The organism is Marmoricola sp. RAF53 (assembly GCF_052114005.1).
Classification (GTDB): Bacteria; Actinomycetota; Actinomycetes; order Propionibacteriales; family Nocardioidaceae; genus Marmoricola.
Genome location: NZ_JBFRDX010000003.1, coordinates 55,955 through 165,693 on the forward strand (window position 1 = coordinate 55,955; position 109,739 = coordinate 165,693).

The 109,739-nt window shown below is 72.3% G+C and carries 110 protein-coding genes, 1 tRNA gene, 1 pseudogene and 1 riboswitch (1 of these 113 cut by a window edge); of the genes and pseudogenes, 45 read left to right on the forward strand and 67 right to left on the reverse strand.

The annotated features are described in order from the left end of the window. The 3 genes in view from AB4Y76_RS03305 to AB4Y76_RS03315 are tightly spaced (at most 43 nt apart) and all read right to left on the reverse strand, a layout consistent with a single transcriptional unit that may run on beyond the window. A protein-coding gene (locus AB4Y76_RS03305) for a GAF domain-containing sensor histidine kinase (RefSeq protein ID WP_441922099.1) crosses the window boundary here: on the reverse strand, positions 1–454 show its start. Its footprint begins 1,136 nt before the window's first position; only the first 454 of its 1,590 coding nucleotides appear in the window; the start codon lies at positions 452–454; its stop codon lies off the left edge, out of view. Positions 455–497: 43 nt separating this feature from the next. After that, positions 498–944: a MarR family winged helix-turn-helix transcriptional regulator gene (locus AB4Y76_RS03310; protein WP_441922101.1), complete on the reverse strand. Its 447-nt coding sequence runs from the start codon at positions 942–944 to the stop codon at positions 498–500. A gap of 1 nt (position 945) precedes the next feature. Then, positions 946–2,529 carry an MDR family MFS transporter gene (locus AB4Y76_RS03315; protein WP_441922103.1) on the reverse strand — a complete coding sequence of 528 codons (1,584 nt, stop codon included), beginning with the start codon at positions 2,527–2,529 and terminating at the stop codon, positions 946–948. Positions 2,530–2,918: 389 nt separating this feature from the next. Between AB4Y76_RS03315 and AB4Y76_RS03320 the strand changes: the two genes are divergently transcribed. The 5 genes from AB4Y76_RS03320 to AB4Y76_RS03340 all read left to right on the forward strand — a co-directional run bounded on the left by AB4Y76_RS03320 (position 2,919) and on the right by AB4Y76_RS03340 (position 6,589). Continuing rightward, positions 2,919–3,503: an RNA polymerase sigma factor gene (locus AB4Y76_RS03320; RefSeq protein WP_441922105.1), complete on the forward strand. Its 585-nt coding sequence runs from the start codon at positions 2,919–2,921 to the stop codon at positions 3,501–3,503. Next, positions 3,500–4,321: an anti-sigma factor family protein gene (locus AB4Y76_RS03325; protein ID WP_441922107.1), complete on the forward strand. Its 822-nt coding sequence runs from the start codon at positions 3,500–3,502 to the stop codon at positions 4,319–4,321. Before AB4Y76_RS03320 ends, AB4Y76_RS03325 begins: the two co-directional genes overlap by 4 nt. Next, positions 4,318–5,181, forward strand: coding sequence for an ATP-binding cassette domain-containing protein (locus AB4Y76_RS03330; protein WP_441922109.1), 864 nt, complete (start codon positions 4,318–4,320; stop codon positions 5,179–5,181). The genes AB4Y76_RS03325 and AB4Y76_RS03330 overlap by 4 nt, the downstream gene beginning before the upstream one ends. A gap of 77 nt (positions 5,182–5,258) precedes the next feature. After that, a complete protein-coding gene (locus AB4Y76_RS03335) occupies positions 5,259–6,107 on the forward strand; it encodes a hypothetical protein (protein ID WP_441922111.1) in 849 nt (282 codons plus the stop codon). Next, complete coding sequence (locus tag AB4Y76_RS03340) at positions 6,104–6,589, forward strand: hypothetical protein (protein ID WP_441922113.1); 486 nt, start codon at positions 6,104–6,106, stop codon at positions 6,587–6,589. The genes AB4Y76_RS03335 and AB4Y76_RS03340 overlap by 4 nt, the downstream gene beginning before the upstream one ends. 7 nt (positions 6,590–6,596) lie before the next feature. Here AB4Y76_RS03340 and AB4Y76_RS03345 read toward each other — a convergent pair whose 3' ends face one another. The 3 genes from AB4Y76_RS03345 to AB4Y76_RS03355 are packed head-to-tail and all read right to left on the reverse strand — an operon-like array spanning position 6,597 to position 10,926. Further along, positions 6,597–8,594, reverse strand: a complete 1,998-nt coding sequence (locus AB4Y76_RS03345) for an ABC transporter ATP-binding protein (protein ID WP_441922115.1) — start codon at positions 8,592–8,594, stop codon at positions 6,597–6,599. Continuing rightward, positions 8,591–10,324: an ABC transporter ATP-binding protein gene (locus AB4Y76_RS03350; RefSeq protein ID WP_441922116.1), complete on the reverse strand. Its 1,734-nt coding sequence runs from the start codon at positions 10,322–10,324 to the stop codon at positions 8,591–8,593. The genes AB4Y76_RS03345 and AB4Y76_RS03350 overlap by 4 nt, the downstream gene beginning before the upstream one ends. Then, entirely contained in the window at positions 10,324–10,926 is a 603-nt protein-coding gene (locus AB4Y76_RS03355) for a TetR/AcrR family transcriptional regulator (protein ID WP_441922119.1), read from the reverse strand. Before AB4Y76_RS03355 ends, AB4Y76_RS03350 begins: the two co-directional genes overlap by 1 nt. A gap of 117 nt (positions 10,927–11,043) precedes the next feature. Between AB4Y76_RS03355 and AB4Y76_RS03360 the strand changes: the two genes are divergently transcribed. After that, a complete protein-coding gene (locus AB4Y76_RS03360) occupies positions 11,044–11,877 on the forward strand; it encodes a hypothetical protein (RefSeq protein WP_441922121.1) in 834 nt (277 codons plus the stop codon). 69 nt (positions 11,878–11,946) lie between these two features. On the opposite strand, the gene AB4Y76_RS03365 is transcribed toward AB4Y76_RS03360, so the two are convergent. Next, positions 11,947–13,674, reverse strand: a complete 1,728-nt coding sequence (locus tag AB4Y76_RS03365; protein WP_441922123.1) for a S8 family serine peptidase — start codon at positions 13,672–13,674, stop codon at positions 11,947–11,949. 167 nt (positions 13,675–13,841) lie between these two features. Next, on the reverse strand, positions 13,842–14,492 hold the full coding sequence (pdxH, locus tag AB4Y76_RS03370; RefSeq protein ID WP_441922125.1) for a pyridoxamine 5'-phosphate oxidase: 651 nt from the start codon (positions 14,490–14,492) through the stop codon (positions 13,842–13,844). Positions 14,493–14,619: 127 nt separating this feature from the next. Here pdxH and AB4Y76_RS03375 point away from each other — a divergent pair, with 127 nt between their 5' ends. Beyond that, positions 14,620–15,723 carry a citrate synthase 2 gene (locus AB4Y76_RS03375; RefSeq protein WP_441922127.1) on the forward strand — a complete coding sequence of 368 codons (1,104 nt, stop codon included), beginning with the start codon at positions 14,620–14,622 and terminating at the stop codon, positions 15,721–15,723. A gap of 42 nt (positions 15,724–15,765) precedes the next feature. Here AB4Y76_RS03375 and AB4Y76_RS03380 read toward each other — a convergent pair whose 3' ends face one another. Further along, on the reverse strand, positions 15,766–16,401 hold the full coding sequence (locus tag AB4Y76_RS03380) for a DedA family protein (RefSeq protein ID WP_441922129.1): 636 nt from the start codon (positions 16,399–16,401) through the stop codon (positions 15,766–15,768). A 77-nt stretch (positions 16,402–16,478) separates the two neighbouring features. On the opposite strand from AB4Y76_RS03380, the gene AB4Y76_RS03385 reads away from it, so the two are divergent. Beyond that, complete coding sequence (locus AB4Y76_RS03385) at positions 16,479–17,270, forward strand: isocitrate lyase/PEP mutase family protein (RefSeq protein ID WP_441922131.1); 792 nt, start codon at positions 16,479–16,481, stop codon at positions 17,268–17,270. On the opposite strand, the gene AB4Y76_RS03390 is transcribed toward AB4Y76_RS03385, so the two are convergent. Further along, complete coding sequence (locus AB4Y76_RS03390) at positions 17,271–17,762, reverse strand: GNAT family N-acetyltransferase (RefSeq protein ID WP_441922133.1); 492 nt, start codon at positions 17,760–17,762, stop codon at positions 17,271–17,273. Positions 17,763–17,858: 96 nt separating this feature from the next. On the opposite strand from AB4Y76_RS03390, the gene serC reads away from it, so the two are divergent. Further along, positions 17,859–18,980 carry a phosphoserine transaminase gene (gene serC, locus AB4Y76_RS03395; RefSeq protein WP_441922135.1) on the forward strand — a complete coding sequence of 374 codons (1,122 nt, stop codon included), beginning with the start codon at positions 17,859–17,861 and terminating at the stop codon, positions 18,978–18,980. A 43-nt stretch (positions 18,981–19,023) separates the two neighbouring features. On the opposite strand, the gene AB4Y76_RS03400 is transcribed toward serC, so the two are convergent. From AB4Y76_RS03400 to AB4Y76_RS03425, 6 genes are all read right to left on the reverse strand, one after another. Continuing rightward, positions 19,024–19,527: an O-acetyl-ADP-ribose deacetylase gene (locus AB4Y76_RS03400; RefSeq protein ID WP_441922137.1), complete on the reverse strand. Its 504-nt coding sequence runs from the start codon at positions 19,525–19,527 to the stop codon at positions 19,024–19,026. Then, a complete protein-coding gene (locus AB4Y76_RS03405; RefSeq protein WP_441922139.1) occupies positions 19,524–20,465 on the reverse strand; it encodes a hypothetical protein in 942 nt (313 codons plus the stop codon). The genes AB4Y76_RS03400 and AB4Y76_RS03405 overlap by 4 nt, the downstream gene beginning before the upstream one ends. Further along, a complete protein-coding gene (locus tag AB4Y76_RS03410) occupies positions 20,462–21,649 on the reverse strand; it encodes a class I SAM-dependent methyltransferase (RefSeq protein WP_441922141.1) in 1,188 nt (395 codons plus the stop codon). The genes AB4Y76_RS03405 and AB4Y76_RS03410 overlap by 4 nt, the downstream gene beginning before the upstream one ends. A 120-nt stretch (positions 21,650–21,769) precedes the next feature. Continuing rightward, positions 21,770–23,059 carry an MFS transporter gene (locus tag AB4Y76_RS03415; protein WP_441922143.1) on the reverse strand — a complete coding sequence of 430 codons (1,290 nt, stop codon included), beginning with the start codon at positions 23,057–23,059 and terminating at the stop codon, positions 21,770–21,772. Then, positions 23,056–23,505 (reverse strand): MarR family winged helix-turn-helix transcriptional regulator, encoded by a 450-nt coding sequence (locus AB4Y76_RS03420; RefSeq protein WP_441922145.1) that lies wholly within the window; start codon positions 23,503–23,505, stop codon positions 23,056–23,058. The genes AB4Y76_RS03415 and AB4Y76_RS03420 overlap by 4 nt, the downstream gene beginning before the upstream one ends. 90 nt (positions 23,506–23,595) lie before the next feature. Further along, the gene (locus AB4Y76_RS03425) at positions 23,596–25,023 is read right to left on the reverse strand and encodes an NCS2 family permease (protein WP_441922147.1); all 1,428 of its coding nucleotides are present in this window, start codon (positions 25,021–25,023) and stop codon (positions 23,596–23,598) included. A gap of 77 nt (positions 25,024–25,100) precedes the next feature. Between AB4Y76_RS03425 and AB4Y76_RS03430 the strand changes: the two genes are divergently transcribed. Then, positions 25,101–25,379 (forward strand): DUF2530 domain-containing protein, encoded by a 279-nt coding sequence (locus AB4Y76_RS03430; protein ID WP_441922149.1) that lies wholly within the window; start codon positions 25,101–25,103, stop codon positions 25,377–25,379. 43 nt (positions 25,380–25,422) lie between these two features. Here the strand turns inward: AB4Y76_RS03430 and AB4Y76_RS03435 are convergent, their stop codons facing one another. After that, entirely contained in the window at positions 25,423–26,190 is a 768-nt protein-coding gene (locus tag AB4Y76_RS03435; protein ID WP_441922421.1) for a DUF3027 domain-containing protein, read from the reverse strand. Between the two features lie 82 nt (positions 26,191–26,272). Between AB4Y76_RS03435 and AB4Y76_RS03440 the strand changes: the two genes are divergently transcribed. Continuing rightward, positions 26,273–27,658 carry an MFS transporter gene (locus AB4Y76_RS03440; protein ID WP_441922151.1) on the forward strand — a complete coding sequence of 462 codons (1,386 nt, stop codon included), beginning with the start codon at positions 26,273–26,275 and terminating at the stop codon, positions 27,656–27,658. A 170-nt stretch (positions 27,659–27,828) separates the two neighbouring features. Here the strand turns inward: AB4Y76_RS03440 and AB4Y76_RS03445 are convergent, their stop codons facing one another. Both AB4Y76_RS03445 and larE read right to left on the reverse strand, forming a co-directional pair. Then, entirely contained in the window at positions 27,829–28,224 is a 396-nt protein-coding gene (locus AB4Y76_RS03445) for a cold-shock protein (protein WP_441922153.1), read from the reverse strand. Between the two features lie 83 nt (positions 28,225–28,307). Continuing rightward, the gene (gene larE, locus AB4Y76_RS03450) at positions 28,308–29,741 is read right to left on the reverse strand and encodes an ATP-dependent sacrificial sulfur transferase LarE (protein WP_441922155.1); all 1,434 of its coding nucleotides are present in this window, start codon (positions 29,739–29,741) and stop codon (positions 28,308–28,310) included. 67 nt (positions 29,742–29,808) lie between these two features. Between larE and AB4Y76_RS03455 the strand changes: the two genes are divergently transcribed. Further along, entirely contained in the window at positions 29,809–32,022 is a 2,214-nt protein-coding gene (locus tag AB4Y76_RS03455; RefSeq protein WP_441922157.1) for a helicase-associated domain-containing protein, read from the forward strand. Between the two features lie 21 nt (positions 32,023–32,043). Here AB4Y76_RS03455 and AB4Y76_RS03460 read toward each other — a convergent pair whose 3' ends face one another. Then, positions 32,044–33,225, reverse strand: coding sequence for an MFS transporter (locus tag AB4Y76_RS03460; protein WP_441922159.1), 1,182 nt, complete (start codon positions 33,223–33,225; stop codon positions 32,044–32,046). A gap of 86 nt (positions 33,226–33,311) precedes the next feature. Here AB4Y76_RS03460 and AB4Y76_RS03465 point away from each other — a divergent pair, with 86 nt between their 5' ends. Further along, positions 33,312–34,982: a DNA repair helicase XPB gene (locus AB4Y76_RS03465; protein ID WP_441922161.1), complete on the forward strand. Its 1,671-nt coding sequence runs from the start codon at positions 33,312–33,314 to the stop codon at positions 34,980–34,982. Between the two features lies 1 nt (position 34,983). Here the strand turns inward: AB4Y76_RS03465 and AB4Y76_RS03470 are convergent, their stop codons facing one another. Together AB4Y76_RS03470 and AB4Y76_RS03475 are read right to left on the reverse strand one after the other, a co-directional pair. Next, positions 34,984–36,579, reverse strand: a complete 1,596-nt coding sequence (locus AB4Y76_RS03470) for an alpha/beta fold hydrolase (RefSeq protein ID WP_441922163.1) — start codon at positions 36,577–36,579, stop codon at positions 34,984–34,986. Between the two features lie 88 nt (positions 36,580–36,667). Continuing rightward, the gene (locus AB4Y76_RS03475) at positions 36,668–37,417 is read right to left on the reverse strand and encodes a copper homeostasis protein CutC (RefSeq protein ID WP_441922165.1); all 750 of its coding nucleotides are present in this window, start codon (positions 37,415–37,417) and stop codon (positions 36,668–36,670) included. On the opposite strand from AB4Y76_RS03475, the gene AB4Y76_RS03480 reads away from it, so the two are divergent. Then, positions 37,410–37,760, forward strand: a complete 351-nt coding sequence (locus AB4Y76_RS03480; protein ID WP_441922167.1) for a hypothetical protein — start codon at positions 37,410–37,412, stop codon at positions 37,758–37,760. The two genes, AB4Y76_RS03475 and AB4Y76_RS03480, sit on opposite strands and share 8 nt — an antisense overlap. Before the next feature lie 10 nt (positions 37,761–37,770). Here AB4Y76_RS03480 and AB4Y76_RS03485 read toward each other — a convergent pair whose 3' ends face one another. Then, positions 37,771–38,454: a GntR family transcriptional regulator gene (locus AB4Y76_RS03485; protein WP_441922169.1), complete on the reverse strand. Its 684-nt coding sequence runs from the start codon at positions 38,452–38,454 to the stop codon at positions 37,771–37,773. 200 nt (positions 38,455–38,654) lie between these two features. On the opposite strand from AB4Y76_RS03485, the gene AB4Y76_RS03490 reads away from it, so the two are divergent. Both AB4Y76_RS03490 and AB4Y76_RS03495 read left to right on the forward strand, forming a co-directional pair. Then, positions 38,655–39,992, forward strand: a complete 1,338-nt coding sequence (locus AB4Y76_RS03490; protein ID WP_441922171.1) for an MFS transporter — start codon at positions 38,655–38,657, stop codon at positions 39,990–39,992. A gap of 46 nt (positions 39,993–40,038) precedes the next feature. Next, positions 40,039–40,686: an alpha-ketoglutarate-dependent dioxygenase AlkB gene (locus AB4Y76_RS03495; RefSeq protein WP_441922172.1), complete on the forward strand. Its 648-nt coding sequence runs from the start codon at positions 40,039–40,041 to the stop codon at positions 40,684–40,686. A gap of 174 nt (positions 40,687–40,860) precedes the next feature. Here AB4Y76_RS03495 and groL read toward each other — a convergent pair whose 3' ends face one another. Together groL and AB4Y76_RS03505 are read right to left on the reverse strand one after the other, a co-directional pair. Further along, a complete protein-coding gene (groL, locus tag AB4Y76_RS03500; protein ID WP_441922174.1) occupies positions 40,861–42,486 on the reverse strand; it encodes a chaperonin GroEL in 1,626 nt (541 codons plus the stop codon). Between the two features lie 204 nt (positions 42,487–42,690). Further along, entirely contained in the window at positions 42,691–43,560 is an 870-nt protein-coding gene (locus AB4Y76_RS03505) for an ATP-grasp domain-containing protein (RefSeq protein ID WP_441922176.1), read from the reverse strand. Between the two features lie 122 nt (positions 43,561–43,682). Between AB4Y76_RS03505 and AB4Y76_RS03510 the strand changes: the two genes are divergently transcribed. The 4 genes from AB4Y76_RS03510 to AB4Y76_RS03525 all read left to right on the forward strand — a co-directional run bounded on the left by AB4Y76_RS03510 (position 43,683) and on the right by AB4Y76_RS03525 (position 47,379). Continuing rightward, positions 43,683–44,039, forward strand: a complete 357-nt coding sequence (locus tag AB4Y76_RS03510; RefSeq protein ID WP_441922178.1) for a YciI family protein — start codon at positions 43,683–43,685, stop codon at positions 44,037–44,039. Between the two features lie 10 nt (positions 44,040–44,049). Then, the gene (locus tag AB4Y76_RS03515) at positions 44,050–45,279 is read left to right on the forward strand and encodes an RNA polymerase sigma factor (protein ID WP_441922180.1); all 1,230 of its coding nucleotides are present in this window, start codon (positions 44,050–44,052) and stop codon (positions 45,277–45,279) included. A gap of 32 nt (positions 45,280–45,311) precedes the next feature. Continuing rightward, the gene (locus AB4Y76_RS03520) at positions 45,312–46,202 is read left to right on the forward strand and encodes an alpha/beta fold hydrolase (protein ID WP_441922182.1); all 891 of its coding nucleotides are present in this window, start codon (positions 45,312–45,314) and stop codon (positions 46,200–46,202) included. Between the two features lie 103 nt (positions 46,203–46,305). Further along, entirely contained in the window at positions 46,306–47,379 is a 1,074-nt protein-coding gene (locus AB4Y76_RS03525) for an ABC transporter ATP-binding protein (protein WP_441922423.1), read from the forward strand. A 13-nt stretch (positions 47,380–47,392) separates the two neighbouring features. Here the strand turns inward: AB4Y76_RS03525 and AB4Y76_RS03530 are convergent, their stop codons facing one another. The 11 genes from AB4Y76_RS03530 to AB4Y76_RS03580 all read right to left on the reverse strand — a co-directional run bounded on the left by AB4Y76_RS03530 (position 47,393) and on the right by AB4Y76_RS03580 (position 57,388). Beyond that, positions 47,393–48,430 carry a LacI family DNA-binding transcriptional regulator gene (locus AB4Y76_RS03530; protein WP_441922184.1) on the reverse strand — a complete coding sequence of 346 codons (1,038 nt, stop codon included), beginning with the start codon at positions 48,428–48,430 and terminating at the stop codon, positions 47,393–47,395. After that, positions 48,427–49,836: a GH1 family beta-glucosidase gene (locus tag AB4Y76_RS03535; protein WP_441922186.1), complete on the reverse strand. Its 1,410-nt coding sequence runs from the start codon at positions 49,834–49,836 to the stop codon at positions 48,427–48,429. The genes AB4Y76_RS03530 and AB4Y76_RS03535 overlap by 4 nt, the downstream gene beginning before the upstream one ends. Continuing rightward, positions 49,833–50,729, reverse strand: coding sequence for a carbohydrate ABC transporter permease (locus AB4Y76_RS03540; protein WP_441922188.1), 897 nt, complete (start codon positions 50,727–50,729; stop codon positions 49,833–49,835). The genes AB4Y76_RS03535 and AB4Y76_RS03540 overlap by 4 nt, the downstream gene beginning before the upstream one ends. Continuing rightward, the gene (locus AB4Y76_RS03545; protein WP_441922190.1) at positions 50,729–51,652 is read right to left on the reverse strand and encodes a carbohydrate ABC transporter permease; all 924 of its coding nucleotides are present in this window, start codon (positions 51,650–51,652) and stop codon (positions 50,729–50,731) included. Before AB4Y76_RS03545 ends, AB4Y76_RS03540 begins: the two co-directional genes overlap by 1 nt. Before the next feature lie 116 nt (positions 51,653–51,768). Continuing rightward, positions 51,769–53,058 (reverse strand): ABC transporter substrate-binding protein, encoded by a 1,290-nt coding sequence (locus tag AB4Y76_RS03550; protein WP_441922192.1) that lies wholly within the window; start codon positions 53,056–53,058, stop codon positions 51,769–51,771. A 98-nt stretch (positions 53,059–53,156) separates the two neighbouring features. Beyond that, positions 53,157–53,813, reverse strand: a complete 657-nt coding sequence (locus AB4Y76_RS03555; protein WP_441922194.1) for a Pr6Pr family membrane protein — start codon at positions 53,811–53,813, stop codon at positions 53,157–53,159. 26 nt (positions 53,814–53,839) lie between these two features. Beyond that, positions 53,840–54,115, reverse strand: a complete 276-nt coding sequence (locus AB4Y76_RS03560; RefSeq protein ID WP_441922196.1) for a MoaD/ThiS family protein — start codon at positions 54,113–54,115, stop codon at positions 53,840–53,842. A 42-nt stretch (positions 54,116–54,157) separates the two neighbouring features. Continuing rightward, positions 54,158–55,429, reverse strand: a complete 1,272-nt coding sequence (gene thrC / locus AB4Y76_RS03565; RefSeq protein ID WP_441922198.1) for a threonine synthase — start codon at positions 55,427–55,429, stop codon at positions 54,158–54,160. Between the two features lie 12 nt (positions 55,430–55,441). Beyond that, positions 55,442–55,594: riboswitch (SAM riboswitch) on the reverse strand. A 75-nt stretch (positions 55,595–55,669) separates the two neighbouring features. Further along, positions 55,670–56,506: a trehalose-phosphatase gene (gene otsB, locus AB4Y76_RS03570; RefSeq protein ID WP_441922200.1), complete on the reverse strand. Its 837-nt coding sequence runs from the start codon at positions 56,504–56,506 to the stop codon at positions 55,670–55,672. Between the two features lie 34 nt (positions 56,507–56,540). After that, positions 56,541–57,080 (reverse strand): LytR C-terminal domain-containing protein, encoded by a 540-nt coding sequence (locus AB4Y76_RS03575; RefSeq protein ID WP_441922202.1) that lies wholly within the window; start codon positions 57,078–57,080, stop codon positions 56,541–56,543. 11 nt (positions 57,081–57,091) lie between these two features. Beyond that, positions 57,092–57,388: a DUF3263 domain-containing protein gene (locus AB4Y76_RS03580; RefSeq protein ID WP_441922424.1), complete on the reverse strand. Its 297-nt coding sequence runs from the start codon at positions 57,386–57,388 to the stop codon at positions 57,092–57,094. Positions 57,389–57,583: 195 nt separating this feature from the next. On the opposite strand from AB4Y76_RS03580, the gene AB4Y76_RS03585 reads away from it, so the two are divergent. Continuing rightward, positions 57,584–59,044 (forward strand): alpha,alpha-trehalose-phosphate synthase (UDP-forming), encoded by a 1,461-nt coding sequence (locus AB4Y76_RS03585; protein WP_441922204.1) that lies wholly within the window; start codon positions 57,584–57,586, stop codon positions 59,042–59,044. A 7-nt stretch (positions 59,045–59,051) separates the two neighbouring features. Here AB4Y76_RS03585 and AB4Y76_RS03590 read toward each other — a convergent pair whose 3' ends face one another. Next, positions 59,052–59,894: an oxidoreductase gene (locus AB4Y76_RS03590; RefSeq protein WP_441922206.1), complete on the reverse strand. Its 843-nt coding sequence runs from the start codon at positions 59,892–59,894 to the stop codon at positions 59,052–59,054. Positions 59,895–60,028: 134 nt separating this feature from the next. On the opposite strand from AB4Y76_RS03590, the gene AB4Y76_RS03595 reads away from it, so the two are divergent. Genes AB4Y76_RS03595 through AB4Y76_RS03615 form a run of 5 tightly spaced genes read left to right on the forward strand, consistent with a single transcriptional unit; the run spans position 60,029 to position 64,638 of the window. Next, complete coding sequence (locus AB4Y76_RS03595; RefSeq protein ID WP_441922208.1) at positions 60,029–61,318, forward strand: alpha/beta fold hydrolase; 1,290 nt, start codon at positions 60,029–60,031, stop codon at positions 61,316–61,318. Next, positions 61,315–62,196 carry an SGNH/GDSL hydrolase family protein gene (locus AB4Y76_RS03600; protein WP_441922210.1) on the forward strand — a complete coding sequence of 294 codons (882 nt, stop codon included), beginning with the start codon at positions 61,315–61,317 and terminating at the stop codon, positions 62,194–62,196. Before AB4Y76_RS03595 ends, AB4Y76_RS03600 begins: the two co-directional genes overlap by 4 nt. A 32-nt stretch (positions 62,197–62,228) precedes the next feature. Then, positions 62,229–63,104, forward strand: a complete 876-nt coding sequence (locus AB4Y76_RS03605; protein ID WP_441922212.1) for an SGNH/GDSL hydrolase family protein — start codon at positions 62,229–62,231, stop codon at positions 63,102–63,104. Positions 63,105–63,111: 7 nt separating this feature from the next. After that, positions 63,112–63,798, forward strand: coding sequence for a uracil-DNA glycosylase (locus tag AB4Y76_RS03610; protein ID WP_441922426.1), 687 nt, complete (start codon positions 63,112–63,114; stop codon positions 63,796–63,798). 60 nt (positions 63,799–63,858) lie between these two features. Further along, the gene (locus AB4Y76_RS03615; protein WP_441922214.1) at positions 63,859–64,638 is read left to right on the forward strand and encodes a dioxygenase family protein; all 780 of its coding nucleotides are present in this window, start codon (positions 63,859–63,861) and stop codon (positions 64,636–64,638) included. A gap of 86 nt (positions 64,639–64,724) precedes the next feature. Here AB4Y76_RS03615 and AB4Y76_RS03620 read toward each other — a convergent pair whose 3' ends face one another. Beyond that, entirely contained in the window at positions 64,725–66,347 is a 1,623-nt protein-coding gene (locus AB4Y76_RS03620; RefSeq protein ID WP_441922216.1) for a GMC family oxidoreductase, read from the reverse strand. A gap of 141 nt (positions 66,348–66,488) precedes the next feature. Here AB4Y76_RS03620 and pdxY point away from each other — a divergent pair, with 141 nt between their 5' ends. Then, positions 66,489–67,361: a pyridoxal kinase PdxY gene (pdxY, locus tag AB4Y76_RS03625; protein ID WP_441922218.1), complete on the forward strand. Its 873-nt coding sequence runs from the start codon at positions 66,489–66,491 to the stop codon at positions 67,359–67,361. Positions 67,362–67,373: 12 nt separating this feature from the next. Here pdxY and AB4Y76_RS03630 read toward each other — a convergent pair whose 3' ends face one another. Continuing rightward, positions 67,374–69,107 carry a sulfatase family protein gene (locus AB4Y76_RS03630; protein WP_441922220.1) on the reverse strand — a complete coding sequence of 578 codons (1,734 nt, stop codon included), beginning with the start codon at positions 69,105–69,107 and terminating at the stop codon, positions 67,374–67,376. 119 nt (positions 69,108–69,226) lie between these two features. Between AB4Y76_RS03630 and AB4Y76_RS03635 the strand changes: the two genes are divergently transcribed. Beyond that, positions 69,227–70,180 (forward strand): DUF389 domain-containing protein, encoded by a 954-nt coding sequence (locus tag AB4Y76_RS03635; RefSeq protein ID WP_441922222.1) that lies wholly within the window; start codon positions 69,227–69,229, stop codon positions 70,178–70,180. A 28-nt stretch (positions 70,181–70,208) separates the two neighbouring features. Here the strand turns inward: AB4Y76_RS03635 and AB4Y76_RS03640 are convergent, their stop codons facing one another. After that, the gene (locus AB4Y76_RS03640) at positions 70,209–70,610 is read right to left on the reverse strand and encodes a hypothetical protein (protein WP_441922224.1); all 402 of its coding nucleotides are present in this window, start codon (positions 70,608–70,610) and stop codon (positions 70,209–70,211) included. A gap of 250 nt (positions 70,611–70,860) precedes the next feature. Continuing rightward, positions 70,861–70,936, reverse strand: a tRNA-Thr gene (locus tag AB4Y76_RS03645). A gap of 91 nt (positions 70,937–71,027) precedes the next feature. Here AB4Y76_RS03645 and AB4Y76_RS03650 point away from each other — a divergent pair. After that, the gene (locus AB4Y76_RS03650; RefSeq protein WP_441922226.1) at positions 71,028–72,791 is read left to right on the forward strand and encodes a glycoside hydrolase family 13 protein; all 1,764 of its coding nucleotides are present in this window, start codon (positions 71,028–71,030) and stop codon (positions 72,789–72,791) included. A gap of 10 nt (positions 72,792–72,801) precedes the next feature. Here AB4Y76_RS03650 and AB4Y76_RS03655 read toward each other — a convergent pair whose 3' ends face one another. From AB4Y76_RS03655 to cysS, 4 genes are read right to left on the reverse strand one after another with little or no spacing between them, the layout of a single operon-like run. Beyond that, positions 72,802–73,275, reverse strand: coding sequence for an RrF2 family transcriptional regulator (locus AB4Y76_RS03655; protein WP_441922228.1), 474 nt, complete (start codon positions 73,273–73,275; stop codon positions 72,802–72,804). Between the two features lie 37 nt (positions 73,276–73,312). Then, the gene (locus AB4Y76_RS03660) at positions 73,313–74,800 is read right to left on the reverse strand and encodes a metallophosphoesterase (protein WP_441922230.1); all 1,488 of its coding nucleotides are present in this window, start codon (positions 74,798–74,800) and stop codon (positions 73,313–73,315) included. A 7-nt stretch (positions 74,801–74,807) separates the two neighbouring features. Next, the gene (gene rlmB, locus AB4Y76_RS03665) at positions 74,808–75,770 is read right to left on the reverse strand and encodes a 23S rRNA (guanosine(2251)-2'-O)-methyltransferase RlmB (protein WP_441922231.1); all 963 of its coding nucleotides are present in this window, start codon (positions 75,768–75,770) and stop codon (positions 74,808–74,810) included. Next, positions 75,770–77,173, reverse strand: a complete 1,404-nt coding sequence (gene cysS, locus AB4Y76_RS03670; RefSeq protein WP_441922232.1) for a cysteine--tRNA ligase — start codon at positions 77,171–77,173, stop codon at positions 75,770–75,772. Before cysS ends, rlmB begins: the two co-directional genes overlap by 1 nt. Positions 77,174–77,246: 73 nt before the next feature. Between cysS and AB4Y76_RS03675 the strand changes: the two genes are divergently transcribed. After that, complete coding sequence (locus tag AB4Y76_RS03675; RefSeq protein WP_441922234.1) at positions 77,247–78,572, forward strand: peptidase C39 family protein; 1,326 nt, start codon at positions 77,247–77,249, stop codon at positions 78,570–78,572. A gap of 2 nt (positions 78,573–78,574) precedes the next feature. On the opposite strand, the gene AB4Y76_RS03680 is transcribed toward AB4Y76_RS03675, so the two are convergent. The 3 genes from AB4Y76_RS03680 to AB4Y76_RS03690 are packed head-to-tail and all read right to left on the reverse strand — an operon-like array spanning position 78,575 to position 81,910. After that, positions 78,575–79,606, reverse strand: coding sequence for a lysylphosphatidylglycerol synthase domain-containing protein (locus AB4Y76_RS03680; RefSeq protein WP_441922236.1), 1,032 nt, complete (start codon positions 79,604–79,606; stop codon positions 78,575–78,577). Further along, on the reverse strand, positions 79,590–80,363 hold the full coding sequence (locus AB4Y76_RS03685) for an SDR family NAD(P)-dependent oxidoreductase (RefSeq protein WP_441922238.1): 774 nt from the start codon (positions 80,361–80,363) through the stop codon (positions 79,590–79,592). The genes AB4Y76_RS03680 and AB4Y76_RS03685 overlap by 17 nt, the downstream gene beginning before the upstream one ends. 20 nt (positions 80,364–80,383) lie before the next feature. Next, a complete protein-coding gene (locus AB4Y76_RS03690; RefSeq protein ID WP_441922240.1) occupies positions 80,384–81,910 on the reverse strand; it encodes a molybdopterin-dependent oxidoreductase in 1,527 nt (508 codons plus the stop codon). Between the two features lie 69 nt (positions 81,911–81,979). Here AB4Y76_RS03690 and ispF point away from each other — a divergent pair, with 69 nt between their 5' ends. The 3 genes from ispF (at position 81,980) to AB4Y76_RS03705 (ending at position 84,129) form a co-directional block, all read left to right on the forward strand. Next, positions 81,980–82,453, forward strand: a complete 474-nt coding sequence (gene ispF, locus AB4Y76_RS03695; protein ID WP_441922242.1) for a 2-C-methyl-D-erythritol 2,4-cyclodiphosphate synthase — start codon at positions 81,980–81,982, stop codon at positions 82,451–82,453. A gap of 114 nt (positions 82,454–82,567) precedes the next feature. Further along, complete coding sequence (locus tag AB4Y76_RS03700) at positions 82,568–83,437, forward strand: alpha/beta fold hydrolase (protein WP_441922244.1); 870 nt, start codon at positions 82,568–82,570, stop codon at positions 83,435–83,437. Beyond that, on the forward strand, positions 83,434–84,129 hold the full coding sequence (locus AB4Y76_RS03705; protein WP_441922246.1) for an IspD/TarI family cytidylyltransferase: 696 nt from the start codon (positions 83,434–83,436) through the stop codon (positions 84,127–84,129). Before AB4Y76_RS03700 ends, AB4Y76_RS03705 begins: the two co-directional genes overlap by 4 nt. Here AB4Y76_RS03705 and AB4Y76_RS03710 read toward each other — a convergent pair. Together AB4Y76_RS03710 and AB4Y76_RS03715 are read right to left on the reverse strand one after the other, a co-directional pair. After that, positions 84,110–84,664: a 2-C-methyl-D-erythritol 4-phosphate cytidylyltransferase gene (locus tag AB4Y76_RS03710; protein ID WP_441922428.1), complete on the reverse strand. Its 555-nt coding sequence runs from the start codon at positions 84,662–84,664 to the stop codon at positions 84,110–84,112. The genes AB4Y76_RS03705 and AB4Y76_RS03710 overlap by 20 nt on opposite strands. Positions 84,665–84,730: 66 nt before the next feature. Then, a complete protein-coding gene (locus AB4Y76_RS03715; RefSeq protein ID WP_441922248.1) occupies positions 84,731–85,216 on the reverse strand; it encodes a CarD family transcriptional regulator in 486 nt (161 codons plus the stop codon). 202 nt (positions 85,217–85,418) lie between these two features. Between AB4Y76_RS03715 and AB4Y76_RS03720 the strand changes: the two genes are divergently transcribed. From AB4Y76_RS03720 to AB4Y76_RS03730, 3 genes are all read left to right on the forward strand, one after another. Continuing rightward, positions 85,419–86,147, forward strand: coding sequence for a UbiA family prenyltransferase (locus AB4Y76_RS03720; protein WP_441922250.1), 729 nt, complete (start codon positions 85,419–85,421; stop codon positions 86,145–86,147). Between the two features lie 88 nt (positions 86,148–86,235). Next, positions 86,236–86,727: a hypothetical protein gene (locus tag AB4Y76_RS03725; protein WP_441922252.1), complete on the forward strand. Its 492-nt coding sequence runs from the start codon at positions 86,236–86,238 to the stop codon at positions 86,725–86,727. After that, positions 86,724–87,467, forward strand: a complete 744-nt coding sequence (locus tag AB4Y76_RS03730) for a phosphoglyceromutase (protein WP_441922254.1) — start codon at positions 86,724–86,726, stop codon at positions 87,465–87,467. Before AB4Y76_RS03725 ends, AB4Y76_RS03730 begins: the two co-directional genes overlap by 4 nt. A 20-nt stretch (positions 87,468–87,487) precedes the next feature. Here AB4Y76_RS03730 and phoU read toward each other — a convergent pair whose 3' ends face one another. Further along, complete coding sequence (phoU, locus tag AB4Y76_RS03735) at positions 87,488–88,141, reverse strand: phosphate signaling complex protein PhoU (protein WP_441922256.1); 654 nt, start codon at positions 88,139–88,141, stop codon at positions 87,488–87,490. Positions 88,142–88,263: 122 nt separating this feature from the next. Here phoU and AB4Y76_RS03740 point away from each other — a divergent pair, with 122 nt between their 5' ends. Genes AB4Y76_RS03740 through AB4Y76_RS03750 form a run of 3 tightly spaced genes read left to right on the forward strand, consistent with a single transcriptional unit; the run spans position 88,264 to position 90,957 of the window. Continuing rightward, the gene (locus AB4Y76_RS03740) at positions 88,264–89,400 is read left to right on the forward strand and encodes a sensor histidine kinase (RefSeq protein ID WP_441922258.1); all 1,137 of its coding nucleotides are present in this window, start codon (positions 88,264–88,266) and stop codon (positions 89,398–89,400) included. Then, a complete protein-coding gene (locus tag AB4Y76_RS03745; protein WP_441922260.1) occupies positions 89,397–90,074 on the forward strand; it encodes a response regulator in 678 nt (225 codons plus the stop codon). The genes AB4Y76_RS03740 and AB4Y76_RS03745 overlap by 4 nt, the downstream gene beginning before the upstream one ends. Before the next feature lie 46 nt (positions 90,075–90,120). Beyond that, a complete protein-coding gene (locus AB4Y76_RS03750) occupies positions 90,121–90,957 on the forward strand; it encodes an NAD-dependent protein deacetylase (RefSeq protein ID WP_441922262.1) in 837 nt (278 codons plus the stop codon). On the opposite strand, the gene AB4Y76_RS03755 is transcribed toward AB4Y76_RS03750, so the two are convergent. From AB4Y76_RS03755 to AB4Y76_RS03795, 9 genes and pseudogenes are all read right to left on the reverse strand, one after another. Next, on the reverse strand, positions 90,926–91,903 hold the full coding sequence (locus tag AB4Y76_RS03755; protein WP_441922264.1) for a DMT family transporter: 978 nt from the start codon (positions 91,901–91,903) through the stop codon (positions 90,926–90,928). The two genes, AB4Y76_RS03750 and AB4Y76_RS03755, sit on opposite strands and share 32 nt — an antisense overlap. A gap of 74 nt (positions 91,904–91,977) precedes the next feature. Further along, positions 91,978–92,556 (reverse strand): hypothetical protein, encoded by a 579-nt coding sequence (locus AB4Y76_RS03760; protein WP_441922266.1) that lies wholly within the window; start codon positions 92,554–92,556, stop codon positions 91,978–91,980. After that, on the reverse strand, positions 92,553–93,797 hold the full coding sequence (locus AB4Y76_RS03765; RefSeq protein ID WP_441922268.1) for a hypothetical protein: 1,245 nt from the start codon (positions 93,795–93,797) through the stop codon (positions 92,553–92,555). The genes AB4Y76_RS03760 and AB4Y76_RS03765 overlap by 4 nt, the downstream gene beginning before the upstream one ends. Continuing rightward, positions 93,794–94,249 (reverse strand): ATP-binding cassette domain-containing protein, encoded by a 456-nt coding sequence (locus tag AB4Y76_RS03770; protein ID WP_441922270.1) that lies wholly within the window; start codon positions 94,247–94,249, stop codon positions 93,794–93,796. The genes AB4Y76_RS03765 and AB4Y76_RS03770 overlap by 4 nt, the downstream gene beginning before the upstream one ends. Before the next feature lie 70 nt (positions 94,250–94,319). Next, positions 94,320–94,586, reverse strand: a pseudogene (locus AB4Y76_RS03775) (ATP-binding cassette domain-containing protein); the annotation flags it as partial. Continuing rightward, on the reverse strand, positions 94,586–95,041 hold the full coding sequence (locus tag AB4Y76_RS03780; RefSeq protein WP_441922272.1) for a hypothetical protein: 456 nt from the start codon (positions 95,039–95,041) through the stop codon (positions 94,586–94,588). The gene AB4Y76_RS03780 and the pseudogene AB4Y76_RS03775, both read right to left, overlap by 1 nt. Before the next feature lie 124 nt (positions 95,042–95,165). Then, positions 95,166–95,672, reverse strand: coding sequence for a YbjN domain-containing protein (locus tag AB4Y76_RS03785; RefSeq protein WP_441922274.1), 507 nt, complete (start codon positions 95,670–95,672; stop codon positions 95,166–95,168). After that, on the reverse strand, positions 95,669–96,976 hold the full coding sequence (gene mshA, locus AB4Y76_RS03790) for a D-inositol-3-phosphate glycosyltransferase (protein ID WP_441922276.1): 1,308 nt from the start codon (positions 96,974–96,976) through the stop codon (positions 95,669–95,671). The genes AB4Y76_RS03785 and mshA overlap by 4 nt, the downstream gene beginning before the upstream one ends. 51 nt (positions 96,977–97,027) lie before the next feature. Further along, positions 97,028–97,426 (reverse strand): hypothetical protein, encoded by a 399-nt coding sequence (locus AB4Y76_RS03795; RefSeq protein ID WP_441922278.1) that lies wholly within the window; start codon positions 97,424–97,426, stop codon positions 97,028–97,030. A gap of 45 nt (positions 97,427–97,471) precedes the next feature. Here AB4Y76_RS03795 and AB4Y76_RS03800 point away from each other — a divergent pair, with 45 nt between their 5' ends. After that, entirely contained in the window at positions 97,472–98,245 is a 774-nt protein-coding gene (locus tag AB4Y76_RS03800) for an SDR family oxidoreductase (protein ID WP_441922280.1), read from the forward strand. Here the strand turns inward: AB4Y76_RS03800 and AB4Y76_RS03805 are convergent. Together AB4Y76_RS03805 and AB4Y76_RS03810 are read right to left on the reverse strand one after the other, a co-directional pair. Beyond that, positions 98,242–99,099, reverse strand: coding sequence for an N-acetylmuramoyl-L-alanine amidase (locus AB4Y76_RS03805; protein WP_441922282.1), 858 nt, complete (start codon positions 99,097–99,099; stop codon positions 98,242–98,244). The genes AB4Y76_RS03800 and AB4Y76_RS03805 overlap by 4 nt on opposite strands. Next, positions 99,096–99,647 carry an arsenate reductase/protein-tyrosine-phosphatase family protein gene (locus AB4Y76_RS03810; protein WP_441922284.1) on the reverse strand — a complete coding sequence of 184 codons (552 nt, stop codon included), beginning with the start codon at positions 99,645–99,647 and terminating at the stop codon, positions 99,096–99,098. The genes AB4Y76_RS03805 and AB4Y76_RS03810 overlap by 4 nt, the downstream gene beginning before the upstream one ends. A gap of 92 nt (positions 99,648–99,739) precedes the next feature. On the opposite strand from AB4Y76_RS03810, the gene typA reads away from it, so the two are divergent. After that, positions 99,740–101,641 carry a translational GTPase TypA gene (gene typA / locus AB4Y76_RS03815; protein ID WP_441922286.1) on the forward strand — a complete coding sequence of 634 codons (1,902 nt, stop codon included), beginning with the start codon at positions 99,740–99,742 and terminating at the stop codon, positions 101,639–101,641. 3 nt (positions 101,642–101,644) lie between these two features. On the opposite strand, the gene AB4Y76_RS03820 is transcribed toward typA, so the two are convergent. From AB4Y76_RS03820 to AB4Y76_RS03840, 5 genes are all read right to left on the reverse strand, one after another. After that, a complete protein-coding gene (locus AB4Y76_RS03820) occupies positions 101,645–102,664 on the reverse strand; it encodes a hypothetical protein (protein ID WP_441922288.1) in 1,020 nt (339 codons plus the stop codon). Between the two features lie 70 nt (positions 102,665–102,734). Continuing rightward, on the reverse strand, positions 102,735–104,222 hold the full coding sequence (locus tag AB4Y76_RS03825) for a sugar transferase (protein ID WP_441922290.1): 1,488 nt from the start codon (positions 104,220–104,222) through the stop codon (positions 102,735–102,737). Beyond that, positions 104,219–104,512, reverse strand: coding sequence for a DUF2516 family protein (locus tag AB4Y76_RS03830; protein ID WP_441922292.1), 294 nt, complete (start codon positions 104,510–104,512; stop codon positions 104,219–104,221). Before AB4Y76_RS03830 ends, AB4Y76_RS03825 begins: the two co-directional genes overlap by 4 nt. A 119-nt stretch (positions 104,513–104,631) precedes the next feature. After that, positions 104,632–105,213, reverse strand: a complete 582-nt coding sequence (locus AB4Y76_RS03835; protein ID WP_441922294.1) for a hypothetical protein — start codon at positions 105,211–105,213, stop codon at positions 104,632–104,634. A gap of 1 nt (position 105,214) precedes the next feature. Beyond that, on the reverse strand, positions 105,215–105,688 hold the full coding sequence (locus tag AB4Y76_RS03840; RefSeq protein ID WP_441922296.1) for a helix-turn-helix domain-containing protein: 474 nt from the start codon (positions 105,686–105,688) through the stop codon (positions 105,215–105,217). Positions 105,689–105,869: 181 nt separating this feature from the next. Here AB4Y76_RS03840 and AB4Y76_RS03845 point away from each other — a divergent pair, with 181 nt between their 5' ends. Genes AB4Y76_RS03845 through AB4Y76_RS03860 form a run of 4 tightly spaced genes read left to right on the forward strand, consistent with a single transcriptional unit; the run spans position 105,870 to position 109,719 of the window. Continuing rightward, positions 105,870–106,823 (forward strand): asparaginase, encoded by a 954-nt coding sequence (locus tag AB4Y76_RS03845; protein WP_441922298.1) that lies wholly within the window; start codon positions 105,870–105,872, stop codon positions 106,821–106,823. A 26-nt stretch (positions 106,824–106,849) separates the two neighbouring features. Further along, positions 106,850–108,004, forward strand: coding sequence for an adenylyl-sulfate kinase (gene cysC, locus AB4Y76_RS03850; protein WP_441922300.1), 1,155 nt, complete (start codon positions 106,850–106,852; stop codon positions 108,002–108,004). A 56-nt stretch (positions 108,005–108,060) separates the two neighbouring features. Next, on the forward strand, positions 108,061–109,023 hold the full coding sequence (locus AB4Y76_RS03855) for a sulfite exporter TauE/SafE family protein (protein WP_441922302.1): 963 nt from the start codon (positions 108,061–108,063) through the stop codon (positions 109,021–109,023). A 9-nt stretch (positions 109,024–109,032) separates the two neighbouring features. After that, positions 109,033–109,719, forward strand: coding sequence for a histidine phosphatase family protein (locus AB4Y76_RS03860; RefSeq protein WP_441922304.1), 687 nt, complete (start codon positions 109,033–109,035; stop codon positions 109,717–109,719). The last annotated feature ends 20 nt before the right edge of the window (positions 109,720–109,739 follow it).

The following is a 109,739-nucleotide window of genomic DNA, read 5'->3' on the forward strand; positions in this document are numbered from 1 at the left end:
CCTCGTCGCGCTCGGTGAAGTCGGCGCCGTCGGCCTTCTCGGTCAGGTAGAGGTTGCCGAGGACGTCGGCCCCCACCCGGACCGGCACGCCGAGGAACGTCTTCATCGGCGGGTGGTGGGCCGGGAAGCCGAGCGCCTGCGCGTGCTCACCGAGGTCGCCGAGCCGGAGCGGCCGCGGGTCGTCGACCAGCAGCCCGAGGATCCCGTGGCTCGTCGGCAGCGCCCCGACCAGGGCCATCTGCTCGTCGTCGAGGCCGTGGATGACGAAGTCGGCGAGGGTCCCGGACTCGTCGAGCAGCCCGAGGACGCCGTACCGGGCGCCGGTGAGGTCGCAGCACGTCGCCACCAGCCGGTCCAGCGACCCGCGGAGGTCGAGGTCCTGGGTGATCCGCAGCAGCGCGTCGATGACGTCCTGGGAGTCGACGTCGACGCGCGCCTTCGACGTCTCGCTCACCCGGCCCAGCGTAGTGACGCCGGCCACCGGCGGACAGGTCGGCTCAGTCCGCCAGCGTCTCGTTGAAGCGGGCGAGGCCGTCGGCCAGGGCGCGGACCTCGGCGGGGTCCCAGCCGTGCAGCCGGGCGTCCAGCACGTCGCGGCGCCACTCCGCCATCTCGGCGAGCCGGGTCCGGGCCAGCGCGGTGACCGCGAGGATCGAGGCGCGGCCGTCGTGCGGGTCCGGGTTCCGCTCGATCAGCCCGAGCTCGAGGAGCTGGTGGACCAGCCGGCTGACCGAGCCCTTGTCGAGCGCGAACGTCTCCGCCAGCTCGCCGGCCCGCCGCGGACCGTGGTCGGCCAGCGTCAGCAGCAGCGAGTACGACGTCGCGTTCAGCTCGGGGTGGATCATCGCGGCCCGCTCGGCGATCCCGCGCCGGACCCGGCGCAGCAGGATGCCGATCTCGTGCTCGAGAGTCCGCATCGCCTCGTCGCGGGTCTCCGCGTTCATCTCATCCCACCGTCACCGTCTCGTCGAGCTGCTCGGCCGCCCCGGCGGACGGCGCGTCGAGCGTAGTGCGCAGCGGCACCTCGCGGATGAAGAGGACCGCGACCAGGGCCGCGACGGCGAACGGCGTGGCCACCAGGAACAGCTCGCCGGTGGAGGCACCGAAGGCGTGCTCGAAGATCGCCCGCACCGGGCCGGGCATCGCGGAGAGGTTCGGGATCTGGTGGCTCTGGGAGGCGTCCGGGTGGATGCCGATCCGGGTCAGGCCGGAGGTCACCTTGTCCGCGACCTGCGCGCTCAGCAGCGCGCCCAGGGCCGAGACGCCGACGGAACCGCCCATCGACCGGAAGAACGCGACCAGCGAGCTCGCCGCGCCCATCTCCTCCGGCGCGGTGTTGTTCTGCACCGCCAGGATGAGGTTCTGCATCGTCGCCCCGAGACCGACGCCGAGGACGGCCATGAAGCCGCCGACGACGACCAGGGAGGTCGTCTCGTCGATGGTGCTCAGCAGCGCGAGCCCGGCGACGACCAGGACCATGCCGCCGACCAGGAAGCCCTTCCACCGGCCGGTGCGGGTGATGATCCGGCCGCTGACGATGCTGGAGACGAGCAGGCCGCCGACCATCGCGATCGACATCAGGCCGGCGTGCGTCGGGCTCATCCCGCGGGCGATCTGGAAGTACTGCGAGAGGTAGACGGTGGCGCCGAACATGGCGATGCCGACGAAGACGCTGGCGATCACCGACAGGCTCGTGGTCCGGTCGCGGAAGAGGTGGATCGGGATGATCGGCTCCTTGGCGATCTTCGCCTCGACGAAGACCGCGGCACCGAGCAGGGCAACCCCGAGGGTGACCAGCTCCCAGCTGGTGGTCGAGCCCCAGGCGAACTCGTTGCCGGCCAGCGAGACCCAGATCAGCAGGGTGGAGACACCGGCGACGATGAGGCCCGCGCCGAGGAAGTCGATGTTCACCTCGCGGCGTACGACGGGCAGGTGCAGGGTCTTCTGCAGCACGATGAAGGCGATCAGCGCGATCGGGATGCCGACGTAGAAGCAGGACCGCCAGCCCAGTCCGGGCAGGTCGACCAGGACGCCGCCGATCAGCGGGCCGCTGACGGTCGCGATCGCGAAGACCGCGCCGATGTAGCCGGAGTACCGGCCGCGCTCGCGCGGCGGCACCATCGTGGCGATGACGACCTGGACCAGCGCGGTCAGGCCGCCGACGCCGAGCCCCTGGAAGGCGCGGGCACCGATGAGCACGCCCATCGACGGCGCGGTCGCGGCGATCAGCGAGCCGACCACGTAGATGACCAGCGCCGACTGGACGAGCACCTTCTTGTTGAAGAGGTCGGACAGCTTGCCCCAGATCGGGGTCGAGGCGGTCATGGTGAGCAGCGTGGCCACCACGACCCAGGTGTAGCCGGACTGGCTGCCGTGGAGGTCGGTCACGATGCGCGGGAGCGCGTTGGAGACGACGGTGCTGGACAGCATCGCGACGAACATGGCGAGCAGGAGTCCGGAGAGGGCCTCCATGATCTCGCGGTGGGACATCTGGCCGGTGGTCTCCGCCGGCAGGGCGGTCTGAGTCATAGTTGTATTGTGCAACCATCTAGTTGCTAGTTGCAACTATTGGTGAGGTGGATCACCGGCGGGGTGGAGGCCGGGGAACGCAGCGACCCGCAGGCGTGGGCCTCGAGGGGCCCTGGCCGGTGGACTACCGGTTCGCCTGCGGGTCGGGTGGCTGCGATTGGTTTACGCCGGCAGCCGCCGGCGTCGCCCCACGCAAAGGGGGCCGGGTTGCTGCTAGCTCGCAGCCACCTCACGCGTCCTAGAAGAACTCATTCTGTGGACCACCTCCTTTCCCGTGTACGACGAGATTACGTCGCCTCCGGCCGCCCGACAACGGGTTAATCCATCCCGCGGGCTAGACCGATCCGCGGCCGGGAACCATCCCGGTTCCCCGGTGCGACAGTGAGGTCATGGGCAATCTCCAGCCGGGGACCACCACGGACCAGCGTGACGACGCCGCGCTGGTCCGTGCGGCGGCCGACGGCGACAGCGGAGCGCTCCGGACGCTCTACGACCGGCACGCGCCCTGGCTGGTCGCCCGCCTCACCCGCCGCTGCAACGACCGCGAGGTCGTGCTCGACGTCGTCCAGGACACCTTCCTCGCCGCGTGGCGGGAGGCCGGCAGCTGGCGCGGCGACGGCGAGGTCGCGGGCTGGCTCTGGGGGATCGCCTTCCGCCGGATGGTCTCGCGGCTGCGCCGCCGCAAGGACGTGCTGCTGCTCCCGGACTGGGACGGCCAGGTGGACCACTCCGTCCCCGCTGCCGAGGAGCAGGTGCTGCTCGGTGTCGAGTACGGCGACCTCGCCGGTGCGCTGCGCCGGCTCTCCCCCGAGTTCCGCTCCGTCGTCCAGGCCGTCGTCCTGGACGGGCTGACCACCAAGGAGGCCGGCCGCCTCCTCGGCGTCCGGGAGAACACCGTGAAGACCCGGTTGCACCGGGCCAAGGCGCAGCTGCGCCGATCCGTCGCGACGACACCGCTGGAGGGATGGCGATGACGACCTGGCACACCGGCGAGCACCTGCTGACCGCCTACGTCGACGGGGCACTGGACGCGCTCGAGGGCGCCTCGGTCGAGCAGCACCTGCTCGTCTGCGCCGCATGCCGGACCCGGATCGGCGCCGTGGTCGACCCGGCCGCGCTCACCGCCGGCTGGGACCGGGTCCGCAGCGGGATGGAACGGCCACCGCAGCCGTCCGCCATCCGGCTCGCCCGGCGGCTCGGGCTCTCCGACTCCCTGTCGGTGCTGCTGGCAGCGTCCGCCTCGCTCCGCACGGCCTGGCTGTCGGCCAGCTTCGTCGCGCTGGGGTTCGCGTTCCTGGCGACCAGGCTGAGTGACGGCAGCACGCTCTGGCCGTTCCTGCTGGTCGCTCCGCTCATCCCGGTGATCGGGGTGGCGGCGTCGTACAACGCCGCCACCGACTCGCTGGAGACCCTGATCGTGACCTCGCCGTACGGGCGCACCCGCCTGATCCTGGTGCGTGCACTCGGCGTCCTGGTGACCTGCCTCCCGGTCGCGGTCCTGCTCGGGCTGGCACTGCCCGGCCCGAAGTGGGTCGCGGCCGCGTGGCTCGGGCCCGCGCTCACCCTGGTCCCGGTGCTGCTGGCGCTGGCGTCGTTCATCGGCCCGCGCGCGGCCGCGGGCGCCGTCGCGATCAGCTGGAGTGCGACCGTCGCGCTCTCGGTCCGGTTCCACCCGCCGACCTGGCCGGTGGAGACCGGCCGCCAGCTCGGCCTGCTCGCGCTCGCCCTCGTCGCGTGCGGCGTGCTGGTCGCCCGGTCCCGGGCGACCCGGAAGATCGGAGCGGCACTGTGAACGCGATCTCGCTGTCCGGCGTGCGCAAGCGCTACGGCGCCACCACCGCCCTGGCCGGTGTCGACCTGTCCCTCGGACGGGGCGTCACCGGGCTGCTCGGGCCGAACGGCGCCGGCAAGACCACCCTGCTGCGGATCGTGGCCACCTCGATCGCGCCCGACGCGGGCGAGGTGCTGCTGGACGGCCGGGACCCGCACTCCTCGCACGAGGCGCTCACCGAGACCCGCCGCACGCTCGGCTACCTGCCGCAGGAGCTGGGCTTCCCGAGCGACATGACCACCTTCGGCTTCCTCGACTACCTCGCCGTGCTGAAGGAGTGGAACCAGCAGGCCGCGCGGACCCGCGAGGTCCGCCGGGTGATCGACCTGGTCGGACTGACCGAGTGCAGCACCAAGCGCGTCGTCCGGCTCTCCGGCGGACAGCGGCGCCGGGTGGCGCTGGCCCAGGCGCTCATCGGCGACCCCCGCATCCTGGTCCTGGACGAACCGACCACCGGGCTCGACCCGGCGCAGCGGGCGAGCCTGCGCCAGACGTTGTCGGCGATCGCCGCGGAGTCCGCGGTGCTGCTCTCGACCCACCAGACCGAGGACGTGGCCGCGCTGTGCGAGCGCGTCGTCGTCCTCGCCGCCGGCGAGGTGCGTTTCGACGGCTCGGTCCTCGACCTGGTCCGCTCGGCGGAGGGTCAGGTCTGGCTCTGCGACTCGGCCTCCGACACCGGCGTCGCCACCTGGCGCACGGGCACCGGCCACCACCGCGTCGTCGGCGGACCGCGTCCGGCCGGCTCGGAGGCCGCCGAGCCGACCCTCGAGGACGCCTACCTCCTCATGCTCGGGACCCATGCTCCGGCTGCCCTGCCCTGACCGATGATCCCAACACCAGGAGACACGTCATGACTGCAACGCACGCTTCCGTGGGCACGGGTCCGAGTCTGGGCGCGATGGCCCGCATCGAGACTGGCCGGCTGGCCCGCAACCCCTTCTTCGTCCTCGCCGCGCTCGTCACCTTCGGGCTGAGCCTGTACATGGGCCTCACCTCCACGCACGACACCCCCGGCGACCTGCTGTCCTGGACGGTGATCCCGGCCTTCTTCGTCGGGCTCACCTCGCTCGTGCTGATGGCGCGCCAGACCCGGTCGACCGAGGCCGCCGCCGAGGCGCTCACCGCGGCCCCGGGCAGCGAGGCCCGTCGTACCCAGGCGCTGCTGGCCGCCTGCCTGCTCCCGGCCGCAGTCGGCCTCGCGTACGTCGTCTTCATGATCGTGCTCACCACGATCAAGGATCCCGCGCCGCAGGAGTGGTGGTTCGGCACCACCAGCGACCTGCAGGTGTGGGCGATCCTGCTCGCGAACGCTCCGGTGGCGTGCTTCGGCGGCGCGGCGCTCGGCGTGCTCACCGGCCGCTGGCTCCGGTTCCCGGGCGCGGCCGCCGTGGTCGTGGTCGCCCTCGTCGTGGTCGACATGCTCGGCCAGGCGTTCACCGAGGAGGACCTCGGCAGCCCGGTGCTCCGGCTCTGGACACCGTGGGCCACCTGGCAGTCCGGCACGGACACCGACGGCACCGCTTCGCTCTACGGCGGCAACGCCGTGTGGTATCTCGTCTACACGCTGTGCCTGTGCGCGGCCGCGGCGCTCGCCGCGATCTGGCACGACCGGGCCGCGCGCACGACCCAGCTCAAGCGCACCTTCGTCGCCGTCGTGGTGGCCGGGCTCCTCGCGCTCACCCTGGCGATGACGACCGGCCACAGCGACAACCGTGTCTCCGACCCGGTGCCGTGGATGGTCGGGTGAGGACGATGCACCTCTGGTACGCCAGGCGCGCGATCCCGTGGATCCCGTTCCTGGCGTGCCTGCTGGTCGCGTCGGCGGCCTTCGCCGCGGCAGCCGTCTGGCCGGCACTGGCCGCTGTCTTCCTGCCCGGGACCCTGGCGGCGTCCGCGGCGGCCCCCGGGTTCCTCCTCGACGACCCCGCGGCCCCCGCCACCCGGGTCACGCCGCGTGGCGCTCGCTGGGCCCCGCTCACCCGCGTCGCTGTCGCCCTCGTCCCGGCCGCACTCTGGGTCGCGGCGGTCACGACCGTGGCCCCGGACGGCGACCGGCACACCCGCTGGGTCCTCGCCGGCTGGTCCGCGCAGCTGCTCGCCCTCGGGCTCGCGTGGTGGGTCTCCCGTCGCGGCGTCGCCGCTCCCGGGAGCACGGTCGCGCCCGCGGTCGCCGGTCTCACCCTGGTGCCGATCGTGATCGGCCCGTTCGTCGGCTGGACCCCGCTGTGAGCCGGGGTCAGGCGACCGCGGCGCTGAACTGCGCGTTGTACAGCCGGGCGTAGGCGCCGCCCGACGCGAGCAGCTCGTCGTGCGTGCCCTGCTCGACGATCGCACCATGCTCCATCACCAGGATCAGGTCGGCGTCCCGGATGGTGGAGAGCCGGTGCGCGATCACGAACGACGTCCGGTCGGTGCGCAGCGCCGCCATCGCCTTCTGCAGCAGCAGCTCGGTGCGGGTGTCGACCGAGCTCGTCGCCTCGTCGAGGATCAGCAGCGCCGGGTCCGAGAGGAACGCCCGCGCGATCGTCACGAGCTGGCGCTCCCCCGCGGACAGGTTCGAACCCTCCTCGTCGATGACCGTGTCGTAGCCGTCCGGCAGCGAGTGCACGAACCGGTCCACGAACGTCGCCCGCGCGGCGGCCTGGATCTGCTCCTCGGTCGCACCGGGGCTCCCGTAGGCGATGTTGTCCCGGATGGTGCCCTCGAACAGCCAGGTGTCCTGGAGCACCATGCCGGTCTGGCTGCGCAGGGCCGCGCGCGGCATCTGGGCGATGTCCACGCCGTCGAGGGTGATCCGGCCACCCTGGAGCTCGTAGAACCGCATCACCAGGTTGACCAGCGTGGTCTTCCCCGCGCCGGTCGGTCCGACGATGGCGACCGTGTGCCCCGGCTCGGCGACCAGCGACAGGTCACCGATCAGCGGGGTCTCCGGGCTGTAGGAGAACTCCACGTGCTCGAAGCGGACCTCCCCGCGACGGGCCTCGGCGGGCGCGGGCGCGGCCGTCCCGTCGGGCTGCTGCTCGGGGGCGTCGAGGAGCTCGAAGACACGCTCGGCCGAGGCCACCCCGGACTGCAGCACGTTCGCCATCGAGGCGACCTGCGACAGCGGCTGGGTGAACTGCCGGGTGTACTGGATGAAGGCCTGCACCTCGCCCAGCGAGAGCGCCCCGCTGGACACGCGCAAGCCGCCGATGACCGCGACCACGACGTAGTTGAGGTTCCCGATGAACATCATGATCGGCATGATCAGGCCGCTCACGAACTGGGCCGAGAACGACGACCGGTAGAGCTCCTCGTTCTCCTCGGCGAAGACCCGCTCGGCCTCCGCCTGGCGACCGAACACCTTGACCAGCGCGTGCCCGGAGAAGGTCTCCTCGATGTGCGCGTTGAGACGCCCGGTACGCCGCCACTGCTGCACGAACATCCCCTGGGACCGCTTCATCACCTTGGCGGTCACGACCATCGAGATCGGCACGGTGACCAGCGCGATCAGCGCGAGCAGCGGCGAGATCCAGATCATCATCGAGAGCACCGCGAGGACGGTCAGCACCGAGGTGAGCAGCTGGCTCATCGTCTGCTGCAGCGACTGGCTGACGTTGTCGATGTCGTTGGTGACCCGGCTCAGCAGCTCGCCGCGCGGCTGCTTGTCGAAGTAGTCCAGCGGGAGCCGGTTGACCTTGTCCTCGACCTCCGCGCGCATCCGCAGCACGGTGCCCTGGACGACGTCGTTGAGCAGGTAGCCGGCCAGCCAGGCCAGCGCCGAGCCGAGCACGTAGATCGCCAGCACGACCAGCAGCACGCGGCCGACCGCGTCGAAGTCGACGCCCTGGCCCGGGACCAGGTCCTTCATCGAGGCGATCATGTCCGCCTGCCTGTCCTTGCCCGCGGCGCGGAGACCGGCGACCGCCTGCTCCTGGGTGAGCGTGTCCGGCAGCTTGCCGCCGATCAGGCCGGCGAAGATCAGATCGGTGGCCTTGCCGAGGATCCGCGGGCCGATCGCGCTGAGCCCCACGCTGACCACGGTCAGCGCCAGCACCGCACCGACCTTCAGCCGTTGCGGGCGCATCCGGCCGACCAGGCGCTTGGCGGACGGGCCGAAGGTGGAGGCCTTCTGGCCGATCATGCCGCCGCCCATCGGCCCGCGGCCGGGGCCCGGTCCGGCGACGACGCGCTCGGTCTCCTTGAGCTGCCCGGGCGCGGCCGCCGGCGCCGGCTTCGTCTCGTTCGTGCTCATGCCGCCTCCTCCGCGCTCAGCTGGGACGCGACGATCTCCTGGTAGGTCGCGCAGCCGGCGAGCAGCTCGGCGTGCGTGCCGCGGCCGACGATCTCGCCGTCCTCGACCACGAGGATCAGGTCGGCGTCCCGGATCGTGGAGACGCGCTGGGCGACGATCAGCACGGTGGCGTCCCGGGTGACCGGCTTGAGCGCGGCCCGCAGCCGGGCGTCGGTGGCCAGGTCGAGCGCCGAGAACGCGTCGTCGAAGAGGTAGACCTCGGGTCTGCGGATCACCGCCCGGGCGATCGCCAGGCGTTGCCGCTGGCCACCACTGACGTTGGTGCCGCCCTGGGCGATCGGGGCGTCGAGGCCCTCAGGCATGGCCTCGACGAAGTCACGGCCCTGGGCGATCTCCAGGGCCGCCCACATCTCCTCCTCGGTGGCGTCCGGCTTGCCGTAGCGGAGGTTGTCGGCGACGGTGCCGCTGAACAGGAACGCCCGCTGGGGCACGAGGCCGAGACGTGCCCAGAGCGCCTCCGGGTCGAGGTCGCGCACGTCGACGCCGCCGACCAGGACCCGGCCGTCGGTGACGTCGAAGAGCCGCGGGACCAGGTTGACCATGGTCGACTTGCCGGCGCCGGTGGAGCCGATGATCGCGACGGTCTGGCCCGGGACCGCGGTGAAGCTGGCGTCCTTGACGACGGGGTGGTCGGCCCCGGGGTAGCGGAACTCGACGGCGTCGAAGACGAGCGTGCCGCGCTCGGTGGTCCCGGTGACGGGTCGGACCGGAGGCAGCACCGAGGACTCGGTGTCGAGGACCTCGACGATCCGGTCGGCGCAGACCGCCGAGCGCGGGACCATCATCATCATGAAGGTCGCCATCATCACCGACATCACGATCTGCATCAGGTAGGAGAGGTAGGCGGTCAGGTCGCCGACGTGCATCTGGTCGTTCTCGACCCGGTGGCCGCCGAACCAGAGCACCGCCACCGAGGCGACGTTCGCGACCAGCATCACCGTCGGGAACATCCCGGCGAGCCAGCGACCGGCCGTGATCGAGACCTGGGTCAGGTCCTCGTTGGCGGTGGCGAAACGCTCCGTCTCGTGCTTCTCGCGGACGAACGCGCGGACCACGCGGACGCCGGTGATCTGCTCGCGCAGCAGCCGGTTCACCTCGTCGATGCGCTCCTGCATCAGCCGGAAGCTCGGCACCATCCGGGACACGATGAAGCCGATCGAGAGCCCCAGGACGGGCACGACGAGCACCACCAGCCAGGAGAGGCCGAGGTTGACGTGCACGGCCATCACGATGCCGCCGACCATCATGATCGGCGCCGACACCATCAGGGTGCCGCCCATCAGGACGAGCATCTGCACCTGCTGGACGTCGTTGGTCTCGCGGGTGATCAGCGACGGGGCGCCGAACTGCTGCACCTCGCGCGCCGAGAAGCGGCCGACCCGGTGGAAGATCGCGCCCCGCAGGTCGCGGCCGAAGGACATCGCCGTCCGGGCGGAGAACCAGACCGCGATGATCGAGCAGGTGATCTGCACCAGCGACACCGCGAGCATCAGGCCGCCGTGGCGGAGGATGTAGCCGGTGTCGCCGTTGATGACGCCGTTGTCGATGATGTCGGCGTTCAGCTTGGGCAGGTAGAGCATCGCGACGGTGCCGACGAACTGCAGCCCGACCACGATCGCGATCGGCCGCTTGTACGGCGCCAGGTAGTCACGGACCAGGCGGGTGAGCATCAGGAGTCTTCCTCGGTCGTGGAGTGGGTGGCCAGGAGGCCGTTGAGGACGGTGTCGACGATCCGCTCGGGCGACATCAGCTCGCCGTCGGTGATCTCGGCGTGGCTGCCGGCGAAGGTGAGCAGCCGGAGCACCCGGACGAGCTCGGCCGGCGGGACCCGGAGCAGGTCGGCGTCGGGCGCGACGATCTCGGTGAGGGCGTGCGCGACGTGGGCGCGCCAGTCCCGGCGGCGGTCGTGGTCGGCCTTGACCGCGTCGGGCGGTCCCATCATCCCGAGCGCGCGGATCAGGCCGAAGGAGGAGACGAACCGCTCCTGCATCAGCCGGGTGACCTCGACGAGGCGCTCGCGCAGCGGGAGGCTGCGGTCGACACCGTCGAGCACCTCGACGAACGTGCCCGAACGGAAGGCGTGGATCACGGCCTCGTCGACGAGCTCGTCCTTGCTGGTGAAGACCCGGAAGATCGTGCCTTCGGCGACGCCGGCGGCGTCGGCGATCTGCCGGGTGGTGACGTTGCGCCCGTGCTCGTGCAGCAGCGGCAGCGTGGCCTCGATGAGCGCGGCGCGGCGCTCCTTCGCGGGCATCGCGGGGGCTCGGGACATGCGCTCCACTCTAAGTGAGTGAGTACTCACTCACAAATGCTTTACGCCGACCGTCACTAGAGTGTCCGGTGGACCCGCCGCGTCCGCGGCAGGCCGGCACTCTCGGGAGAACTGCACATGAAGAAGCACCTCTGCTGGGCCGCGCTGTGCGCGGCAGCCCTCACCGCCGCCCTCGCGGCATCCCCCTCCGTCGGCGCCTCCGCGGCGCCCGCCCCCGGTGCCGCGGCCCGGGCCGGGACCGACGCGATCGCCTCCGCGATCGCCTCCGGTGCCTCGGACGCGACCCTGCGGCACCGGTTCGGCCTGGTGGCCGAGACCGGCACCAGCGGACGCGGCGCGGCGGCGCCGGTGCCGTCGCCGGCAGCGCGGGTCGCGGTGCCCGAGCGGGCGGCCGGCTGCGGGGAGGTGCTCCGCGTCGGCGGCAGCCCGACGTACATGAAGATGGCCGCGCCGCGGTTCTACCGCAACACCCGGTCCACCGGCGCCCCGTACTACGTCGCCGCCTCGTTCCACTGGGACAAGGGCGACCGGCTGCTGTGGAGCGGGTGGTCGTGCACCGGAGCCATCGGCGGCCGCGACGGCATCGGCCTCACGGTCGACCAGTCGGTGGTCCGGATCAGCCAGAGCCTGTCGCTCTGCGCGTACGGCGTCTGCAAGACCGGCCGCGGCAAGGCGGTCCTCGCCGACAACAACGCCCACGGAGCGTCGTACACCTACGTCGACACGGCGACCTCGCTGGGCGCCGACTGGTACTCGGGCACGATCACCGTGGGGTTCAAGTACAAGTACCCCAAGCGGTGCCACCAGGCGTTCGCCAAGTACGCCCACACGTGGAGCACCACCAAGGTCAACGGGATCGGCGTCGGCCCGTACTCGCTGAGCGTCTCGTGGAGCAGCTCCGCGCACCGCTGGGCCGTCGCGAGTAGCACCGGCCGCAACAGCCGCTGCTGAGGTCGGCGAAGGGCCCGGCCGCCGCTCTCGTCGAGCGACGGCCGGACCTCCGGTCCGTTCAGGCTGCTGCTACTGCACCGCCGCCAGGGCGTTCACGATGCCGTGGCCGTAGAAGCCGTTCAGCGAGGTGGACCCGACGCAGGTCGCGTCGAACTCCGCCGGACGGCCCTCGTTGGCGTAGCTGACCGTCGCCGGCACCGGGCAGGCGTGGTCGGTGGCGCCGTCGAGCAGGCGGGACCGGACGACGTCCGGGGAGAGCCCGAACTCGCCGTGACTGGTCTTGCCGTGCGCCGCGACGATCAGGGCCGCGACGCCGGCGGCGTGCGGGCTGGCCATCGAGGTGCCCTGCAGGAACTGGTAGTAGCCGCAGGCGTCCGCTCCTGAGACCGGCTTGGCCGGGCAGGACTTCTGCACGCCGGCAGCCACACCGGCCGGGGTGACGTTCCCGTCGGCGTCGATGGCCCCGGCCTCCTGCCCGACGTGCTTCGGGTAGGTCGACAGGATCAGGTTGCCGTTGGTCCGGTAGGACGGCGTACCGAAGCCGTCACGGAAGTAGCCGCCCGGCGCGGAGACCTCGACCTCGCCCGAGCTCGGCGCGGTGGTGTAGTTCGAGTAGTCCGCCTTGGCGCCCGTCGGGCCGATCGCGTTCACGCCGATCACGTTCGGACCCTCGACCGGCAGGTCCACGCAGGTCCCGTTGTCGATCGGCCGGGGGTACTCGGTACCGCCCGGGTAGTCCGGGCTGGAGATGTCGGTGCGCGGGTGCGCCAGGTCCTCGTGGTTGTTGCCGGTCGCGCTCACCAAGGTCACGCCCTTGCGGTGGGCGAACTCCAGGGCCCGGTTCATCGCCACGATGATCGTCTGCTGCTCGGCCTGGGCCTCCGGGCTGTCGGCCGGGTTGGCCTGGCAGTTGTAGAGCCACGGGTCGACGTAGAAGCTCATGTTGACCACGTCGATCCCGGCGTTGCCGGAGTACGTGAGCGCGTCGATGGTCGGCTGCAGGAAGAAGTAGCCACTGTCCTGCCCGGCCCGGACCTCGACGAGATCGGCCTTCGGGATGATGCCGCTCACGCCGAAGCCGTTGAGCCCGGCCGCGATGGTGCCCGCGACGTGGGTGCCGTGGCCGTCGTCGTCCTCACCCACCGGGTCGACACAGCTGGCCACCTCGCAGGGACCGTCGATCTCGGGGATGTCGGTGACGAAGTTGCGGGAGAGCCCGAAGTCGAAGTTCGGCCGCAGGTCCGGGTTGTGCGCGTCCACGCCGGTGTCGATGATCCCGACCTTGACCTTCTTCGAGCCCTGGTCGATCGCGTGCGCCCGGTCGGCCCCGATCATCTGCATGCCCCAGAGCTGGCTGTCGAGCGGGTCCCCGGCGACGGGCTTCGGCTTCTTCGGGGCCGCCTTGCTGAGCGTCCCCGCACGCGCGGCGGCGAGCGCCTCGTTCTCGACCGCGTTCGGCTTCTGGTCCGGCTGGTAGCCGATGACCCGGTCGGTCGCCACGCCGACGACGCCGTCGAGCCCGCTCGCCCGGCCGCGGAAGCCCGCGTCCTTCGAGCTGACCGTGATCGTGCCGATGTCGCTGTTGACCGAGGTGACGGTCTCGCCGGCCGCCGTCAGGCGCCGGGCGAGCGTGTCGGCCGACGTCCCGGTGGACGCGACCACGACGTAGCTGGTGTCCCGTCCGTTCCCGGACGTCGTGGAGCTGGCATCGGCCACAGACACTGTGGTGCCGGCGAACGCTGCCGTGAGCAGCAGGACGGCCGAGGATGTGGCCGCCGCGAGGTGACTTCTACGCATCGAGATGTTCCCCTCCGATCGAGGACGGGCGGCCCGGTGCCGCCCGTCCGCGTTCGAACCTAGGGCGGTTCCGGGGCGTCGCGCCAGACCTCCGGACGAGCGAAAAGTACGCCGTTTGAGGGATGCACGAACAGGGTAAAGGGGACAGTTTCCGACGGCCCGTCAGCTCACGGAGCCAGCCGCTGGACCGTCCATCCGTCACCGGCGCGCGCGTAGACCAGTCGGTCGTGCATCCGGCTCCGGCGCCCCTGCCAGAACTCGACCCGCTCGGGCCGGACCCGGTAGCCGCCCCAGTGCGGCGGCGCCGGGATCCCGCCGTCGCCGAACCGCTCCTCGGTCGCGGCGAACGCGGCGTCGAGCTCGGCGCGCGAGCCGACGACCGCGGACTGCGCGGAGGCCCAGGCGCCGAGCTGCGACCCGCGCGGCCGGGTGGCGAAGTACTCCTCGGTCTCCGCGCGCGGCACCGGGGTCGCCGTACCCTCGACGCGCACCTGGCGCTGCAGCGGGTACCAGCCGAAGAGCAGCGCGCAGCGCGGGTCCGCGGCCAGGTCGGCGCCCTTGGCCGAGTCGTAGTTGGTGAAGAAGACGAATCCGTCCGGGCCGTAGCCCTTGAGCAGCACGGTCCGCGACGACGGCGAGCCGTCCGCCGTGGTGGTGGAGAGCACCATCGCGTTCGGCTCGTGCAGCCCGGCCGCGCTCACCTCCTCGAACCAGCGGCCGAACATGGTGACCGGGTCGGCGGCCAGGTCGGCCTCGTCCAGACCACCCAGCTCGTACTCGGCGCGCAGAGCGGCCAGGTCCCCGGGGAGCGCGTCCATGCGGTCAGGGTAGGACAGGTTCTAGGCCGACCCCTGGTCCGGCCGCGGGGTACGGCAGAATGCGCCTGGGGCCACGGACGCGCGCAACCCGCGAGACGGCCCCACGATCCGACGAAGGAGTCGCCAGATGACCGAGGTACACCACGGACTGGAAGGTGTCATCGCCTTCGAGTCCGAGATCGCCGAACCCGACAAGGAAGGCTCCGCGCTCCGCTACCGCGGCGTCGACATCGAGGAGCTCGTCGGACGGGTGCCGTTCGAGAAGGTCTGGGGCCTTCTCGTCGACGGCGCCTACGACCCGGGCCTGCCGCCGGCCGAGCAGTACCCGCTGCCGGTGCACTCCGGCGACATCCGCGTCGACGTGCAGAGCGCGATCGCCATGCTCGCCCCCGCCTGGGGCATCCAGCAGACCTACGACATCGACGACGTCCAGGTCCGCGAGGACCTCGGCCGCGTGGCCGTCATGGTGCTCTCGTACGTCGCCCAGGCCGCGCGCGGCATCGGCCAGCCGATGGTCCCGCAGCGCGAGGTCGACAAGGCCTCGACGATCGCCGAGCGGTTCATGATCCGTTGGCAGGGCGAGCCCGACCCGCAGCACGTCAAGGCGATCGACGCCTACTGGTCCTCGGCCGCCGAGCACGGCATGAACGCCTCCACGTTCACCGCCCGGGTGATCACCTCGACCGGTGCCGACGCCTGCGCCGCCCTGTCGGGTGCCGTCGGCGCGATGAGCGGCCCGCTGCACGGCGGCGCCCCGGCCCGCGTGCTGAGCATGATCGAGGACGTCGAGCGGATCGGCGACGCGGCGACGTACGTCAAGGGTCTCCTCGACGACGGCGAGCGGCTGATGGGCTTCGGCCACCGCGTCTACCGCGCCGAGGACCCGCGGGCGCGGGTGCTGCGCCGGACCGCGCGCGAGCTGAACGCGCCCCGCTACGAGGTCGCCGAGGCGCTGGAGAAGGCCGCGCTGGCCGAGCTCCGCGAGCGCCGTCCGGACCGCGTGCTCGAGACCAACGTCGAGTTCTGGGCGGCCATCGTCCTGGACTTCGCGCAGGTCCCGCCGCACATGTTCACCTCGATGTTCACCTGCGCGCGTACCGGCGGATGGTCGGCGCACATCCTCGAGCAGAAGCGCACCGGCCGGCTGATCCGGCCGTCCGCGATCTACACCGGCCCGTCGGCCCGCAAGGCCTCCGAGGTCGCCGGGTGGGACGAGTCCTGGGCCTACTGAGCCGGCCTGAACCCACCACCTGCACCCGGGAGCCCGGGGACGCTACGGCGTCCTCGGGCTCTCGTGCTCCTGGTGCCCGGCCCGGTCCTTGCGCAGCCGCCAGACGACGACCAGCGCGACCACGACCAGTCCGGCCCCCACGGCGAAGCCGCGCCCGACGACCTTCTCCACGTGCTGGTACGACGCCCCCGCGAGGTAGCCGAGCAGCACGAACGTCGTCCCCCAGACCAGGCCGCCGATCGCGTTCCAGAGCAGGAACCGGCGGTAGGGCATCTCCGAGGCGCCGGCGAGCGCCGGCATCATCGCCCGGAAGAACGCGGTGAACCGGCCGAGGAAGACCGCGACGCCGCCGCGCCGGCGCAGGAAGTCCTGCCCCCGGTCGACCCGGTCCCGGTGCGCCGCGAGCCGCCGGCTCCGCACCAGCGCGGGCGCGAACCAGCGCCGGCCGACCTCGTAGCCGACCGAGTCACCGACGATCGCCGCGACCACGACCACCACCACCGCGACGGCCACCGGCAGGTGCCCGAGCCCGGCAGCGACACCGGTCAGCACCGCCGCCGTCTCCCCGGGGATGACGAAGCCGAGGAAGAAGGCGTCCTCGGCGAAGACGAGCAGGCCACCGATCACGAGGACCCACACCGGGTCGAGCCCGAGGATCCTGTCGAGGAAGCCGCTCACCGCCCCAGTGTGACGGCTGCCCCTGACACCGGCCTGACAGCGGTGGCCGCGCCGACCCCCGGGCGTAGATTGCGGCCATGACCGACAGCCCCGCCGCTGCCTTCCTCGCCCTGCACCGGCCGGGCGCCGGTTTCGTCCTCCCCAACGCCTGGGACCCCGGGTCGGCCCGGATCCTGGAGCAGGTGGGCTTCCCCGCGATCGCCACCACCAGCGCCGGGATCGCGTTCAGCCAGGGCCTGCCGGACGCCGGGATGCCCGGGCCGGCGATGCTCGAGGCCGTCGCCCGGATCGTCGCCGCGGTGGACTGCCCGGTGACCGCCGACCTGGAGTCCGGGTACGGCGACGTCCCCGGCACCTTCGCCGCTGCCGTCGGGCTCGGCGTGGTCGGGGCCAACCTGGAGGACGCCGACCGCGACGGGCTCTTCGAGCTCGACGACGCGGTCGAGCGGGTCGAGGCGGCGCGCGCCGCCGCCCCGCGGGGCTCCTTCGTGCTCAACGCCCGGACCGACCCGTACATGGTCCGGCACCCCGACGCGTTCGCCGAGTCGGTACGCCGCGCCCACCGCTACCTGGAAGCCGGGGCGGACTGCATCTTCGTGCCCGGGGTCAGCGACGCCCAGGAGATCCGCCGGCTGGTCGCCGAGATCGGGGCGCCGGTCAACGTGGTCGCCGGCCTGACCGAGCCGGTGCTCGACGCCGCGACGCTGCGCGCCCTCGGCGTCGCCCGGATCAGCACCGGCGGCACCCTGACCCGCGCGGTGCTCACCCTCGTCGAGACGGCCGGGCGCGAGATGCTCCAGCACGGCACCTTCGGGTTCGCCGCCGGCGCCCTCCCGTACGGCGACCTGCAGCGGCGCTTCGGCAGCTGATCAGAGCCGGCGGGCCAGGCAGCGGTTGAGCGGCGAGTCCCGGTAGAAGCCGAACCCCGGGATCGCCTGGTAGCCCGAGGACGCGTAGAGCGCCAGCGCCTCCGGCTGGCCCGTCCCGGTCTCCAGGATCATCACCGTCGCCCCGGCGACGGCGGCCGTCTCCTCCAGGTGCGCCAGCACCGCGCGGGCCAGCCCCCGGCCCCGGCCGGCCGGAGCGACGTACATGCGTTTGACCTCGGCGGTCGCCCGGGACCCGAGCGCCTCGACGTCGGTGCGCAGCCGCCAGGCGCCGGTGGCGACGGCGATCCCGTCCAGGTAGCCGACGAAGAAGGCGCCGGCCGGCGGTTCGAAGTAGCCGGGCCGCAGCGGGGTGTCGTCGCGGCTGCCGTAGCGGGCGACGTACTCGAGCTGGACCTCCTCCACCAGGCGGGCGGCGTCCGGATCGGTGATCGAGCAGCGTTCGATCCGCCAGCCGGCGATGACGCTGTCCATGGCCGTCCAATCCGTTGTGCCTAGGGTGGTGGGTGCTGTCAGAATAGGTGTGGCTGACAGCGTCGTCAGACCTCACCTCCGACCCAAGGACATGTTGTGAACGACGCGATCCAGATCCCCGACAGCCTCAAGCCCGCCGACGGTCGCTTCGGTGCCGGCCCCTCGAAGATCCAGACCTCGCACCTCGACGCGCTCGCCGCGACCGGGACCTCGCTGATGGGCACCTCGCACCGCCAGGCCCCGGTGAAGAACACCGTCGGCCGCGTCCTCGACGGGCTGGGTTCGCTGTTCGGCCTGCCGGACGGCTACGAGGTCGTACTCGGGAACGGCGGCGCCACGGCGTTCTGGGACATCGCCGCCTTCGGCCTGATCGAGCAGAAGTCGCAGCACCTGACGTTCGGAGAGTTCTCGAGCAAGTTCGCGAGCTCGGTCAAGGCCGCGCCCTGGCTGGACGCACCGTCGGTCATCTCCTCGGACCCGGGCTCGCGTCCGGACGCGGTCGCCGAGGCCGGGGTCGACGTCTACGCCTGGGCGCACAACGAGACCTCGACGGCTGTGATGGCGCCGGTCGTCCGGCCCGCGGGTGCCGACGCCGGCTCGCTGGTCCTGATCGACGCGACCTCGGGCGCCGGCGGCCTGCCGGTCGACCTCACCGAGTCCGACGTCTACTACTTCGCGCCGCAGAAGTGCTTCGCCTCGGACGGCGGCCTCTGGTTCGGCATCTTCTCGCCGGCCGCGCTCGAGCGTGCCGAGCGCATCGCCGCCTCGGACCGCTACATCCCGCCGTTCTTCGACCTGAAGACCGCCATCGACAACAGCCGGCTCAACCAGACCTACAACACCCCGTCGGTCGGCACGCTCTTCCTGATGGCCGAGCAGCTCGACTGGATGAACGGAGAGGGCGGCCTCAAGGGCATGGTCGAGCGGACCACCGCGTCCTCCGACGCCCTCTACGGCTGGGCCGAGCGGACGTCGTACACGACGCCGTACGTGCCGGACGCCGCGAACCGTTCGCTGGTGATCGGCACCATCGACTTCGACGAGTCGATCGATGCCGACCTGGTCGCCAAGACCCTGCGCGGCAACGGCATCGTCGACACCGAGCCATACCGCAAGCTCGGCCGCAACCAGCTCCGGATCGCGATGTACCCGGCGATCGACCCCTCCGACATCGAGGCCCTCACCGCCTGCATCGACTACGTCGTCAACGCACTCTGAGACCCGTTGAATCGGGAGTTTCGGCTCGTCGAGTAGGCCCGACTCAACGAGCCAGAACTCCCCATTCAAAGATCTTGGCGTACGCCGTGTCGCCGAAGGCGACCATCCGGGCCTCCTCGACCTCGGTCGGGGTGGCCCGGAGCGTTTCGACCGCTGCTGCGACCGCGTCGTCGAGCGGCCAGCCGTAGACGCCGGCGGAGATGAGCGGGAAGGCAACCGAGCGGGCGCCGAGCTCGTCGGCGACCGCGAGGGCGCCGGCGTAGCAGGAGGTCAGCAGCCCGCGGTCGGTCTGCCCGGCGTTCCGGTTCGGGCCGACCACGTGGATCACCCAGCGCGCCGGCAGGTCCCCCGCCGTCGTCCAGCCCGCCGCACCCGTCGCGAGGCCGTCCGGGAAGCGGGCGACGCAGTCGGCGAGGATCGCTGGCCCGCCGGCGGCGTGGATCGCCCCGTCGACGCCGCCACCACCGCGCATCCGGTTGTTCGCGGCGTTGACCACCGCGTCGACCTGCTGGGTCGTGATGTCACCCCGGACGACGGTCAGCCTCATCGCCGCCTCCTTCCTCGTGCCCAGGCTCCCACGCCGAGCAGGAGCAGCAGAACGACCCCGATCGTCAGCAGCGGGCCCGGCGAGGAGCTCGTCGTCATCGCGGGCAGCCGCCCCTCGGTCGGGTCGATGCTCGGCGTCGCGGTCGGGCTCGGGGAGGGCGCCGCGGTCGACGGCGGGCCGGCCGCCATCGCGTCGGCCACCCCGTCCGGCAACCCGATCTGCAGCACCGCGCTGTGCGTCCCCTCGGAGCTCAACCGGATCCGGTCGCCCGGCCCGATCGACACGCCCTCGCCCTGCTGCTGGTCCGGCAGGTCGAACCCGGCGACCCGGACGAACCCGGGGAAGGTCCGGATCTCCGCCGTGCCGTAGCCGCGGACCAGCACGTGACGGCCGTCGCCGAAGAGCGCGGCGTCGGTGGCGAAGAGGCCGACCTTCCCGACGGGGGTGAGCGCGTTCACCCCGGCCGGGTCCAGGTGCTCCGGGGCGGCGTACACGGTGCCGCCGAAGATGGCCTTGGTGATCACGTAGAGCCGGCCGCCGGCGTACAGCAGCGACTCGGCGTCCTGGGGGCCGTCCGGGTAGGACAGCCGGTACGACGGCGCCTCGACGCGCCGGTCACCGCGGCCGACGGGAACCCGGTAGACGGTGACGGACTGCCGGGTGGCCCGGTTGTCGCCGATGTCGCCGGCCCAGACCTCGCCGTCCCCGGCCGGCGCGAGCGCTTCGACGTCGAGCACCGCCTGTGCGTACGCCGTCCGCCCGACCGTGCGCCCGGTGGCCGGGTCGATCACGTAGAGCAGGGCGTCGTCGCCGGAGTCGTTGGTGGTCACCATCAGGGCGCCGAGGTCGACCAGCCCGCTGGACTCGTCGATGCCCGGGTCCGCGAAGGAGAAGACCACCTGCGCGGCCAGCGCGAGCACCAGCGCGACGGCGTTCACCGGTCCAGCAGCTCCGCGAGCCGGGGCCGGACGTGCCAGGCCTCGGAGAGCCCGGTCACCTCGGCGCGGGCCCGGTCCCGGTCGGTGCCCGCGGCGACGGCGCGGATCAGCGTGTTGCGCGGGGTGTGCTCGCTGCCGACGAACTCGACCACGTCGACCCGGTAGCCGCGGGTGCGCAGCAGACCGGCGCGGAGCGCGTCGGTGAGGGTGTCGGCGAACCGCTCCCGGAGGATGCCGTCGCGCAGCAGCATCGGGTGCGGCGCCGGCGCCTCCGCGTCCCGCAGCTGGCGGGAGACGTCGTGGTGGCAGCACGGGGCGGCGAGGACGAGCGTGGCGTCCCAGTCGACCGCGCGGGCGAGCGCGTCGTCGGTGGCGGTGTCGCAGGCGTGCAGCGCGAGCACCACGTCGGGACGCACCTCGAGGACGACGTCGTCGATGCCGCCGACCACGAAGCCGACCTCGTCGGCGACGCCGAGCCGCCGGGCCACCTCGGTGTTGTGCCGCCGCGACTGCTCCTTGACGTCGACGCCGACCACCCGCGTCGGGATGCCACGCACCCGGGTCAGCCAGGCGTGCGCGGCGAAGGTCAGGTAGGCGTTGCCGCAGCCGAGGTCGACGACCTGGAGCGGGCGGTCCGCGGTCGGTCGCAGGCGGTCGCCGGCGTCGTCCAGCGCGGCGGCGAGCTCGCGGACGAACTCCTCGATCTGGCGGTACTTGGCACGCCGGGTCGGCTTCACCCGCCCGTGCGCGTCGCTGATCCCGAGCTCGCGGAGCACCGGGTCGTCCTCGGCGAGCAGCCGGGCCTTCGACCGGTCGTGCTCGCGGACGGGCGCCGGGCCCGACCGGGCCTGCACCCCGACCGCGGCGTCACCGCTCTTGGTGACCCGGACCTGGATCGTCTCGGTCGCGGTGTCGACGTGCCAGTTCCCGAAGGGCTCGGCCAGCAGCGCGTCCAGCGCCGCGGCCGGGTCGTCGTGGTTCGTCGTGTGCGCCTGGGTGTCGTCGTACCGGGTGACCTGGAGGCGGCGGCCGGCCTTGAGGTCGACGTACCGGAGCTCGACGCGCTTCCACGCCGGGCGGTCCTGGCCCTTGCGGCGGCCGCTGGCCAGCGCACGCACCAGCGTCTCGTCGTCGAGCACGCCGGCGCGCACCCGGGCGAGGGCGGTCTCGAGCGGTTCCACCATCAGCGCCTACTTGAGCAGCTTCGCGACCACGACGATGAGGATGAGCCCCACCAGGGCGCCGGTGATCACCAGTCGTCGGTAGCGGGGGTTCATGGGGACGAGTCTAGGGACGCGGCGGCCTCAGGCCGCCATCGCCTCGTCCTCGAGCGCGTCCGCCGGCTCGGTACGCCGGGTGCGCAGCAGGCTCCGGGCGTCGCCGTACAGGGCGACGGCGAGGAGGATCCCGGCGATCGACATCGCTCCGCCGCCGATGAGGGTCCAGCGGGCGCCGAAGGTCGCGCCGACCCAGCCCACCAGCGGCGCGCCGAGCGGCGTCCCGCCCATCACCAGCATCATGTAGAGCGCCATCACCCGGCCGCGCAGCCCCGGGTCGGTGCTCAGCTGCACGGTCGTGTTCGCCGCGTTGAGCATGGTGAGCAGGCTGAGCCCGAGCAGCGGGGTGACCAGCGCGAACGCCACGTAGCCCGGCATCAGACCGAGGGCGATCTCGATCGTCCCGAAGGCGATCCCGGCCAGCACCACCAGGCGCGGCCGCGGCCGGCCGACGCGACGGGCGCCGAGCAGCGCACCGGTGAGCGATCCGACGGCGAGGGTGGTGCCGAGCAGGCCGTACTCCCCCGGTCCCTTGCCGAACACCTGGGTGGCCATCAGCGCCGAGGTCATCTGGAAATTCATCCCGAAGGTGCCGGCGAAGAACCCGGCCATGAGCACCAGCTTGAGGTCCGGCCGGCGGCGCACGTACCGGATGCCGTCGCGGATCATCCCCTTGCCGCGCGGAGCCCGGGCGACGGGGGTGAGCTCGGTGGTCCGCATCAGCCGGAGGGCGCCGATCACCGCCAGGTAGCTGAGGCCGTTGACGGCGATCACGATGCCGGTGGCGGCGACCCCGGAGCCCATCGCCGCGATCAGGAACCCGGAGAGCGCCGGCCCGATCACCCGCGCCAGGTTGAAGGAGGCCGAGTTGAGACCGACCGCGTTGGCCAGGTCGTCGGCGCCGACCATCTCGCTGACGAACGACTGCCGGGCGGGCGCGTCGAAGGCGGCCCCCATCCCGAAGGCGAAGGCCAGGGTGAAGACCATCCACGGCTCGACGACGCCGGTGATCGCGAGTGCTCCCAGCAGCAGCGACACCAGGCCCATCCAGGCCTGGGTGAGCTGGAGGAGGCGACGCTTCGGCATCCGGTCGGCGACCAGGCCGGCGTACGGGGAGAAGAGCAGGATCGGCAGGAACTGCAGGCCGGTGGTGAGCCCGAGCGCGACGCTGGCCTCGGCCGCGCTGCCGTGGTGGAGCTGGAGGACGAGCCAGTCCTGCGCCACCCGCTGCATCCACGTCCCTGTGTTGGAGACGACCCCGCCCAGTGCGTACAGGCGGTAGTTGCGGATGCGGAGTGCGCGGAAGGTCGAGCTCAAGCGTTGGCCAGTCTTTCGATGAGGGGGACGGCGCGGCGCAGCAGGTCGCGCTCGTCGGGGGTCAGGGTCTTGAGCTCGCGGGCCAGCCAGGCGTCCCGGCGCCGGCGGTCGGCGAGCAGGGTCTCGCGGCCCTTCGCGGAGATGGCGATCAGCACCGAGCGGCCGTCGGTCTCGGAGGGACGTCGTACGACGTAGCCGCACTCGACCAGCGCGTTGACGGTCCGCGTCATCGACGGCGGCTGCACCCGCTCGTGCTCGGCGAGCCGGCCGACGGTCGTCTCGCCTTCGCGGATCAGGACGCCGAGGACGCTGATCGCCGGGACGCTGAGCTCGTTGCCGGGCTCGCGCTCGCTGCGCAGGCGACGCGCGAACCGCGCGACGCTCACCCGGAGCTGGCTGGCCAGTCCGGTGTCCGTGCGGGTCACCGCTTCGAGGGTCGGGCTCATGTCATGAGCATAACTCATTACCCCCGCTAACTATTCCGCTGAATCCGGACTCCTGCAGCCATCAGGCGGGACTCAACGGGTTCGCGCCACTCAGGTGAGCAGGCCGGTGATCGGGTCGATCGCGAAGTAGCAGACGAACAGCGCCGAGATCACCCACAGCAGCGGGTGGACCACCGAGGTCTTGCCCCGGACGATCTTGATGAACACGTAGGTCAGGAACCCCGCACCGATGCCGACGGTGATCGAGTACGTGAACGGCATCAGCACGATCGTGAGGAACGCCGGGATCGCGACCTCGAGGTCGTCCCAATCGATGCCCTTGACCTGCTGCATCATCAGGAAGCCGACCAGGACGAGGGCCGGGACGGCGGCCTCGCTCGGGATCACGTCGACGAGGCTCGAGAAGGGCAGCGCCAGCAGGAAGAGGACACCGGTGACGACCGAGGCCAGGCCGGTGCGGGCGCCCTCGCCGACACCGGAGGCCGACTCGATGTACGACGTGTTCGACGAGACACCGGCGACACCACCGGCGGCGGCCGCGACCGAGTCGACGACCAGGATCCGCTGCGAGTTCGGCGGGACGCCTTCCTCGTCGAGGAGACCGGCCTCGGCGCCGATCGCCGTCATCGTGCCCATGGTGTCGAAGAAGTCGGCGAGCAGCAGCGTGAAGACCAGCAGGATCGCGGCGACGAAGCCGACCTCCTGGAACGAGCCGAACAGGTTGAACTCGCCCAGGGTGCCGAAGTGCGGCGTGGAGAGGAGCTTCTCCGGCCAGTCCGGGGCGTTCAGGCTCCAGCCGGTCGGGTTCTTCGCGCCGCCCTGGCCGAAGCTGCCGATGGCCTCCACGACGATCGCGAGGAGCGTGGTCGCCACCATCGAGATCAGGATGGCGCCCTTCACCTTCCGGACCCAGAGCGCGATCAGCAGGAGCAGGCCGAAGATGAAGACGAGCACCGGCCAGCCCTGGAGCGTCCCGCCCGGACCCAGCTGGACCGGCACGGTGGTCAGCGCGGCGTCCGGGATCCGGCGCACGAACCCGGCGTCGACCAGGCCGATCAGCGTGATGAACAGACCGATACCGACCGAGATCGCGACCTTCAGCGGCGCCGGTACGGCGTGGAAGACGGCGATCCGGAAGCCGGTGAGGACGAGCACCAGGATGATCAGGCCCTCCAGGACCACCAGGCCCATGGCGTCGGCCCAGGTCATCTGGGAGGCGACGGTCAGCGCGACGAAGGCGTTCAGGCCCAGGCCGGTCGCCAGCGCGAGCGGGTAGTTCGCGAGGACGCCCATCAGGATCGTCAGCACGCCCGCGGCGAGCGCCGTACCGGCTGCGATCGCCGGCAGGTCCGGATGGTTGCCGCCCCCGAGGAACTGCCCGTCGGCGTCCTTCGCGAAGCCGAGGATCAGCGGGTTGAGCACGATGATGTAGGCCATCGTGATGAAGGTGACGATGCCGCCGCGGATCTCTTGACCGACGGTCGAGCCGCGCTCGGTGATCTTGAAGAATCTGTCCACGGGCCGCAATGGTGGCAGTCCCGTTCGCACCGGCACTCGCGGGGTCCTGAATTCGGCGACCGGCTAGATTGTGCGGCATGCAGGACGAGCAGCCCCAGGTCCACGAGATCGGGAACCGCACCTACCTCGTGGCCGACGTCGAGCCCCTCGACGTCGACGGCGTCCGCACTCTCGCGGTCGGGACCGCCCTGTGGGGCCTGGCCTTCCTGATGCTGCTGCCGTTCTCCGGCCGGCTCCAGGACGACGGCCACCTGTGGTGGCTCTGGACGTGCGTCGCCGGCTTCGGCCTCGGCCTGGTCGGCTGGGACTACTGCCGCCGGCGCAAGAACGCGCGGCAGGCCGAGGCCACCCTCTGACGCTGATTCGCGTTCAAGCCTTCGCAAGCTCAGGCTCGGCGGATCAGAACTGCTCCAGGTCGTCCCGGCTGACGGTGTCGAACACCGGGTCCGGCAGCGGCGGCGGGAGCTGCTTCTTGCGCAGCTGGGCCTCGGAGTGGGCGCCGCAGCCGTGCTGGAAGGCGACCACCCGGCCGTCGTCGTTGGCGTACTCGTTGGCGCAGACGCCGAACCGCTCGGCCAGCGGACCGGCGAGCCGGACCAGGAAGCCGCAGCTGTGGCAACGCGCCGGGGCGGACTGGGCGAGCGGGACGTCCGGTCCCTGCTCGCCGTCGTGCCAGCGCTGCGCGGCCGCGTCGCGGCCTTCCAGGGAGAGCACCCGGGAGCGGCCCAGGCCGAGCTCGTCGGCGACCAGCTTCTGCTGCTGGCGCTCGGCCGGGTCGACGACGTCGTCGCCCGGGTCGCCGGCCAGGTACGTCGGCACCAGGCGCGGGTCGTCCTCGTCGACCGGGAGCACGTCGCCGGGCGACAGGTCGCCCGGCTGGATCCGCTCGCGCCACGGGACCCAGGCCGGCGCGATGATCGCGTCGTCGCCCGGGAGCAGCGCCACCTCGTCGACGGTGACGCCGTCCTGACCGGGCACGAGGGCGACCGTCACGGCCCACTGCCAGCCGGGGTAGCCGGTCTGCGTGCAGGTGAAGTAGTGGGTGAGCGCGTCGTCGGCCTCGGCGACCGTGGCGACGTGCTCGCCGACGACGGCTTCACCGACCTGCTCGAGCAGAGCGGCACGCGCGGTCTCGCTCGCCGTTGCGGCGACGTCCTCGGTCTTCATCACCGCTGGATTCTCCCCCATCAGGTCGCCCCGTGTCTCCCCGGCCCGCTCGGGTAGCCGTCGACTTGGCAGGATAGGCGCCATGGAGGGCGAGGCGAGGCCGGGCGCGGGCGACGCGACGACCGGTGCCGGTGCGCCCGAACCGGCCGAGCGCGGCGGCGCGCGCGGCGTGGCCGCGGTCGGACGCGCCACCGGCCGCGGCGTGAACTCGGCCTTCCTGCTCGCCCGTCGCGCCGCCAGCGCCGAGGGCGCCGGCGAGACCGGGCTCTCCCGGCTGATCGAGCTGCACGCGTTCAACGCCGCCGGCGACGCGGCGGTCGCGATCTCGCTGGCCGGCACCCTGTTCTTCGCCAACCCCGGTGAGGCGCGCGGCCAGGTCGCCCTCTTCCTCGGCCTGACGATGCTGCCGTTCGCGATCGTGGCGCCGCTCCTCGGGCCGTTCCTGGACCGGTTCAGCCACGGCCGCCGGTGGGCCATCGGCGGCACCATGGCCTTCCGCGCGTTCATGTGCTGGCTGCTGGCCGACGCGGTCGCCTCCGGCTCGCTCTACCTGTTCCCGACCGCCCTCGGCTGCCTGATCGCGTCCAAGGCCTACGGCGTCGCCCGGGCCGCGACCGTGCCGAGGCTGGTGCCGCCCGAGCTGACCCTGGTCAAGGCGAACAGCCGGATCTCGCTGTCCGGCGTCGTCGGGGCGATGCTCTCCGCGCCGCTGGCAGCGCTCGCCGTCTCCTTCGGGCCGGAGTGGTCGCTGCGCTACGCCTTCCTGGTCTTCGTCGGCGCCACCATCCTCGCCATCCTGCTGCCACCCCGCGTGGACGCCACCGACGGCGAGGAGGAGGTCAGCCTGACCGGCCGGCGCGAGAAGCTCCGGGTCCCACCGGCGGTCGTCTTCGCGCTGCGCTGCAACGCCGGCCTGCGGCTGGTCTCGGGCTTCCTGTTCATGTTCATGGCGTTCCTGCTGCGCCAGCACCCGCTCCCCGGCTGGGAGCACCGTTCGACGATCCTGATGGGCCTGGTCATCGGCGCCGCGGGGCTCGGCAACACCCTCGGCATCGCGGCGGCGGCGCTGCTGCGCCGGGTCAACCCGGCCGTGGTCGTCGTGGTGGCCCTGGTCGCCGACGCGATCGCGGCCGTGCTCGCGGCCCTGCTCTACGGCCTGGTGGCGGCGGTCGCGCTCGGCCTCACCGCCGGTATCGCCCAGTCGATGGGCAAGCTGTCCTTGGACGCGACCATCCAGCGCGACGTCCCGGACGCGTACCGGACCTCGGCGTTCGCCCGCGCCGAGACGCTGCTCCAGCTGTCCTGGGTGATCGGCGGGTTCCTCGGGATCGCGATCCCGCTCGAGGTGGCCGGGCACGTGGTCCCGAAGCTCGGGCTCGGGATCCTCGCCGCCGTCACCGTCGGCTGGACGCTGTTCGTGCTGCTGCGGCGTGGTGGTGGGCGCGTCGAGCCCGTCTCGGCCACCTGAGGACCTGGCTGGGGCCGACGCGCACGTCCGCTGACGCGGCCTCGGTCAGATCTCCAGCTGGTCGGCCAGGCCGCGGAGCAGCTTCGCCGTCGGCTTCGCGGTCTTGCCGTCGGGGTGGCGGCCGTCAACGGCACAGTGCCTCCTCGACGCCGGCGTGCGGCCCTCCGGGCTCAGACTTCCAGCTGGTCCGCGAGGCCGCGGAGCAGCTTCGCCGTCGGCTTCGCGGTCTTGCCGTCGGGGTGCCGGCCGTGGCGGTAGGCCTCCTCGACACCCTCGAGGAGCCGGATCAGGTCCTCGACGATGTTGACCATCTCCTCGGGTTTCTTGCGCGCCGCGTTGCGCTGGGCGGCCGACACCGAGGCGGGGGCGTCGAGGACGCGCACCTGGTGGGCCTGCTCGCCCTTGCGGCCGGAGAGGACGCCGAACTCGACACGCGTCCCGGCCTTCAGGGTGGTGACACCCTCGGGCAGGGAGGACGAGCGGACGTAGACGTCGTCGCCGTCCTCACGGGACAGGAAGCCGAAACCCTTCTCGGCGTCGTACCACTTGACCTTTCCGGTGGGCACCAGCTCGGCCTTTCTCTCCACGAATGCGAACGCACAGCCTACGGCTCGGACCCGGGGGTCCGCGAGCCGGTTGACTGCACCGGTCAGCGGAAGCGTTCCGGATCGGGCAGCAGCTCGTTCATCGACCCGGACCGGAAGCCCAGCGGGTCGACCTCCACCGCGGCGAACCCGGCCTCCCGTACGACGGACAGCAGCGCCTCGTCGGCCTGGTCGAGCACCGTCCGGTCGAGCTCGACGCGGGCGGTGTCGCCGAGGTCGCGGACCCGCAGGTCGCCGACCACGAAGCCGCGGGCGCCGAGCAGCGAGCGGACCGCTGCCTCGGCGTGCTCGACCCGGGCGAGCCGTGCCGGCGTGATCTCGACGCCGTAGGCGATCCGCGAGCTCAGGCAGGCCGCGGCGGGCTTGTCCCAGGTCGGCAGGCCCCAGCGCCGCGACGCCTCCCGCACCTGGGCCTTGCTCAGGCCGGCGTCCAGGAGCGGCGTCACCGCGCCGCGCTCGGAGGCGGCCGCGATGCCGGGACGGAACCCGGCCCGGGCGTCGTCGGCGTTGGTGCCGGTGGCGACGACGTCGTACCCGTGCCGACGTGCCAGCGGGGTCAGCACGTCGAGGAGCTCGGACTTGCAGAACGCGCACCGGTCGCCGTCGTTGGCGACGTACCCGCCGCGATCGAGCTCGTGCGTCTCCGGCGTCAGCACCCGGACCCCGAGGCTCTCGGCGAAGGCCCGCGCGGGATCGCGCTCGGCGGCCGGCAGCGCCGGCGAGTAGGCGGTGGCCGCGGCGACGTTCTCGGGGCCGACCGCCCGGACCGCTGCGGCGAGCAGGAAGGCGGAGTCCGCTCCGCCGCTGAACGCGACCAGGATCCGGCCGCGCCCGCGCAGGTCCTCGGCCAGCCAGCCGAGCCGGGTCCGGAGAACGTGCTCGTCGAGCCACTGCGGGAAGGCGGTCAGGTCGTCGAGGACGACGTCGGTGCCCGCGGCCTCCAGCTCGGCGCGGGTGCAGCCGCCGGTGAGCACCGAGACGCTGACGACCCCGCCCGCGCGGGCGCCCTCGACGTCGTGGACGTGGTCGCCGACGTAGGCGGTGGCACCGTGCTCGGCGAGCACCGCACCCTTGGCCGCGCCCCAGACCCAGCCCTCGACCACGTCGACGTCGAGCGCCAGGTGCTCGACGTGGAGCCGCGCGTTCGCGGGGAACTTGCCGGTCACCAGCACGACCCGGCCGTGGTGCGCACGGACCGCGGCGAGCGCCTCGACCACCCCCGGCAGTGTCGGAGTCGGCGGGACCGCGTGCGCCGGGTAGAGCGCCCGGAACCGGTCGCCGGCCGCGGCGATCGCGTCGGCCGCGAGGTAGGGCTCCAGGATCATCTCCAGCGGCGGGCCGAGCTTGCTGCTCATCTCCGCGGACGGGAACGCCACCCCGAGCTCGGCGCCGAGGGCGTCCAGCGTGGCGACGAATCCGGGCACCGTGTCGATCAAGGTCATGTCGAGGTCGAACCCGATCACGATCTCCCGTCCCATGCCGGACAGCGTACGGGGGAGGTCCGACCACGGCCGACCGACTTCCGGGCCCCCTAGAATTGCGCGGATGCCCACCTCCGCGCCCCGCACCCTCGCCGACCAGCTCCGCGGCTGGCCCGACGAGCGCATCGCCACGTTGCTGGAGGAACGGCCCGACCTGGCCAGCCCGGCTCCCACCGACTCGGCCCAGCTCGCCGCCCGGGCCGCCGTGCGGGTCTCCGTCGTCCGGGCCCTGGACCTGCTGGACCGGCTCCAGCTCGAGGTCCTGCTCGCGGTCGTGCAGACCGCCCCGACGACGACGCGGGCCCTCGGCGACGTGGTGCACGCCGACGCCGCCGCCATCGCCGCCGCCGTCGACCGGCTGACCGATCTCGCCCTGGTCTGGGGCACCGCGGACGCGCTCCGCCCGCTGAGCCTGGTCGGTGAGCTGGTCGGCCTGCCGCCCGGGCCGGACCCGGCGAAGGTCCCGGCCCTGCTCGCCGAGGTCGACGACCAGGCGCGCACGATGCTGGCCCACCTCGACGACACCGACGCGGTCGGCACCGTCGCCGAGGTCCGGACGCCGAACCGCGTCGCCGACGCGACCACCCCGGTCGAGCACCTGCTCGTCCGCGGTCTGCTCGCCGCCCGCGACGAGCGCCACGTCGTGGTGCCGTGGTCGGTCCGGCTGCACCTGCGCGGCGGCCGGTCGACAAGGGACGCGGTCGACGCGATCCCCGCGTTCGCCGACGCGGAGCGGGACGCGGCGCTGGTCGACCGGGCCGCGGCCGGGGCGGCGTACGAGTTCACCCGGCGTACCGAGATGCTGCTGGAGGCGTGGGCGACCCACGCGCCCGCCGGGCTCCGGTCCGGCGGCCTCGGGGTCCGCGACCTGCGCGCGGCCGCCGAGCTGCTGCACTGCGACCCCGCCGCGGCCGCCCTCGTCATCGAGACCGCCGCCGCCGCGCACCTGCTCGCCCAGGGCATGAACGACGACCTGGACTCGGCCTGGCTGCCGACCGACGCCTACGACGGCTGGTGCACCCACACCGGCGCCGAGCGCTGGCTCGTGCTCGCCCGGGCCTGGTTGGCGAACCCGCGGCTGGTCTCCGCCATCGGAGGCCGCGACGGCGACCGCCCGATCAACGCGCTCTCCCCCGGCATCGAGCGGTCCTGGCTCGCCGAGGAGAAGCGCACCCTGCTGCACGAGCTGCTCGGCCTCGCCCCCGGCCGGAGCCTCGCCGCCGGCACCGGCCTCCCCTCGCTGCTGGACCGGCTGCGCTGGCGGCACCCGCGACGCCCGACCGGCCGGTTCGACCTGGCGCCGACGCTGCTCGACGAGGCGGCCTCAGTGGGCGTCCTCGGGCTGGAGGCGCCGTCCTCGTTCGGCCGCGCCCTCATCGCCGGGGACGACCCGACCCGGACGCTGGACGCACTGCTGCCGACGCCGGTCGACCACGTCCTGATCCAGGCCGACCTCACCGCCGTCGCGCCCGGCCCGCTGGCCCAGGACTTCGCCCGCCGGCTCGGCCTGGTCGCCGACGTCGAGTCCCGCGGCGGCGCGACCGTCTACCGGTTCTCGGTCACCTCGGTGCGCCGGGCCTTCGACTCGGGCTGGTCGGCGATCGAGGTGAAGGACTTCCTCCGCGACTCCAGCCGCACCCCGGTGCCGCAGGCGCTCGACTACCTCGTCGACGACGTGTCCCGGCGGTTCGGCACCCTGCGGGTCGGGGTCGCCGAGTCGTTCCTGCGCAGCGACGACGAGACCGCGCTCACCGAGCTGTTGCACCACGCCTCCGCAGACTCGCTGAGGCTGCGCCGGATCGCGCCGACCGTGCTGGTCTCCGACGTCCCGCTGCAGGTGCTGCTCCCCCGGCTCCGCGAGCTCGGTGCCGCGCCGGTCGTCGAGGCGGCCGACGGCACCGTCCGGGTGGCGAGGCCCGACGAGTACCGGGCCCGGACGCCGCGCGGGACCCCGGTGGCCGGGCGCGAGCAGGCCCGCCGGATCGCCCGCACCTCCGCCGTCGTCGCCGCCCTCCGCGCCGGTGACCGGGCAGCCGCGAACCGGCCGGCGCGCGGACCGGCGACCACGCCCGCCGACGTGATGACGCTGCTGCGCGGCGCGGCCGCCGAGGAGCAGAACGTGCTCATCGGGTACGTCGACAACCACGGCACCAGCACCGAGCGGGTGGTGCGGCCGCTCGACGTCGGCGGCGGCCGCCTCTCGGCGTACGACGAGCGCAGCGACGAGGTCCGCAGCTTCGCCGTCCACCGGATCACCGCGGCCCGCCTGCAGGACTGAGGCTCCAGGACCGAGGGTGCCTCAGGCCGGCACCGCGCTGCCGGTGCGCCCGACGAGCACCAGCGTCCAGCACGCCCCCGCCACCGTCACCCCGGCGGCCGCGCCGAGCGCCCACGGGATGCCGGCCGCGTCGGCCAGCAGTCCGAGCAGGATCGGGCCGACCCCGAGGCCGAGGTCGAGGAAGATGCTCGCCGTGCCGGCCGCGGCACCGCGCTGGTCCGGGCTCGCGGTCGCGAAGATCGCGGAGAAGAACGCCGGCGTGCAGAACCCGACGCCGACCGCCGCGACCGCGACCCCGAGCAGCAGGCCCGCCGGGGTGGTCCAGGTCGCGCAGACGGCCAGGCCGGCGGCGATCGTGCCGAGGGCGGCCGCACCGAGCGGCAGCGGCGGCAGCCGGTCCGGGACCCGGGCGAAGACCACCCGGCAGAGGACCACGACCGTGCCGTAGACGAGCAGCGGCAGGCTGGTGCCGGTCAGGCCGACGTCCTCGGCGTGCAGCGAGGCGAACGCGAGGAAGCCGCCGACGGCGACCAGCGAGGTGAAGAAGCCCAGCGACGGCGCCACCGCGGGCCGGTGGATCAGCGGGGTCGGGGGGGTGTCCGGGGCGCAGGCCGAGCGTGTCTCCGGGATGGCCAGCGCGACCCCGGCGGCGAGCACGGCCAGCCCGGCGGCGGCCCACCAGGTGGCGGTGTAGCCGGACCGCTCCAGGACCGTCTCGCCGAGCGGCGGGCCGAGCGCGAGCCCGAGGTAGAGGCCCAGCGAGTTGTAGCTCACCGCCTCGCCCATCCGGCTCGGCGGCGCGAGGTCGGCGAGCGCGGCGAAGGAGGCCACGAAGAAGGCGGCCTCGGCGACCCCGAGCAGCAGGCGGAGACCGATCAGCGGCACCAGCCCGTCGACGTACCCGGTGGCGGCCAGGCCGGCCGCCGCGAGCAGCGCGCCCCCGACCAGCAGCGGGCGCCGGCCGCCGGTGTCGGCGAGCCGGCCCGCGAACGGGCGCAGGATCAGCGCCGAGACCGCGAACGAGCCGTAGGCGAGGCCGGCGTCGCCCTCGTCGCCGGAGACCGGTCCGGTGACGAAGAGGGGCAGCGTGTAGATCGCGACCCCGACCGCCGTGAAGTAGGCCAGATCGGCCGCCGCCAGCCCGACGAACGCGGGCGTGAGCAACCGATCCGCGTGCGGCTCCCCGGCGTCCCCGGCCCTCATCGCACCACCGTGGCACGTCGGTGCCGCCCGGGCGATAGTCACGACGGACCGGCCCCCGACCACGCTGCCCGTAAACTCAACGGGTTATGAACGACGGCCCCCTCATCGTCCAGTCGGACAAGACCCTCCTCCTCGAGGTCGACCACGAGCGGGCCGAGGAGGCCCGGCGTGCGATCGCCCCCTTCGCGGAGCTGGAGCGCTCGCCCGAGCACGTGCACACCTACCGGCTCACCCCGCTCGGCCTCTGGAACGCCCGCGCGGCCGGGCACGACGCCGAGCAGGTGATCGACGCGCTGCTCGCGCACAGCCGGTACGCCGTCCCGCACTCGCTGCTGGTCGACGTCGCCGAGACCATGGACCGCTACGGCCGGCTCCGGCTGGACAAGCACCCGACGCACGGGCTGGTGCTGAGCAGCACCGACCGGGCGGTGCTCACCGAGGTGGTCCGCAGCAAGAAGGTCGCCGGCATGCTCGGCGAGCAGATCGACGACGCCGTGCCCGATTCGGAAGGTGCCGTCGCCGTCCACCCCTCGCAGCGCGGCAACCTCAAGCAGGCGCTGCTCAAGCTCGGCTGGCCGGCGGAGGACTTCGCCGGCTACGTCGACGGCGAGGCGCACGCGATCGCCCTGGACGAGGACGGCTGGGCGCTGCGGGACTACCAGAAGCAGGCGGCCGACTCGTTCTGGCACGGCGGCTCCGGCGTCGTCGTGCTGCCCTGCGGCGCCGGCAAGACGATCGTCGGCGCGGCCGCGATGGCGCACGCCCAGGCGACCACGCTGATCCTGGTGACCAACACGGTGAGCGCCCGGCAGTGGAAGTCCGAGCTGCTCAAGCGGACCACGCTGACCGAGGACGAGATCGGCGAGTACTCCGGCGCCCGCAAGGAGATCCGGCCGGTCACCATCGCGACGTACCAGGTGCTGACGCTGAGGCGGAAGGGCGTCTACCCGCACCTCGAGCTGCTCGACGCCCGCGACTGGGGCCTGATCGTGTACGACGAGGTGCACCTGCTGCCGGCGCCGATCTTCCGGATGACCGCCGACCTGCAGGCACGCCGCCGGATCGGCCTCACCGCGACCTTGATCCGCGAGGACGGGCGCGAGGGCGACGTCTTCAGCCTGATCGGGCCGAAGCGTTTCGACGCCCCGTGGAAGGACATCGAGTCCCAGGGCTGGATCGCGCCCGCCGACTGCGTCGAGGTGCGGGTCACCCTGCCCGACGGCGAGCGGCTCGCCTACGCGACCGCGGACCCCGACGAGCGCTACCGGCTGGCGTCGTGCACGTTCAGCAAGACCCGGGTCGCGGAGCAGCTGGTGGCCAAGCACGCCGGCGAGCAGACCCTGGTGATCGGGCAGTACCTCGACCAGCTCGACGAGCTCGGCGACCACCTCAAGGCGCCGGTGATCAAGGGCGAGACCAGCGTGAAGGAGCGCGAGGAGCTGTTCGAGGCCTTCCGCACCGGCGAGATCAACCTGCTCGTCGTGTCCAAGGTCGCGAACTTCTCGGTCGACCTGCCCGAGGCCGCGGTCGCGATCCAGGTGAGCGGGTCGTTCGGGTCACGCCAGGAGGAGGCGCAGCGCCTCGGCCGGCTGCTGCGCCCGAAGTCCGACGGCCGGACGGCGCGCTTCTACACGATCGTCAGCCGCGACACCGTCGACGCCGACTTCGCGCAGAACCGGCAGCGGTTCCTCGCCGAGCAGGGCTACGCGTACCGGATCCTCGACGCCGGGGACCTGGACGTGGACGGGACGTCCTGACTCAGCCGAGCTGACCGGCGAAGAGCTGCGCGCGGAGGGCGGGTGGGACCCCGGTGGTGCCGGCGACGCGGGCCGAGCCGACCGGCGGGGGCGAGACCTTCGGGCAGCGGACGTCGGAGCGGCGGCCGGGCTGGCGCGCCGGGACGGTCCCGCTGGTCAGGTACTGCGCGATCCGGTTGTCGACGCACCCGACGCCGGAGAGCGAGCCCGCGTGCGTGGTGCCGCCGACGCCCTCGATCAGCGAGGCCGACGGGAACAGCGACCGCGAGCTGAGCGCCCCCGCGAACGAGGTGGCCGCGTCCAGGGTCTCGTTGATCATCAGGATCTTGGCGCTCACCTGAGCGCCGTTCACCGCGATCCGCGACCGGGCCGGTGCGGGCCAGTACCGGCAGGGCGCGTTGTACCAGGTGTTGTCCCAGGCAAGGAACGGGTGCTTCTTGTTGATCCGGCGGGCGTCGGCGACCTGGCGCTTCCACGGCGGCCGGAGCGCGTCGGTGCACTGGGTGGCGACGTACATCGCGTAGCCGTTGTCGTCGCCCATGTTGCTGGCGGCGTACAGCGAGAACATCGCGCCGCCGAGGCCCTGGCGGACCAGCCGGGAGTAGGCGTCGCCGATCACGTCCCAGTCGTAGACGTAGTAGCCGGCCGAGAGCATCGCGTCGATCAGCTCGTCCGGACCGAGGCGGCCCTGGGCGGCAGGGTGCCGGTCGAGCTTGCGGAGCTGGGCCTTGAAGCCGCGGGCGATCGCGTGCCAGTTCGAGCCGAGCTTGAAGGTGCGCGGGTGCGCGGCGAGCCACTTGAAGTAGACGTCCAGGTTCCGGTCGAAGCCGATCTCCTGGTCCAGGTTCGAGCGGTACCAGTAGGTCTTCGGGTCGACCAGGCCGTCGAGCACGAACCGGCCGACGCGGTTCGGGTAGGTGACGGCGTACACCTGGCCGAGGTAGGTGCCGTAGGAGAACCCGTAGAAGTTCAGCTTTTCCAGCTGGACGCTCTGGAGCGGGTTCTGCGCCTGGTACGCCGCCCGGATCAGCTCCATGTCCTTGACGGTGTCCCGGGTGGTCACGTGCGGCAGGATCCGCTTGGCCGCGGACCGGCCGCAGGCCCGGGCGTACCGCGTCGTCTTGCCGACCCAGAACCGCATCAGGCGCCGGGTGGTGGGGGTGAACGAGGGCCGGTTCACCCCGAAGTAGTGGGAGTTGCAGTGCAGCGACGGCGTGCTGTCGCCGACACCGCGCGGGTCGAAGCCGATCCAGTCGAAGTGCGCCCCGGCGTTGCCCGGCACGTAGTCGCTGAGCACCGGCAGGGAGGTGCCCGAGGCGCCCGGGCCGCCCGGGTTGGTGAGCATCATCCCGCGGTACGGCGCCGCGGTCGCCTTCTTGCGGGTGACCGCCAGCGTGATCTTCTCGCCGTCGGGCTGCGCCCAGTCGAGGGGCACCGCGAACGACGAGCACTCCAGGTCGCCGCAGGACGACCAGCTGAACGTCGGCAGCGGCGTCGGCGTCGCGGCCGGTGCCGCCTGGGCACCTGTCGTCGCCCCGGCCGCGACCACGGTCAGGCCGATCACTGCCGCCCCCAGAGCAGCCACGAGTCGCTTCACGCGCATTCCTCCCCCTTCGTCCCCCGAGACACCCTACGTGGCATCGCCTGGGGGCGGGCGCGTCCGGGGCATCCGGTGGCGCGTTGTTTCAGTCGACGGGGATCCCGAGAGCACGGTGGTAGGCGTCGTCGAGCAGCAGCCGCCAGGCCCGGACCGCTCCGGCGTCGACCGACGAGCGGGTCCAGGACCCGTCCAGGCGGGCTTCCTCGCCGAGCGCGAACTGCCGGACGCCGGCCCGGATCAGCCACGGCACGTGCTCGGGGGTGAGGCCGCCGGCGGCGAGCACCAGCGCCGCCGTCCGCGGGTCCCGGGCGGCCCGCTCGACGAGCTCGTCGCCGCCCGACGCCAGGCCGCGGGTCGAGCCGGCGGACGCGACCCCGTCCAGGCCGGGCAGGTCCGCGACGTCGCGCCAGGCGCGGCGCGCCTCCAGGGCGGCGTCGAACCCGCGGTGGAAGGTCCACGGCGTCGCGGGCAGCTCGGCCGCCAGAGCGGCGCAGGTCCCCCGGTCGACCTCCAGGTCGTGGTCGAGGAAGCCGAACGAGACTCCCGCGGCGCCGAGGTCCAGGCAGCTGCGGGCGAGCCCGACCAGGCGGCGGAAACCGTCGGCGTCGGTGCTCAGCCCGTCGTCGTCGCGCAGCAGCACCCGGACCGGCAGGTCCGTCTCGCGGACCACCGCGGAGACCACCGACGGCTCCGGCGACCGGCCGCCGACCTCGGGACGGGCGAGCACGAGGAGCCGGTCGGCCTCACCGCGGGCCGCGGCCTCGGCGTCGCGGGGGTGCAGCGCGACGACCTCGAGCAGCGGGGTGGATTCGGGGGCGCCAGACACAATGGACATCGTGACACCCGAAGACCCTGTGATGACGGCCCGCGCCCTCGTGTTGCACGACCTGGAACAGACCGGCGTCGCCGACCCCGTGTCGGTGTCGCTGCTGGAGGACGCGCTCTCCCAGCGGGCCTGGTGGCTGGAGCAGTGGCCGGCCGGCCGGCAGTTCGTCGTCGGCCTGGTCGCCCAGGACGTCCAGGACGCCCTCCTGGAGTCGGCCGGACGCTGGCCGCTGTGCACCGCCTGCGAGGAAGCCACCCACGCCCTGTACGTCGACCCCGACCTCGGGGGCCCGGACCCGCGGTGGATCTGCGAGGAGGCCGGGCTGGTGGTGGCACCGGTAGGCGGGTTGTGACGCTGGAGGCTCAGCGCAGGTGCTCGGGGCGCAGGACGGGAACCCACAGCGTGTACCGGTCCGCACGGTAGATGCTGCGGGTGACCTCCACGGCCACCTCGCGGCAGAACGAGCGCCGGGAGATGTGCAGCACCGGGGCGCCCGGCTCCAGGTCCAGCAGCTCGGCCTCGTCCTCGGCGGCGACGGCGGCGACGACGGAGTCCTCGCCCCAGGTCGGCATCAGGTCCTGGTCGGCGAACCAGTAGTAGAGGCTGGACGGCAGCGCGTCGTCGAGGAAGCGCGGAAACGTGTCCAGGGACAGGTAGACGTGCTGGATCGCGATCGGCTGCGAGTCGGCGAGGCGCAGCCGCTCCCAGTGCACGATCGGCGAGCCGACCTCGGCCTCCAGGGCGCGGGCCAGACCCGGGCCGGCCGACTCCCGGCGGGCCAGCAGGGTGCGCGACTCCGGGACCTTGCCGCGCCGCTCCATCTCCTCGGAGAAGGAGGAGAGCCGCATCTGCATGTCGATGAGCGGCTTGGTGACGAAGGTGCCACGTCCGGGGATGCGTTCGAGCAGGCCTTGCGCGACCAGTCCGTCGAGCGCGTGCCGCACCGTCATCCGGGCGACGCCGAACTGCTCGACGAGATCGCGCTCGGACGGGGCCGGGCTCCCGGGCTCGGCGTCCACGATCAGCGAGCGCACGTACTCGCGCACCAGCAAGTGCTTCCGTCCCCGCTGCGTTGCGGGACTGCCGTGCTCGGCCACAGCGACGCTCCCCTCAGTCCGTCCGCCACACTAGCGACGGCTCCGGGGGCGCGGGCAGGTTTCAGGTCTTTCCGCTCGACGGGTGGTCACCCGCGGCCCCGCGTTTAACCGGATGCACCGCGCCGGGGGCCGGTGCGAGACTCGCAACGATGACCACCGAGACCGAGCGCCCGTCCCTCTCGTCCTTCTGGCACGACCTGCCGCGCGAGGGGAAGTTCCTGCTGGCGGTGGTCGCGTTCGAGTTCGTCGGGACCGGCCTCGTGCTGCCGTTCTGGGTCGTCTACCTGCACGAGATGCGGGGCTTCTCGCTCGAGGTCGTCGGCCTCCTGCTCGCCGCGATGTCCGCCGCCGGCGTCGTCGCGGCCGCGCCCGGCGGCATGCTCATCGACCGGATCGGGCCGCGGCTGACCATGATCGGGGTGCTCACCTCGGCCGTGGTCGGCCAGACGACCGTCGCGTTCGCCGACGACCTCGCGACGGCCACCCTCGGCATCGCGATCATCGGCGCGGGCTTCGGGATGGGCTGGCCGACGTCGCAGGCGCTGATCGCCTCGGTGGTGCCGTCCCGGATCCGGTCGCGCTACTTCGGCATCAACTTCTCGCTGCTGAACCTCGGCATCGGGATCGGCGGCATCATCGGGGGCCTCGTCGTCGACGTCACCGACCTGACCACCTTCCAGTGGATGTACCTCGGCGACGCGGTCAGCTACCTGCCGAGCCTCTTCCTGCTGCTCGTCCCGCTGCGGCGCATCGGCGGGCCGGTGCCGCACCCCGAGGAGGGCGACGGGCCGGCCGAGAAGGTCAGCTACCTGACGGTGCTGCGGGCGCCGGCGATGGGCACGATGACGGCGCTGATGTTCGTCTCCGCGTTCGTCGGCTACTCCCAGCTGAACGCGGGCATGCCGGCGTACTCTCGGGCGATCAGCGAGGTCTCGACCCGCGGCCTCGGCCTCGCCTTCGCGGCGAACACGCTGGTGATCGTGCTGCTCCAGCTCGTGGTGCTGCAGCGCATCGAGGGCCGCCGCCGGACCCGGGTGATCGTGGTGATGTCCGCGGTCTGGGCCGCGTCCTGGGGGCTGCTCGGCGCCAGCGGGATCGCCCCCGGTACGGCGGTCGCGACCTTCTTCGTGGCGGCCTGCGCGTCGGTCTTCGCGCTCGGCGAGACGCTGCTCCAGCCGACGATGCCGGCGATCGTGAACGACCTGGCGCCCGACCACCTGCGTGGCCGGTACAACGCGCTGACCGCCGCCTCCTTCCAGTCCGCCTCGATCCTGGGGCCGATCATCGCGGGCTTCCTGATCGGGCACCACCTGCACCTGGAGTACCTGGCGATGCTGATCGCGGGTTGTGCGGTCACGGCCTGGCTCTCCGCGGTCCAGCTCGAGCCGCAGCTCGACGACGTCGCCAACGGGATCGCGCCGGCCGGGGCCGATCCGGTCACGCCGGACGAAGCCGACCTCGAGCCCAGCCAGCTCCGCGAGCTGTAGCAACAGCCCCTCGAACATCTGTTCGATCTCGGGTTAGGATGCCGGCATGGAGGTCGCCTTCCAACCCTCGCTCCTCGACCTGGCCGACGACGCCGGACCCGGCGTCGGGCCGCTCGACGCGCTCCGCCGTACGACGCTCGGCGACGGCGCCTGGGTGGACGTGCTCCCCGGCTGGTTCTCCGGCGCCGACGAGCTCTTCGCGGAGCTGGTCGGAGGCGTGCCGTGGCGCGCGGAGAGCCGGGAGATGTACGACCGGGTCGTGGACGTGCCGCGCCTGGTGCACACCTACGGGGTCGGCGACCCGCTGCCGCACCCTGCCCTGGCGACGGCGCGCGACCGGCTCAGCCGGCACTACGCCGACGAGCTCGGCGAACCGTTCGTGACCGCGGGCTGCTGCTACTACCGCGACGGCCGCGACTCCGTGGCCTGGCACGGGGACACCGGCGTCAACGGGCGGGGCGTCCGCGGCCGCAGCCACGACACCATGGTCGCGATCGTCTCGTTCGGCTCCCCGCGCAAGCTGCTGCTCCGGCCCCGCGGCGGCTCCACCGCGGTCACGCACGCGCTGGGCCACGGGGATCTGCTCGTGATGGGCGGCAGCTGCCAGCGCACCTGGGAGCACGCCGTACCCAAGACCGCCCGCCCGGTCGGCCCCCGGGTCAGCGTGCAGTTCCGGCCGCGCAACGTCTTCTGAGGGTCACGGAGACGACAAGGCCCCGAGCCGAAGCCCGGGGCCTTGCTGTGAACGTCTTGTCGGACGCGGTTGAGGTTTCGGGACGGAGGAGCCACTCCCTCACCTCTTCGGGTGTGGCTCCCCCTCCTCAACCTGATTCCTTGAACGGGCCTTCGCTGGCTCAGGCCCTAGGAATCAGAAGTCCATGCCGCCCATGCCACCGGTCGGGTCGCCCATCGGGGCGGCCTTCTCCGGCTTGTCGGCCACGACGGCCTCGGTGGTGAGGAACAGCGCGGCGATCGACGCGGCGTTCTGCAGCGCCGAACGGGTGACCTTGGCGGGGTCGATGATGCCGGTGGCGATCATGTCGACGTACTCGCCGTTGGCCGCGTTCAGGCCCTGGCCGGCGGGGAGGTTGCGCACCTTCTCCGCCACGACGCCGCCCTCGAGGCCGGCGTTGACCGCGATCTGCTTCAGCGGGGCGTCGGACGCGAACTTCACGATCGCGGCACCGGTCGCCTCGTCACCGGTCAGCTCGAGCTTCTCGAACGCCTTGTCGGCAGCCTGCACCAGGGCGACGCCACCACCGGCGACGATGCCCTCCTCGACGGCAGCCTTCGCGTTGCGAACGGCGTCCTCGATGCGGTGCTTGCGCTCCTTCAGCTCGACCTCGGTGGCCGCGCCGACCTTGATCACCGCGACACCGCCGGCCAGCTTGGCCAGGCGCTCCTGCAGCTTCTCGCGGTCGTAGTCGGAGTCGCTCTTCTCGATCTCGGCGCGGATCTGGTTCACGCGACCAGCGATCTGGTCGGCGTCACCGGCACCCTCGACGACGGTGGTCTCGTCCTTGGAGATGACGACCTTGCGCGCCTGGCCGAGCAGCTCGATGCCGGTCGACTCCAGCTTGAGGCCCACGTCCTCGGAGATGACCTGGCCACCGGTGAGGATCGCGATGTCCTGCATCATGGCCTTGCGGCGGTCGCCGAAACCCGGAGCCTTGACGGCCACGGACTTGAAGGTGCCGCGGATCTTGTTGACCACCAGGGTCGACAGCGCCTCGCCGTCGACGTCCTCGGCGATGATCAGCAGCGGCTTGCCCGACTGCATGACCTTCTCGAGAACCGGCAGCAGGTCCTTGACGGTCGAGATCTTCTGGTTCGCGATCAGGATGTACGGGTCGTCGAGGACGGCTTCCATACGCTCCGGGTCGGTCATGAAGTACTGGGAGATGAAGCCCTTGTCGAACCGCATGCCCTCGGTGAGCTCGAGGTCGAGGCCGAAGGTGTTCGACTCCTCGACGGTGATGACACCCTCCTTGCCGACCTTGTCCATCGCCTCGGCGATGGCGTCACCGACGGTGGTGTCGGCGGCGGAGATCGACGCGGTGGCCGCGATCTGCTCCTTGGTCTCGACGTCCTTGCTCATCTCGAGCAGGGCGTCGCTGACGGCCTTGACGGCGGTCTCGATGCCGCGCTTCAGCGCCATCGGGTTCGCACCGGCGGCCACGTTGCGCAGACCCTCGCGGACCATCGCCTGGGCGAGGACGGTCGCGGTCGTCGTACCGTCACCGGCGACGTCGTCGGTCTTCTTCGCGACCTCCTTGACCAGCTCGGCGCCGATCTTCTCGTAGGGGTCCTCGAGCTCGATCTCCTTGGCGATGCTCACACCGTCGTTGGTGATGGTGGGGGCGCCCCACTTCTTCTCGAGCACGACATTGCGGCCCTTGGGGCCCAGGGTGACCTTGACGGCGTCGGCGAGCGTATTCATGCCACGCTCCAGACCGCGCCGGGCCTCCTCGTTGAAAGCAATCAGCTTCGGCATAACTCTTGCGATTCCTCACGCAGATGAGTTGGACGGCCGGCTACGTCGCCCGCGACGGACGGACCGGGCTGACCCGGCGGACCCTTCCCGCCGGCGCCTTCGGACCTCGACTCGCACGGCCCTGGATGGTGCTTTTCTGTCACTCTCGACAGGAGAGTGCCAGCACCCAATTGTTAGCACTCGCCCCCCGAGAGTGCAAACGGTTCAGTGCCCGAGCAGACGGGCCACCAGCGCGGCGAAGGCGACACCGTTCACGGGCAGCTCCTCCAGGTACAGCCCGGGCTCGGTCACCTCGAGCTCGCCGACCGCCAGGATGCCGTCCGCGAGCCGCATCTGGTCGACCCGGGCGTAGTGCAGCTCGGTGCCGAGGAGCCGCTCCGCGACGGCGACCGTACGCCGGGCCAATCGGGTCGCCTCGTCGGTCGGGACGAGTGCCACGCTGGTGCCGCCGTACTGCTCGTGCACCCGGATCTCCTCCCCGGCCGGGACCTTGCGGACCATCGAGACCGGCTCGCCGCCGAGGACGAAGACCGAGATCTCCCCCTCGGTGCGGATCGAGTCGACCAGCGGCTGGACCACCCACGGGCCGGGCCCGAGCGTCGCCTCGTCGATCCCCGCGGGGCCACCGTCGTGGCCGTCGAACACCGTCACCCCGCGACCACCGGCGCCGACCGTCGGCTTCACCACGGCGGCCGCCCCGTCGGAGTCCCACAGCGCGGCGATCGCCGCGGGCAGCTCCTCCTCGCCGTCGACGACCACCGTCGGCACCACGGCGAGCCCGGCCGCGGCCAGCTCGAGGAGGTAGCTCTTGTCGGTGTTCCAGGCGAAGACGTCGGCGCCGTTGAGCAGCCGCGGCACCCCGGCCGCCCAGGCGAGGAACTCGTCGTGGCGGCCGTCGTAGTCCCAGGTCGACCGCACCGCCACCAGCGAGTGCTCCCAGTCGACGTCCGGGTCGTCCCAGCGCACCCAGCGGGCGCTCACGCCGCGGTCGGCCAGCGCCCGGTCGAGGGCCTCGTGGCCGGGCTCGCCCTCGGGCCACGCGGCACAGGTCACCAGCAGCAGGTCGGGGTGCATGCGACCAGCGTCGCAGGCCCGCGCAACCGTCACGCAGGACTTTTTCGCCGTCCGCTGTCGATCGGCCCCTGCCCCGCCCGTCACCACGGTGACAGACTCCGAAGCAACCGAGAGGAACCACCATGACCGAGTACGCCGTCCTCCTGCCCGGCGACGAGAGCGTGTGGGCCGCGGCCACCGCCGAGCAGCGCGCCGAGATGTACGCCCGGCACATGAGGTTCGCCGAGCTGCTCGCCTCCCGTGGCCACCAGGTCACCGGCGGCAACGAGCTCCAGCCGAGCAGCACCGCGAGGACCGTCACCGGCTCCCTCGACGACGTCGCCGTCACCGAGGGCCCGTACGCCGAGACCACCGAGCAGCTGACCGGCTTCTACACGGTGAAGTCCGACGACCTCGACGACCTGCTGAAGATCTGCGGGGTCCTCGCCGAGGGCGGGGCCCGGGTCGAGGTCCGCGCGACCGTCGACCACTCCGCCTGACCGGCACCGCATGACCGTCCCGGCCGACGAGGCGATCGAGAGCGTCTGGCGCGAGGAGTGGGGGCGCCTGCTCGCCCTCCTCGTCGCCCGCTACCGGCGCCTCGACCTGGCCGAGGACGGTCTCGCCGACGCCTTCGAGGCGGCGGCGCGCACCTGGCCGACCGAGGGTGTCCCGGCGAACCCGCCGGCGTGGCTGCTCACCGCGGCCCGCCGGCGCATCGTCGACCGACTCCGGTCGGACGCCGTGCTGGCCCGGAAGATGCCGCTGCTCGGCGTCGAGGCCGGGCTGACCGAGGAGGCGCAACGGGTGATGGCCGACGCCGGAGCAGGGGTGAGCGACGAGCGACTGCGACTCGTCCTGCTCTGCGCCCACCCCGCGCTCGCCCCGGAGTCGGCCGCGGCCCTCACCCTGCGGCTGGTCCTCGGCGTGCCGACGACCGACATCGCCCGCCTCTTCCTGGTGCCGGTGCCGACGATGGCCGCGCGGCTCACCCGGGCCCGGCACCGCCTCGCCGGCGAGCGGTTCGGGGTCCCGGAACCGCCCGAGCTCGACCAGCGGCTCGACGCCGCCGCCGGGATCGCCTACCTCGCCTTCACCGCCGGCTACGTGCCGGGAAGCGGGGCGGACCTGCACCGGCCCGAGCTCGCTGCCGAGGCGATCCGGCTGGTCCGGGTGCTGCGCACGCTGGCCCCGGATCGTCGCGACCTGGACGCCCTGCTCGCCCTGATGCTGCTCCAGCACGCCCGTCGCGACGCCCGCGTCGCCGGCGGCGAGCTCGTGCTGCTGCCGGACCAGGACCGCAGCCGCTGGTACGCCGACGAGGCGGCCGAAGCCTTCGACCTGCTCACCCCGCTCGTCGACGCGCCGGCGGACCGCTGGCTCCTGGAGGCGCTGATCGCCGCCGAGCACGCCGTCGCCCGCCGCCCCGAGGACACCGCGTGGCTGCGGATCGCCGGGCTCTACCGCGAGCTCGAGGAGCTGACGGGCTCGCCCGTCGTACGGCTGATCCGGGCGGTGGCCGTCGCGGAGGCCGACGGGCCGCTCGCCGGCCTGGCCCTGCTCGACGGGCTCGACCTCGCCGGGCACCGGCTGCCGGGGACCCGGGCGACGCTGCTGGCCCGCGCCGGCCGGGTCGACGAGGCGCGGCAGCAGTGGGCCCTGGCGGTCGAGCTGTGCGACAACGACGCCGAGCGCCGGCACCTGCGCGCGCAGCTCGACAGCCGTGACCAAGGGCCCTGACGCGGGCCCGGGTGCCGGGCTACTGTCGGGAGATGCACCATCGCGACGTCCCGACGTCCGAAGGCCGGAACCTGGAGGTCCTCACCGGCGGGGATCCCGCCGGGTTCCCCTGGCTGTTCCACACCGGGACGCCGTCGGCCGCGGTCGAGGCGCCGATCTTCGAGGCGTTCGCGCGGTACGCCGGCCTGCGGCTGATCACCTACTCGCGACCCGGCTACGGGCGCTCGACCCCGCAGCTGCTGGCCGCGCCGCAGGTCGTCGACGACGTGGCCGACGTGCTGACCGTCCTGGACGCGCTCGGCGTCGGCGAGTTCATCGCCCTCGGCTGGTCCGGCGGCGGGCCGCGCGCGCTCGCCTGCGCCGCCCTGCTGCCGCACCGCTGCCGCGCCGCCTGCACGTTGGCGGGGGTCGGCCCGAACGACGCCGACGACCTCGACTTCACCGACGGGATGGCGGCGGAGAACATCGAGGAGTTCGCGGCCGCCGAGCGCGGCGCCCAGGAGTACGGCGCGTTCCTGGAGAAGCAGCTCCCCGAGCTCCGCGACATCACCGCCGACCGGGTCGTCGAGAGCCTCGGCGGCCTGGTCACGCCCGTCGACGCCGCGGCGCTGACCGACGACTACGCGGAGTGGCTCGCCGCGTCGCTGCGGCACGCCGTCGCCCAGGGCGTGATCGGCTGGCGCGAGGACGGCCTGGCGCTGGTGCGGCCGTGGGGCTTCGACCTGGCGACGATCAAGGTGCCGGTCTCGGTCTGGCAGGGCGACCAGGACGCGATGGTCCCGTTCGCGCACGGCGAGTGGCTCGCCGAGAACGTCCCCGGGGCACGCCCGCACCTGCTGGAGGGCGAGGGACACCTGTCCCTGAACATCCGGCTGGACGAGATCCTCAGCGACCTCAAGAAGTCGGCGGGGCTCGGACACTGACCATGTGGGAGCGTTCCCATAAGCGCGGATCCGGGCTACTCTGAGGCTCTCACCCTCACTCGGATCGTCCGGCACGTTCCTGCCGGTGAAGGAGACCCTCACCATGTCCTCGGTCTCGTTCCGCAACGCGGAGTGCCGGTACCCCGGCGCCGACCGGCCCGCCGTCTCCGGCCTCGACCTGGAGATCGCCGACGGCGAGTTCCTGGTCCTCGTCGGTCCATCCGGGTGCGGCAAGTCCACCAGCCTCCGGATGCTGGCCGGCCTGGAGCAGGTCACGTCGGGCCAGATCCTGATCGGCGACGTCGACGTCACCACGACGCCCCCCAAGGACCGCGACATCGCGCTGGTCTTCCAGAGCTACGCGCTCTACCCGCACATGACGGTCGCCGAGAACATCGCGTTCTCGCTCCGGATCGGCGGCGTCGACAAGGCCGAGCAGCGTCGCCGGGTCGGCGAGACCGCGCGCCTCCTCGGCATCGACGACCTGCTCGGCCGCAAGCCGAAGGAGCTCTCCGGCGGACAGCGCCAGCGCGTCGCGATGGGCCGCGCCCTGGTGCGCGAGCCGGCGGTCTTCTGCATGGACGAGCCGCTGTCGAACCTCGACGCCAAGCTCCGGGTGAGCACGCGAACCCAGATCGCCGCGCTCCAGCACCGTCTCGGGATCACCACCGTCTACGTCACCCACGACCAGGTGGAAGCGATGACCCTGGGCGACCGGGTCGCGGTGATGAAGGACGGCGTGCTCCAGCAGGTCGACACCCCGCTCGCGCTCTACGACGAGCCCGCCAACCTCTTCGTCGCCGGCTTCATCGGGTCACCCGCGATGAACCTGCTCGACGCGGGCCTCGCCGACGGGCAGGCCGAGATCGGGACCTTCCAGGTGCCCCTGGAGCGCTCGGCTCTCACCCGGGCCACCGGGCCGGTGACCCTCGGCATCCGCCCCGAGGCGTTCCGGCTCAACGGCGCGGACGGGGGCATCCCGGTCCGGATCCACCTCGTCGAGGAGCTCGGCTCGGACGCCTTCCTGTACGGCGCGACGTACGGCGACGCGCAGCCGCGCGACGTCGTCATCCGGGTCGGGGCCCGCAGCGGCCACCGGTCCGGGGAGGTCGTCCACGTGACCGCCGACCCGGGAGCCGTGCACGTCTTCGACACCGCCAGCGGCCAGCGCCTCTGACCCCGGGGGTGCCTCAGCCCCGCGGCCGGGTGCTGCCACGCTCAACCAGGCTGGTCTGCAGCACCCGGGTCTCGACCGGCTCCCCGTCCGGGTCCTCGAGCCGGCCCAGGAGCACCTCGACCATCGCCCGCCCCATCTCCTCCGGCGGCTGGCGCACGGTCGTCAGCGGGGGGCTCGTGGTGAGCGCGAGCGGCGAGTCGTCGAAGCCGACGACGCACACGTCCTCGGGCACCCGGCGGCCGGCGTCGCGGAGCACCTGGAGCGCGGCGGCGGCCATCGGGTCGTTGGCGCAGAAGACCCCGTCGATCCCGGGACGGCGCTCCAGCAGCTCGGCCATCGCCCGGGCGCCGCTGCTCTGGCTGAAGTCGCCGGTGGCCACCAGCTCCGCGGGGAGCCCGCGGTCGGCCGCGGAGAGCGCGGCGCGGAAGCCGTCGTACCGGTCGCGCCCGGCGATCATGTCGAGCGGCCCGGTGATCGTCGCGATCTCGCGGCAGCCGACGGCGACGAGGAGCTCGGCCGCGAGCGCCGCGCCGTGCTGGTTGTCGACGTCGACCCAGGGGGCGTCGACGACGCCGGCACCTCGCCCGCCCAGGACCATCGGCAGCGAGCGCGACCGGATCACCGCGGGCAGCCGGTCGTCGTCGTGCAGCGAGAGCAGGAGCACCCCGTCGACGTGCTGACGGCTCAGGTAGGCCTCCAGGTGGGCGCTCCGCGCACCGGCCTGGGAGAGCAGCAGGACGAGCTGCTTGCCGGCCGCCGACACCGCGGTGCTGATGCCGCGCACGACGCCGGCGAAGAACGGCTCCCCGAAGATCCGGTCCTCGGACTCGGCGATGACCAGGGCGACCGTGTCGGTCCTGCGGGTCTTCAGCGTCCGGGCCGCCGCGTTCGGGATGTACTGGAGCTCGGCGACCGCGGCCTCGACCGCCTGCCGCCTGCGCTCGGAGACCTGCTCCGAGCCGTTGATCACCCGTGACGCCGTGCCGCGCCCCACGCCCGCGAGCGCCGCGACCTGCTCCAGGGTGGGGCCCTGGCTGGGCTTGCGCGTCATGGTCCCAGTATGGAGGCCCGGTGATCCTCGACGAAGCGGGCGTACCAGCGGCCGCTGGCCTTCGTCGTCCGCTTCTGGGTCGCGTAGTCGACGTGGACCAGGCCGAAGCGGACCGCGTACCCCTCGGCCCACTCGAAGTTGTCCAGCAGGGACCAGGCGAAGTAGCCGCGGAGCGGTACGCCGGCCGCGATCGCCCGCGAGCACGCCTCCAGGTGGGACGCGAGGTAGTCGGTGCGCTCGGCGTCCTCGACGGCGCCGGCCGCGTCGACCGCGTCGTCCCAGGCGGAGCCGTTCTCGGTGACGACGAGCGGGACGTCGCCGTAGTCCCGGGTGATCCGGGTGAGGATGTCGGCGAGCCCGTCCGGCTCCACGCCCCAGCCGTTGGCCGCCAGCGGGCCCCTCGGGTCCAGGAACTCCACGCCCGCGCTGCCGGGGTACGCGCCGGACCGGACCGTGTGCCGGGTGTAGTAGTTGATGCCCAGGAAGTCCAGCGGCCGGCTGATCTCGGCCAGGTCCCCGTCGCGCAGCCATGCCGGGCTCGCGCTGAGACCGAGGTCCTCGAGGACGTCGGCCGGGTAGCTGCCGAGCAGCAGCGGGTCGAGGAACCAGCGGTTCTGCAGGCCGTCGATCCGGCGGGCCGCGTCGAGGTTGCCGGGCCGGTCGTCGAGCGGGACGACCGGGTAGAGGTTCACCGAGATGCCGACCTGCGCCTGCGGATCCGCCCGGAGCACCTCGACGGCCCGGCCGTGCGCGAGCAGCAGGTGGTGGGCGGCCGCCACCGCGGCGTCCCCGTCCGTCCTGCCGGGCGCGTGCAGACCGGAGGCGTAGCCGAGGAACGCCGAGCACCACGGCTCGTTCAGCGTGATCCAGTGGTGCACCCGGTCGCCGAGGCGGTCGTGCGCCGCGGCGGTCAGCTCGACGAAGCGGTCCACGGTGTCTCGGGACGGCCAGCCGCCGCGCTCCTCGAGAACCTGGGGCAGGTCCCAGTGGTACAGCGTCGCCCAGGGCGTGACCCCTTGGGCGAGCAGGGCGTCGACGAGGCGGTCGTAGAAGTCGAGCCCGGCCGCGTTGACGCGCCCGTCACTGTCCGGGCAGATCCGCGGCCAGGCCAGCGAGAACCGGTAGGCGCCGAGCCCGAGGCCGGCGACGAGGTCCACGTCCTCGGCGTACCGGTGGTAGTGGTCGCAGGCGACCGCCCCGGTGTCGCCGCCGCGCACCCGGCCGGGGGTCGCCGCGAAAGCGTCCCAGATCGACGGCGTGCGTCCGTCCTCGGCGACCGCACCCTCGATCTGGTACGACGCGGTGGCGGCGCCCCAGACGAAGTCCGCGGGGAAGGAACCGGGGTCGGGCCCGGCGGCCGCGCGAGCCACCCGGTCCGGGGGTGCGGCGCGTTTCGTCGCGGTCATGACTTGACCCCTCCCTGCATCAGGCCGCCGACGATCTGCCGGCCGAAGAGCACGAACACCAGGAAGAGCGGCACGACGCCGAGCAGCGTCCCGGCCATCACCAGCGCCTGGTCGGAGTAGTAGCCGCCGGAGAGCCGGGAGAGGGCGACCTGGACCGTCGGGTGCTCGACGTCGAGGACCAGGTAGGGCCAGAGGAAGTCGTTCCAGCGTTCCATGAACGCGAGCAGGCCGAGGACGGCCGCGGCCGGGCGCAGCGCCGGGAGGACGACGTACCAGAAGGTCTTCCAGGACGAGCAGCCGTCCATCCGGGCTGCGTCGAGCAGCTCGTCGGGGATGGCGACCAGCGCGTACTGGCGCATGAAGAACACGCCGAAGCCGCTGACCAGGAAGGGCAGCGTCACCGCCTGGAGCGTGCCGGCCAGGCCGAGCTTGGTCATCAGCATGTACAGCGGGACCAGGCCGAGCTGGATCGGCACCATCATGGTGGCGACGACGGCCACCAGCAGCACGTCCCGCCCGCGGAACCGGAGCTTGGCGAAGGCGAACCCGGCCATGCACGAGGTGATCACCACCGCGGCGGTGCTGACGGCGGCGACCAGGAAGCTGTTCAGCACCGCCTGGGAGAACATCACGTCGGCGTTGCCGAAGACGCGGCGGATGTTGCCGAACAGCTCGCCGCCCGGGGTGAGCGGCGGGGGCACCGAGGCGATGTCGTCGTTGGTCCGCGAGGCCATCACCAGCATGAAGTAGAGCGGGAAGACCGAGAGCAGCGCGACCACGGTGAGCACCAGCAGCACGGGCCACCCGCGGGACCTGCGCCGCGGCGGGGCCGTCGGGGGGTCCAGGTGCGCCGGCGGGGTCGCGACGGTGGAGACGGCGATGTCGGCGGCCATCAGACGCCTCGCATCCGTCGGTTCATGAGGAGCACGTTGAGGGCGCCGATGACCGCGATCAGCAGGAACATCACCCAGGCGATCGCGGAGGCGTACCCGAACTCCTGGCCGGTGAACGCCTTCTCGTACAGGTACATCGTCAGCGTCTGGAACTGCCGGGTGGTGCCACCGCTGATCGCGTTGGCCCCGGTGTTGAACAGCAGCGGCTCGGTGAACAGCTGCATCCCTCCGATGATCGAGATCAGGGTGACGAAGACGAGCGTCGGCCGGAGCATCGGGATGGTGATGTGCCAGAACTGCTTGAAGCCGCCCGCCCCGTCGAGCTCGGCCGCTTCGTAGAGGTCGGGAGGCACCGCCTGGAGCGCGGCCAGCAGGATCAGCGCGTTGTACCCGGTCCACCGCCAGTCGACCATCGTCGCGATGGCCAGCCACGAGGACCAGCGGTGCTCCTGCCACGCGACCGGGTCGACGCCGACGTGGCCGAGCGCCCAGTTCGCCAGGCCGTAGTCGCGGGCGAAGATCAGGGTGAAGATGATGCCGACCGCGGCCACCGAGGTGATGCTCGGGACCAGGACGCTCATCCGCCACAGGGTCCTGGCGCGGAAGACCCGGTTGAGCAGCTGGGCGATCGCGAGCGCCATGAAGATCTGCGGCACGGTGGCGAGCACGAAGATGCCGAGGGTGTTCTTCAGGGCGTTGTAGAAGTACGGGTCGCCGAACAGCTCGGTGTAGTTGTCGAAGCCGATCCAGGTGTGCGAGCCGAGCAGGCTCCAGTCGTGCAGGGACACCCACGCGGTGTAGAGCAACGGGAACAGGCCGAAGACCGCGAACACGAGGAAGTACGGCGAGACCAGCGCATAGCCGATCGCGTGGCTGTCGACCCACGAGCCGAACCGGCGACGCCGGGTGGTGGTCCTTGCCATCGCTGCCCCTCCTCCTGCCTCGTTGCGACCGACGTCGACCAGGGAGACGGCGGGTCGAGCCCCGTGTCGTGCTCGACCCGCCGCCACGACCGTGCGCCGCGCACGGTCGGCCTGACTCAGCCGGCGGCTGCGGTGCCGTCCTTGACGGCGGCGTTCCAGCCCTCGGCGGAGGATCGCTGTCCCGACTCGACACTGCGCAGCGCGTTCTCGACAGCATCGCGGACCGGGACGTTCTTGGCACCCAGGAACACCGGCTCCAGCGAGCTGGCGCCCGCCGCGAAGATCTTGCCGGTGGGGGCGTTGTTGAAGTACGGGTTGGAGAAGTCCAGCAGCTTCGGGTCGGTGTACAGGGTCGGGTTGGACGGCAGGTTGCCGACCTCCTCGAAGGCCCCCATCTGACCGTCGGCGCTGGTCAGGAAGTCGACCAGCTCGATCGCGAGCTTCTGGTGCTTGCTCTGCTTCGGCACCCCGAGGAAGGAGCCGCCCCAGTTGCCGCCGGCGCCCGGGACGGCCGCGACGTCCCACTTGCCGTTGCCCGACTCACCGGCCTGGTCCTTGATGTAGCCGGTCATCCAGGCCGGGCAGGCGACGGTCGCGAACGAGCCGTTCTTGAAGCCGGCGTTCCACTCGTTGGAGAAGGACTTCAGCTTGGCGCTGATCCCGGCGTCGACCATCTTCACCGACTCGTCCCAGGCGTCCTTGACCGCCGGGTTCGACTCGATCACGAGCTTGCCGTCCTTGTCGAAGTAGGTGTGGTCACCGGACTGCATCAGGATGGAGTTGTAGGTGTTCGTCGCCGCGTCGATGAAATGGACCTTGTCGTTCTTGATCCCGGACTGGAACCGCTTGCCGGTGGCGATGAAGTCGTCCCAGGTCGGCCACAGCGCGCTCACCTGGTCACGGTCGGTCGGGAGACCCGCCTTGGCGAACAGGTCGGTGCGGTAGCACATCGCCAGGCCGCCGACGTCGGTGCCGAGGCCGATCGTCGTCTTGCCGTCGGCGGTGGTGGCCTGCTGGTACTTCCAGGGCAGCCACTGGTCGGTCTTCTCGTTGGAGCCGTGGTCCTGGAAGTTCACGAACTTGTCGGCGCCCTCCAGCATGCTGATGACCTGGCCCTCCTCGATCGCGACCACGTCGCCGGCCCCGCTCCCGGCGGCGATGCGCTGGGTCAGCTGGGTGTTGTACTTCCCGAGGTCGCCCTCGGAGGACTCCACGATCTTGACGCCCGGGTGGTCCTTCTCGAACTGCTTGTAGAGCTTGTCGTAGCCGAAGTTCCCGAAGACGCTGACCCGGAGGGTGCCCGTCTCGCTGTCCGACCCGCCGTCGCCGCTGCCGCCGCACGCCGTCAGCCCGAGGGAAGCGACCATGCTGAGAGCCGCCAGCGCGGCGATCCTGTGTGAGTTCATGTCCGTCCTCGTCTCCTGGCCTCCCGGGATGGGAGCGTTCCCATGCACTGTGACCCCAGTCACACGCGAGTGTCAAGGGGTGAATGGGAACGTTCCCATCACGTCCTCGCCGGGTCGCCGTGCGCGCGCTGCGCAAGTCGCCGGTCCAACGCCACCGCGCCGAGCGCGAGAGCGAGCATCAGCGCCGCGACCAGCACGCAGTTCAAGGCCACCACCAGGTAGCCGTGCTCGTCGACGTCGAGGAAGGGGTACGGGTACCAGCCGGCGAACGCGCCCCGCACCAGCGTGTACGCGAGCCAGACCAGCGGCAGCACCAGGAACGGCCCGACGTCCGCCGCGGTCGCCCGGCCTCGCGGGCCGAGGACCAGCCAGCCGGCCACCGCCAGCAGGGGCACGACCACGTGCAGCAGCCGGTCGGCGAGCAGGTCGGCGCCGTGCAGGTCGAGCAGCGGGCGCAGGAAGAAGAAGTGCACGAGGCCGCCGCCGAAGCAGATCACCACGGCGTCGAGCCGCAGCGCCCGCCACACCCGGGTGTCCCGGTCCCGGCCGAACGCCAGCGTGCCGGTCGACCAGGCGACCAGCACGTTGCTCCAGATCGTCAGGTACGACGCGAACCGGACCAGCCGCGTCCCGCGGTCCGGCCGGTTCGTCTCGTCGAGGACCACGTGGCCCTGCCAGACGAGGACGAGCTGGAGGGCGACGGCGAAGGTCGCGACCAGGAAGGTGACCAGGTGGAACCAGCGTGCCCGCGTCATGGACGGAGACTAGGGGAGCCCCCGGATCACCCGCCGGCGACGGCCGGGATGATCGAGATCTGCACGCCGTCAGGGGTGGCGGTGCCGAGGTTCTCCAGGAAGCGGACGTCGTCGTTGCCGACGTACACGTTGACGAACCGGCGGATGTCGCCGGCGTCGTCGAGCACGCGCGCCTTGATGCCCGGGTGGTTCGCCTCGAGGTCCTCCAGCACGGCGGCCAGGTCGGCGCCCTCGGCGCTCACCTCGGACGCACCGCCGGTGTAGGTGCGCAGGATGGTGGGGATCCGGACGGACACGCTCATGGTGCAGGCTCTCCTCGGTAGTGGCGGATCAGGCTGCGCTGATCAGATGATGTCGGCGGCGGCGAAGGCGTCGTACGTCGGCGCGATCGTGGCGACCGGACCGACCTGACCGCTGATCGCGTCCAGCGTCTTCAGCCCGTGGCCGGTGTTGATCGCGACGGTCTCCAGCGTCGGGTCGAGCTGGCCGGTCTCGACGAGCTTCTTGAGCACCGCGACGGTGGTGCCGCCGGCCGTCTCGGTGAAGACGCCCTCGGTGCGGGCGAGCAGGACGATGCCGGCGCGGATCTCGTCGTCGGTGACCTCCTCGACAGCCCCGCCGCTGCGGCGGGTGATGTCGAGGACGTAGATGCCGTCGGCCGGGTTGCCGATCGCCAGCGACTTGGCGATGGTGTCCGGCTTGACCGGGCGGATCGCGTCGACGCCGGCCTTGAAGGCGGTGGCGACCGGGCCGCAGCCCTCGGCCTGGGCGCCGAAGATCTTGTAGGGCTTGTCCTCGACGAGGCCGAGCTTGATCAGCTCCTGGAACGCCTTGTCGACCTTGGTCAGCTGCGAGCCGGACGCGACCGGGATGACGATCTGGTCGGGGATCCGCCAGCCGAGCTGCTCGGCGATCTCGTAGCCCAGGGTCTTGGAGCCCTCGGCGTAGAACGGGCGGACGTTGACGTTCACGAACGCCCAGCCGTCCTCCTCGCCGGCGATCTCCGAGGCGAGCTTGTTGACGTCGTCGTAGTTGCCGTCGACTGCCACCAGCGACTCGGTGAAGATCGCGGAGTTGACCTGCTTCGGCTGCTCGAGGTTGCTCGGGATGAAGACGACGGTCTTGATCCCGGCCCGGGCGCCGGCGGCGGCGACCGCGTTGGCGAGGTTGCCGGTGGAGGGACAGGCGAAGACCTTCGAGCCGAACTCGCGAGCGGCGCTGAGGGCGCACGCGACGACGCGGTCCTTGAAGGAGTTGGTCGGGTTGGTGGAGTCGTCCTTGACCCAGAGCTTGTCGATGCCGAGCTCGCGGCCGAGGTTGTTCGCCTCCAGCAGGCGGGTGAAGCCCGGCTCGGTGTTCGGGGACTGCTCGATGTCGTCGGGGACCGGGAGCAGCGCCTTGTAGCGCCAGATGTTCGCGGGGCCGGCCTCGATCTGCTCGCGGGTGACGGCCGGGAAGTCGTAGGCGATCTCGAGCGGACCGAAGCACTCCAGACACGCGTAGTGCGGGCCGAGCTCCTGGGTGGTGCCGCACTCGCGGCAGATCAGCCCGGTGGCGTAGCCGAAGGCGCCGTCGCGGAGCACGGTGCCAGCAGTCGTCGTCGTAACGTCGCTCAAAGGAAGGCCTCCTTCTCATCTTCCCCGGGCCGACTCTCGGACCGGGACGGATTTGGCACCACACCGTCGAATCCGGCCGGCCTGGGATCAGGCGCGGAGCGGAGGCTCGAGCGGCGGTTGCCGGGACTTCGACGGGCCGTTTCCCTCAGTCCCTCTGGATGAGCTGTGCACCAGCCTAAGGAGGCGTCTCAGAATGTGCACATCGATTCCGGCATTTGAGACGCGCGTCTCGGACCGTGGTCAGCCCCCGAGGGCGTCGGCGAGCGTGCCGAGGAAGTCCATCACGCCGTCCGGGCCGGCCACCACGATGTCCGCCAGCTCGCGCAGCTCGGACTGCTCGTCGGATCCCGAGCAGACGAGCAGCGTCGGCACCCCCTCGGCCCGCAGCGCCAGCATCGTCTCGAACGCCGGCACGTCGCCGAGGTCGTCACCGACGAACACCGCGGCCTTCGCGCCGGTCTCGTCGATCAGCCGCCGCAGCGCGATGCCCTTGTCCATGCCGGCCGCCCGGATCTCGACCACGAACCGCCCCGGCTCGACGGTCAGGTTCCGGGCCTCGGCCGCCTCGCGCAGGATCGGCAGCACCCGCTCGAACGCCGCCCTCGGATCCGTCGAGCGCCGGGTGTGCACCGCGACCGCGAGGCCCTTCTCCTCGACCCAGGCGTCCGGGACGTCGGCCCGGCGGAGCAGCCGCGGCAGGTCGCCGATCAGGCTGGCGAGACCGGCCGGTGGCTTGGGAGAGACCACCCGGCGTACGCCGGAGGTCCAGCGCTCGTTCCCGTACTGACCGAGGACGACGAGCTCACGGCCGAGCTCGCCGATCGCGTTCCCGACCTCGTCGAGGCCGCCGAGGGCGAGCACCTGCCGGGCCGGTCGGCCGGTGACCACGGCGATCGTGCCCACCCGCGCGGCCAGGTCGACCAGCAGCGGCCCGGCGCGGTGGTGGATCAGCGCGACCTCGGGGTTCTCCACGATCGGCGAGAGGGTGCCGTCGAAGTCGAGCGCCACCAGCAGGTCGGCGCCCGCGCGGACCACGGCGTGGTACGCGTCGGCGCCGGTGGCGGAGCGGAACTCCATGGGTCCACTCAACCAGAGGTCGACCGGACCGCGCCTACTGGTAGTCAGCGGTGAGGATGACGGTCAGCCGGTCGGAGCGCATCGGGTCGACCGCCGGCTTCACGGACTTGATCCCGAGATCCTTGGCCAGCAGCTGCGCGGCGGCCTTCATCTTGTCGCCGTAGTACACCGTGCTGGTGTCGACGGTGCCGTACCAGTTGTCCGAGCCGACGACGTTCCAGCCGGCACCCTGGGCGCGGGTGGCGGTCTTGCCGGCCAGGCCCTTGACGTTGGAGTTGTTGAAGACGACGACGTAGAGCTGCCCCTTCTTCACCACCGGCGGCGGCTTGGGGGTCGCGGTCGGGGTGACGACGACGTCGGGCGCGGGCGTCTCGGGCGCCGCGGTCTGCGACGGCTTCGCGGTCGGCTTCGCGTGCGCCGAGGAGGTGGCGCTCGCGTTCGAGGCCACGTCGGCGTCGTCGTTCTGGGTCGCGATGAACACCAGGCCGCCGAGCGCGACGGCGGAGATGCTGAAGACCATCAGGCGGGTCGGGAGCACGAAACCGCGCTCGTCCCGGACCCGGGTGAACCTCATCGGAACACCCGTCAGAGCTCGAACCCGAGGCGGCGGGCCGAGCGCTGCCGCTGGCGGGCGGCACGGAGGCGACGCAGGCGACGGACCAGCAGCGGGTCGTGCGCGAGCGCCTCGGGACGGTCGATGAGGGCGTTGAGGACCTGGTAGTACCGCGTCGAGCTCATGTCGAACTTCTCGCGGACGGCGGTCTCCTTGGCGCCGGCGAACTTCCACCACTGGCGCTCGAAGTCGAGGATGCCGCGATCGCGCTCCGACAGCGCGCCGGACTCGCCGGGCTGACCGGAGTTCAGGGCGTGACTGGCGGCCATCGTCGTCGGCTCCTCGGGCTTGCTTCCATCAGACTCAGTCATGGGACTCCGGCCATCCTAGGGGACGAACCACACGGATGTCATTCGCCTCCCCGGAATGTCGCGAGCGGCCCGAAACGCCCCCGGAGCGCGCCCCGAGCGCGCCCCGAGCGCGCCCGGGCGCACCGGACCCGCCCGGACCTCTAGGGTGGGGACGTGACTGGAACGAGGCGCCGCGCCGCGGGCGCCGCACGCGCGGACCTGGTGATCGTCGCGAACCGGCTGCCCGTCGACCGGGTGGTGCAGCCGGACGGGTCGGTGACCTGGCGCCGCTCCCCCGGCGGCCTGGTCAGCGCACTGGCCCCGGTGATGGCCAAGCAGCCCGGCGCCTGGATCGGCTGGCCCGGCGACGTCGTCGAGGACGTGAAGCCCTTCGAGCACGAGGGCATGGCGCTGATCCCGGTCACGATCTCCGCCACGGAGTACGAGGAGTACTACGAGGGCTTCTCCAACGCCACCCTGTGGCCGCTCTACCACGACGTGGTCGCGAAGCCGGAGTTCCACCGCGAGTGGTGGGACTCCTACGTCGAGGTCAACCGCCGGTTCGCCGAGGCCGCCGCGGAAGCGGCCGCCGAGGGCGCGATGGTCTGGGTGCAGGACTACCAGCTCCAGCTGGTCCCGGCCCTGCTCCGCGAGCTCCGCGAGGACCTCCGGATCGGCTTCTTCCTGCACATCCCGTTCCCGCCCGCCGAGCTGTTCAGCCAGCTGCCCTGGCGCCGGCAGATCCTCGAGGGCCTGCTCGGCGCCGACATCGTCGGGTTCCAGCTCTCCGGCGCCGCGCAGAACTTCATCCGGCTGGTCCGCCAGCGGGTGGGGCACAAGACGCACCGCGACTCGGTCTACCTGCCCGACGGCCGGATGGTGACCGCGAAGGCCTACCCGATCTCGATCGACACCGCCGCGTTCGAGGCGCTCGCCGCCTCCCCGGAGGTGCAGGAGCGCGCCGCCCGGATCCGCTCGGACCTGGGCAACCCGCGCAAGCTCTTCCTCGGCATCGACCGGCTCGACTACACCAAGGGCATCTACGCCCGGCTGCGCGCCTTCAGCGAGCTCATCCACGACGGCCACTTCACCGTCGAGGACGCCACCTTCGTGCAGGTCGCCAGCCCGTCGCGGGAGCGCGTGGACCAGTACCGGATCCTGCGCGACGACATCGACCGCCTGGTCGGGCACATCAACGGCGACCTCGGCCGGATCGGCCGCCCGGCGATCTCCTACCTCAACGCGTCGTTCCCGCAGTCGGAGATGGCGGCCCTGTACGTCGCCGCCGACATCATGGTCGTCACGCCCTTCCGCGACGGGATGAACCTGGTCTCCAAGGAGTACGTCGCCTCCCGGATCGAGGGCGACGGGGCGCTGGTGCTCTCCGAGTTCGCCGGCGCCGCCGAGGAGCTGCGCCAGGCCTACCTGGTCAACCCCTACGACATCAACGGGATGAAGGCCCAGATGCTCGAGGCCTACCTGGCCGACGACAAGGAGCAGCGCCGCCGGATGAAGGCGATGCGCAAGACCGTCGCCGAGAACGACGTCGCCACCTGGGCGTCCTCGTTCTTCGAGGACCTCGCCCTGGTCCGGCAGGGGCACGACAAGCAGGTCAAGCCGGCCCGTCGGTCCTGACGGCGGCTCAGGCCTGCTTGCCCGACCCGAACATCCGGCCGACGACCTGGTCGAAGACCGCGTCCGGCGTGAGGTCGCGGCTCAGCGTGATCGCGCGGGCGCCCCGACCGACGGGGTAGCGGGCTGCCGGGCGGGCGGTCGTCGCGGCCTTGCGGATCTTGCGGGCCACCGTCTCCGGCGTCGACGCGCGGCCCGGCTTGTCGAACTCGGTCAGGACCTGGTGGGCGCGCTTGGCCCAGCGCGCGTAGGCGGTGCTGCCCGACCGCTCCAGCAGGGAGTCGCGGGCGATCTCGTTCCACTCGGTGATGATCGGCCCCGGCTCGATGATCACGACCTTGATGCCGAAGGGCTTGAGCTCCAGGCGCAGGCAGTCGCTGAACCCCTCCACCGCGAACTTCGTCGCGTGGTACCAGGCGCCGAACGGCTCGTAGAACTTCCCGCCGATCGAGCTCACGTTGACGATCCGGCCCGCGCCCTGCGCCCGCATGTGCGGGGTGACCAGCTGGGTGAGCCGGGCCAGGCCGAAGACGTTGACGTCGAACTGGCGGCGGGCCTCGTCGATCGGGACGTCCTCGACCGCGCCGTAGGAGCCGTAGCCCGCGTTGTTCACCAGCACGTCGATCCGGCCCTGCTCGGCGACGATCCGCTCGACGCCGGCGACCATCGAGGCGTCCTCGGTGACGTCCATGGCGAGCACGTGCGCACCGGCGGCGGCGAGGTCCTGCATCCGCTCGACGCGGCGGGCGACGGCGTACACGGTGAAGCCGGCGGCGAGCAGCTCGGTCACGGTGCGGGCGCCGATCCCGGAGGACGCGCCGGTCACCAGGGCGACGGGGGATCCGTTGGTCATGGGCCGTTCCTACCGGCCCGTCGCCGGGGTGTCCATGGTCGGACCAGGCTCTGGCCGGGGTCGCTTCGGTCACATCGCGGCGGTTTCGGACGAGCGACCCGTAACGCCGACCCGTAATTGGTAGTTTTCGAGGCATGGATCTGATCCCGAAGCCGGACCAGGTCGCCTCCGCCGCCAGCAACGTCGCGCACAAGATGCTGTACGGCGGGCTGGCGGACCTGCGCCCCATGCCCCGAACCCTCATCGACGACGGGCCGCTGCGCGAGGTCTACCACTACCGACCCCAGAAGCAGGTCCGCTCGACCGGGGACCCGGTCCTGCTGGTCACCCCGCTGGCCGCGCCGGCGCTCTGCTTCGACCTCCGCCGGGACTGCTCGCTGGTCGAGCACTTCGTCAAGGCCGGGCGCCCGACCTACCTCGTCGAGTACGGCGAGATCTCGTTCAAGGACCGCAACCTCGGGATGGAGCACTGGGTCGAGGAAGTCGTCCCGGAGGCGATCAAGGCCGCCAGCGAGCACGCCGGCGGCCGTCCGGTGCACGTGATCGGCTGGTCCCTCGGCGGGATCTTCGCGACCCTGGTCGCGGCCGCGCAGCCGAACCTGCCGATCGCCTCGCTGACCGTCGTCGGCTCCCCGTTCGACGTCCGCCAGGTCCCGCTCGTCGCCCCGCTGCGCCCGCTCCTGCGGCTCACCGACGGCGGCGTCGTCACCCAGATCTACCGGGCCATGGGCGGTGCCCCGAAGCCGCTGGTGCGGCGCGCGTTCCAGCTCAGCAGCGGCACCAAGGTGCTGACCAAGCCGCTGGCGATCCTGCAGCACCTCGACGACGCCGAGTGGCTGGCCCAGATCGAGGCCGTCGACCGGTTCACCGCGAACATGATCGCCTACCCGGGCCGCACCTTCGGGCAGATGTACCACCGGATGCTGAAGCACAACCAGCTCAGCGGCGGCAAGGTGGAGCTGTCCGGGCGCGAGATCGACCTCGCCGCGATCACGGCGCCGACCCTGGTCTTCGCCGGCAACACCGACGGCATCGCGCCGATCCCGGCGGTCAAGCACCTGGTGGGGCTGCTCAAGAACGCCCACGAGGTGCGCTTCGAGATCGTCCCCGGCGGGCATCTCGGCATGCTCACCGGCCGGGCGGCGCGTCGTACGACGTGGGTGGTGATGGACGAGTGGATCGCGCAGTACTCGACCCCGGACGACCGCTCGGAGGCCGCCGCCCCGAAGAAGGCCACCGCCAAGAAGGCCACCGCCAAGAAGGCAGCCGCCAAGAAGGCAGCCGCGAAGAAGGCGCCGGCGAAGAAGGCCGCGAAGAAGGCCGCTGCTCCCGCCGAGGTCGCACCGGACCGGTCCGCGATCGGCTCGAACCGCGAGCGGCGGTTCACCTCGTCCTCCTCCCGAGACCTGGCGCAGAAGCGATGAGGCGCGCGCTCCTCGGGGCCGCGCGCATCGGGCTGGTGGCGGTCTTCGCCGCGTCCGCGGCCGGCTGCGGCTCGGGCGGGCTCGGCGTCGGCGACACCGAGCAGCCGGTCCGCGAGATCAAGCAGTACGTCGCCCTCGGGGACGCCTACGCCTCGGCGCCGTACGCGGGGACGACCGACCCGGCCGGCGGCTGCCTGCGCTCGCAGGACAACTACCCGGCCCTGGTCGCCGCGCACCTGAAGGTCGACCTCACCGACGTGACCTGCACCGGCGCCACCTCGGACGCGGTGCTGCACGCCTCGGACTCCCCCGACGGCAGCGGCCGGCTGCCCGCGCAGCTCGACGCACTGACCCCGGGCACCGACCTGGTCACGCTCACGGTCGGGATCCAGGACGCCGACCTCCTGAACCGCGGGTTCCGGGTCTGCATGGTGCTGCCCTGCGGGAAGCAGCAGATCCCCGCGGCCACCCTCGCGCCCGAGGCCGCCGCGGCCGGGCAGGCGATCACCCAGGTGGTGCGGGCGATCCAGGACAAGGCGCCGTCGGCGTACATCGTGGTCGTCGGCTACCCGAAGGTGATCCCGGACGAGAACCCGTGCCCCGCGGTCGCGACCGCACGCGCCGAGGACTACGCCGGGACCGCGCTCATGTTCACCCAGTTCCAGGCGTACGCCGAGTCGGCGGCCCGGCAGACCGGCTCGTACTTCGCCGACCTGTGGCCGGCGACGTCGAGCCACGACGTCTGCTCCACCGAGCCGTGGGTCCGCCCGGCGAGCGCGCCGCGCGGGCGGAACTTCGCGCTGATGCCGCTGGCCCCCGCGCAGCAGGCGGCGGCGGACGCCGTCGACGCCGTGGTCCAGGGGCTCGCGGCGCGCTGAGCGTCACCACGGCACGCCTATCATCGACCGCGATGCGCACCCGACGCCCCCTCCCCCGGTACGCCGCGACTTTGGTCGCGCTGGTCGCCGTGTCCGCCGCCCTCGCCGGTTGCGGCGGCGGCAGCGACCCGGGCAAGGAGCCCGTCGACGCCCGGGCCTACGCGGCCCTCGGCGACTCCTACTCCTCGGGCGCCGGGATCACCCCGGTCGACGACCTGGCCTGCTACCGCTCGGAGCAGGACTATCCCAAGCTGCTCGCCGCGAAGCTCGACCTGCAGGTCGACGACGTGACCTGCGGCGGCGCCGAGACCACGAACCTGAGCGAGCGCCAGACCCAGGGAGGCGGCGTGAACCCGCCGCAGCTCGACGCGGTCGACGCGCAGACCAGCCTGGTCACTCTCGGCATCGGCCTCAACGACAAGGGTCTTGCCTACGTGCTCAGCTACGCCTGCCTGCCCAGCGCCGGCGCGAAGGCCACCTGCGACGCCTACCTGAAGCTGCCCTACAGCGACGTGCAGGAGGCGATCACCGCGGCCGTGGCGCGGGTCGGATCGGCGCTGGACGAGATCAAGTCCCGGGCGCCGGAGGCCCAGGTCGTGCTGGTCGGCTACCCACGCGGGCTGCCCGAGACCGGCTCCTGCCCGGCGAAGCTGCCGCTGCCGCAGGCCGCCCTGGACCGCGGACGGCGCGCCGCCGCGGACATCGAGGCGGCGTACAAGCAGGTGGCCGCCGACGAGAAGGTCACCTACCTGAGCACGTACGACGCCTCCGAGGGCCACGACATCTGCTCGGCGGACCCGTGGGTCAACGGGATCAAGGGGGCGGGGTCGCTGGGCGCCTCGCTGCACCCGACGCTGACCTACCACCAGGCGGTCGCCGGGATGCTCGCGCCGCTGGTGAAGAAGTGAGCCGGCGCTGAGCACCCTCGACGACCTGGTCGGCCGGGGGCTGGTCGCGGCGGACTGGGCCGAGGCGCTGGCCCCGGTCGAGCCCGACCTCGTCGCGATGGGTCGCTTCCTGCGTGACGAGATCGCCGCCGGCCGCGGCTACCTGCCCGCCGGCGACCAGGTGCTGCGCGCGTTCCAGCGGCCGCTGGCCGAGGTGAAGGTGCTCGTCGTCGGGCAGGACCCGTACCCGACGCCGGGCCACCCGGTGGGGCTGTCCTTCTCGGTCGCCCCGGACGTGCGGCCGCTGCCGCCGAGCCTGGTGAACATCTACAAGGAGCTCTGCGCCGACCTCGGGGTGCCACCGCCGTCGACCGGCGACCTGTCGCCGTGGGCCGACGCCGGCGTGCTGCTGCTGAACCGGACCCTCACGGTCACGCCGGGGGTCTCCAACGCGCACCGCGGCAAGGGCTGGGAGCCGGTCACCGAGCGGGCGATCACGGTGCTCGCCGAGCGCGGCGGCCCGCTGGCGGCGATCCTCTGGGGACGGGACGCGCAGTCGCTCAAGCCGCGGCTGGGCCCGGTCCCGTGGGTCGAGTCGGTGCACCCGAGCCCGCTGTCGGCGCACCGCGGGTTCTTCGGCTCCCGGCCGTTCAGCCGGGTGAACGCGCTGCTCGTCGAGCAGGGCGGCGCGCCGGTGGACTGGAAGCTGCCGTAGCGGGAACCTGGGAGTCAGGAACATAGACAGTTACTTGAATGTTGAACTAACATGACTCCCATGAACGACCGGATGCCTGCTCTGTACATCGGCCACGGAGCGCCGCCGCTCCTCGACGACCCCGTGTGGTCGGGCCAGCTGCGCGACCTCGCCGGCACGTTCGCCCGCCCGCGCGCGATCCTCATCGTCAGCGCGCACTGGGAGTCCGCACCGCTCTCGCTGAGCGCCAGCGGTCCGGGCACCGAGCTGGTCTACGACTTCGGCGGCTTCGACCCGAAGTACTACCGGATGCGCTACGACACCCCGGACGCCACCGCCCTCGCCCAGCGGGTCGCCGCGATGATGCCGGACACCGAGCAGGTGCACCAGCACGCCAGCCGCGGCCTCGACCACGGCGCCTGGGTGCCGCTGACGATCATGTACCCCGAAGCCGACATCCCGGTGCTGCAGATGTCGCTGCCGACCCAGGACCCCTACCAGCTGCTCACCCTGGGCAGCCGGCTGCGCGAGCTCCGCGACGAGGGCGTCCTGGTGATCGGGTCCGGCTTCCTCACCCACGGCCTGCCGTTCCTCACCGACTTCCGGATCGACGCCGCCGCCCCCGGCTGGTCGACCGACTTCGACCACTGGGCGGCCGAGGCGCTCTCCCGCGGCGACGTGGCCGAGCTGGCGTCGTACCGGACGAAGGCGCCGGGGATGCCGTACGCGCACCCGACCGTCGAGCACTACACGCCGCTCTTCGTCACCCTCGGCGCCGCCCTCGACCCCGAGGCCCCCGGCGACCAGGTCATCGACGGCTTCTGGCTCGGCCTCTCCAAGCGCAGCCTGCTCGTCGCCTGACCGTTGAATGGGGACTTCCGGTCCGTTGAGTTGGGGACGGAGTCTCCAACTCAACGGACCGGAAGTCCCCATTCAACGTGCTTGGGTCAGGCTCCCAGGATGAGCGAGGCGGCCATCTCGCCGATCATGATGGCCGGGGCGTTGGTGTTGCCGCCGGTGATCGACGGCATGATCGAGGCGTCCGCGACGCGCAGGCCCTCGACGCCACGGACCTTGAGGTCGGGACCGACGACGGAGAGCTCGTCGACGCCCATCCGGCAGGTGCCGACGCCGTGGTAGATCGAGGTCGCGCGGTTCAGGATCTCCTGGCGCAGCTCGCTGCCCTTCAGGCCGATGCCCGGGTGGATCTCCTCCTTGCAGGCACCGCCGAAGGCCTTGTCGGCCATGATCGCGCGGGTCATCTCCGAGCCCTCGAGGAGCAGGTCCAGGTCGGTGGACTCGGCGAGGTAGTTGAAGTCGATCAACGGGGTCGCCGTCGGGTCGGCCGACGACAGCCGCAGGGTTCCCCGGCTCTTCGGGTAGATCAGCGAGACCAGCACGGTCATCGCCGTACGGGGGTCGACGTCGTGGCGGATCGCCTCGTCCTGGTTCGGCGAGACGTAGGACCACGGCAGCATGTGCAGCTGCATGTTCGGGACGTCGCCCACGGCCTGCGAGGTCTTGACGAACCCGACCGACTCGAAGACCGAGTTCGCCAGGAACGTCGTCCCCGGGCGCATGATCTCCTTCGCGATGCCCTTGGCGAAGAAGAAGGCGTTGCCCTTCATCTTCGTCGAGGTGGTGTGGAAGGTCAGCGCGTGGAACATGTGGTCGTGCAGGTTGTCGCCGACCGGCAGGTCCGAGACGACCTGGATGCCGTGGTCGCGCAGGTGCTGGGCGTGGCCGACGCCGGAGAGCATCAGCAGCTGGGCCGAGCCGACGAAGCCGGCCGAGAGGATGACCTCCTTGCCGGCGCGGATCGTCCGCGTGCCGCCCTTCTTGTCCGTCACCTCGACGCCGGTGGCGCGGCCGTTCTCGATGTTGACCTTGGTGACCATCACCTCGCTCTGCAGCTCGAGGGTGGCCGGGGCGAGGTTGTGCACGTAGCCGCGGGAGGCGCTGTAGCGCAGGCCCTCGGCGGCGTTCTGCTGCATGTAGGAGATGCCCTCCTGGGAGGCACCGTTGTAGTCCTCGTTGATCGGCACGCCGAGCACGTTCGAGGTGGCCTCGAGGAACTGGTGGGTGCCCTCCTGCGGGAACTTGCACTTCGAGATCCGGATCGGACCGCCGGCGCCGCGGTAGTCGTCCGCGCCGCCCTCGAAGTCCTCCATCCGCTTGTACGCCGCGTTGACCGAGTCGGCGTCCCAGCCGGTGTTGCCCTCGGCCGCCCAGGAGTCGTAGTTGGCGCGGTTGCCGCGGACGTAGACCATGCCGTTGACCGAGGACGAGCCGCCGACGACCTTGCCGCGCGGGACCGGCATCTTGCGGTCGAGGATGTGCTTCTGCGGCACGGAGTAGAAGCCCCAGTCGACGGTCTTCTTGATCTCCGGCACGGCGTGCATCGGGCCGATCATGCCGGGCTTCTTGACGAGGAACTTCTCGTCGCTCTTGCCCGCCTCGAGCAGGATCACGCTGTGACCCGCCTGCGCGAGGCGGCCGGCGACCGCGCTCCCCGAGCTGCCCGATCCGACGACGACGTAGTCAGCCTCGTTGGCCCGCTGCTTTGCCATGCTTCATCCTCATTCATCCGACGGGGGTGAGCCGGGTCACCCCGAGCTCGGATAAATGTAACAAGTTCTAGTTTGCTGGAACAGACGCGTCCCGATACTGGGCCGAAGGTCCCGAGGACCGGGAGTGGCAGGATCGGGGGCGTGCGGATCCTCTCCATCCAGTCAGCGGTCGCCTACGGCCACGTCGGCAACAGCGCCGCCGTCTTCCCGCTGCAGCGCCTGGGCCACGAAGTCCTGCCGGTCAACACCGTCAACTTCTCCAACCACACCGGGTACGGCGCCTGGCGCGGCCCCGTGCTCGCCGGCGCCGACGTCCGCGAGGTGATCCTCGGGATCGAGGAGCGCGGCGCCCTCGCCGAGGTCGACCTGGTGCTCTCCGGCTACCAGGGAAGCCCGGAGATCGCCGACGTCGTCCTGGACGCGGTCGCACGGGTGAAGGCGGCGAACCCGGCGGCCCGCTACGCCTGCGACCCGGTGATGGGCAACGCCCGCAGCGGCTGCTTCGTCGACCCGGCGATCCCGGTGCTGCTGCGCGAGCAGGTCGTCGCGCGGGCCGACGTGATCACCCCGAACCAGTTCGAGCTCGCCTACCTGACCGAGGCGTTCGACGGCTCCGCCGAGGCGCCGGCCCCGACGCTCGACACCGTGATCGCGGCCGCGCACGCCGCCCGCGCTACCGGCCCGGACACCGTCCTGGTCACCAGCGTCGAGCACGCCGGCCAGGCCGAGGGCACCATCTCGATGCTGGCGGTGACCGGTGCGGGCACCTGGCAGGTGACCACGCCGCGGCTGGCGATGAAGGCCAACGGGTCCGGCGACGTCACGGCCGCGTTGTTCTCCGCGCACCTGAGCGGGACGGGCGACCCCGCGGCCGCCCTGGCCCGGACGACCTCCAGCGTCTTCGACCTGCTCACCAACACCCTCCAGGCCGGCGCCCGCGAGCTCCGGCTGGTCGAGTCGCAGGAGACCTACGCGCACCCGCGGATGCAGTTCTTGGTCGAGCAGGTCGGCTAGCTCCCCCCAGGATCAGCCGCCGTAGTACTCGGCGACCCGGTCCGTCTCGTGCTCGGTGATCTGCCGGGTCTCCGCGACCGAGGTCCGCAGGTCGGCGGGGAGCGGGGCCGAGCACGCCGCGCCGGCGCAGTCCTTGTAGCGCAGCCACACCCGCTGCATCCGGGCGAGCACGTCGGCGTACGCCGGGTCGGCCGCCAGGTTCTGCAGCTCCAGCGGGTCGCGCTCGAGGTCGTAGAGCTCCTTCTCGTCGGTGGAGTACTCGGTCAGCTTCCACCGGCCGAGCCGGATCCCACGGGTGTTCAGCTGGGAGTTCCACGGACCGTGGAAGTCCGTCGTCGGGTAGTTGCCCATCCGGCCCTCGGTGACGACCGGCCGGTCCCAGCCGCGGTCCCCACCGGTGATCACCGGGGTCAGGTCGACGCCGTCGGCCTTCGGCATCCGGCCGATCCCGGCGAACGCCGAGAAGGTCGGCGCCAGGTCGACCGTGGTGATCGGGTCGTAGCGGCGGCCGTGCGGGATCCCCGGACCGCTGATCAGGAACGGCACCCGCAGCGACGGCTCGTGCAGCTCGATCTTCCCCTGGCGCTTGCGGTGCTCGCCCAGGTAGTAGCCGTTGTCGGAGGTGAACGCCAGCACGGTCCGGTCGTACTGCCCGGTCTTGCGCAGCGTCGCGAGCGTCTTGCCGATCTCGCGGTCCAGCACGTACAGCGCCTCCGCGCGCTGCCGGCTGATCGTCGTCTCGGCGGCCTTCTCGGCATCGTTGAGCTCGGGGTAGCGGCGCAGCCACTTCGGCTTGTCCGAGACGTCGGCCTCGGCGGACCCGTGCGCCGGCGTGCCCAGTCCGTGGGTGATCCGGTCGTCGAAGCGGCCCTTGACCCAGGCCGGCCGGGCCGGCGTCACCCAGCGGATGTGACCGGGGCCGGTGCCGCGCAGGGTGAGCCGCGGGTCGTCGGGCTCGCGCGGGCTGCCGTGGTGCGGGGCGATCGGGGTGAACCACACGAACCACGGCTGCTTCGCGGCGGAGAACCGCGTGATCAGGTTCCGCGTCTGCCGGGCGAGCACCGAGGTGTTGTACCTCCCGGGGAAGGACTTGATCGTGCCGTCGATGTTCTGGGTCAGGTGGAAGTAGGCGTAGGTGCCGCCGTGCATCACAGTGCCGTCGTACTTCTCGCCGGGGCGCCACTTGTGGTCCGACCCGGCGTGCCAGGCGGTCCAGCCCGGCGGTACGTAGGTGAGCGACGGCTCGTCGGTGCCGTGGATCGCCTGCTCGCCGTACCCGTTGAGGTACTTGCCGACCAGCGCCGTCTGGTAGCCGGCGTCGTGCAGCCGGGTCGCGACCGTCGTCGAGTCGTCGAACGAGCCGAACCCGAACGGCGAGACATGGCTGAGGACGTGGTGATTGTGGGCGTAGCGGCCGGTGAGGAAGCTGGCGCGCGACGGGCAGCACAGCGGGTACGGCGCGAAGGAGTTCTCGAACGTCAGGCCGGTGCCGCCGAGGAACTTCCGCACGTTCGGCATCCAGCGCAGCTCGTCGGTGCGCATGTCGTCGGCCTCGATGACCAGGATGTTCGGCCGGTCCACCGCCGCGGGCGCGCCGGTCGCGGTCGGCACCGGGGCCGGGCTCGTGGGTCCGGCCGCGGGCCGGTCGGACCCGCCGCCGCACGCGGCCAGAGCGGCGACCAGGCCGGCCAGCAGCGCGGCCACGCCGGCGGCACGTGCGGTGCGATGGGTGCGCGCGTCGATCACAGTTCCCCTTCTCGGCACCGTGCTGGCGCCTCCACGGCCTGGTCGGTGAGCGCGCCTGCGCTCGGCCGCCGCCAGCCTACGTGCCGCGATCAGGGCTCCCGTTCCGCCATGCTGGGCGGGTGATCCACCTCAGACTGTCCCTGCCGTCCGACCTCGCCGAATCCGTCATCGAGGAGCTGCGTTCCGATCCCGCGGTGAGCAGTCTGTCGCGCCTGCCCGGGGCGTGCGTCCGCCCGGAGGGCGGCGACGTGATCATGGTCGACGTCGCCCGCGAGGCGGCCAACGCCGTCATCGAGCGGTTGCACGCGCTCGGCGTCGGCGTGGAGGGGACGGTGCACATCGAGGACGTCGGTGCCTGGTTCTCGCGGCCCGCCTTCGAGGCCGAGCGGCTGGCGCCGGGCAGCAGCGCCGACGCCGTCGTCTGGGCGGACGTCACCTACCGGTCCTACGAGGAGTCGGAGCTGAACTGGACCTACGGCGCGTTCCTCACCCTCGCGACGCTGATCGCGGCGATCGCGATCGTGCTCGACTCCCAGATCCTCACCATCGGCGCCATGGTGATCGGCCCCGAGTTCGCGCCGATCGCCGCGCTCGGCGTTGCCCTGGTACGACGCCGCCCCGCACTGCTGCGCCGGGCGGCGAGCACTCTGGCGATCGGCTTCGTCCTCGCGATCGCGCTGACCACGCTGGCGGCGCTGGCCGCCCGGGCCCTCGGCTGGGTCACCGTCGAGCAGGTCACCGCGGACCGGCCCGCCACCGGATTCATCTACACGCCCGACAAGTGGTCGTTCATCGTGGCGGTGATCGCGGCGGCCGCGGGGGTGCTGTCCCTGACCTCGGCGCGGGTCGGCGGCCTCTCCGGGGTGTTCATCTCAGTGACCACGGTGCCGGCGGCCGGCAACATCGCCCTCGGGCTCGCCTTCGGCCTCAGCCAGGAGACCTACGGCAGCTCGGCGCAGCTGCTCCTGAACATCTCCGCGATGGCGGTCGCCGGCTGGCTGACCCTGCTGCTGCAGCAGCAGGTGTGGAAGCGGATCCTGCACCGCCGGGAGCGGTTCGCGACGTCCGGCTGAGCCCGGGAGCAGGACGGCCGCGACGACCTCAGCGCTCGTGCGCCGTCCGGTCGATCTGCCAGGCGATGAAGTCCTCGGCCAGGGTGCGGACGTGGTCCCACTGCTGGTCGGAGACTCCGGCCGGGCGCCGGAAGCGCAGCACGTCGTCCTGCTGCTCCAGGGTGTGCCGGGGGCCGCCGGAACCGCTGTCGGGATCGGGGGCAGGGCCACCGGCGGCGATCATGCGGAGGGTGCCGGCCGGCCAGTCGAGCGCGCGCTCGATCTTGCCCTGGGTCCCGAGCTTCGGCCAGCGCTTGCCGTTGAGGAAGTCGCCGATCGTGCCGGGGTCGGCCTTGGTCGCCGCGACGAGCTGGGTGTTGTTCCACTCCAGGTGCGCCATCCGCGCGGCGACGGCGTCTGCCGCGCGCTGCTGGTTCTTCGTCTGGGCCATCGACCTGTGTGCTCCGGATTTGTCGTCCAGTTGGCTGGAGAACTGAGGGAACATCACGCGTCGTAGCGTTGTACACCGTGGAAGTTGACCGGGAATAATACCGCGAAACGTGTCTCCAAGGCGCCGAGCGTGCGCGATCTTCCCCGGATATCGGCAGATGTGCCTCACAGTTACCGTCCACAATCGGAAGATCGATGGCACCACCAGGGCGGATCATGGGAAAAAATGCCCGGTTTCATCCGGTGTGTCATGGAGCCGGTGACAGGATTCGAACCCGCGACCCTCTTATTACAAGTAAGACGCTCTACCAACTGAGCTACACCGGCGAGCGGTCCGCCGGACCGCGGGCGCCATCGTACCGGCGCGGACGCCCCACTCGATTGGCAGGACAAAGCGGACATCGGGGAGGATGTCCTCGTGGACCCCCTCCTGCACGAGCCGCACCATGACGGCTCCCCCCTGTACCTGAAGCAGGAGACCGCACCGCTGGGCTCCTCCGTGCAGGTCCGGGTGCGCACCCACGCCGACCGGCCGGCCGACGCGATCTGGTTGCGGACGGTCGAGGACGGCGAGCCGTTCTTCAGCCCTTGCGAGGTCGAGCACGTCGACGGCACCAGCATCTGGTGGACCGGGCAGGTGCACGTCCGCAACCCGGTGCAGCGCTACCGGTTCATGGTCGTCGAGGGCGACTCGTTCCGCTGGCTCAACCAGGCCGGCGTCCACGACCGCGACGTCACCGACGCGCACGACTTCCGGATCACGTCGTACGACGCCGCGCCGGCGTGGGGCCGCGACGCGGCCGTCTACCAGATCTTCCCGGACCGCTTCGCCCGCTCGGCGGCCGCCGACGCCCGGCCGATCCCCGACTGGGCGGTCCCCGCGCAGTGGTCGGACGACCCGGTGCACGAAGGACCGATCACGCCGCTGCAGTTCTACGGCGGCGACCTCGACGGCATCGTCGAGCACCTCGACCACGTGGTCGCCCTCGGCTTCGACACGATCTACCTGACGCCGGTCTTCCCGGCAGAGTCCAACCACCGCTACAACGCCAGCACCTTCGACGAGGTCGACCCGCTGCTCGGCGGCGACGAGGCCTACCGCCGGCTGGTCGACGCGGCGCACGCCCGCGGCCTGCGCGTGTTCGGCGACCTCACCAGCAACCACACCGGCGACACCCACGAGTGGTTCCGGATCGCGCAGGCCGACCCGACGAGCCGCGAGCGCTCGTTCTACTACTTCGCCCCCGACGGCAGCCACGAGGGCTGGAAGGGGCACGGCACCCTGCCGAAGCTCGACCACCTCGACGAGGAGGTCGGCCGGCGCTTCCGCGACGTGGTCCGGCGCTGGCTCGAGTTCGGCCTCGACGGCTGGCGGATCGACGTCGCCAACATGACCGGCAGGCGCGCCGACGTCGACGTCGCCCACCGGGTGGCGCGGGAGATCCGCGAGGCCGCGACCGAGGTCCGGCCGGACGCCCTGGTGCTGGCCGAGCACGGTCACGACGCCACCGGCGACCTGGACGGCGACGGCTGGCACGGGACGATGAACTACTACGGCTTCTCGTTCCCGATCTGGGAGTGGTTGCGCGACCCGTGGCGGCCGGTGCCGAGCTTCGGTCTGCCGGTGGGCGTGCCACGGCGCGACGGGACCGCGGTGGTCCGGTCGATGCGTGAGTTCGCGGCGAGCTTCGGCTGGCGCGCGCTGGGCACCAGCTGGAACATCCTCGGTTCGCACGACTCCCCGCGGATCCGCACCACCACCGGGTCGGCCGACCTGCACCACCTGGCCGTCGTCCTGCAGTTCACGCTGCCCGGCGTGCCGATGGTGTTCGCCGGCGACGAGCTCGGCCTGGAGGGCACCGACGGCGAGGACTCGCGCCGGACGATGCCGTGGCAGGACCAGGAGACCTGGGACCCGGCGACGCCGGAGGTGTACGCCGCCCTGGCGGCGCTGCGTCGCCGGCACGTGGCGCTGCGCCGCGGCAGCCTGCGCTGGGTCCACGTCGGGACCGACGACATCGCCTACCTGCGCGAGCACCCGCTGGAGACGCTGCTCGTCCGGGTGACCCGCGACGGCACCCCGGAGGCCGAGCTCCCCGGCGTGCGTCTGGTCGAGAAGCTCTACACCGTCGGGCTCAGCGGCCGGTCGCCGCGCGCGACCGTGTGGCGGGTGCGGCTCTGAGGCGTGCGGATCAGGCGTGCCGGCTGTCGCCGGACTGCCAGGCGTCCTCGTCCGCCGTGCGCGAGGTGACCGTCTTGGGCAGCTTGCCGTCGGCGAGCTGACGGACCGAGACGTTCTCGAAGACGTCGCGCAGCGAGCTGCGCCCGGCGATCCAGACGTGCTGGAGGACCGCCGCGGACTCGTTGTACTCGACGGACTCGGGACGCATCCCGTAGACGGAGACCAGCGGGCCGTCGACGGCCCGGATCACGTCGGCCACCGACACGTCGGAGGCGTCCCGGTTGAGCCGCCAGCCGCCCGACTGGCCGCGCTGGGCGATGACGACGCCGGAGCGGCGGAGGTCGGCGAGGATCGCCTGCAGGAAGCCGTGCGGGATGTCCTGGAGGCGGCCGAGCTCCTCGGCCGAGACCGGCGCTCCGTCCGTACGCCGGGCGATCTCGATGAGCGCCCGGAGGGCGTAGTCGGACTTGGCGGTGACGCGCATGGACCAAGTCTCTCAGATCAGTCGGGTTGGATGGCTTTCACTCGCCGAGATCGAGCGCGATGTACGGCTCGACCACGATCTCGCCCCGGGTCGTGACCCGGACCGGCTGGATCCCGGCCGGCCGCCCGGCGGCGTACGTGACCAGGGTGAACTCGGCATCGCGCCGCAGCTTGCTCCCGATCGCGAGCGCGTACGCCGCCCCGCCGGTGGTCCCGTTCGTGTAGCTGTAGCCGACCTTCTGGTTGCTGCCGATCACCCGGTCCGGCCCGACCTGGACGTGCAGGTGCCCGGCGACGACCAGGTCCACGCAGCCCTTCGCCACCGCGTCCCTGGCCAGGTTGGCGTCGTGGACGACGAGCGTCGCGACCCGGTGGCCCTGCTGGTCGAGGTCGCAGACCTCGCCGGTCAGCTGGTCGCGGACGTCGTCGAAGGACGCGCCGCGGATGTCCCGGTAGGCGCCCAGCCCGCTCGAGCGCGGGTCGTCGACACCGAAGAACCGGGCGCCGGCGAACGGCGTCGCGACCTCGTGGTCGAGGTGGGTCCAGCCGTGCCGGGAGAGGTAGCCGCTGACGAACTTGCCGTGGTCGTGGTTGCCGGAGACGGCGATGTGCGCGTCGTACCCGCTGAAGGTGTCGTTCAGCGAGTCGAGGCTGAAGGTCTCCCAGGTCTCGCCGGTCGAGGTGTCGTCGCCGGCATCGATCACCGCGGTCGCCCCGCCCAGGTCGGCCACCGCCCGCACCACCGGGTCCATGCCGACGTTGTCGTGCCGGTCGCTGACCAGCACCGCCACGGACTGGCCGTCCTCGGGCGCGTGCAGCTTCTCGGCGACCGACGGGGCCTTGGCGACCAGGGACTCGTAGAACGTCTTGCTGTGGTCGTAGCTGTCGAACGCGCTCGCGATCAGCTTGCGGGTGCCGTCGGTGATCAGGCCGCCCTGCACCTCGACGTCGCGGAGCTCGCTGGGCACCGTCAGCTCCGGCACCGCGGCCGGGAGCGCGATCCAGCTCGTCGTCTGCACCCGCGGCGGGTCCGGCCGCCACGGCTGCACCACGGCCAGGACCGCGAGTCCGCCCGCCGTCGCGACGACGGCCCCGGTCCGCAGGGACGGCCGGAGCAGCTCGGCACGGCGGCGCTCGCCGAGCAGCAGCCAGAGCCCGATCGGGATCGCGGCCAGCACGGCCGCCCGCAGACCTGCGTCGATCGCCATCCCCTTGAGCTCGTCGGTGACCGCGCGGACCTCGGCGTCAGGGCGGTTCGCGATCAGCGCGTACCGCTGGATGAGCTCGTCGGTGTCGGCGGCGCGTGTCTTGCCGACGTCGACGCGGACGCCGAGCCGGCTCCCGGACGGCATCCGCAGGTCGGGCAGGTAGGGGCCGGTGGAGAGCCGCACGTAGCGGTCGAGCGTCGGGCGCACGACGGCGTCGTGGCTGGCGATCACCATCGACGTCTGCGAGTGCAGGAAGAGCACGATCCACAGCGGGACGGCGAGAAGCAGCCAGACCGCGACCAGACCGAGGCGGCGCATCAGGTCCTTAGGCGCTCTGCCCGGCGCGCTTCCGGGCGATGGCGTACAGGGCGACCGAGGCGGCGACCCCGGCGTTGAGCGACTCCAGCGACGAGCTCATCGGGATCGAGACGAGCTGGTCGCAGGTCTCCGCGACCAGCCGCGACAGGCCCTCGCCCTCGGAGCCGACCACGACGACCAGCGGCCCGTCGGCCAGGTCGAGGTCGGGCAGCGACACCTCGCCGTCGGCGGCCAGGCCGACCACCATGCAGCCGGCCTCCTGGTACGCCTTGAGCTGGCGGGTCAGGTTGACCGCCTGCGCGACGGGCAGCCGCGCGGCGGCACCGGCGGAGGTCTTCCACGCCGAGGCGGTCATGCCCGCCGAGCGCCGTTCCGGGACGACGACGCCGTGGGCGCCGAAGCCGGCCGCCGAACGCACCACTGCACCGAGGTTGCGCGGGTCGGTGACCGAGTCGAGAGCCACGATCAGCGCGGGCTCGCCGAGCTCCGCGGCGCGGTTGAGGAAGTCGTCGGGGTGCGCGTACTCGTACGCCGGCACCCGGGCGGCCAGTCCCTGGTGGACGGCGCCCGCGGTCATCCGGTCGAGCTCGACGCGCGGGACCTCCATCAGCGAGACGCCCTGCTCCGAGGCGAGACCGAACGCCTCGCGGAGCCGGCCGTCGCGCTCTGCCCCCTCGGCGACGTACACCGCGGTGATCGGCATGTGCGCGCGCAGCGCCTCGACGACGGAGTTGCGACCGGCGATCCACTCGGAGTCGCCGCCGCGGGCGACCTTCTTCCGCGGCCGCGCGGTGGTCGCCTTCTCCGCGCGCTTCTTGACCTTGTACTGCTTGTGGTACTCGCGCTCGGACGCCTTCGGGGTCGGGCCCTTGCCCTCCAGGCCGCGGCGTACCCGGCCTCCGGAGCCGGCGGTGGGGTTGCCCTTGCCGGTCTTCTTGATCGCACCCTTGCGCTGCGAATTGCCTGCCATCAGCCGATGCTCCACTTCGCACCCGACGGGGTGTCCTCGATCGTGATCCCTGCGGTCTTGATCCGGTCGCGGATGGCGTCCGCGGCAGCGAAGTCCTTCGCCGCCCGGGCTGCCTCCCGCTGGTCCAGCAGCGCCCGGACGAGCACGTCGACGGCGTTGGTCAGGCCCTCGCTCGCGGTCCCGCCCTGCGCGGCCCAGTGCGGGTCCGCCGGGTCCAGGCCGAGCACGCCGAGCATGGCGCGGACCGCGCCGCCGGCCCGGCCGGCCTCGGCACTGGCGCCCTCGCCGAGCAGCCGGTTGCCCTCGCGGACGGTGTCGAAGACGACTGCCACGGCGGCCGGCGTCCCGAGGTCGTCGTCCAGGGCCGCGGTGAACGCGTCCGGGAGGTCCTGGGCGACCTCGTGCTCGGCGACCCGCTCCAGGAAGCTCTCCACCCGGCGGAACGCGGACGCCGCCTCGTCGAGCGCCTCGAAGGAGAACTCGACGTGCGAGCGGTAGTGCGCGGCGACCATGTAGTAGCGCAGCTCGATGCCGCGGACCCGCTGCAGCACCGACGGCACCGAGAGCGTGTTGCCGAGCGACTTGCTCATCTTCTCGCCCGACGTGGTGATCCAGGCGTTGTGCAGCCAGTACGACGCGAACGCGCCGCCGGCCGCGCGGGACTGGGCCTGCTCGTTCTCGTGGTGCGGGAAGCGGAGGTCGACGCCGCCGCCGTGGATGTCGAAGGCCTCGCCGAGGTACTTGCCGGCCATCGCCGAGCACTCGATGTGCCAGCCGGGCCGGCCGCGGCCCCACGGCGAGGGCCAGGACGCGGTCCGGGGCTCGGAGTCGGCCTTCCAGCCCTTCCAGAGGGCGAAGTCGCGCGGGTCGCGCTTGCCGCGCGGGTCGGCGTCCTGCGCGGCCTCCATGTCGTCGATCGCCTGGTGGGTCAGCTCGCCGTAGGCGGGCCACGAGCGGACGTCGAAGTAGACGTCGCCGGAACCGTCCGCGGCGGGGTAGGCGTGCCCGCGCTCGACGAGGAGCTCGATCAGCTCGACCATCTCGGGGACGTGGCCGGTGGCCAGCGGCTCGAACGTCGGCGGCAGCACGTGCAGCGCGTCGTAGGCCCGGTCGAGCTCGCGTTTCATGTCGTAGGCCAGGTTGTACCAGGGGCGGCCCTGGGCGGCGGACTTCAGCAGGATCTTGTCGTCGATGTCGGTGATGTTGCGGATGAACGTCACCTCGTAGCCGCGGGCGACCAGCCAGCGGCGCAGCACGTCGAAGTTCACGGCCGAGCGGACGTGGCCAACGTGCGGCTCGGACTGCACGGTCAGACCGCACACGTAGACGCCGGCCCTGCCCTCGACGAGGGGGACGAAGTCACGGACCTCGCCGCTGGCGGTGTCATGGAGCCTGAGAGTCACCGGAGGAGTCTATCGGCGCGGAGGGGGTGTGAAAATTGCGTACTCGTGGGACGAGTGGGGTTACCGTTCCGGTGTGCGCCTCCCCGACCTCCACCTCGATCTCCGGCCCCGGATCGCCGCGCTCCTGGCCCAGCCGCGCGTCGCGGTGTCGCTGGTCGCGCTGGTGCTCGTGGTGGTACCGCTCGGCATCCTCACCCACGGCCTCGACGATCCCGGACGACGCGACGGCCTCCGGTTGGTGGCCGGCGCCCCCGGGGTGCACACCTACCGCGTGCTCACCACCGACGCGGACTTCGGCGGCGGGGTCGTCGCCGGCAGCCGGGCCGGCGGCGGCAGCGTCGTCACCCGCACCGGCACCCTGCCGCGGCGCACCTGGGGCGGCCGCTCCTTCGAGTACGGCGCTTGGCGCTCGGCCTGGGTCGCCCCCGGCCAGACCTTCGCCCAGCTCGTCCCGTCCTGGAACGTCCTCACCCCGGCGGGAGCCTGGGTCCAGGTGCTCGTCCAGGTGCGCGACAGCACCGGCCGGGTCAGCTCGTTCAAGGACCTCGGCCGCTGGTCGACCCGCGACGGCGTCGTCCGCCGGTCCAGCGCCGAGACGCAGGCCGACGCCGTGGCCGACGTCGCGACGGACACGCTGCGGGCCCGGCCGGGGGTGACGCTGACGTCGTACCGGTTCATGGTGCGGCTGATGCGGCTGCCCGGGCGCACCGGCCCGACGCTGCGTGCGATCGGTGCGGTCGTCTCCCGGATGCCGGTCGGCACCCCGGCCACCTCCTCGCCGCTCTCCACCACGCCGGTCACGCTGGCGGTGCCGTCGTACTCGCAGATGACGCACCGCGGCCAGGACCCGCGGTACGGCGGCGGCGGCGAGGCCTGGTGCTCGCCGACCTCGGTGGCGATGCTGCTCGGCTACTACCACCGGCTGCCGACCCCCGCCGAGTACGCCTGGGCGCCGTACCGGCAGGCGTGGGTGAACCACGTCGCCCGGCAGACCTACGACGTCGGCTACCGGGGCACCGGCAACTGGCCGTTCAACACCGCGCTCGCGGCCACCCGCGTCGGCGACGCGTTCGTGACCCGGCTGCCCGACCTGCGCGCCGCCGAACGGCTCGTCCGCGCCGGGATCCCGATCGCCGTGTCCGTGCGCTTCTCCCGCGGCCAGCTGACCGGCGCCCCGATCTCCTCCACCGCCGGGCACCTGCTCGTCCTGGTCGGCTTCACCAGCAGCGGCCGTCCGGTCGTCAACGACCCGGCGGCCAGCACCGACGCGGGCGTCCGCCGCAGCTACGACCGGGCGCAGTTCGAGCGCGCCTGGATCGGCGGCTCCGCCGGCATGGCGTACGTCGTCCGCGACGCCGCCCACCCGCTGCCGGCACGGGCCGGCCTGCGTTCCTGGTAGTCCTAGCCGTCCTGGGCGGGGTCGGCCGAGGACATCGTTCCGCGCCAGAGACCGAGGGCCACCAGCCCGAGAAGGGCCGGCCCGGCGAGGGTGACGATCCGGTAGACGAACAGGGCGGCCAGGATCTCGGCCTCGTAGCCCTGCCCCGCGTGCTCGGTGAAGATCGCGACCAGGACGGCGTCGAGGAGGCCGAGCCCGGCCAGCGGCATGATCGTCATCGGGAACCAGAGCAGGAACGACCCGATCACCAGCCAGGCCGGCAGCGCCGAGGCCGGGACGCCGACGCAGCGCAGCGCGACGAGCAGGATCGCGGCGTCGATCAGCGTCATCACGAACAGCAGTCCGAGCGAGCGCGGGAACGCGTGCTTGAAGCGTCCCGTGATGTGCGAGCGGAACTCGAGGATCTTCGCGACCCAGGCCTCCGGGTCCACCGAGGAGCGGAGCCGGTGCGCGAGCCGTCCGGCGCGCAGCCCGATCCGCTCGGCGGCGACCGGGTCGCGTACGGCGAGCCGGAGCATCACCAGCAGGGACAGCCCGACCGCCAGCGCCACGACGGCGATCGGCGTGCCCCCGAGCTGGCCGTCGGCGACGATCAGGATCGCCAGACCGACCACCGGGACGAAGAGCCGGTTGATGTAGAAGACGAGGACGTTCATCGTCGAGCCGGCCAGGCCGAGCGCCGCCCCGATCCCCCAGGTGGCGAGGAGCTTGAGCCGCAGCACCATGTCGCTCGGCGGCGGCGCGACCAGGGACACCAGCGTGGCGGCCTGGTCGCAGACCGTCGCGCGGAAGACCGACAGCCCGGGGATGAACAGCGCCAGCGGCGATGCGTTCAGGGCCTGGCGCGCGACGAGCATGAGGAGCAGCACGCCGAGCTGCCACGGCTCGACGTGCCCGATCGCCTCCCAGGCGCCGGCCCAGTCGACCTTCTCGACCAGGCCGATGATCGCGTAGCCGACGAACGCCAGCACGACCGCGACCACGATCCGGCGGATCCAGGTCCGCCGCGAGGACGGCTCAGACGCCGTAGCCACCGTCGACGTCCAGCTTCTGGCCGCTGATGAACCCGGCCCGGTCCGAGGCCAGGAAGCAGACCGCCTCGGCGACGTCGACCGCCTGGCCGAAGCGCCGCAGCGGGATGTTGCCGCGGGTGACCTCGAGTGCACGCTCGTCCAGCTCGCCGGAGGAGATCAGCCGGTCGGCCATCCCGTCGGTGAGCATGCCGGGACCGACGCAGTTCACCCGGACGCCGAACCGGCCCTCCTCGGCCGCGAGCGCACGCGCGATCGCCTCGACGGCCGCCTTCGGCGCCGAGGAGAGGCCGTCGCGGACGGGGTACCGGGTGGTGGCCGCGGTGGTCACCGCGACGATCGAGCCGTCGGTCTCGCGCAGCGCCGGCAGGCTGGCGTGCGCGATCCGGAAGAACGCCGAGGCGTCCGCTTCCAGCTGGGTACCGAGCTCGTCGGGGCCGACCTTGCTGAGGTGCCGCATCGGGACGTGCGGACCGGCCGCGTAGACGAGGGTGTGCAGGCCGCCGTACCGGGTGACGACCTGTTCGACGAGCGCGGTGCAGGCCGCGGAGTCGCCGGTGTCGAGGGCGACCGCCTCGCCGCGGACGCCGCACGCGGTCGCCTCGGAGACCGCCAGCTCGGCCTTCGCCGCCGAGGACCGGTACGTCGCCACGACCGCACTGCCGCGCTCGCCGAGCAGCCGGACGATCGCGCGGCCGATCCCGCCGCTGCCGCCGACCACGAGGGCGGCGCCGCGGTGTCCGCTGAAGTCGCTGTCCATGGTCGAAGACTAGGGCGTGTTCAGCCGGCGTCGAACTCCACCGTGTGCCAGCCGGTGGCGCCGTCGGGCACCACGTCGGTGGGCACCGAGGTCTGGGTCTCACCGCTCTTGTCGGTGGCGCGGACGACCAGGGTGTGACCGCCCTCGGCGAGGTCGACCTCGCCGGTCCACTGCACCCAGGTGTCGACGTTCGGTACGGCGCCCAGCTGGGCCTCCTGCCAGGGCCCGCCGTCGAGCTGGAACTCGACCTTCTCGATGCCGGTGTGCTGCGCCCAGGCGCTGCCGCCGACCTTCCGGGTCCCGGTGCCGATCGTGCTCCCGGCGCGCGGGACGTCGATCCGCGACTGGGTCTTGACCGGCCCCTTCTCGGACCAGCCCCGCTTGGTCCAGTAGGCGTCGATCCGGTCGAAGCGGGTGACCTCCAGGTCGACGACCCACTTGGTCGCCGAGACGTAGCCGTAGAGGCCGGGAACGACCGTCCGGACCGGGAAGCCGTGCTCGATCGGCAGCGGCTTCCCGTTCATCGCCAGCGCCAGCATCGCGTTGCGGCCGTCGGTGAGCGCGGCCAGCGGGGTGCCGCAGTTCCAGCCGTCGTGCGAGGTCTGGAGCACCGCGTCGGCCCCCGCCTGGACGCCGGCCTCGGCGAGCACGTCGCGGAGCAGGACGCCGGACCACCAGGCGTTGCCGATCAGGTCGCCGCCGACCTCGTTGGAGACGCAGCAGAGCGTCACCCAGTCCTCGGTGAGCCGGCGGCCGACCAGGTCGGCGTAGGTGAGGGTGAGCTCGTTGTCGACCATGCCGTGGACCCGCAGCTCCCAGTCCCGGGGGGAGATCGACGGCTCCACCAGGGCGGTGTGGATGAGGTAGAAGTCCTCGTTCGGCGTCCGCCACGGGCTGATCCCGGAGAGCAGCTCGGCGCCGATCGGCGCATGCCCGGCGGTGACCGGGAGGCGGAGCAGCTTGCGCGCCTGCTCGACGTTGCGGCGGCTCTGGCTGCTGATCCGGCCGAGGACGGCGGCCGCGAAGGCGACCCCCGCCACCCCGGCGGAGCGGAGCAGGAAGGCACGGCGCGAGGCCTGCGCGGCGGTGTCGTCGGCCTTCTCCTCGGCGATCCCGGCGGCGAGCACCGGGCCGGTGAGGAAGCGGTTGACCACCAGCCAGGTGATCACGCCGACGACCACGGCGAGGCCGGAGCCGAGGGTCGAGTCGTCCAGCCGGTTGACCGCGAGCAGCCCGACCCCTCCGAGGAGCAGGTAGGCCAGGTCGACCAGGAGCGGCCGGCGGCGTACCTGGGTGCCGAGCAGCGCGAACAGCGCGAGCAGCAGGGTGACGGTGCCGGCGATGAGCAGCGGCTTGTCCCGGTGGCCGACGAGGTGGATCAGCTGGATCGCGAGCCGGCCCGGCGTCAGGTCGCGCACCGCGCTGGCCACGGCGACCACCGGCGGGTTGTCGACCTGGAGCGCCCAGATCGTCGCCTGGCTGGTGACGAGCCCCGCGAGGCCGGTGACGACGCCCGCGATCGCCAGGTCGCGTGTCGTCCGGTTCACGGGTCCATCGTGACGCATCGGACCGGCTCACCCGGTGACGAACCCCTTACGGCTGCCATGATCGTGCCCATGGACCTGCGGATCGGCATCGGCACCGACGTTCACCGGCTCGCCCCCGGCCGGGCGATGCGGATCGCCGGGCTGGACTGGCCCGGGGAGGAGGTCGGCCCGGAGGGGCACTCCGACGGCGACGTCGTGCTGCACGCGATCTGCGACGCGCTGCTCTCCGCTTCCGGGCTCGGCGACCTCGGCTCGAACTTCGGCAGCGCCGAGCCGCAGTGGGCCGGCGCCGCCAGCGACGACCTCCTCGCCGAGACGCTCCGCCGGGTCCGGGCCGCGGGCTGGGAGGTCGGCAACGTGGCGGTGCAGCTGATCGGGAACCGGCCGCGCGTCGGAGCGCGCCGGGCCGAGGCGGAGGAGCGGATCCGGTCGGTCCACGGGATCGACGTCTCGTTCTCCGCGACCACGACCGACGGGCTCGGCCTGACCGGCCGCGGCGAGGGCCTCGCCGCGGTGGCGAACGCCCTGGTGACCCGGAAATGACCGGAAATGACCCGGAAATGACCCGGGCATGACCCCCGAAGTACCTGAGACACGGTGTGTCAGATACTTCACATTCGCGCCGCGGAGCGCCCCGACCGTGCACACTCGGATCCCATGAGGACCTTCGACGGCCTGCGGCTCGACGTCCGGACCTACGGGCCCGAGGACGCCGCGCTCACCGTGCTGCTGGCGCACTGCTGGACGCTCAACCAGTCCGACTGGCACTACCAGGTCCGCGACCTGCAGCGGGAGTTCGGCCACCGGATCCGGATCGTCACCTGGGACCACCGCGGCCACGGCGACTCCGACCCGGCGACCAAGGCGGACTGCACGATCCCGAACCTGGCCCGCGACATGGGCGACGTGATCGACACCTACGCGCCGCAGGGAAAGCTCGTCCTGGCCGGGCACTCGATCGGCGGCATGACGATGATGGGCCTGGCCGAGCAGCGGCCCGAGCTCTTCTCCCGCGTCGTCGGCGCCGCCTTCGTCGCGACCTCCTCCGGACGCCTCGACACGGTCACCCTCGGCGTGCCCGAGATGGGCACGTTCATGAAGGCGCAGATCCCGCGGGTGCTGGCGTTCCGCTCGCGCACGCTGAGCCGCAAGGCCCGTCGCCGCGCGCCGGTCATCGAGCGCCAGATCGTCCGGCGGTTCCTCTTCGGCAGGCCGATGCGGCTCGCCGACGCGGCCCTGACGGTCGAGGGGATCATCGGCTCGCCCGCCGCCACGATGGTCGGGTTCTACGAGAACTGCATGACCCACGAGCGGACCGAGGCCCTCAAGGTGTACGACGGCATCCCGACCCACGTCCTGGTCGGCACCCGCGACGTGCTCACCCCGCCGCACCACGCCCGCCGGATCGCCGAGAACATCGAGGGCGCTGTCCTGAACGTCGCCCCGGACGCCGGGCACATGCTCCCGCTGGAGCGCGACGAGCTGGTCTCCGGCACCCTGATCCGGCTCGTCCGCCCGCACCTGTGACCGGCCTGCGCGCGGCGGTCGTCGTCCTCGGCGCGGGTGCCGGGCGCCGGGTCGGCGCGGGCACCAACAAGGTGCTGCTCGCACTCGACGGCGAACCGCTGCTGGTGCACTCGGTGCGCACCGCCCTCGAGGTCGACGGGGTGCACCGCATCGTCGTGGTGGTCCGGCCCGAGGACCGCGCCGAGGTGACGGACGCGCTGACCCCGCACCTGGGCACCCACGACGTCTGGCTGGTCGACGGCGGCGCCGAGCGCCACGATTCCGAGGACCGCGCGCTGCAGGCGCTGCGCGCCGACATCGAGGCGGGAGAGGTCGACGTCGTCGCCATCCACGACGGAGCCCGCCCGCTCGCCCCCGCGGACCTCTTCACCGCCGTGCTCACGGCCGCCGAGCGGACCGGGGGCGCGGTGCCGGCGGTCGCGGTCCCGCCGCTCAGCACCAGCAGCGGTGCCCGCCAGCCGGGCGACCTGGTCGCGGTGCAGACGCCGCAGGCCTTCCGGGCCGCACCGCTGCTCGCCGCGTACGACGCCGCCCGCGCGGACGGGTTCACCGGGACCGACACGGCGGCCTGCCTGGAGCGGTACTCCTCCCTCGACGTCGTCGCGGTCGAGGGCAGCGTGGTCAACCTCAAGGTGACCTACCCGGAGGATCTCCCCCTGGCGGAGGAGATCCTCAGGCGGACGCGCGGCTGAGCGCCTCCAGGACGACCAGCTCCTCCACGCGGGTGATCCGGCCGGCGAGCGCCGGCGCCTCCAGCCACTCGAGCTCGTGGTCGGCAGCCAGGCGCCCGACCAGGTCGGCGAAGTCGGTGCTGCCGAGGTCGTCCAGACCGGCCACCACGTCGGCCGGCAGGACCACCGGCGAGACCACCAGCCGGAGCGTGTCCCGGTCCACTCCTGCGCCGAGGTGGTCGCCCTCGCGCACCTTCACGGTGTCGGTCACCGGCCGGTAGCCGACGACCACCCTGCCCGTCTCCCGGCAGCGGGCGGCCGCGTCGGCCAGGAAGTCGGCGGGCGTCAGCGGGCAGAGCGGGTCGTGCAGCAGCAGGTCCTGCCCGGACCGGCGGACCTCGTCGAACGTGACCGTGGCGTCGTACAGGCGGGCGCCGGACTCGCCGACCGCCCAGGAGGCGGCGGCCACCAGCGACTCCCCGTGCACGAGCGCGAACGGGAGCGACCCGCGCCCGTCCAGCGGCACCCAGCCGAGCGGGCCGTCCTCGTCCTCCATCACGTCCTCAGCAAAGCAGAACGCCCCCGGTCGCAAGGACCGGGGGCGTTGATGCGGCTGAGGAGGTCAGCTGGCCAGTACTTCGTCGAGGATGGCCTCAGCCTTGTCCTCGTTGGTGTGCTCGGCCAGCGCCAGCTCGGAGACGAGGATCTGGCGCGCCTTGGCCAGCATCCGCTTCTCACCGGCGGAGAGGCCGCGGTCACGCTCACGGCGCCACAGGTCGCGGACGACCTCGGCCACCTTCATCACGTCACCGGAGTGGAGCTTCTCCAGGTTGGCCTTGTAGCGACGGGACCAGTTCGTCGGCTCGTCGGGCACGATCGCCCGCAGCACCTCGAAGACCCGGTCCAGACCCTCGCGATCGACCACGTCCCGCACCCCGACCAGGTCGAGGTTGCAGGCGGGCACGCGGACCACGAGGTCCTGCTGAGCCACGATCCTGAGAACGAGGTACTGCTTCTCCTCGCCCTTGATGGTGCGCATCTCGATGTCCTCGATGACGGCAGCCCCGTGATTTGGATAAACAACCGTTTCGCCCACGGTGAAAGTCATGTGCAAGAAACCCCTTTCAAGGTGACTAGTCTAACACGCTCCCGGGCGCGTCGATTTCGCGTTTGCGCAGGTCAGACGGCTAATGAAGGCTTGACAACGGCCCTTCCTGTGTGCGTCGCCCCGCGCTCCTCCGGGCCGATGACGACGCACCGTCGACGCCGAACACGCCTCCTCGTACGCCGGAAATGGTTAGGTTTCGCCCATGAGCGATGCGGTTCCGGCCCGACGGGCCCGCCAGCGGGTGGGAGACCTGCTCCGCGCCAGCCACCCCCGGCAGGCGGTGTTCTTCGCCGCTGCCGTGGGGATCCTGGCAGCCGTGGACGGCCGGCCCGGGCGGGAGGCGCTGTCCGCCGCCGCGGCCGTCCTGGTCGTGCAGCTCGCGCTCGGTCTCGACAACGATCTCGCCGACGCCGAGCACGACTACCGCGCGCAGACGCCCGGCAAGCCGATCGCGGGAGGCCTGGTCGAGCCGTCGAGCGCGAGCTACTGGATGGCGGTGCTGATCCTGCTCGCCATCCCGCTGTCGGTGCAGAACGGCGCGGTCGCCGGTGCCGCCCTGCTGGCGACGCTGCCGATCGGCTGGCTGCACAACCACCTGCTGCACCGCGGGCCGTGGTCCTTCGTCGGGTGGACGCTGTCGTTCGGGCTGGTCCCCGCGTTCCTCGCCTACGGCGGCTGGGCGGGCGGGATGCACGGCAGTGCGCCCACCTGGGCGGTGACCGTGGCGGCCGCCGCGCTCGGCTTCTGCGTGCACCTGGTCACGACCCTGGGCGACCTCGTCACCGACAACAAGTCCGGCGCCCGCAACCTGCCGCTGCGGATCGCCCTGCGGATCGGCGCACCCCGGCTCCTGCTCGTCACGGTGGCGCTCACCGCGCTGTCCCTGGCCGGGCTCGTGCTGGCGGTGCTGAGCGTCGGACTGCGTCAGTGACCCCCGGAGCGAGACGGTAGGCTCGGGCGCGTCCGGAACCCCCGGACCACCCTGTTCTTGCAGCCTCACCGAGAGGACCCGAGGTCTCGTGAAGTCCCCGTCCCGGCGCCGTGCCGCCCTCGCCGCCCTTCTGCTGGCTCCCACGCTGGCGGCCTGTGGTTTCAACGTCCAGACCGATCAGGTCTACCAGCCGGCCGAAGGCGTCAACAACCGCGCAGGCCAGGTCGACATCCTCAACGCCACCGTGGTCAGCGGGACCGACGGCTCCGGCACCTTCGCCGGCACCCTGGTCAACAACAGCCAGAAGGACGCCGACCAGCTCACCGAGGTCTCCGGCGAGGGCCTCGACGTGACGCTCCCCGAGCCCATCGACATCCCGGCCGGCGGTCTGGTCAACCTGGCCGACGAGGGCACCGTCTCCGTCGAGGGCGAGTCGGTCGTCCCGGGCGGCTACGTGATGATGACCTTCGTCTTCGCCAACGGTCAGTCCACCACCGTGCAGGTCCCGGTCGTCGTCCACGGCGGCGACTACGCCGACGTGCCGCTGCCGCAGGGCAAGAAGCCCGCCGCGACCGAGTGATGGCGACCCTCGTCCTGCTCCGCCACGGCGAGAGCGAGTGGAACGCGAAGAACCTCTTCACCGGCTGGGTCGACGTGGCCCTGACCGAGAAGGGCCGCGGCGAGGCCGTGCGCGGCGGCGAGCTGCTCGTCGAGTCCGGCATCCTCCCCGACGTGCTGCACACCTCGCTGCAGCGGCGCGCCATCACCACGGCCGCGCTGGCGCTCGACGCCGCCGACCGGCACTGGATCCCGGTCCGACGCTCCTGGCGGCTCAACGAGCGCCACTACGGAGCTCTCCAGGGCAAGGACAAGAAGCAGACCCTCGAGGAGTACGGCGAGGAGCAGTTCATGCTCTGGCGCCGTTCCTTCGACGTCCCGCCGCCGCCGATCGCCGACGACGACCCCTACTCCCAGGTCGGCGACCCCCGGTACGCCGACCTCGGCGACGAGATGCCCCGCACCGAGTGCCTCAAGGACGTCATCGCGCGCCTGCTCCCCTACTGGGAGTCGGCGGTCGTTCCCGACCTGAAGGCGGGCAGCACGGTCCTGATCGCAGCGCACGGCAACAGCCTGCGCGCGATCGTGAAGCACCTCGACCAGATCTCCGACGAGGACATCGCCGGTCTGAACATCCCCACCGGGATGCCGCTGGTCTACGAGCTCGACGAGGACCTGCGCCCGACGGTGCCCGGCGGCCGCTACCTCGACCCGGAGGCCGCGGCCGAGGCGGCAGCCGCCGTGGCCAACCAGGGCCGCTGACCGGTCGTCGAGCGGCCTGCTCAGTCGATGTAAGTCGGCTGCTCACCCGTGACCAGGAAGACGACCCGGCGGGCGATCGAGACGGTGTGGTCCGCGATCCGCTCGTAGTAGCGGCCCAGCAGGGCGATGTCGACGGCCGGCTCGACGCCGTGCTTCCACTCCGAGCCCAGCAGCTCGCGGAACGACGAGCGGCGCAGCCGGTCCATCTCCTCGTCGACCTGCTCCAGCTCCTCGGCGGCGGCGACGTCGGAGTCGGCGATCACGTGCGCCACCTTGGCGATCATCACCTCGGCCACCGCGGCCATCCGGGCGATCGTCGGGACCAGCTCGTCGGGCACGGCGACGTCCGGCACCCGCAACCGTGCGATCTTGGCGATGTGCACCGCCAGGTCACCCATCCGCTCGAACTCGCTGACCATCCGCAGCGAGGCGACCAGCATCCGCAGGTCACCGGCCACCGGGTTCTGCAGCGAGAGGAGCTCGAAGCTGTGGTCCTCGATCTGCACCCGCAGCGCGTCGACCGCCGCGTCGTCGGAGATCACCTTCTCGGCCACCGCGGCGTCGCCGTCGAGGAGGGCGGAGGTCGCGTGGGTCACCGCGGTCCCGACGAGACGGGTCATGGTGAGCAGGTCTTCCCGAATCGAGTCGAGCTGGTCGGCGTAGGCATCGCGCATGGGATCGAGGTTAGTTCTCCTCGGTGAACGGACGGCGACGAATCGTGAACGGGGAGCGAACAGTCCTTGAAGGCCACTTCTGGTGGCCGAACAACAAGTGAAACCCTGCGTACGATCTTCGCGTGAGCCCGACGACGCAAGCGCTGCTCTTCGCCCTGCTCGGGGCGGTCCTCGGCGGCGGCGTCGTCCTCGCCTGGAGGATCAGCGAGAACCAGACCCGCCCCGCGACGACCTCCCCGCCGACGGTCTCCTCGGGAGTCGCGACGGTGCTGTCCGTGCTCCGCAGCAGCGCACTCATCGTCGGCGGCAGCGACGAGGTCCTCAAGGCATCGGCCCCCGCCATCGCGATGGGCCTGGTCCGCGACCACCGCATCGCCGTACGGGAGCTGGAGGAGCTCGTCCAGCAGGTACGCCGCGACGGCCAGATCCGCGAGACCGAGATCGTGATGCAGCGCGCGCCCGGCATCCCGCCGCGGCACGTGACCGCCCGGGTCGCCCCGCTCAGCTCCCAGCAGGTGCTCGCGCTGGTCGAGGACCGCACCCGTGAACGCCGGGTCGAGTCGATCCGCCGTGACTTCGTCGCCAACGTCAGCCACGAGCTGAAGACCCCGGTCGGGGCCATCCGGCTGCTCTCCGACGCCGTCATCGACGCCGCGGACGACCCGGAGGCGGTGCAGCGGTTCGCCGCCCGGATGCACACCGAGAGCGAGCGGCTCGCACGCCTGGTGCAGCAGATCATCGAGCTCTCCCGCCTCCAGGGCGACGACCCGCTCGACGAGCCGGTCGCGGTCCCCGTCGACGACATCATCAGCCGGGTCATCGACGAGAACACGACCGACGCCGACGCCAAGGGCATCTCGCTGGTCCAGAACGGCGAGCGCGGCCTGACCCTGCTCGGCAACCGCGAGCAGGTCGCGGTCGCGGTCGGCAACCTGGTCGCCAACGCGGTGGCCTACTCCCCCGACGGCTCCTCGGTCGTCGTCTCGGCCAAGCCGGGCGACACCACCGTCGACCTGTCGGTCACCGACCAGGGCATCGGCATCCCTGCGAGCGAGATCGACCGCATCTTCGAACGCTTCTACCGGGTCGACCCTGCCCGGCACCGCTCCACCGGCGGCACCGGCCTGGGCCTCTCGATCGTCAAGCACGTCGCCGCCTCCCACGGTGGCGACGTACGGGTCTGGTCGGTCGAGGGCCAGGGTTCGACGTTCACGCTCACCCTGCCGAGGAAGGCATCCCACATGGAGACCGCATCATGACCCGCGTCCTGGTCGTCGAGGACGAGGAGAGCTACAGCGACGCGCTGTCGTACATGCTCCGCAAGGAGGGCTTCGAGGTGGCCATCGCGGCCACCGGGACCGACGCCCTCCTGGAGTTCGACCGCGCGGGTGCGGACATCGTGCTGCTCGACCTGATGCTGCCCGGGATGCCCGGCACGGAGGTGTGCCGCCAGATCCGGCAGACCTCGAACGTGCCGGTGATCATGGTCAGCGCCAAGGACGACGAGGTGGACAAGGTCGTCGGTCTCGAGCTCGGCGCCGACGACTACGTCACCAAGCCGTACAGCCCGCGCGAGCTGGTCGCCCGGATCCGCGCGGTGCTGCGTCGCGGCACCGAGCCCGACCTCGCGCCGCTGACCCTGGAGGCGGGGCCGGTCCGGATGGATGTCGAGCGGCACGTCGTCACGATCGACGGCGAGGACGTGCGGCTGCCGCTCAAGGAGTTCGAGCTCCTGGAGATGTTCCTGCGCAACCCGGGCCGGGTGCTCACCCGCGGCCAGCTGATCGACCGGGTCTGGGGCTCCGACTACGTCGGCGACACCAAGACCCTCGACGTGCACGTCAAGCGGCTGCGCGCGAAGATCGAGCCGAGCCCGGCCGACCCGAAGTTCCTCACCACCGTGCGCGGCCTCGGGTACAAGCTCGACCTGTGACCGTCCCCCGACCTGCTGGCCCTTGCCCGCCGGGCACACTGGTCGGGTGACGATCGACGAGGTGCTGGGCGACCGCCGCTGGCTGGTCCTCACCGGGGCCGGGGTGAGCACGGACTCCGGCATCCCCGACTACCGGGGACCGGGTGCCCCCGCGCGGACGCCGATGACCGGCCAGCAGTTCCGCTCCGGGCCGGCAGCCCGGCAGCGCTACTGGGCGCGCGCCTACCTCGGCTGGACGGCGATGGGCACGGCCCGGCCGAACACCACCCACCGGGTCCTGGCCGAGCTCGAGCGGGCCGGCGCGACCAGCGGGCTGATCACGCAGAACGTCGACGGCCTGCACGGTGCCGCCGGCAGCACCGACGTCGTCGACCTGCACGGCCGGGTGGACCGGGTGATCTGCCTGGACTGCGCGGAGACCAGCGACCGCGCCGACCTCCAGGTCCGGCTCGCGGCGCTCAACCCCGGCTTCGGCGCCGAGGACCTGCGCGTGCTGCCCGACGGCGACGTCGACCTCGAGTCGACCGCGGGGTTCGTGCTCGCGCCGTGCGAGGGCTGCGGCGGCGCCCTGAAGCCGGACGTCGTCTTCTTCGGCGAGAACGTGCCACCGGAGCGGGTCGCCCGCTGCCACGCCCTGGTCGACGACGCCGAGGCGCTGGTCGTGCTCGGGTCGTCGCTGCACGTGTTCAGCGGGCGGCGGTTCGTGAAACGCGCGCACGACCGCGGCGTCCCGATCGTGATCGTCAACCGCGGCGAGACCCGTGGCGACCCGTGGGCGACCCTGAAGCTCGACTCCGGCTGCGCCCAGACCCTGGCGGCGTACGCCGAGAGCCGGGGCCTGACCCGCGCCCTCAGTCCGCTGCCGGACCAGGCGTCGGCGTAGCCTCCTCGAGGTCGACCGGCGTCGTCGCCCGGGCGCGGGGCTTCCGGCGGGTCAGCAGCACGCCGCCGATGCAGAGCAGGCCGCCCGCGAAGACCATCGGCGGCGGCACCTCGTCGAGGAGGAACCAGGCCAGCACGGCGGTGATCCCAGGCACCAGGAACGTGGTGATCGCCTGCTTGCCGGCGTCGGTCCAGCGCAGCGCGTAGGCCCACGTGCTGAAGGCGATCGCGGTCGGGAACACGCCGAGGTAGGCGATCAGGAGCAGCGTCTGGGTGCTCCCGGTGGAGACGACGTCGCCGAGGTCGCCGACCCACGGCAGGCAGACCACGGCACCGATCCAGCACGCGTAGCAGGTGACCTCGAGCCCGGAGAGCCGGCGCAGCAGCACCTTCTGGCAGACCACGCCGACGGCGTACGTCGCGGCGGCGAGGAGCGCCAGCAGCACGCCGGTCAGGTCCGACCCCCCGTCGCCGCGCATCGCGCTGCCGATCAGCACGACCCCGCCGAAGGCCACCACCATGCCGGCCGCGAACCACCCGGTGAGGCGCTCCCCGAGGAACGCGGCGGCGAGCAGCGCGATCAGGATCGGTCCGACCTGGACGAGCATCGCCGCGGTGGCGGCGTCGATCTTCTGCTCGGCGGCGTTGAGCGCGAGGTTGTAGATCCCGAACCAGGCGACGCCGCAGCCGAGCAGGAGCAGCACCTCACGCCGGGTGAACCTGCTGCGCGGCGCCCGGGCGAGAAGCACGGAGAGCACGACCGCGGCGATGAGCAGGCGCCCCAACGAGAGCGCGCCCGGGCTGACCTCGTGGCCGAGGTGCCGGATGGCCACGAACGCCGACGCCCAGAGGAGCAGGGTCACGCCGATGGCGGTCGCGGGCAGCCAGGGCGCCGGGGCGGCGGCTGCGGCCGGGGCCGGCGGGGCGGTGCTCGGGGTCGTCGTCACCGGACGAATCTAGGTGAGCGCGCGTCTTCGCGGCACGCGGATTTCGGCCAACGAAGCGCGATATCCGGACGTTCTCACGCGTCCGCTCCGCCGGACCCGCGGACGACGTACGCGGTGACGCCGGCGAGGCCGGTCGCCGCCACGGCCGGCCAGCACCAGCCGGGCAGCGATCCGAGCACGGCACCGAGCGGGTGCAGGGCCCGCACCCGGACCCCGAACAGGACCGCCGCCGTGTTGGCCGCCGTCCCGACGAGGAGAGCACCCTTCGCGGAGACCGCGGCGGCTGACGTGGTCAGCACCGCCAGCGTCCCGGTGGCCCACCAGATCGCGGGGTCACCGGTCGAGAGGGCGATCGGCACCGCCGCCGCGGTGCCGGCACCGACGAGCACGACGGCCCAGACCGCCCGCGCCCGCCGGAGCCGGTCCGGTCGGCAGGGCGGCGGGAGCGGGCCGAGCCGGTTCGGCAGGGCCGTCGCCACCACGAGTGCGACCGTCCCCGGCGTCATCGCCCAGAGCATCAGGATCTCGCCGGGACCCCACGGTTGCATCAGTACGTGACCGAAGACCCCGAAGAGGGCAGCCGCCAGCACCAGCGCGAGGGCCGCCGGGCGGCCGCGGTGCGCGACCACCCAGGCGGAGACCAGCAGCCTCACGTGCCGCTCTGCCAGGGCAGGACGATCGCGTCGAGCTCGCAGGCTCGGAGCTGGGCGAAGGTACGGAGGATCCACCGGGCCTGGTCGGCGGCCGAGGCGGTGCGGAGCCAGACATCGGTCTCGGCGCGGAAACCCGGCACGTCGTGCCCCTGCTGCCGCAGGACCCAGGTGGCGATCGCGTTGCTGGCGTCGTACGCCTGGGGTGGGGCGCCCCCGGCCCACGCGCGGCACGGTGCCGCGAACCTCGTCAGCTCCTGGGCCGCCCAGAGGTCGGGGAACGAGGTCCGGTTCGCCTGCGGGCCGAGCGAGAACTGGCCGTCGTTCTTGCGTGCCGGCGCTCCGGGCGTCTCGGACACATAGGTGTCGGCGAGCGCGACGCCGATCTTGTCGAGCGGGACTGCCGCCCGGGCCAAGGCCTTGCTCGCCGGTTCGAGGGCACGCCGGTTGGACGGCGGGACACAGACCCGGGGGCGGGTCGCGGCGCACACGCTCGCGCGTTCGTCGGAGTACACGAAGCCGTAGGTGCCGCGCTGCTCGAGGACCACGTACCCGCCGAGGAGCAGCGCCCCGGCCACGACGACCGCCCCGGCGACGTACCGGCGCCGCCAGAGCCGTCGCGCGGCGACGGTGGCGAGCAGGACCACCGCGACGCCGACCAGGACCGCGGCCTTCGCGGCGAGGACGAGCGGGTCCCAGGTCAGCCCGGCCAGCGTCCCGCTGGTGAGGCCGATCCGCAGCACGTCGGGCCCCAGCCCGCCGAGGGAGAAGGCTCCCAGCGCGAAGACGACGACCGGGACCAGCACGACCACCACCCGGTGCGGCAGCAGGTGTCCGACCGCAGCGCCGATCGCGGCGTAGCAGGCGAGCAGGCACGGGACGGCCAGCGCGACCCAGCCGGTGAACGGACCGCCGTGCGTGACCGTCGCGGTGGCGACCAGCATCGCGACCAGACCGATCGCCCAGCCCAGCAGACCGACGACGACGGCACCGCCGGCGACCCGGGCGGGCACCAGCCAGCCGCGGACCGTCGAGTCGTTGAGGTCGCGCCGCTCGCGCTCGCGCATCGCGCCCCAGGCCGCGACCCCGGCCAGGAACGGGCCGGTGAGGATCACCGCGCCGACCGCGTAGTCCAGTGTCCAGTTCCACTCGCCGCGCCATTCCGCCCCGTGGCTCAGCGCCGCGATCGCTTCGAGCAGGAGGACCAGCGGGAGCATCACGAGCGCGCGCGGCCGCCCGATCACCGCGGGTCCCCGTTCCGGAGCGCCAGGAACGCCGCCTCGTACGGCGAGATCGCGGAGTCGGCCGTCACCGAGCGCTCGCCGATCGCGGCGAGCTCCGCGGGCGGCCCGTCGAACGCCAGCCCGCCCCCGTCCAGCATCAGCACCCGGGTGGCCACCGGAACGACGTCATCCATCACGTGCGTGCTGACCAGGACCGCGTGCCGCTGCCCGATCCGGGCGACCAGCTGCCGGATCCGGATCCGCTGCTCCGGGTCCAGCCCGCTCAGCGGTTCGTCGAGCAGCAGCAGGTCGGGATCACCCAGCAGCGCCTGGGCGAGGTTGACCCGCTGCACCATCCCGCCCGACAGCGCCGCGAACCGGTCGCGGCGACGGTCGACCAGCTCCACCTCGGCGAGCACCCGGGTGACCTCGTCCGGCCAGGACGACCGCCGCAGGCCGCGCATCCACGCCATCAGGGGTGAGGTACTCCTCGACCCGCATGCTGCGCGGAGGCACGAACGACTGCGGCGCCAGCGCCACCCGCCGGCGCATCGCCAGCAGGTCGGTCGCGTCCGGCGCGCCGGCGAGCGAGGCGAGCTCGACCCGGCCGGCGGTCGGCCTCAGCACCGTGGCGAGCGCGTGCATCAGCGTCGTCTTGCCGGCCCCGTTCACCCCGACCAGGCCGGTCACGCCGGTCGTCAGCGCGAAGTCGAGGTCGGCGTACACGACGCGGTCGCCGTAGCGGTGGGTCAGGCCGTGGCCGGTGGCCACGGTGCGCGGCTCGGCGGTCACCCGGGTGCCCGCGCTCATCAGTAGCTGAAGCTTCGGACGACGGTGGCCGAGCAGGGGTCGGGCGCGAGGTTGTGGTTCTCGCAGATCTTCATCTGCCCGCGCGCCGCGGTCCCGGACGGCTCGAGGTAGGTGGCCGTGTAGTCGCTGACGTAGTACGCCACGGTCGTGTTGGTCGTCGACTTCTTCGCGTCGTAGCAGTACTCGACCGCGCCGTCCGAGCACTCCCGCATGTAGTAGAACGACGTCTCCACGTAGACGCCCTGGCCGCCGGGCTTCGCGTCCATCTGCTGGCTGTAGCTGCGGGCGCTCACCCCGTTGTTGTTCTTGAAGTCGCCGAACGCCGTGCCCTGGGTGACGCCGCTCTCGTAGACGCGCAGCGGGCTGCCCTGGCTGTACCAGGTGACCGCGAGCGCGGGCGGGGCGATCGCGAGGATGCCGAGGGTCAGGGTGACCGCGGCGAGGATCTTCTTCACTGGGAACTCCTGTCGTGAGGCCCGGCGGCGGTCCGTCCGCCACCGATTCGCCTCATGCTGCCCAGAAGTTCCTGATCAGGGCAAAGCAGATCCGGGAGATCTGTGGATTTCTTCCTCGATGTCCCTAGTTCTGTTCCTGCTCGCGCTCGAGCCAGCCCCGGAACGCGTCCAGGTTCGCCGTCGACTCGCCGTGCTCGACCCGCCACGCCCACTCCTTGCGGATCGAGGTGGCGAACCCGAGCTCGAGCAGCACGTTGAAGGACTCGTCGGCGTAGGTGAGCACGGAGCCGAGCAGCCGGTCGACCTCGTCCGGCGTGACCACCGAGAGCGGCAGCCGCGCGTCGAGGAAGATGTCGCCGACGGCGTCCAGCGCGAAGGCCATCCCGAACATCTTCATGTTCCGCTCGAGCATCCAGCGGTAGACGGCCTCGAAGTTCTCGTCCGGCTTGCGGCAGACGAACGCGTGCACGCCGAGCGCGTGCGGACCGACCTCGAGACGCACGGGGGTCTTCAGCTTCCGCTCCCCGGGCAGCACCACGTCGAAGGTGCCCTCGGTCAGCTCCTGCCAGTCCAGGTCGCCGTCCCGCAGGACGGCGCGCAGCACGGCCGCGGCCTCCGCGGACGTCGTCACCGCAGCACCTCGGTGCGCATCAGGCGCCGTGCGCGCTCGTAGACGGCCAGGGAGTCCGCGGCGGTGCGCTCCCAGCTGAACGCCGCCGCCTGCAGCACCGCGCCCACGGAGAGGTCGTGGCGCAGGTCCGGCGACGCGATCACCCGCTCGATCACCCGGGCGTAGTCGGCCGGGTCGTGCCCGGCGACGAGGAAGCCGGAGCGCCCGTCGGCGACCGCGGTGGTCAGGCCGCCGACGGCGGCGGCGACGACCGGCGTCCCGACAGCCTGCGCCTCGACCGCGACCAGCCCGAAGCTCTCGTTGTACGACGGCACGCAGACCAGCGTCGCGGCGGCGTACCAGTCGACGAGCTCGTCGCGCCGCACCGGCGGCACGAACCGGACCACGTCCGCGATGCCGAGCCCGGCGGCCAGGTCGGCCATCGCCGTCGGGTGCTCCAGCCCGGACCCGGACGGACCGCCGACGACGGCGACGATCAGACGGCGCCGCCGGCCGGGGTCGCGGCGGACCAGCTCCGCGGCGGCCCGGAGCAGCACGTCCGGCGCCTTCAGCGGCTGGATCCGGCCGACGAAGAGCAGCAGGTCGGCGTCGGCGGGCAGCCCGAGCCGGACCCGCGCCGCGGCCATCGAGGTCGGCCTGAAGGCGTCCAGGTCGACTCCGGGGTGGACGACCTCGACCCGGGCCGGGTCGGCGTCGTAGCTGTTGACCAGGTCCTTGGCCTCGTCGTCGGTGTTGGCGATGAGCATGTCCGCGGCCGCGACCACCTGCTCCTCGCCGATCACCCGGGCGAGCGGCTCGGGGGTGTCACCCTCGGCGAGCAGGTCGTTCTTGACCTTCGCCATCGTGTGCATCGAGTGCACCAGCGGCACGCCCCAGCGGTCGCGGGCCAGCGCCCCGACCTGGCCGGAGAGCCAGTAGTGGCTGTGCACCGCGTCGTAGTGGCCGAGGTCGAACTGGGCCTCCGTGCGCAGCACCTCGCGGGCGAAGACGCAGAGCTGGCCGGGGAGCTGGTCCTTGGCGAGACCCTCGAACGGGCCGGCGACGATGTGCCGGACGGTCACGCCGGGCGACACCGGCACCGTGGCGGGGAGCCGCGAGGACGTGGCGCGGGTGAAGATGTCGACCTCGATGTCGCGCTCCGCGAGCCGGCGGGCCAGCTCGGTGACGTAGACGTTCATGCCACCCGCGTCGCCGGTGCCGGGCTGGTCGAGGGGTGAGGTGTGCAGGCTGATCATCGCGAGCCGTCGTACCGACGACCCGTCGTCACCCGTCTCGGCGGGCGACGTGCCGTTCTCCGTGTTCACAGGGCACCTCCGCCAGCGACAACCACGGTCGGTTGTCGTCCATTCCCGGACTCAGCGGTGGGTCGGCCGGTAGCCGGACGGTTCCGGCAGGCTGCCGCCGAGCGCGAGCAGGCCGACGACGAGCGCGACACCTCCCGCGGCCAGGTCGCCGGCGGCCTCCGCGTGCCACCCGGCCGCGGCCCGGTCGATCACGTCGAGGACGACCTGCCAGAGCGTCACGGCCAGCAGCGGCAGCCCGATCGAGACGATCAGGCGCAGCCAGAGGGGCGCGGCCGCGACCATGCCGTAGCCGACCAGCACCAGGGCCGCCACCGCGGCGGCGTACCCGCCGGTCGCGATCCACCGGTGCCACTCCTGCTGCTCGCCGGAGAGGAAGGGCAGCCCGCCGCCGACGACGAGCAGGACCCCGGCGAGGACCCCGAGGACTGCCGCTCCGAGACGCGTGCGCATGACAGGATGATGCCCGCCGTCCCGCCGACACGCCAGGAGAGCGCCGTGAGCACCGCCGTGAGCACCGCCGTCCGGACCGCCGTCGTCACCGGAGCGAGCAGCGGGATCGGCGCCGCCACGGCGCGGGCCCTGGCCGCGGACGGATTCACCGTGTACTGCGCCGCCCGTCGTACCGACCGGGTCGCGGCGCTGGCCGAGGAGATCGGCGGCCGCGCCGTCACCTGCGACGTCACCGATCCGGCCTCGGTCGCCGCGCTCGCCGACGCGGTCGGCCCGCGGCTCGACGTCCTGGTCAACAACGCCGGCGGCGCGTACGGCGCGGAGCAGGTCGCCGACGCCGACCCGGCCGACTGGCAGCGGATGTTCGACGTCAACGTGCTCGGCGTCCTCCGGGTGACGCAGGCGCTGCTTCCCGCGCTGCGCGCGGCCGACTCGGCGCTCGTCGTGAACATCGGCTCGACCGCCGGCCGGGCGACCTACCCGGGCGGCGGCGGGTACACCGCAGCGAAGCACGGCCTGCACGCGGTGAGCCAGACGCTGCGGCTGGAGCTGAACGGGGAGCCCGTCCGGGTCACCGAGATCGCCCCCGGGATGGTGCACACCGACGAGTTCGCCCTGGTCCGCTTCGGCGGCGACCAGTCCCGGGCCGACGCCGTGTACGACGACGTCGACGAGCCCCTGGTCGCCGCGGACGTGGCCGAGGCCGTCCGCTGGGTCGCCTCCCTCCCCCGGCACGTCAACGTCGACGACCTGGTGATCCGCCCCGTCGCGCAGGCCGCGCAGCACCAGCTGCACCGGGGCCCGATCTTCCCGCGCTAGCGCTTCAGGTAGCTGCGGATCCCGCGGACGAGGGCGTTGGCGTAGCGGGTCTGGCCCGCCGAGGTCGTCAGGCGGCGGGCGTCGCCGGAGTTGCGCATGTTGCCGAGCTCGACCATCGCGGTCGGTACGTCGGCGAGGTTGAGGGTGGCCAGGTCGGACCGGATCGTCAGGCCGCGACCGCCGGCCAGGTACGTCGACCGGACCAGTCCGCGCTCGTCCAGGCCGGACCGCAGCGACTCCGCGAGCCGCAGCGACGGTGCCGCGATGTCCGTGGTCCACGGGCTGCGGGCCGTCGGCGCGATCACGTGGAAGCCGTGACCCGAGGCCGCGGCGCCGTCGGCGTGCAGGCTGACCAGCAGCCGGGCGCCGGCCCGCGCGCCGAAGCGACCGCGGGCGTCCACGCACGGCCCCCACAGCGACTCGCTGTTCCGGGTCCGGGTGAGGACGACCGACGCCCCGAGCGACCGGAGCCGCGCGGCGACGAGCCGGGTGACCTTGAACACCGCGGTCGCCTCCGGGTAGCCGCCGTTGGTCGCGGTCCCGGTGGTGTTGCAGGGCTTGCTGAACCCGCCGGCCGGCACCGGCCGGTGGATCCGGGAGGGGAAGTTGTGGTTGCCGAGCTGGTGCCCGGGGTCGAGCGCGATCCGGATGCCGGCAAGGGGCCGGGAGGCGGCGGTCCGGGCCGGCGCAGGAGCGGTCGCGGCCGGGACGACGCTGGGAGCGGGCGCCGGGTCGAGCCGCTGCTCGGAGATCTGGGCCAGCACCGGCGAACCCGCGACGGGGACGAGGACCCCGGCGACGGCGGCGGCCGCGACGATGCCGGCGGAGACCGCGGCCCGGAGCGGGCGGATCAACGGTCCAGACCCTTCGCGATCTGCTCGACGGCGTCGTGGAGCGCCGCGGCCGCGGCGGCGTGCGCCTCGGCGCCGCGGCGGAACGGGTCCGGGACGTCCTGCTCGACCGAGCCGGCCTGGGAGCGGTGGGCGCCGCACCAGCGGACCACCTCGGCCGGGGTGGAGCCCTCGGCGTTGGCGACCAGCGCCGCGAACTCCAGCACCGTGAACGTACGACGCAGCGCCGTCGGCTCCTCGGCCAGGACCTGCGACCGCAGCTCCCGGGTCGCCGTCAGGACCAGGTCGGCCTGCGCGACCATGCCCGGAGTGATCTGGCGCGCCGCGAAGCCCGTGCTGTCCCCGCCCAGGCGACGCAGCTCCTCGGCGGCGTACTTGCTCATCGCGTAGCCGACCATCGCCCCGACGCCGGCGCTGCGGACCTCGAACCCGGCGGACGGCAGCCGCGCCGCGAGCAGCCGTTCCCCGACCGGCGAGCGGCACACGTTGCCGATGCAGACGAACAGGACCCGGAAGACCGGGGCCCCGAGGTCGGCCGGCTGGGAGGACATGAGACTCACGATAGACTCGCATGTCGTCGTTCGACGCACGCACCCCAGACGAGACCCGTCACACCCCTGCCCGGAAGGCGCCGTAGATCCTGATGTCCACCACCATCCGCACTGACCTGCGCAACGTCGCCATCGTCGCGCACGTCGACCACGGCAAGACCACCCTGGTGGACGCGATGCTCCTCCAGGCCGGCGCGTTCACCGCCCACCAGGCCGAGGGCGTCGCCGAGCGCGCGATGGACTCCGGCGAGCTCGAGCGCGAGAAGGGCATCACGATCCTCGCGAAGAACACCGCGGTGCACTACGCGGGTCCGGCCGCCGAGGGCAAGCCGATGACCATCAACATCATCGACACCCCCGGCCACGCCGACTTCGGCGGCGAGGTCGAGCGCGGTCTCTCCATGGTCGACGGCATCGTGCTGCTCGTCGACGCCAGCGAGGGCCCGCTCCCGCAGACCCGGTTCGTGCTGCGCAAGGCGCTCAACGCCGACATGCCGGTGATCCTCGTGGTCAACAAGACCGACCGCGGCGACGCCCGGATCGCCGAGGTCGTCGACGAGACCTACGAGCTGTTCATGGACCTGCTCGACGAGTCGCACAGCCAGGACGCGCTGGACTTCCCGGTCGTCTACGCCTCCGGCCGCGCGGGCATCGCCTCGCTGACCGCCCCGGAGAACGGCGCGATGCCGGAGGGCGACAACCTGGAGCCGCTGTTCAAGACGATCCTGGAGACCATCCCGGCCCCCACCTACACCGAGGGCGCGCCGCTGCAGGCGCACGTCACCAACCTCGACTCCAGCCCGTTCCTCGGCCGCCTCGCGCTGCTCCGCATCCACGAGGGCACCCTGAAGAAGGGCCAGAACGTCGCCTGGATGAAGCGCGACGGCACCAGCAAGAACGTGAAGATCACCGAGCTCCTCGTCACCGAGGGCCTCGAGCGCAAGCCGGGCGAGACCGCGGGCCCGGGCGACATCGTCGCCATCGCCGGCATCCCGGACATCACCATCGGCGAGACCCTGGCCGACCCGGAGAACCCGGTGGCGCTGCCGCTCATCCACGTCGACGAGCCGGCCATCTCGATGACCATCGGCACGAACACCTCGCCGCTGGCCGGCAAGGGCCCCACCAAGAACACCAAGGTCACCGCCCGCCTGGTCAAGGACCGCCTCGACAGCGAGCTGATCGGCAACGTGTCGCTGCGGATCCTCCCGACCGAGCGCCCCGACGCCTGGGAGGTCCAGGGCCGCGGCGAGCTCGCGCTGGCCATCCTGGTCGAGCAGATGCGTCGCGAGGGCTTCGAGCTCACCGTCGGCAAGCCGCAGGTGGTCACCAAGGAGATCGACGGCAAGCTGCACGAGCCGACCGAGCGCCTGACCATCGACGCCCCCGAGGAGCACCTCGGCGCGATCACCCAGCTGCTCGCGCTCCGCAAGGGCCGGATGGAGCAGATGACCAACCACGGCACCGGCTGGGTCCGGATGGAGTTCCTGGTCCCGTCGCGCGGCCTGATCGGCTTCCGGACCGACTTCCTCACCCAGACCCGCGGCACCGGCATCGCGCACCACATCTCCGAGGGCTACGAGCCGTGGGCCGGCCCGATCCAGTCCCGCTCGCAGGGCTCCCTGGTCGCGGACCGCTCGGGTGCGGCGACGGCGTACGCGATGACGAACCTGCAGGAGCGGGGGGTCATGTTCGTCGAGCCGACGACCGAGGTCTACGAGGGCATGATCGTGGGCGAGAACTCGCGCGCCGACGACATGGACGTCAACATCACCAAGGAGAAGCAGCAGACGAACGTCCGCTCCTCCACCTCGGACAACTTCGAGAAGCTGATCCCGCCGAAGAAGCTGAGCCTCGAGCAGTGCCTGGAGTTCTGCCGCGACGACGAGTGCGTCGAGGTCACCCCGGACACCGTGCGGATCCGCAAGGTTCACCTGGACAAGAACGAGCGCGCCAAGGACGCCGCGCGGGCTCGCGCGGCCGCCCGGGGCTGACCCCTAACGGTTGTAGACGGAGCCCTGGGTGACCACGGGCTTCTTGTCCGGACGGGTGTCGGCCTCGCAGAGGATCGGGTACGACCCGTCCGCGGTCGGCCAGGCGTCGACGTCGATCTCGGCGACGCCGGTGAGCTTCTTGACCGTCGAGATCGTCCGCAGGTAGCGGGTGCACGCCTTGTCGAGGGCGGCGTACGCCGCCGGGCTGACGTCGAGGAAGCGGCCGTCGAGCCCGGACCGGATGGCCTTGCGTCCGGGGAAGCGACCGGCCAGGACGGCGGTGCGCGCCTCGATGACGGCGATGCGCTCGCGGTCGTGCTTGCGCGCGCAGTCCACGTAGACGAGCGACTTGCTGTCGATGCAGGTGCGCAGCGCGGTCGGGAACTTCCGGGTCAGCACCTCGTCGTACCGGACCGTGCTGGCCTTGCGGTGGCGCAGCGTGCAGGCGAAGACGCGTTGACCCCGGGCGAACTGGTCCGGCGACGGCGGCGCCCAGCCGAGCTCCATCGTCTCCGGCAGCGCCGGCTGCGCGGTCGCGCCGGCGACCTTGCTGAGCGCGGCCGTGGTGGCCAGCGGCTCCGCCATGCAGGCGTTGGTCACGGCCCTGTCGAGCTGCTGGTACAGCGGCTGGTCGGTGCGCATCAGGTCGGCGTACGACGTGATGCTCGGGGCCAGCGCCGGGACCTGGACGGCCCGGTAGACCTCGAGGTCGTGCGCCTTGTCGCAGGACTGGGTGCGCGAGAACGCCGGCCGGTCCGCGAGCGCGCGGGCCGCGGCGAAGTAGGTCACGCCGAGATCGGTGGAGAGCCGGAGCACCCGCTGCGGGTCGGCGCCGAGGAGGTCGCCGGTCCAGCAGGTGCCGGCCTCGAGCGCGACCTCGGCGCCGTTCTTGCCCTCGACCTGGGTGGTCCCGCCGAAGCCGCCGATGCCGCCGCCGGACCCGCCGGAGCAGCCGGAGGTCACCGCGGCGAGCCCGGCAAGGGCGGCCACGAGGCGCAGGGCCGACCGCTGCGCAGACCTCATGGGGAGCCTTTCGGGAGCCGGGGACGCGGTCATCCTAGGTCGGCGGACCACGCCGGATCGCCGAACTCCGCTAGTAGGCGCCGTCCGAGACCAGCACGGCCTTCACGGTGCGCACCATGATCACCAGGTCGATGACCATCGACCAGTTGTCCACGTAGTACAGGTCGAGACGCACGGACTCGGCCCAGGAGAGGTCCGAGCGGCCGGAGACCTGCCACAGGCCGGTCATGCCCGGCCGGACCAGCATCCGGCGGTGGGTGTCCTTCTCGTACTGCTCGACGTCGGCCGGGAAGAGCGGCCGCGGGCCGACCAGGCTCATCTCGCCCTTGAAGACGTTGATCAGCTGGGGCAGCTCGTCGACCGAGTACTTGCGGATGAACCTGCCCACCCGGGTGACGCGCGGGTCGTCCTTCATCTTGAAGAGCACGCCGTCGCTCTCGTTGGCGTCGTCGAGCTGGGCGCGGAGCTTGTCGGCGTTCTGGACCATCGACCGGAACTTGACCATCTCGAACTCTTCGCCGCGGATGCCGACGCGGACCTGGCGGTAGAAGACCGGGCCGCGGTCCTGCACCCAGATGAGGAACGCGGTGACGATCAGCAGCGGCGAGAGGCAGAGCAGCACGCAGGCCGAGACGACCAGGTCGAAGGCGCGCTTGCTGAGCCCGCCGGCACGGTCGCTCTGCGGCTCCTCGACCTGCACGAACGGGAGGCCGGCGACGTGCCGCATGTGCACCCGCGGACCGGCGATGTCGGTGAGCGCGGGGGCCACCAGCATGTCCAGGTCGAGGCCCTGCAGCGCCCAGCCGAGACGGCGCAGGTCGGCGGCCGACGAGTACGAGCCACCGGCCACGATCACGCCATCGGCCTGCTGCGACAGCGCGACCTCGCGCACCGAGTCGATGTCGCCGAGGACCGGGACGCCGGTCTCGAGCGGGTCGTGGCCGCCCGGGACGCACATGCCGACGAGGCGGTAGCCCATCCACGGCGAGCGGCCGAGCACCTCGACGAGCTCGGCGACCGCGGCCGGCGAGCCGACCGCGATCATCCGGATCGCCAGCCGGCCCTGCCTGCGGGCCCGGTGCAGGGTCTGCCGGTCGACGTACCGGACGAGCAGCAGCAGCGGCGTGCCCATCCCGAAGAACAGCAGCGGGTAGCCGCGGGTGAGCTGGGCCTGGGAGAAGAAGCCCGAGGTGCAGACGATGCCGTAGGTGATCAGCGACGCGACGGCGATCGCCCGGAACTCCTCGAAGCCGGTCCCGTAGTGCCGGACCCGGTAGGCGCCGAGGACGAAGAGCATGAGCAACCAGACGGCGATCACGCCGGGGCCCAGCAGCGGGGCCCACTCGAACCGCGGGTCGGGGGCCTCGTGGAAGTACTTGTCGATCGAGCCGCGCCAGGTCCAGGCGGCCACCGAGGTGACGAAGAGGACGCCGGTGTCGAGCAGGAAGACGCCGACGAGCATCTGCCGGAGCCGCTGCGCGAGCCGGGGGCGGGCCTGGTCGGCAGCGCTCGTGGGCCGCGCGGCGAGGACCTGCTCGGACTCGGTCACGGCGGTCACCGGCGACGCGTCACGGCGATCAGGGCCGGACGCACGTCCAGCAGGTACACGAACGCGGCGATGATGCCCGCGAAGGAGAACAGCCCGAGCAGCTGCGGGAAGACGAAGTGCGCGACCAGGGCCAGCCCGGTGATCCAGAGCCAGGCCGGCTTCGTCTGCTTGTCCGCAGCGTCGTAGGCCTGCGCCGGACGCGACAGCGCGTCGACGAAGGCGAACAGCTTCACGAACCCGAGAGCGCTCCAGACCAGGAAGTAGATCCCGTAGGAGAACCCGTAATCGAACAGATGCACCCCGACACCCTAGGGTGCGGGCGGCGTCCCCGTCCCGGGTACCGGCACGTTGCCGCCGCTGCGGGCCCCGAAATGCACGAAACCCCCGGGGAAACGTCCCCGGGGGTTTCGCGTCAGGCTCAGGAAGCGGCCTTGACGGCCTTCTTCGCGGGCGCCTTCTTGGCCGGGGCCTTCTTGGCGGCGGCCTTCTTGGCCGGAGCCTTCTTGGCCGGGGCCTTCTTGGCGGCGGCCTTCTTGGCCGGCTTCACGTTCGCGACGGCCTTGACGCCGTCCTTGCGGATGGCGGCGACGAACTTCTCGCCGCGGACGGCGAGGTCGGCGTAGGTGCTGTTCAGGTCCTCGAGGGCCTCGTTCAGCTTCGCCTCGAGCTTCGCGGGAAGCTCCTTGGCGTCCTTCTGGATCTCGGCGAGACGGGCCTCGAACTTGGCCTGCGCGTCCTTGGCCTCGGCCTGGAGCTGCTCGACGCGGGTCTTCGCCTGGGCCTGCAGGGCCTTGGCGTCGAAGTCGACGCTCTTCGCGCGGGTCTGGACGCCGGTCACGCGGGTCTGGACACCGTCGAAGCGGGCCTGGGTGGCCTTCTGGGCCTCGGTGGCGTAGCCACGGGCGTACTCGACGGCGATCTCGGTGGCACCGGCGACCGCGAACAGCGGCTTCACGGCCTCGGTCTTGAACTGGTCGGCGTTGAACTGGGTCTTGGCCATCTCAATTTCCTTCGGTTGGGTTCGCCAGCGCGTCGTCGGACGGCTGGGCGTCTTCGGTGGGGGTGGTGGTGACGGTGAGCGTGGGGGAGTCCTCGCCGGCGTCGCTGCTCGCGGCGCTGAGCGTGACCGCGCGGAAGGACAGGTACACGTCCATCAGCGCCTGCTTCTGACGGCCCGTGAGGACCGGGTCGGCGAGGACGGCGAGCTCCACGGAACGCACCTCGTCGTCGTCCGGGGTGAGGATCCCGGCCTGGACGTAGAGGGTCTCCGCGGAGATCCGGAGTGCCTTGGCGAGCTGCTGGAGCACTTCGGCGGAGGGCCGGCGCAGACCACGTTCGATCTGGCTCAGGTACGGGTTGGAGACGCCTGCCTGATCGGCGAGCTGGCGCAGCGAGACCCCGGCGTTGACCCGCTGCTCGCGCAGGTACCCACCGAGGGTTTCGACGGTCATCCCGACCTTGGACTTCTTGACCACGGGACCATGGTGCTAACTATTGCTAGCACCATGCAACCCGACGCCCGGTGAAACGAGTCACACCGAGGCGAATTCGTCTTGGATGTGAGGGAAAGTTCCCTGAATTCCTGGGCGTCCAGTGCTTGCAAAACCTCGCGAACCGGACATCGGCGCCGGGAAGGGCTGGGCCTAGGCTGCCTGCATGCAACCCGTCATCGCGGAGATCGTGCGCTCCGGCATCGTCGAGGGACACCACTACGGCGCCGTGGTCGCGCTCGACCCGGACGGACAGGTCCGGCACGCCCGCGGCGACGTGACGGGGCCGGTGCTCCCGCGTTCGTGCAACAAGCCGCTCCAGGCGCTCGCGATGGTCCGGGCCGGGCTCGACCTGGACGGCGAGCTGCTCGCGCTCGCCTGCGCCTCGCACTCCGGGGAGCCGTTCCACCTCGACGGAGTACGCCGCATCCTCGCCGGCGCCGGGCTCACCGAGGACGACCTCGGCAACCCGGCGGGCTGGCCGCTGGAGGACCGCGTCCGCGACGAGGTCCTCCGCGCCGGTGGCGGGCCGACCCGGCTGCACATGAACTGCTCCGGCAAGCACGCCGCCATGCTCGCCACCTGCGTGGCCCGCGGCTGGCCGACGGCCGGCTACCTCTCCCCCGACCACCCGCTGCAGCGCACGATCGAGGTCGACTTCGGCGCCCAGACCGGCGAGCCGGGCGGCCCGGAGGCGACCGACGGCTGCGGCGCTCCCCTCCTCGGCACCTCGCTCACCGGCCTGGCCCGCGCCTTCTCCCGGCTCGCCACCGGTGACTCCGAACCCGAGCGCCGAGTCGCCGCCGCGATCCGGAACCACCCCGCGCACGTCTCCGGGTCCCAGCGCGACGAGCGGGTCCTGCTCGCCGCGATCCCCGGCGCGATCGGCAAGGCCGGCGCCGAGTCCTGCTACGCCGTCGCGCTGCCGGACGGTCGCGCGTTCGCGCTCAAGACCGACGACGGCGCCGCGCGCGCCCGGCCGGTCGTGATGGCGGCACTGCTGCGGCTGCTCGGCGTGGACACCGAGCCCGGGGTCGACACCGAGGCGGTCCGGCGTACGGGGGCGGCGCCGCTGACCGGGGGCGATGCGGTCGTCGGTGAGATCCGCGCGGTCCTCTGACCGGACCGCTCTGGCACCATGACCGCGTGCCTGCCCAGTTCTGCCCGACGCCCCGCGAGCTCGACGACCTCGAGCTCCTGCTCCACGGCGGCCTCGCCCCGCTCACGACCTTCGAGCCCGACGGCCCGATCTCGCTGGACCTGCCCGAGGACCTGCGCGGGCTGCCCGAGGTCGAGATCGTCGACCCCGAGGGCCTGCCGCTCGCCCGGCTCACCCCGGCCGGCCTGGAGACCCTGACCGTCCCGGCGTACGGGCCGTTCCGGCGGCTGATGCTCGACCCCGCCGCCATCGCCGCCCAGTACGACGGCGCGCTGACGGTCCCGGTCGCCGGACCGCTCACCAGCGCCGACCTCGACGCGATCGGGGCCGCCCGCGCGGGCCGCCGGGTGCTGCTCCTCGCCCTGACCGGCACCGGCACCCCGCAGGGCCTCACCGCCGTCGGTCTGGTCCGCGCCAGCCTCGCCGCGGCGGACCTGCTCGGCGACGCCGGCGTCGTCTCGGTCCCGCTGGCGAGCCACGGCGACCCGGACCTCGACCACCGGCTGGGCCAGGTCGTCGCCGGGAACTACGCCCCCGGCGAGGTGCTCGCCGTCACCGGCACCGGCGAGCTGCCCGAGCCCGTCGCCGCCGTCGTCGCCCAGGACCAGCCCGAGGAGCCGGGCGTCGTGGTCTTCTTCACCGGCCTGTCCGGGAGCGGCAAGTCGACGCTCGCCCAGGCGCTGCTCGACCGGGTGCTCGAGCGCGGCGAGCGGACCGTGACCAGCCTCGACGGCGACGTCGTACGCCGGAACCTGTCGGCCGGCCTGACCTTCTCCAAGGCCGACCGCGAGACCAACATCCGCCGGATCGGCTGGGTGGCCGCGGAGATCGCCCGGCACCGCGGCGTGGCGATCTGCTCGCCGATCGCGCCTTTCGACGAGACCCGCCAGCAGGTGCGCGCGATGGTCGAGGACGCTGGCGGCATCTTCGTCCTGGTGCACGTCGCCACCCCCCTGGAAGAGTGCGAGCGCCGCGACCGCAAGGGCCTCTACGCCAAGGCCCGCGCCGGCGAGATCCCCGAGTTCACCGGCATCTCCAGCCCCTACGAGGAGCCGGCCGACGCGACCGTGCGGGTGGACACCACCGGCCGCTCGGTCGAGGATGCCTTGAGCGACGTACTGGCCGTGCTGCCGTTCGACTGACCGGCGCGACCTGCCCCGTTCAGCCTCCGCTCTGCCTGACCACCAGAGGACTTCCCGTGCACGACCTCATCAACGATCTCCTCACCACCGACGCGCTCGCCGTGCTCTGCGTGAGCTTCGGCGTCGGCATCGTCGTCGGCCTCACCGGGATGGGCGGCGGCGCCCTGATGACGCCGGCGCTGATCTTCCTCGGCATCAACCCGGCGACGGCGGTGGCCAACGACCTGGTCGCGGCCAGCGTGAACAAGACCGTCGGCGCCACCGTCCACTGGCGGCACGGATCGCCGAACCTCCGGCTCGCGGGCATGCTGATCGCCGGCTCGGTGCCGTTCGCCTTCGCCGGCGGGTTCATCGTCCACGCCGTCGGCGACGAGCATGCCCGCACCGAATTCCTCACCACCGCGATCGGCTGGGCGTTGCTGCTCGCCGCCGGCTCCTACGCGCTCCGGATGTACCTGCAGCTGCGCCTGGTCACCTCCGGCAACGTGCTCAGCGAGGAGGCGCCGAAGATCCGCGCGGTCCCGACGATCCTGGTCGGTGCGTTCGGCGGTCTGCTGGTCGGCATCACCAGCGTCGGTTCCGGTTCGCTGATCATGGTCGCGTTGCTGCTGCTCTACCCGACGCTGTCGGCCCTCAAGCTGGTCGGCACCGACCTGGTCCAGGCCGTCCCGCTGGTCATCGCCGCCGCCGTCGGCCACGTGCTCACCACGGGCGTCGAGTGGGCCGTGCTGATCCCGCTGATCCTCGGCGGCAGCCCGGGCACGTTCTTCGGCGCCCGGATGGCCACCTGGGTGTCGCAGTCGGTGATCCGCCGCGGCATCGTCATCGTGCTCACCCTGACCGGCCTGAAGATGCTCGGCGTCCCGCCGCAGACGGTCGGCTTCATCGGCGCGGGCATGCTGCTGCTCGGCCCACTGGTCTGGGGCTTCATCCGGCAGCGGCACGGTCTCCCGAATTTCGACAACGATTCGACCGCCTGGCGCCTCCCCGACGCCGAGGACGAGAAGACTTCTTCCTAGGATCGGTGCATGCGGCTCCTCCTCCTCCGTCACGGCCAGACCCACGGCAACACCGCCGGCGCCCTCGACACCGCGGTCCCCGGTCTCGACCTGACCGAGCTCGGCGTACGGCAGGCGGAGGCGGCGGCGCGCGTCCTGCACCAGTCCGGCGTGGACGGGATCTTCGTCTCGCCGCTGGTCCGGACCCAGCAGACCGCCGCTCCCCTGGCCGCGCTGAGCGGACTGGACCCGGTCGTCCTGGACGGCGTCCGGGAGATCTCGGCCGGCGACTACGAGATGGCCACCGACCACGACTCGATCCTCGGCTACATCGGCACGGTGGCGGACTGGATCGAGGGCCGGCTGGACACCCGGATGTCAGGGGCCGAGACCGGCCACGAGTTCCTCGCCCGGTACGACGCCGCGGTGGAGCAGATCGCCGCGGACGGCCGCCGGCGGGCCGTCATCGTCAGCCACGGCGCCGCGATCCGGACCTGGATCTCGCAGCGGGTCACCGGGTCGAGCACGCACAGCAAGGCGACCGAGGGACTGGAGAACACCGCGGCGATCGAGCTCGAGGGCTCTCCGGCGGACGGCTGGGAGGTCGTGATGTGGACCTCGGACGCGCTCGGCGGCGCGTTCCTGGAGGACGAGACCGCGCCGGACCCGACGGGACAGGCGATCGAGGGCGACCCGGAGCACGACACGGTCGAGTAAACTAGAACGTGTTCCACTCG

Bases quoted from the DNA above. Each gene is read 5' to 3' on its own strand.
- AB4Y76_RS03310 (WP_441922101.1), bottom strand. From the start codon at position 944: ATGAACGCGGAGACCCGCGACGAGGCGATGCGGACTCTCGAGCACGAG.
- AB4Y76_RS03315 (WP_441922103.1), bottom strand. From the start codon at position 2,529: ATGACTCAGACCGCCCTGCCGGCGGAGACCACCGGCCAGATGTCCCAC.
- AB4Y76_RS03320 (WP_441922105.1), top strand. From the start codon at position 2,919: ATGGGCAATCTCCAGCCGGGGACCACCACGGACCAGCGTGACGACGCC.
- AB4Y76_RS03325 (WP_441922107.1), top strand. From the start codon at position 3,500: ATGACGACCTGGCACACCGGCGAGCACCTGCTGACCGCCTACGTCGAC.
- AB4Y76_RS03335 (WP_441922111.1), top strand. From the start codon at position 5,259: ATGGCCCGCATCGAGACTGGCCGGCTGGCCCGCAACCCCTTCTTCGTC.
- AB4Y76_RS03345 (WP_441922115.1), bottom strand. From the start codon at position 8,594: ATGAGCACGAACGAGACGAAGCCGGCGCCGGCGGCCGCGCCCGGGCAG.
- AB4Y76_RS03350 (WP_441922116.1), bottom strand. From the start codon at position 10,324: ATGCTCACCCGCCTGGTCCGTGACTACCTGGCGCCGTACAAGCGGCCG.
- AB4Y76_RS03355 (WP_441922119.1), bottom strand. From the start codon at position 10,926: ATGTCCCGAGCCCCCGCGATGCCCGCGAAGGAGCGCCGCGCCGCGCTC.
- AB4Y76_RS03360 (WP_441922121.1), top strand. From the start codon at position 11,044: ATGAAGAAGCACCTCTGCTGGGCCGCGCTGTGCGCGGCAGCCCTCACC.
- AB4Y76_RS03365 (WP_441922123.1), bottom strand. From the start codon at position 13,674: ATGCGTAGAAGTCACCTCGCGGCGGCCACATCCTCGGCCGTCCTGCTG.
- pdxH (WP_441922125.1), bottom strand. From the start codon at position 14,492: ATGGACGCGCTCCCCGGGGACCTGGCCGCTCTGCGCGCCGAGTACGAG.
- AB4Y76_RS03375 (WP_441922127.1), top strand. From the start codon at position 14,620: ATGACCGAGGTACACCACGGACTGGAAGGTGTCATCGCCTTCGAGTCC.
- AB4Y76_RS03385 (WP_441922131.1), top strand. From the start codon at position 16,479: ATGACCGACAGCCCCGCCGCTGCCTTCCTCGCCCTGCACCGGCCGGGC.
- AB4Y76_RS03390 (WP_441922133.1), bottom strand. From the start codon at position 17,762: ATGGACAGCGTCATCGCCGGCTGGCGGATCGAACGCTGCTCGATCACC.
- AB4Y76_RS03400 (WP_441922137.1), bottom strand. From the start codon at position 19,527: ATGAGGCTGACCGTCGTCCGGGGTGACATCACGACCCAGCAGGTCGAC.
- AB4Y76_RS03410 (WP_441922141.1), bottom strand. From the start codon at position 21,649: ATGGTGGAACCGCTCGAGACCGCCCTCGCCCGGGTGCGCGCCGGCGTG.
- AB4Y76_RS03420 (WP_441922145.1), bottom strand. From the start codon at position 23,505: ATGAGCCCGACCCTCGAAGCGGTGACCCGCACGGACACCGGACTGGCC.
- AB4Y76_RS03430 (WP_441922149.1), top strand. From the start codon at position 25,101: ATGCAGGACGAGCAGCCCCAGGTCCACGAGATCGGGAACCGCACCTAC.
- AB4Y76_RS03435 (WP_441922421.1), bottom strand. From the start codon at position 26,190: ATGAAGACCGAGGACGTCGCCGCAACGGCGAGCGAGACCGCGCGTGCC.
- AB4Y76_RS03440 (WP_441922151.1), top strand. From the start codon at position 26,273: ATGGAGGGCGAGGCGAGGCCGGGCGCGGGCGACGCGACGACCGGTGCC.
- larE (WP_441922155.1), bottom strand. From the start codon at position 29,741: ATGGGACGGGAGATCGTGATCGGGTTCGACCTCGACATGACCTTGATC.
- AB4Y76_RS03455 (WP_441922157.1), top strand. From the start codon at position 29,809: ATGCCCACCTCCGCGCCCCGCACCCTCGCCGACCAGCTCCGCGGCTGG.
- AB4Y76_RS03460 (WP_441922159.1), bottom strand. From the start codon at position 33,225: ATGAGGGCCGGGGACGCCGGGGAGCCGCACGCGGATCGGTTGCTCACG.
- AB4Y76_RS03465 (WP_441922161.1), top strand. From the start codon at position 33,312: ATGAACGACGGCCCCCTCATCGTCCAGTCGGACAAGACCCTCCTCCTC.
- AB4Y76_RS03480 (WP_441922167.1), top strand. From the start codon at position 37,410: ATGGACATCGTGACACCCGAAGACCCTGTGATGACGGCCCGCGCCCTC.
- AB4Y76_RS03475 (WP_441922165.1), bottom strand. From the start codon at position 37,417: ATGTCCATTGTGTCTGGCGCCCCCGAATCCACCCCGCTGCTCGAGGTC.
- AB4Y76_RS03490 (WP_441922171.1), top strand. From the start codon at position 38,655: ATGACCACCGAGACCGAGCGCCCGTCCCTCTCGTCCTTCTGGCACGAC.
- AB4Y76_RS03495 (WP_441922172.1), top strand. From the start codon at position 40,039: ATGGAGGTCGCCTTCCAACCCTCGCTCCTCGACCTGGCCGACGACGCC.
- groL (WP_441922174.1), bottom strand. From the start codon at position 42,486: ATGCCGAAGCTGATTGCTTTCAACGAGGAGGCCCGGCGCGGTCTGGAG.
- AB4Y76_RS03505 (WP_441922176.1), bottom strand. From the start codon at position 43,560: ATGCACCCCGACCTGCTGCTGGTGACCTGTGCCGCGTGGCCCGAGGGC.
- AB4Y76_RS03510 (WP_441922178.1), top strand. From the start codon at position 43,683: ATGACCGAGTACGCCGTCCTCCTGCCCGGCGACGAGAGCGTGTGGGCC.
- AB4Y76_RS03515 (WP_441922180.1), top strand. From the start codon at position 44,050: ATGACCGTCCCGGCCGACGAGGCGATCGAGAGCGTCTGGCGCGAGGAG.
- AB4Y76_RS03520 (WP_441922182.1), top strand. From the start codon at position 45,312: ATGCACCATCGCGACGTCCCGACGTCCGAAGGCCGGAACCTGGAGGTC.
- AB4Y76_RS03525 (WP_441922423.1), top strand. From the start codon at position 46,306: ATGTCCTCGGTCTCGTTCCGCAACGCGGAGTGCCGGTACCCCGGCGCC.
- AB4Y76_RS03530 (WP_441922184.1), bottom strand. From the start codon at position 48,430: ATGACGCGCAAGCCCAGCCAGGGCCCCACCCTGGAGCAGGTCGCGGCG.
- AB4Y76_RS03535 (WP_441922186.1), bottom strand. From the start codon at position 49,836: ATGACCGCGACGAAACGCGCCGCACCCCCGGACCGGGTGGCTCGCGCG.
- AB4Y76_RS03540 (WP_441922188.1), bottom strand. From the start codon at position 50,729: ATGGCCGCCGACATCGCCGTCTCCACCGTCGCGACCCCGCCGGCGCAC.
- AB4Y76_RS03545 (WP_441922190.1), bottom strand. From the start codon at position 51,652: ATGGCAAGGACCACCACCCGGCGTCGCCGGTTCGGCTCGTGGGTCGAC.
- AB4Y76_RS03550 (WP_441922192.1), bottom strand. From the start codon at position 53,058: ATGAACTCACACAGGATCGCCGCGCTGGCGGCTCTCAGCATGGTCGCT.
- AB4Y76_RS03555 (WP_441922194.1), bottom strand. From the start codon at position 53,813: ATGACGCGGGCACGCTGGTTCCACCTGGTCACCTTCCTGGTCGCGACC.
- AB4Y76_RS03560 (WP_441922196.1), bottom strand. From the start codon at position 54,115: ATGAGCGTGTCCGTCCGGATCCCCACCATCCTGCGCACCTACACCGGC.
- otsB (WP_441922200.1), bottom strand. From the start codon at position 56,506: ATGGAGTTCCGCTCCGCCACCGGCGCCGACGCGTACCACGCCGTGGTC.
- AB4Y76_RS03575 (WP_441922202.1), bottom strand. From the start codon at position 57,080: ATGAGGTTCACCCGGGTCCGGGACGAGCGCGGTTTCGTGCTCCCGACC.
- AB4Y76_RS03580 (WP_441922424.1), bottom strand. From the start codon at position 57,388: ATGGCCGCCAGTCACGCCCTGAACTCCGGTCAGCCCGGCGAGTCCGGC.
- AB4Y76_RS03590 (WP_441922206.1), bottom strand. From the start codon at position 59,894: ATGACCAACGGATCCCCCGTCGCCCTGGTGACCGGCGCGTCCTCCGGG.
- AB4Y76_RS03595 (WP_441922208.1), top strand. From the start codon at position 60,029: ATGGATCTGATCCCGAAGCCGGACCAGGTCGCCTCCGCCGCCAGCAAC.
- AB4Y76_RS03600 (WP_441922210.1), top strand. From the start codon at position 61,315: ATGAGGCGCGCGCTCCTCGGGGCCGCGCGCATCGGGCTGGTGGCGGTC.
- AB4Y76_RS03605 (WP_441922212.1), top strand. From the start codon at position 62,229: ATGCGCACCCGACGCCCCCTCCCCCGGTACGCCGCGACTTTGGTCGCG.
- AB4Y76_RS03615 (WP_441922214.1), top strand. From the start codon at position 63,859: ATGAACGACCGGATGCCTGCTCTGTACATCGGCCACGGAGCGCCGCCG.
- AB4Y76_RS03620 (WP_441922216.1), bottom strand. From the start codon at position 66,347: ATGGCAAAGCAGCGGGCCAACGAGGCTGACTACGTCGTCGTCGGATCG.
- AB4Y76_RS03640 (WP_441922224.1), bottom strand. From the start codon at position 70,610: ATGGCCCAGACGAAGAACCAGCAGCGCGCGGCAGACGCCGTCGCCGCG.
- AB4Y76_RS03655 (WP_441922228.1), bottom strand. From the start codon at position 73,275: ATGCGCGTCACCGCCAAGTCCGACTACGCCCTCCGGGCGCTCATCGAG.
- AB4Y76_RS03660 (WP_441922230.1), bottom strand. From the start codon at position 74,800: ATGCGCCGCCTCGGTCTGGTCGCGGTCTGGCTGCTTCTCGCCGTCCCG.
- rlmB (WP_441922231.1), bottom strand. From the start codon at position 75,770: ATGGCAGGCAATTCGCAGCGCAAGGGTGCGATCAAGAAGACCGGCAAG.
- AB4Y76_RS03685 (WP_441922238.1), bottom strand. From the start codon at position 80,363: ATGGACAGCGACTTCAGCGGACACCGCGGCGCCGCCCTCGTGGTCGGC.
- ispF (WP_441922242.1), top strand. From the start codon at position 81,980: ATGGACCTGCGGATCGGCATCGGCACCGACGTTCACCGGCTCGCCCCC.
- AB4Y76_RS03700 (WP_441922244.1), top strand. From the start codon at position 82,568: ATGAGGACCTTCGACGGCCTGCGGCTCGACGTCCGGACCTACGGGCCC.
- AB4Y76_RS03710 (WP_441922428.1), bottom strand. From the start codon at position 84,664: ATGGAGGACGAGGACGGCCCGCTCGGCTGGGTGCCGCTGGACGGGCGC.
- AB4Y76_RS03715 (WP_441922248.1), bottom strand. From the start codon at position 85,216: ATGACTTTCACCGTGGGCGAAACGGTTGTTTATCCAAATCACGGGGCT.
- AB4Y76_RS03720 (WP_441922250.1), top strand. From the start codon at position 85,419: ATGAGCGATGCGGTTCCGGCCCGACGGGCCCGCCAGCGGGTGGGAGAC.
- phoU (WP_441922256.1), bottom strand. From the start codon at position 88,141: ATGCGCGATGCCTACGCCGACCAGCTCGACTCGATTCGGGAAGACCTG.
- AB4Y76_RS03745 (WP_441922260.1), top strand. From the start codon at position 89,397: ATGACCCGCGTCCTGGTCGTCGAGGACGAGGAGAGCTACAGCGACGCG.
- AB4Y76_RS03770 (WP_441922270.1), bottom strand. From the start codon at position 94,249: ATGGCGTGGATGCGCGGCCTGCGGCGGTCGTCCTGGCCGGACGAGGTC.
- AB4Y76_RS03795 (WP_441922278.1), bottom strand. From the start codon at position 97,426: ATGCGCACGCGTCTCGGAGCGGCAGTCCTCGGGGTCCTCGCCGGGGTC.
- AB4Y76_RS03810 (WP_441922284.1), bottom strand. From the start codon at position 99,647: ATGTCCTCCCAGCCGGCCGACCTCGGGGCCCCGGTCTTCCGGGTCCTG.
- typA (WP_441922286.1), top strand. From the start codon at position 99,740: ATGTCCACCACCATCCGCACTGACCTGCGCAACGTCGCCATCGTCGCG.
- AB4Y76_RS03820 (WP_441922288.1), bottom strand. From the start codon at position 102,664: ATGAGGTCTGCGCAGCGGTCGGCCCTGCGCCTCGTGGCCGCCCTTGCC.
- AB4Y76_RS03835 (WP_441922294.1), bottom strand. From the start codon at position 105,213: ATGGCCAAGACCCAGTTCAACGCCGACCAGTTCAAGACCGAGGCCGTG.
- AB4Y76_RS03845 (WP_441922298.1), top strand. From the start codon at position 105,870: ATGCAACCCGTCATCGCGGAGATCGTGCGCTCCGGCATCGTCGAGGGA.
- AB4Y76_RS03860 (WP_441922304.1), top strand. From the start codon at position 109,033: ATGCGGCTCCTCCTCCTCCGTCACGGCCAGACCCACGGCAACACCGCC.